This window comes from Magnetococcus marinus MC-1, from assembly GCF_000014865.1.
Taxonomy (GTDB): domain Bacteria; phylum Pseudomonadota; class Magnetococcia; order Magnetococcales; family Magnetococcaceae; genus Magnetococcus; species Magnetococcus marinus.
The window spans coordinates 57672-173014 of the sequence record NC_008576.1 but is presented as its reverse complement, the minus strand read 5'-3'; the positions used below and the strand labels follow the sequence as shown (position 1 = coordinate 173014).

Below are 115343 nucleotides of genomic sequence, written 5' to 3'. Positions count from 1 at the left end.
GCAGGCAGATTTAGTGGCCAGTTTAAACCCGCTTAATCTTGCCACTGGGGCGGTCGCGCTAGGGCAACCGGTAGATCTTACGCTGGATGCCAAGCTGGCTAAGCGCAGCATTAGCGGAAAGGGTGAAGCGCTGGATGTGGGGGTTCAGTTTAGTGGTCAGCTACAGCCTGCGGCGGATATGCAATCTTTGCTGCTTAACGGCATGAAGTTGATGATCGAGACCACTGCTAAGGGTTTACCGGTTACGAAGGTTCAGACCCAGCTCAGCGCGGATGTTGCGGTGGATCTCAAGGGTGGCACGGTTAAGATAAGCCGCAACAAACTGGCCATTGAGGCCGAGGGCAGCCCAGAGTTGGGTATGGATACGGTGCGTGCGGCGTTGACGGGCTCCATAGGGGTTAATCTGGAGCCCTTAACGATTGAGATCAGCGGGTTGGATCTGACGGTTCAGGGCAATGGTGGCAAACTGCCTGGGGGTTCGGTGGATCTGCATATGGCTGCGGATCTACTGGCCAACATGGCGGCGGGCACGGTTGGGGTTAAGAATCTGCGGTTGGAAGGTTTTGAGCAGCAGTTAAAAGCCAGTGGTGATGTGGATGTCAGCAATCTGAATGGTGATCCACGGGTGGGTTGGCAGTTGACGATGCAACCCACTTCGCCTAAGGGTTTGATGAGCAAGTTGGGTTTACCGGCGCTGCAAACGGCTGATCCCACCGCGTTGACCAAGCTGGCACTGGCGATTCAGGGTAAGTTAGAGATGGCTGGGGCGGGTTCGGTGGCGTTAAGTAAGTTTGATCTTACATTGGATGATACGCACCTTACCGGCACGGTTTCGGCACCCCGTTTGGATGGCACTGCGGCCCGCTTTGATTTACGCGGGGATGGGCTTAATTTGGACCGTTATATGATGACGGCTGGTGGAGAGGGTGCGAAGGCGGCTCAACCGAATTCGACGGCTGAGGGTAAAGCGGCAGCAACGGGTGATGAGATCCTTATTGATCAAGCGACCATGGCACAGTTACGCAAGTTAGATATTAAGGGTCAGATTGTGTTGGACCGTTTAACGGCGGCTAAGGGTCACTTTGAGAAGGTGACGATCAAGGTGGATGCTGGTGATGGTGTGCTGAAGTTGAATCCTTTTTCGGTCAACCTTTACAAGGGTTCTTTGGTGACCACGGGGCAGATGGATGTTCGTGGCAACGAGCCTAAGATGGCGTTTAGAAAGGTTTTGCAGGGCGTACAGGTAGGGGATATGCTCAAGGAGATGGCGGATGTCACGCTGATTACGGGTCAGGCGGATTTGGATTTGGACACCACCACCCAGGGCAGCACCATGAAGGGGTTAAAGCGGCATGTGAATGGTCGCATTCAGGGTGGTGTAACCAAGGGCACATTACAGGGTTTGGATATTCTGGGTCAGATCAAGGCGGCGTATGCCATGGCGCGTGGCAAACCGGCGCCTAGTGGGGGTTCTAAGGATACGGCGTTTGATGATATGCTTTTGGATGCACGTATTGTGGATGGTGTGATCCAGCATGAGCGTTTAAAGGTCAGTTCTAATGATCTGATTATGGAGGGCAAGGGCACGGTGGATCTGGCGGAGGAGCAGTTAGATTATCACATGGAGGCCAAGGTACGTAATTTGGGTGGGGATGGTAAGTCGTTGACGGTGCCGGTATTGGTCAAGGGTAGCTGGAACAGTCCTGGTGTATCGGTGGATACGGCGGCGTTGCTGCAATCGTTGGCTAAGGAGCAGGCGCAGGATAAGATCAACGATGTGTTGGATAAAAAATTGGGGGATAAGGCGGCGCCGGTTAAACAGTTATTGAAGGGTTTAAAGCTGTTTTAAGCGGGGTTGAGAGGGTTATGTGTAGCCGGGGGGCTGGTGTTTTGACACTGGCCCCTTTTTGGTGTTTGCCCCGTGACCTCTTAGAAGGAGAGTGTAATAGTAGGGGGCTTGCTTCCATTTTGGTTGGGGTAGGTTAGCGGCTAGCTCGGTTGGTGTTGGGTGGTATGAACCTTTTACTGTGCGTATTGATGGTGTGATGACATTCTCCTTTTTTGTTGAGTGGGCACCGTGGATTGTGATGGGGTTGATTCTTTTTGGGATCGGCTACCGCATGGGTCAACATGCTCCGATGGAAGATATGGAGGAGATGGCGCGTCGTCGTGATGCGGCGTTTACGTATCGTGGTTTAAATTTTTTGCTTAATGATGAGCCGGACAAGGCGATTGAGGCGTTTAGTCAGGCGGTACGGGTGAATTCGGAGACGGTAGAGGTTTATTTATCGTTGGCGAATTTATTTTTGAAGCAGGGGGAGTTAGGTCGGGCGATACGGATGCATCAAAATTTATTGGAGCGTCCGAATTTGAGTCGCGAGACTCGTATTGCGGCGTTGTATGGTTTGGGTGAGGATTATCGTAAGAGTGGTTTTGTGGATCGCGCGGTGCATGCGTATCATCAGACATTGGAGGTAGATCCTGGTCATTTAAAGGCGTTGAGGGCGTTGATGACGCTGCATGAGAACGAGAAGCGGTGGGATAAAGCGTTAGAGATGTTGGAGCGTATTCGCAAGGTGACGGGGGATGAGGATCCACGGCGTGCGGCGCATTTACGGGTACAGATTGGGCGTGAGCAGTTACGTCATGATGTTGCACCGCCGTCGGTGGAGGATGCGACGCGTAATTTTGAGCGTGCGATTGAGGTACATCCTGGTTGTGTTGAGGCACGACGTATTATGGCGGAGGTTGCGTTAAAGGGGGGGGATCCTGGGCATGCGGTTGATTTATTAAAGGAGTTACGTCACACGCGGCCTGGGCACATGTTTTTATTGGTTGATATATTACGTCGTTCTTATGATGCATTGGAGGATCGGTGTGGTTTTGAGTCATGTATGGACGAGGCGGCGCATGCGCAGAGTGCGTCACCGCAATTGATGGTACAGTGGGGCAAGTGGTTGGAGGCGGAGGGGCGTTTGGAGGAGGTATCGGCGTTGTTGGAGATGGGTTTAAGGCGGCGTCCGGATTCGGCGGTATTGGCGCAGTGGTATGTTGCTTTTTTGGGGCGTCATGGTCGTTCTGATGAGGGTTTATTGGTTGCTACGCGGTGTTTGGATGGCATTGTGGGGCGTCAGCCTAATTTTCGTTGCACGCATTGTGGGTTTGAGAGTCATGAGATTTATTGGCGTTGTCCGCAGTGTCATGAGTGGGATGAGATGGAGCCGTTGTAGGGGGTGGTAGAGGGGATCTTGAATGCCTTTATGCCCAGGGAGTCTCATTATTAAAAGGGATTGGGGGGTCTGGGGGGAAGCTCTGCTTGCCCGCCCAGCGGGTGCAGGGCGGCGCCCAGTGGGGTTCGGGGCGAAGCCCTGAGATCTTTTGACTTTTTTAATCTTTTAATCTTTTGTAAAGCCCCGTACCGATGGAGCAAGGGTGCAGGGATTTTTTTAAGCGAGCAGGGGTTTTGTAGGGGTGCGGTACGGGGCGTAGGGTAGCGATGTCACGCGCCAGCGTGGCGGGCGGTTGGGCACATGGGCGTTGGGGGGAAACCGTGCACGGGCCGATGTGGTAGAGGGCATATTTGAGTGATCTTGAATGCCTTTATGCCCAGGGAGTCCCATTATTAAAAGGGATTGGGGGGTCTGGGGGGAAGCTCTGCTTGCCCGCCCAGCGGGTGCAGGGCGGCGCCCTGCCGGGTCTGGGCGGCGCCCAGTGGGGTTCGGGGCGAAGCCCTGAGATCTTTTGACTTTTTTAATCTTTTAATCTTTTGTAAAGCCCCGTACCGATGGAGCAAGGGTGCAGGGATTTTGTAGGGGTGCGGTACGGGGCGTAGGGTAGCGATGTCACGCGCCAGCGTGGCGGGCGGTTGGGCACATGGGCGTTGGGGGGAAACCTGGGCACACAGCCGCTGGGGGGAAACCTGGGCACACAGCCGCTGGGGGGGAACCTGGGCACACAGCCGCTGGGGGGAAACCTGGGCACACAGCCGCTGGGGGGGAACCTAGGCACACAGCCGCTGGGGGGGAACCTAGGCACACAGCCGCTGGGGGGGAACCTGGGCACACAGCCGCTGGGAGAGTAAAACCGATACATCCCCCAACCACAGCTCAGCCTAACCCCCGCTGGGGCATTGGGCATCCCCTCTGGGCGATCCCTTGAAAAAAGCCTCAAGGGACCCCCCAGAGGGGATTAAAAGGCTGGCTCGCTGGTCGCTTACAGGCCAAAAAAACGGCCTGTAAGCTCCCCTAGCGAAGGGCGAGCCTAAAAGCAAAAAAGTCAAAAGATCAAAAGCAAAACCCTGGGGAGAGACAGAGAACTTCTCCCCCCAGACCCCCCTCTAACCTTTTTTTAAGCATAAAAAAACTTACCCATTACCCATACCATTAGATGCCAAACCCCTAGGAAAACCATGAACGGTATCTTCATCGCCCTGATCTTCATCGCCTTCAGCATGGCCGCCTTCAACACCCTCACCGGTGATGCCACCGCCATGCAAGCCCTCTCCACCGCTATGGTCGACGCCGCCAAAAGCTCCGTCGATCTCGCCCTCGGCCTAGTCGGCGTCATGGCCCTCTTCCTCGGCCTCATGAAAGTCGTCGAAAAAGGCGGACTACTCACCATCCTCGCTAAACTTATCCGACCCCTCATGATCCGACTCTTCCCCGAAATTCCCCCTAACCACCCCGCTATGGGCGCCATGATCCTTAACCTCGCCGCTAATGCCCTCGGCCTCGGTAATGCCGCTACCCCCTTCGGCATCCGCGCCATGCAAGCCCTCGATAGCCTAAACCCTCAAAAAGGAACCGCCACCAACAGTATGGCCCTGTTCCTCGCCATCAATACCAGCTCCGTCACCCTGCTGCCCACCGGCGTCATCACCCTGCGTGCCGCCGCCGGTAGCCTCGACCCCGCCGCCATCCTACCAACCACCCTGTTCGCGACCATCTGCTCAACAACCGTCGCCATCCTCGCCGCCCGCCTCTACCAACGCTTCTCACCAGCACCCACCAGTCAAACCAATAACGCTGAAAATATTACTATGGACGATTCTTTAAGTATTGATCAAAAAGAGATGCTGCAAAATAGCCACACCGCGACCTCCACCACCGCCTCCTACCTGTTCCTCGCTGCAATCCTCTGTCTCGTGCCCCTTACCATCCTCTACGGCAAAGCCATCTCACCCTGGGTCATGCCCGGACTTATGGTGGGCATGCTGGGTTTTGGTATGCTACGCGGTGTTAAAGTCTATGAAGCGTTTATCGAAGGTGCAAAAGAAGGGTTCGATGTCGCCTTGAAAATTATTCCCTATCTCGTTGCGATTCTCGTCGCCGTTGGCATGTTCCGCGCCAGCGGTGCCATGAACCTGCTCATCGGCCTGCTCTCCCCCATCACCAGCTGGTTCGGCCTGCCCGCAGAAGCTCTACCCATGGCCCTGCTGCGTCCCCTCTCCGGCTCTGGTGCCTACGGTATCCTCGCCGATACCATCCAAAACCCCGCCATCGGCCCCGATAGCTACGTTGGTCTGCTGGTCAGTACCCTGCAAGGATCCACCGAAACCACCTTTTACGTGCTCGCCGTCTACTTTGGCGCGGTGCAAATCAAGCGGGTTCGCCACGCCCTAGCCACCGCCCTAACCGCCGATCTGGCCGGGATCTTGGCCGCTGTCTTTATCTGCCATCTGCTGTTTGCATGATGACTCGCCCCTAAAATCAGGCACACCAAAACAGATCATCCCGCTGCTTGCAGCGGGATGATTCAACCCAATCCACTCTCCTAACCCGGATATTTCATGAATCCCTTCGATGATCGCGTAGAGATCTGGATTTTAAAGATCAAGCGAGAGCGTCTGGGATTCATGAAATATCCGGGCTAACCCATCAACCACACACCGAGACTCTATCATCCCCTACTCTGAAAACTACCCTAATAAAGCCGATTTAATCTTATCCAACAAAGAGTGTCCCTCATGGGGGGATTTGGCGTGAAAATTTCCTTGATCCCCTTTACTAAGGGCCTGTTTACGGAGAAATTCACGCTCCACAAATCCATACAACTCGCCCACCTGCATCGCCTTGAGCGCGCTGCTAATCTGAAACTGCACACCACAACGCTGACCCTTAGGGCAAATCTGTTGATCATTGGCAGAACCGTAATTGCGCACATAGCCCATTAACTCAAAATCAGGGTTGCTGGGTAACTCCATCACCAATCCAGATTTGGTCTTAATTTCATGCTGGTGTTGCACTTCTAAGGAGGGGGGCACCTTGATCTTAAAATTCATGGGTGTACCCGCAGGGATAGGCTCCATATCCGACGGAAAACAGATCGCCATCCCTCCCACCGACAGATCCATAATACGGGCCTTCATCGGCTCAACAATACCAATCTCCAGTTCAGGTATAACCTTTACCCGAAAATGCCGCCGCTGATCCCACGCTTCCATGGTGGTAGGAAAGCCCAACTTATAGGCGTGTTGACCCCCAATCTCGATCGGCTCAATCAACACAACATAGCTCTCAATGGCTTTTTTGCCATTGTAAAAGCGCAGCCGCAGCAGACTGCCCGGTACCATGTTTTCGTTGGACTCTTCAGGAACCACCCGAGCAATCACCAGATGATCCTTGGCACTAAGGTAGGAAAAGGGCTGATATTTAGACTTCTCCGCAACCTCTCCGTCAACGGCTTGAGGGGGATGATCAAGAAAACGGGTGAACAAAACTTCACTGCGATTATTGACCTGAACCTCTAGGTTACTGCCTTCCTCAAGGGCCTTTTTAATCAACGAGATAACCTTTTTATCCGTTATGCGCTCCTTGGATTTTACCGGTGCCGTTGATGGTTGGCTCATGTGGTATCACCTTTTACGATTGTGGCATCAACCCAATCCTACGTAACAAACAACTAAGCTGGATGTGACTAAGCACCTTACCCCCTAGCTGAATATTTACACGCCTTTAAAAACACCTCTAAAGCTTATACCCTATGCTACTTATCGGTTTTGCTATCCTGCTTATTAAGCGGCTTTGCACTTTATGGATGACGCTACAACGCCAATGGGCTAACCTACCCAACCAAACCGTTTTAATTTAACACACAACGTACCACAGCATAGGCAAAATTACCGGCTTATGGGTACGTTTAGAGAGCGCCAAAACCATGCCAATATCCACACAAAAACATAGTTTTATTAATTTATTACAAGCAGAGCACCATGAACTGTTAACCCTGCTGGATGCCGTGGATGCACACGGTGTCGAACACCCCTTCGGTTTTTATGGCTTACAAGCGGCTGAACAGCTCATTAAGGAACATTTGCTCAGGGAAATCGAGTTTCTATATCCGTTTTTACGGCAATCTGTTGCCCATGACGCTCAATTAATTCATGAGCTGGTGCTGTTAGAAACCGATATGAAAAGCATTCTACACTGGGTCGAACTCTTTTTTGAAACCTACGCCCATAGCACAACCCATGAAAATCTAAAAATAGATTATCAAAAGCTGAAACATGCCATACAAGAGCGTATTCAACTTGCCCGTGAGCGTCTACTCCCCCTCTACCAAGAGTTGACCGCCCTTACACCAGCACCTCATGATCGTGGTCTAACCACAACGATCAACCGAGACTCTAGCCCCCACACACACCACTGTTAACTCAACAACGGCTCCGCTACCGGAAAAAAAGCTCCCTTTTCGCCGTGCCCGCTGCGATAGGGCGCCCCGTCACCACGTACCCCCCGTTTCAGCCCACCGAATAGCCATGAACTGAAACGGGCCAAGGTCACTTGATCTTCCCGACAAAGCCAAACATCGAAACACCACGGGCTGGGTTGGATTGCCAACACGGGGAAACCCCTACTGCGTCGATGCCCACACTGGCCCCTTAACCTAAGACCAATCATCCTCAAACGCATCGGCTGGGGGAAACAGATCTTCATCCTCAAACCAGTTGTCTGGTGTGTGGCTATCCACCTGACACTGGGCACCGGAAAGTCGGGCGGCCTCATCATACAACTTGGCGATAATACGGTCCAAACGACGCAGCTCAGCATCCTGTAGCTGACCACTGTTGGCCAACTCCTGCAACTCAATAAGGGTGGGATCATTCAGTTGGGCAAAAATTCGACGACGCGCAATGGCATCGGCCATAAAGCTCTGGTGCATGGTGTAATCCCCTCGTGCAAAGCGGAAATTCAAGTGAACACCATGGCTACAAAACAAGAAGCAGGCCAACCGATTTTTCAATCTTATCTAACTGTAAATATTTGGTATTTTTGTTTTATCGGAGAGGTATTCTGGGCGGCATTTAGTGCCTGAGGGGAAAAAGAGTCCACCGCTTATGGGGTAAAAAGGGAACGGACAGTGCGGTGAAGACGCGGCGGAAACCGCACTGTCCGTATATAACCTCATGCCAACTGGCACTTAAACACGCCAGTGGAAATACAAATGAGGCATGAGATCCATCAACAGACCGACTTTTAGTCAACCTTTAAGCAGCCAACCCCCACAATCGATAGGTCTGTTTGATGCCATGGCTGGTCTTGGACCATCCAATGGTAGTGGGTATATCCATCCTGGACATACCTTGGCCTTCCTTGGCCGCAGCACACGAGGTGCCCGGGGCTCCACCCCGTTTCATGACGACGCTCTACCTTGCAGCGGGTGGGAATCCTTTCCCGATCCATCCTTGGACCATGCCCTGTGGCGTTTCCTTTGCCACCGTGGTCTGCTTAGGCGATACCGCCGTCCATAATCCGAAAATGCGTCTTGTGGCTCTTGCGTTGGTAGGTTGGTACCTGCCCACTCACCAGCCATTTGTGCAGATCCTTTTTGGTCAACATAATCAGGGTCTGCGTGGCTGTGTTTTTTTCAGCACTGGGTGCATGATTGGGTATGGGGGACATCGTACGCCTCCTTGGCCAAAGATCCCTGCTTCTTGACAGCGATCTTGCTACGCCATCTCCTAATCCGTGGAGAATGGACTTTTCCTGTTGGTGGAACATGGAGCTTGCCGCAGCAAAACCTCACACCCCTGTAACATATCCGGCAACTGCGAACCGGAGATTAATGACCGCTCTGACGGTCGCATAATGGCATCCAGATAATCCTCGTACTGAAACAGATCTGCCTCTTCTGCATTGATCCACTCCACACGCTTTACACGATTTGCCATTCTAACGCCTCTCCCACCAGCGGACATTCTGTGTCTGGGATTTGATCAGCCTCCTGCCGAACAAATCTTTCCATACCCCTAATAAAGCACCATTTATGCCATATTAAAAAACCATAACGTATCCATATAGATACGCATTATTATGCAGAATTTTATCAAACGGTTTAGGGCAGAGTGTCGGTGTTATGACAGGTGCATATGAGGGTGTAGGGTACAAAGCAAACCATGGACCACAATCCGCAACAATCGGGTAGGAATGCAAATCGGTATTAGAGGGCGTTGTGCCCCCCATTTAACATGGGCTGAACTGAAGCTGCTGTGGCGGTGGATTGAGCTGTTTTGGGGCTTTGTTGAATGGTGTAGAGCCGGTGAAAATTGGAAACCCTAAGCGTGTGCAACACCCGCTCAGACGGATTGCACAAGATAACATTATGAAAGCCATGGGCATGATCACGTAACTGCAACAGAGAGGCCAGCCCTGAACTGTCAATGTAGGGAACCAAATCCATATGCAGTGAGACCTGCTCACCCTGAGGGTGGGTCTCCACCGCCTTGAGAAAGGCTACTTGATTTTTGGCATTCAAGGGTTCATCCAACTGAATATGTATTTTACCCTTTATATTCCACGTTTTAATCATGGTACCCCACCCATCATAATCGATTGCCCTGCTCATGCTTACCTCTATTACCCTAAGCGCCCTGCGCTATAATTACCATTTCGTTCTATCATATCAAGCATATTTCGTTACGATAACTCTTTTTATCTTACCTAGTTAGGTGAAGATATCACAAAAAATAACGACTTAATCTTACATATTCTACCGCCCGTATGGGTGTAATGACTTGATGATACTATTTATATTTATAGCGTTTTCTGCCAGTTAGCCGACTATTTGTTGGTAGATGCCAAGCGATTGGGGCGATCCTGATCCCCATCCCCCCGCCAGATGCGGTGCTGGGCCTCGCCCTTAAAGGCGTAATAGATGCATACATTGCGTGCTTCAAAGGGTTCAAAATAGTTGGGCACCATCAGTTCACCCTGAGCATCGACACGGTGCAAGCCCGCCTGCTGCAAGGGGGTGGTATCGGGCAGGTGTGCCCATAGATCCACATATTCACACTGCTGTTGCACAATCTGTTGGCTCAACGCACCACCACAAGCACCCAGATGATGCAGCTCCCCCACATAATCCACCACCCGCAGCGCACAGTGGCCCCCATGACACACCTTGCGTGCCACCAACAGCGCCACCGGCTGCTCCCCCCGTACCACGCCAAACAGTTGATAGTCATAGTAGGGGTGTTCTAAATAGCGGCTCTGGAGATAGCGGTTACTCTTGGCCGGAACCGCCTGCCCATTCAAATCCGGCCATGCTTGTAAAGCCGCCGCGTGCAATGGCACCAATTGGGCGTCACCAAGGGGCACCGTGGGCGCCACAAAATCCCTCGGTCTATGGGCCAGTTGAGGCACCAAGGTTGGGTGAAACAGCACATATTGGCTAAGCTGACCAGTATGAAAACCCAACGCTTTATAGAGCGCCATCACCGCCGTATTAATACCCACGGCACCGATCCAGCTATGGGGCTCCTGCTGCATCAACGTCCTTAATAGCGCAAGGCCCAGCCCCGCCACACCACAATCCTCCCGCACTTTCCACAGTGCCAGCCAGATGCCATGCCGCCCCGCCAGCGCGGCATCAAAACGGGTCATCGTAATATATCCCAATACCCCCAACAGCTCCGATCCCCGCCACGCCAACATAAAATCGTAGCCCTGTCGCCCCACCCCACGGTGTTGCCACTCAAACAGCCCCGTATGGTTGCCCATAATATGGCCCTTGCTCCAGTGCTCATCAATAAAGGCCATAACCGCATCCCGTTCATGCATCTCACAGCGGCGTATCTCAACCTTGGACATGGGGCAACTCCTCCAACATCACATGCTGGGGTTGGGGATAGGGGGTCACGCAGGACCAGCTAAAGGTGTGCTCTGGGGCTTCTGTCAGGCCAGAGCCACGCAGAAAGCTTAAACAGGGCGCGTTCCGGTCGGTGGGCCGATAGTGGGCCACCAGCCGCTTGGCCCCCTGGGCCATAGCCCAAGCCACCCCACGATGCAGCAGCAGATGCTCCACCTGACGCCCCATCACCCGGCAGCTTAAAATCAGATCGGTGATCACCGCCTCTTCCCCCTCCAGCGCCACCGCCAGAATGCCGGTTAAGCCAGAATCCCCAAACCGATCCGTCACCGAGGCCGCCCACAAAACATGCCCCGGCTGCTGCGCCCAGTGGTGAATCTGCGATTCCGAAAGACGCCGGGTAGAGATATTCATCTGATTGGTTTTATTAAAGAGTTGCTCAACACGGGGGAGATTGACCGGGGTAATGGGGCTTAAACGCACCTGCATACCCAGGCTTTGCAACCAATCCCCATGGTTGGCCAATGTGCCTTTGGTCTCCTGCCGCGCCCGCTCGGCCCGCACCATGGCGGCCCGTTGGCGATCTTCATCACTTAGCGCCGGTAGCTCAAAACAGTTCATGGCACGCAAAAAGGCTGCATATTCACTGGGCTGCTTGGGCCACTCCGGCACCAACACCTGGGGCAGCGCCTCGCGCACCCTACCCCGCTCGGCGGGATTATCATCAATAAAGACCACCGATTGCAGCCCAAGATTGATCTGCTGGCTCAGCTCCACCACATTCTGCGCCTTATCCTGCCAGTTGATGCGCCAGCCGGCCAAATCCTCCTTTTTCAACACCATCTCCGGGTGCTTCTCAAAGGCCGCCAAGGCCACCTCTTCGGTATTTTTGCTCACCACCCCCACCAACACACCCCGCTTGATCAAACCTTTGAGCGCCCGTTGAAAATCCTGAAAGGCCTCCCCCCCGTGGTCATGGCCACCGAGGCGAATGCCCTGCCAACCGGTCTCGCCGATAATGCCGCCCCACAGGGTATCATCCAGATCCACCAGCACCAGCCGTCGGGAACGCCCCTGCAAGCCATCCAACACCGCCAGAATATCTGCCGCCGCCGCTTCAAATACCCCATTCCCATACGGGGTTTTGCTGGCATAGGCCATGCGCGGCGAAGCCGCCTTATTACCGGCGCTTTGCAGCCACGCTTGCGTATCCAACAGGTGGATATTGGCCGCATCAGCCAACTGTTGCGCCAGCAGCAGATTGGCCCGCGCCAGCAGATAGCGCAACCCCAAACCCGGCTGCCAATCCAACATGCCATACCCCCGCTCCTGGGGGGGCAGCACCCAACTGCTCACCAGTAGGTGCTTAACCTGGGTGGCATGGTGCCGCAGTTGCTGAGCAAAATGGCGCACCTCCCCCTCCAATACCTGCTCATCCACCGCCTCAAATTGCAGCCCTTGAGCAAAGCTGGGCAACACCCCCTCGGCACGGCACCACACCATCACCACCGCATCCTCCCGCTCAGGAGGGGCCGCGAGGGTTTGATAGGGTTGACCAAAGGGGCTTAGGGTTGCCTCCAGCGGCGTATCCTGCTGGGCATGGTTGAGCAACCGGGCCAGCACACTGAGGTTAAAATCGCTAATCAGGGTAAGCGGGGTCTTGGAGATGGCCATAACCATTAAGCCTGTTCAACCAACCACTGAGTCAAACGACCCAAGGTGTGAAAATGTGCCATATTGCCCTCATCGGCCATGGCATCCAGCAGGGAGAGGGAGAGATCAAGCTGCTCCTGCAACTGCTCCTCCACCGCGACAAACAGAGTGATCAGGGAGAGGGAGTCCAACACCCCACCCTCACCCACCAAAATGGTCTCGCTATCTTGGCTCTGTAGGCGGCTCTCAGCTGGCAGTTGACGGTTAAGCTCGGTGATGGCCTCGGCCAAAATGGCCGCAATGGTCGCTTGTTGCATGGATCCTACTTTCACGGCTAGAGATCAAATTTAGGGGGCGAGTTGGAGGTAGTCGGCGTCACCCTGACGGGGCAACACATTGGTGTCCAGCCGTGGCAGGCTCAGGGCGGTATCACGGCCAAGATCCACCCCGAGGGGTTCTGTGGTTACCGCCACGCTGAAACCATACTCCTGTAACAGTTGCTGGGTTGTGGCATTATACCCCCCGTAGGGATAACAGAAGCTGGCGATTGGTGTGCTGGCCCCTAGATCATCCAGAAAGCTCCGGGTCTTTTGAATATCTTGACGCGCCGCCTCTGCATCCAGATGGTTGAGCCAGTGGTGGGCATCCCCATGTCCCCCCACATGCATGCCCCCTTGAATCATCACCCGTAGCTGGGCGCTATCCATGTAGAGTTCATGGGCAAAGGCGGTTTCATCCTGCGTGACAAACTGGCTAAACAGGTCGTGGGTTATCTGCTGACGCAGGGCCTGAGGCAAGACATGCTGGAGCATGCGCTTAAAATAGATGACCTGGGCGGTGTCATAGCCAAAGGGCTTTTTCCAGGTGGCCTCATAGTGTGCAACTGACGCCAACCCATAGTGTGCGGAGGCCGCTTCAATGGCCTGATTAAGGGCGCTTATCAGTCGGTCCTGGTCGGCAACACTGGCTAGAATAAAGTGGATCTTGTTGACATCCAGCAGTTGACGCCGCTCCACCGCACAGACCGGTGGGAAAAAAGCCGCCGTCAAACCCCGCGCCAGCAAGTGCGGGAAAACATGCAGATAGTGATCCAAATACCCATCGTCAAAGGTCAGCAGGGCACTACGCGGTGGTAGGGGTTCCGCACCGACCAACGCCGCCGCCAATTGCTCCATACCAATCACCTGATAGTGCCGCTGAATATAATCCAGTTGGCCTAAAAACGCCTCTTTTTCCAAGCCTTTTATCGCTGGATAGCGGCTCTGCCGTAGGGGGCGAACATAGTGATACATCACAATGTGCAGGGTGCTAAGCATAGATGCGTGGGCCTGTGGTTGGGGGTCAACAAGGGGCGTTTGAGCACCATCATGGCGCATAGCGGTTCATTCGTGTGATGAAGAAGCAAAGCCTGTACCACATACCCCAGCCGTTTTTGTTATACTGGTGCGCCCCCCTTGCATTTGCGCACCGGCATCCCTATCTGCTCAGTGACAGCCCGATTACACCCGAGGAAGAGACCATGAAACAGGAACAACTCACCAGCAAATCTGCTGAAGCCCTGAATAGCGCCGTCGGCCTCGCCGCCGAGCGCAACCACCAATTTGTCGAACCTGAACATCTGCTGCTGGCCATGCTTGAGCAAAAAGATGGGGTTATCCCTGCTCTCTTGATTAAAATGAATACCCCCCTGCCCGCTTTGCAACAGGCCACCAGCGTGGCGGTGGAGAATCTACCTCGGGTACACGGTGGGGGGGCTGCGCAGACACTGCCCTCCCGGCGGCTACAAAGTTTGTGGCAAGATGCCGAGCGCGAAGCGGCAACCCTGCGCGATGACTACACCTCCACCGAACATTTTCTGCTGGCTATGACCGAACACAAAGAGGGGGCACTACCCTCCCTTTTACGCCCCTTTACCATTACCCGCACAAGGGTGTTGGAGGCCTTAAAAACCGTGCGCAGTGGGCAACGCGTCACCAGTAAAGAGCCTGAAGGAACCTTTCAGGCCCTTGAAAAATATGCCCGTGACCTCACCGCGTTGGCAAAAAGCGGTAAATTGGATCCCGTCATTGGCCGCGATGAGGAGATTCGCCGCACCATACAGGTGCTCAGCCGTCGCACCAAAAACAATCCGGTGTTGATCGGTGAGCCCGGTGTGGGTAAAACCGCCATTGTGGAGGGGTTGGCGCTGCGTATGGAGCGGGGGGATGTGCCCGAATCCCTCAAGGGGGTGCGGGTGGTGGCCCTGGATATGGGGGCGTTGGTGGCGGGTGCCAAATATCGGGGTGAGTTTGAAGAGCGCCTCAAAGCGGTCATCAAGGAGGTGCAAGAGGCTCAGGGCAAGATCATTCTGTTCATTGATGAGATGCACACCATCGTTGGCGCTGGCCAAAGCGAAGGAGCCATGGATGCAGGCAACCTGCTCAAGCCAGCCCTGGCGCGGGGTGATCTGCACTGTGTGGGGGCCACCACCCTGGATGAGTACCGTAAACATGTGGAGAAAGATCCCGCCTTGGAGCGCCGCTTTCAACCGGTGCAGGTTCGCGAGCCTTCGGTGGAAGCCACCATCTCCATTTTACGAGGCATTAAGGATAAGTATGAACTGCACCATGGGGTGCGCATTACCGATGCCGCCATTGTGGCGGCGGCCACCCTTGCGCATCGCTACATCAGCGACCGTTTTCTCCCGGATAAAGCCATTGATCTGGTGGATGAAGCAGCGGCCCGCATCCGCATGGAGATCACCTCCAAACCCCAGGTGTTAGACTCCCTTGATCGCCAGATCTTACAGCTACAGATTGAGCAGTCTGCCCTGAGTAAGGAGAAGGATAGCGCCTCTCGCGAGCGCTTGACCAAGCTGGAGGCGGAGTTGGCGGATCTTAAAGAGAATGCCCACGCCATGACCATACGCTGGGAGCAAGAGCGCCTTAACATCAAACAAGTGGGCATCCTTAAAGAGACGTTGGAGTCAACCCGTCTCCAGTTGGAGCAGGCCGAACGCAGCGGCAATCTGGAAAAAGCGGGGGAGCTGCGCTATGGCACCCTACCCAAGCTGGAGCAGGAACTGCAAAAGGCCCAAGAGCTTGCCGCCCAGAGTCGTGAAAATCCACTCTTAAAAGAGCTGGTGGATGAAGAGGAGATCGCCACCGTGGTGGCCCGCTGGACCGGCATTCCCGTGGCCCGCATGTTGGAAGGAGAGAAAGACAAACTGCTCAAGATGGAGGAACGGTTGGGCCATCAGGTGGTAGGGCAGGAGCGGGCGCTCCAGGCCATTGCACGGGCGGTCCGGCGGGCACGGGCCGGGTTGCAGGATAATAACCGTCCCATTGGTTCCTTCTTTTTTCTGGGTCCCACAGGGGTGGGTAAAACCGAGCTGAGCAAAGCGTTGGCGCAGTTTCTGTTTAATGATGAGAGCGCCATGGTTCGCTTGGATATGTCCGAGTATATGGAAAAACATACGGTGGCGCGGCTGATTGGTGCCCCGCCGGGTTATGTGGGCTATGAGGAGGGAGGCCAGCTCACCGAGCAGGTACGCCGCCGCCCCTACAGTGTGGTGTTGCTGGATGAGGTTGAAAAGGCCCATCCCGATCTGTTTAACACCCTGCTCCAGGTGTTGGATGAGGGGCGCTTAACCGATGGTCACGGGCGTACCGTGGATTTTCGCAATACGGTCCTCATCATGACCTCTAACATCGGTTCCCATTTAATGGCAGAGGGCGGCCCCACGGCTCAGGTAGAGCATAGGGTTATGGAGCTACTTAAACAGACCTTTCGCCCGGAGTTTCTCAACCGATTGGATGAGATCATTCCCTTTCACGCCCTGCAACGTGAGCACATGGGCGCCATTGTTGACATACAGCTTAAACGTCTGCACAAACTGCTGGATAAATTAAATATCCGTTTAGAACTGGAGCCTGCCGCCCGCGCCGCCCTGGCTGAAGAGGGGTATGATCCCATCTATGGGGCACGCCCCTTAAAACGGGTTATGCAGCGCCTGGTCCAAGACCCCCTGGCAGAGGCGATGCTCAGCGGTCATCTGCACGAGGGGGATCGGGTGGTCATCCACTTCGATGGGGAACAATTTGTGATAAATCCTGTTCACCGTTAACGATTGGACGTATGGTGAAAGGTAATCTCTATGGGCCATTTATTTTGGTGAAAGGATTGAGCCAACGGGAACAAAACGTAGGCGTTTCCTTTTATTTGGCGTACACTGAGGGGAGAGTCCGTCACATATTCTGATTGCCTTTGATGTGGAGGAAAATGCAGATGTCCAAAAAAGATAAAAAGCCCGAGGCTCAAGCCGCTGAAGCAGCGCCTCTCATCCACACCATTGATGAGAAATCTGAAAAGAAGAAAAAGCTGGATTCCAAGTTCTATGAAAAAGAGCTGGTCAAACTTCAGGTTGAGCTGGTGAAGTTGCAGGAGTGGATCAAAGCCGAAGGTCTACGCGTGGTTGTGATCTTTGAAGGCCGGGATGCCGCAGGTAAAGGTGGTGTGATCAAGCGCATTACCGAGCGCTTTAACCCACGCATTTGTCGGGTTGTTGCGCTAGGCACACCCACCGAGCGTGAAAAAACCCAGTGGTATTTTCAGCGCTATGTCGCCAACCTACCCGCAGCCGGTGAGATGGTGTTGTTTGACCGTAGCTGGTATAACCGCGCTGGGGTTGAGCGGGTTATGGGTTTTTGTACCGATGAAGAGTACAAAGAGTTTTTACGCTCTTGCCCCGAGTTTGAACGTATGTTGGTGCGCAGCGGCATCATTCTCATCAAATATTGGTTTTCGGTGAGTGATGATGAGCAGGAGCGCCGCTTCCATGCACGGGTTGAAGATCCGGTTAAACGTTGGAAATTGAGCCCCATGGATTTGGAATCCCGCCAGCGTTGGGTGGAGTACTCCAAAGCCAAAGATGAAATGTTTGCCCACACCGACATCAAACAGGCCCCTTGGTATGTGGTCAATGGTGAGGACAAAAAACGGGCCCGTTTAAATTGCATCACCCATCTGCTCTCCATGATCCCCTACCAGGATCTCACGCCAGAGCCCATTAAGCTGCCCAAGCGCCGGGCCAACATGTTGGGTTATGTGCGTCCCCCCAAAGGTGAGCAGACATTGATACCCGAGAAGTATTGATCCTATTTCTTGAGGTTGCGTTATCAGAAGAGCCGGTTTTTAACCGGCTCTTTTTTTGGCTGTAGGCCACACCAAGCTCTGTACAACATGACCCCGGCATAGGGTTTATTCATCATTTATCATCATGTAATTTAATAAAAATATTTATACATTCCAAAATAATAACGCCTCAAGACGAACCTTCGTAATGAAAATTTGTCTCAACTACAGGCACACATTTTGTTAAGGAGCCATCCATGGGGCAGTATCTCGAAAACCGACCGCGTTTCGGTTATGGGCACCCTGTCCATTGCGATAAGCGCCTATTACGGGTCATCTCCTTTCAACGTCTTATGGGTTACATGGGCCGTTGGCTGCATGGGGTGCCGTCCCAGATTGGAACTCAGCAAGATTTTCAAAGGCGGGTTAAAGATTTACGGGGCGAGCTGGACTATCTGGATAGCCTCGGCATGGTATTACCCCACGTTGCCAACCGCCATAATGGACTGCATGGCGACCCCCACCATTTTACCACCTTTGCCGACGCCCTAGAACTGACCATTGATACCATTTTGGGGCGTATTACCACCCGCCGCGCCGACCGTTACAAGAGTGATGATTTTAGCGCCTACCTGGCTTTGACCCTTAAAGAGCAGCAGGCGGGCTGTTTACCCACCAACCGCGACGGACTGCACACCCTAAATATTCGTGCCCGTCAGCTTGGCTGTGTGCTCACCGCCATGGTTACGCTATTGATGACCCGCGAGCAGTGGCGTGAACTTTTTATCTATGCATACGATGATGAGCAGCTCGGGCGTTACGCCCATCTTGAGGCCCAGTTGACCCGTGGCCGCCAATGGATACCCGATTATCTAAGCTATCTTGGCATTACTGGCAGCTATCTACTCCAGCGCCGCTTGCAGCGGGCCACTACCGATCCGGGCTTGAACGGGCAGGATTGCCAAGCATTGATCGACCGCATTCACGCCACAGGCTTTGACGATGAACGGTTTTTGGCACAGGTGAATCGCGCCCGTCAAACCGCTCTGCACGCTTCTCACGGCTGCCGTGAGTTTATTATGGATGATGCAGGCGGTTGGCAAGAGCGGGTACATGGCGGCCATCCTGGTCGCGCCTGGACCGCCCTGGTCCCTTATAAAACCGTTTAAGGGATATGGCGTTTGGGGTGTGGCCATAAAAAAACGCGGGGGGTGTCACACCCCCCGCGTTTTTTATGGGTATAAAACCCCTTAGCGACCGGTCATCCGTTGCAGTTTACGAATGCGCTCCGGGATGGGTGGATGGGTGGAGAACAACGAACCCAAACCCCCCGCCAAAGGGTTGCAAATGTACAAGTGCGCCGCCTCAGGATGCGCCTGAGCCACCGGGCTGGGAATCTGTTGCACCCCACGCTCCAGCTTATGCAAAGCGCTGGCTAACCACAGGGGATTGCCGCACAGCTCCGCACCCACACGATCCGCCTTATACTCACGGGTACGGGAGATGGCCATCTGGATCAGTGCCGCCGCAATGGGTGCTAGGATCATCATAATCAAGCCCATCGGGCCACCACCACCCTCCTCTTCATCCCGGTTGCCAAAAATGGCCGCAAACTGCGCCATGTTGGCGATGGCGGTAATGGCCCCGGCAAAGGTGGCCGAGATGGTGCTAATCAGGGTATCTCGGTTCATCACATGGCCCAACTCATGGGCCATCACCCCGGCCAGCTCCTCGCGGGTGAGTATCTGCATCAAACCGGTGGTAGCCGCCACCGCCGCATGTTCAGGATCCCGCCCCGTGGCAAAAGCGTTGGGCGAAGGATCATGGATGACATAGACCTTGGGCATGGGCATCTTGCCCCGTTTTGCCAAGGATTGGACCAACCCGTAGAGTTCGGGAGCCTCTCGGGGGCCTACCTCCTGGGCATTGTGCATGCGCAGCACCATCTGATCCGAGTTCCAGTAGGCATAGAGGTTCATACCCCCCGCAAACAGCAGGGCGATGAGCATGCCACCCTGGCCACCCAAGGCAAACCCAATCATCATAAACAGCGCCGTTAATGCCGCCAACAACATGGCTGTCTTCATGGTGTTCATCGCTACCACTCCTTGTGCTTGCTGCCAACCGAACCCTCTTCATGGTTCAGCCCACCTGGGCATGCGCCCCCCAAAGAGCGCCCTACCCCCCTTTAACGGTGGTGTGTACCCTTATCCTTCGCCCAACCGCTCCCCCTGTTTGACCCCATGACCCCGTAACCACTCCCCAGAGCTCATCCGTTTTTTGCCCGCCGCTTGAACCTGCGCCACCCGCAACGCCCCATCCCCACACGCCACCACAAAGCCATCCTTCTCCACCTCAATCACCTCACCTGGGGTACCGTGACCCACCACCACCGAAGCGGCAAACAGCTTCAAGGGTTTGCCTTGCCACAGGGTAAAGGCACACGGCCAGGGATCAAAGGCTTGAACAGCCCGCTGAATCTGTATCGCAGGTTGGCTCCAATCCACCAACCCCTCCTCCTTTTTCAGCTTAGCGGCATACGTTACCCCCTGCTCTGGCTGAATCTGCGGGGTTAGCCCCTCATGTTTGATGCGGGCTAGGGTCTCTACCAACAAGCCTCCCCCTGCGGCCATGAGCTGATCGTGCAACTGGCCGCCGGTGGTGTGATTATCTATAGACTGCACCACGGTGCTGTACATGGGGCCGGTGTCCAACCCCTCCTCCATGGCCATGATGGTGACACCACTCTGGGCATCCCCCGCCAAAATGGCCCGCTGAATGGGGGCCGCCCCCCGCCAACGGGGTAGCAACGAGGCATGGACATTGATACAACCGTGGGTTGGTATCTCCAACACCTCCCGCGAGAGAATTTGCCCATAGGCCACCACCACCACCACATCCGGACGCAACGCCCGTAATGCCGTCACCGCCTCGGCTTCCCGCAGCCGATTGGGCTGATAAACCGGGATACCGTGTTGCTCGGCCAACTGCTTGACCGGCGTTTTTTGCATCTTCATGCCACGCCCCACCGGCTTATCTGGCTGAGTAAACACAGCCACCACCGTATCGGGTCCATCCAACAACGCCTGTAGCGTGCCGGTGGCAAAATCAGGGGTACCCATAAAGACCACACGCCAAGCTGTCATGAGGCTTGCTCCGTTTTAAGCTTTTTTAGCTTTTTTATTATCATCGTGCGCTTGAGCGAGGAGAGATGGTCAATAAACAGTGTGCCATCCAAATGGTCGATCTCATGCTGTAGACAAACCGCAAACAGACCATGCGCCTCCAGCGTCACCAGCTCTCCTTGGGCATTAAGACCCCGTACCACCACATGCTCCTTGCGGTCTACCTTACCGTAGCTCTCCGGTACCGAAAGACACCCCTCCTCCCAGGTGATCTCACCCTCCGCAGCAATGATCTCTGGATTGGCCAAACAGTAGGGTTCGCCATCCTGCGCGGCGGCTTCTGAATAGGTGACATCCACCACAATCACCCGCTTGGAAACCCCCACCTGGGGTGCCGCTAAACCAATGCCGGGTGCGGCATACATGGTCTCTAACATATCCCGCATCAACTGCTGGATCGACGCATCTACCGCCACCACAGGCTCCGCCCGTTTTTTTAAAACCGGATCGGGGGCAGTAACAATGGGCAATATGGCCATTGCAGGCTCCTTATTCTTATGCTGCATATAGGGTCGCCAAGACCCCTTTACAAGCGGTAGATCCACCTTGCAGACGCAGAAAAACCGTCACTTCTAACGAAGTGATACGTTACCCAACCCGCAAGTTCAAAGGTTAGCAGAAAAAAAGTGGGGAAAACGGCGCCAATTGTGCGACAATGGGGAAGTTTCTACCATAAAAATAAGAATATTTGAATATTAGCTTTTTTGCTATTGCATTTCCGAATTAGACCCATTATTTTGAAAAATACTCAGGGGCCGGTGGTGGCCTGACTAGGTGCGCTCCGCTCATCTTCCACGCTACCCCACCGTATCTGTTTGGGCCAGCCTGTGCATAACGGGACCGCCGACCCCTCTGTACCCTGATGCTGAACACCCCGTGGATCCACGTCCATGGGGTTTTTTTTGTCCACAACGCCCTAAAGCGCGTTGTGAGGCGTTCCCTCATAGGGTTGATCCAGGGGACAAGGATCTTGGCTGCGCTTAATCAGTTGGACCAAAAATTGGCGGGTAAGTTGATAGATGCCGGGTTTACGGCTCTCTCGGGGACCAGCTACGTTAAGCACCTGAACATCGTAGACCTTAAGCCACTGGCACAGTTTGATCAGCAGATCGGCATCTTGCAAACAGCGGGTAATTTGAAGCACCAAAAAGGGGCGCCCCAAACGCCGGGCAAACTCCACGGAACGGGCGGTCCCCCCCGACAGCGCCCCATCGGTAATAATCAAGGTGGCGTCGGAATCCTGCACATTCAGCCGGTTTCGCACCAGATACCCCCCCCGCACCAAGGCGCGTACCGGATAGCGGGGTGGGATAGGGCCATCCTCCGCGCGGCGGTTGGCAGGCACCCAGCCACCACACAACAACCCCTGGCTAAGGGCGGCGTCTAACGCCCCCCGATCTACACCCGTTTGACCTCCAGATATAATTTTTTTCAACATGGCAATAACCTTATCTTAAATAGAACCCCTCACGACAATCTTATAATCATATTTACGCATACAACCACGAATGTCAATAATAGTTGTATGCGCGGCGCACTTTTCCATTTTAGCGCACCTTTTAGGAATAATTTTTCTAAGCCGCTGGGATTTATCGTTGTCCATTTATTGTGGTTGTTTTTTATAAAGGATTCGCAGGGGCTCCCAGCCGCCTTTTTTTCCAGCTTCAGCCCTGTTTCCATCCATCCCGCTGCCTGCGGGGGAGGGGAGGGAGGGCGTTCCCACACACAAAACCGCACCTGACGAAATCCGTCCCTCTGGCCATTTGTGGGAGGTAGGCGAGGTTATTTCACCAAACGCAGGGTGGGTTTGCGCCGTTCTGGTGGGGGCTCTTGATCGGTTGGGTGAGCGGGCGGGCTGGCTGGGCCATCACTGGGCACCACCTGTAACTGAGGGCGCCCACTGGCCGCCGCCTGCTCTTCGCGCAGCTTTTGTAGCTGTTTAAGCGCCCCTTCGGGCATCTCAAAGCCACCCTCCTGACGCAACGCCTGGGAGAGCCAATAATTTTGGCGCACCTCGTTAGGCATGGTATCGGGCCACAACATGCCATGGCCGGTATCGGGATTAAAGGCCCCCCACAGGGTCTCATAGGGGATGATGCAGTAGTGGGGAATCCCCCCAAAGCGCAGCTCAGACTCCAGCGCATCCTCACCCACATGGATGGTCTGTGGCATCTGTCGATTAAGCACCAGCCGCAGACTGTTATCATTGGCAAAACGGCGTGGCACCTCAACCCGCTCCTGGGTGGCATCCACACAGAGCATGACGCGCCCCTCCTGTTCCAACAGATAGCGGATAATGTCGGGCTTGCTGGGTTGATCGGTGGTTACCATGAGCCATTCTCTACAGCTACATTATTTAAGGGGGGCGCTACCATTGTACACTATCCTGCTTAATCCCAACACAATTGGCAACGGACTCTCTGAATTCCACAACAGAACCCATTGAGGGGGTATGACCTTTTTTAACACCCCCCGACCGCCAGTATAGAGCAGAGCTGCCGCGCAAACCAGACATGCCAACACCGTACAGGCACTCGTCCGGTTCACTTGACGGAAAAATAGGTGTATACATGGGACCTAGAGCAGATGGACCACGCTTACCAAGGAGAGCTGTGCATGTCAACCGCAAATGACTATAACGCCACGGTTGTAGAGCGTCTGGATATTACGCCCAACCTTATGATCATCCGGGTTAAACCCGATGTTACACCGTTTCCATTCCTCGCAGGTCAATTTGCCATTTTAGGCCTGCAACGCAACGCCCCCCGTATTCCCGAAGCCGACCCCGAAGAGGTGCCCGAAGATAAGGCCCTACGTCTGGTACGCCGGGCTTATTCCATTAGCAGCGGCAGCCATGAGACCCATTTAGAGTTCTATATCTCCCTGGTGCAGAGCGGCGAGCTCACCCCCCGCCTATTTGCCCTCGCGGTGGGGGAGCGCCTGTTTTTAGGTAAATCCGCCAGTGGCCATTTTACCCTGGATCGCGTCCCCCCCGGACACAATATCCTGATGGTTTCCACCGGCACCGGGCTGGCCCCCTATATCAGTATGGTACGCACCATGGCACTGGGCATTGGCTGCCCCATCACACCCATGGCGGTGGTGCATGGCGCCAGTTACTCCTGGGATCTGGGCTACCGTACCGAGTTGGAGGGACTCAATCGCCAGTGCGATCACTTTCGCTACGTGCCCGTGGTTTCACGCCCCCAGGATGATAAAGATTGGTCGGGCCGCACAGGCCGCTTGAATGTCTGGGTCGAGAACAAAAAGGCGTTGGAAGAGGCCTGTGGGTTCCCTGTCGATCCTGCGCATACCCATATTTTTCTGTGTGGCAACCCCGGCATGATCGAGTTTACCGAGAAATATTTCGTGGAACAGTGCGGGTATGATGCCGGCAGCAAAAAAGAGCCGGGCAACCTGCACGCCGAAAAATATTGGTAACGTAAACCAGCAGCCCTGGCCCTCGGCCAGGGCTGCATCATGGGTTACATATACTCCCGCATAATACTGGTGGCAAAACAGCCCCGTGGCAGGGTAAAGGTGACAATCAGGTCGGCCTGCTCCCAGTGGTGGCTCAGCTCTCCGGGTATAAGTCGCAGAGACTTACGTACCCCTTGCATATCAAACTGCTCCAGCAGCTCAATCGCCTCTGGCTCGGCTTGGGCAATGGCCGCCTCAATCTCTGCGGCCTGACCGGTGGGGGCCAACATGTCTCGACCAAACAGAGGACCGGTAGGGTGAATCTGCACCGCATCAAAGCGGGGCTGCTCAGCCGCTAAATCCTCTACCCGAAAGGCCGCTGTACGCCCCGCCAACTGCACCACATCCCCCAGCAACAGGGTGTTAAACAGCCCCTGTTGCAAACGGGCCGTGACCACCCGATTAAACAGCTCGGAACGCACCGCTGAGATCTGCAAGGCCTCGGTATTACGGTTGCCCTTACGCCGCTTGCGGCCCGCACGCAACAGCTTTAAACCCGCCTGCCAGTTATCCCCATCTCGACCAAAGCGCTGGGGACCAAAATAGTTGGGCGCACCATAGCGCAATAGACGCGCCTGGGTCGCATCGGCCAGCTGCTGCCGCTGGCTTGCACTCAGGGCACCATCGCAGCCCCGTAGTCGGATCACAAAACGGTTGCCGCTGAGCATGCCCGGCTTAATCTTGCGCCGATCTCGCCCCACAGAGTGGATGGTTATGCCCGGCAAGGGATCATCCGCCCACCCCTGCGGCGGGGCCTGCCCCGGCAGATAGACCGAAAAGTCCTGTATGGTCACCGCCTGACGATCCTTTTGCCCAGCAAACCCCACATCCTTTTGGGGCACTGCAAACCGTTTCGCCAACCAAGCCGCCACCTGATCGGTGGTCAAATCTCGTTTGATAATGCGCACAATCCAGTGTTCACCCTCGCCACTCAAGGGGTTGGGACGTAGCTCCTCGACCAAAAAATCTTCCGGTTGTTGTTTCAGTTGCCCCCCCAAACCCGGTTGGCTGGTCAGTTTGGGCAAATGTGGCTGTATGTCTGAAATTTCATGATTCATGCTGTTTTTCGTTTGACTTTCCGGTGAAGTAAAAGTAGTTTTTGCTGGAATCCGACACGACTGAGGTCTCAGTATCGTTTCCCCGGCCTACAAAAATCACCTAAAAATCCGCAAGAGCGGGCTTTTTTGGTGCGTAAACCTTGGGACCGTTCGCCAGTGCGACGCGCCCAACAATCACAATGGATCTTGAACATCGTCCCTTGATGAGGTTCGGCACAGTTAGGATGTGCGCACAGGTGCCCAAATGGCACGGTGTCCCGCGTTCGCTAATCTAATCTTCCTTTCTCCAGACCACCTATGTGTACTCTCATGAATCTCAAAGACCTAAAAGCAATGAATGCTTCCCAACTCTCCGAAATCGCAGAGGAACGGAAAATTGAAAACTACAGCGGCATGCGTCGACAGGAGCTCATCTACGCCCTGCTGAAGACCGAAAGTGAAAATAACGGTCAGATCTACGGAGAGGGGGTTCTGGAGGTCTTGCAGGATGGCTTTGGTTTTCTGCGTGCGCCAGACACCAACTATCTGCCGGGTCCCGATGATATCTATGTCTCCCCCTCCCAGATCCGCCGCTTTGGCTTGCGCACCGGTGATGTGGTGGAGGGGCAGATTCGCGCCCCGAAAGAGAGTGAGCGCTACTTTGCCCTGCTACGGGTTGAGCGCATTAACTATGAAGACCCCTTGAAGGCGCGGAATAAAATTCTCTTTGATAACCTCACCCCGCTCTATCCCGATGAGCGCCTCAAGATGGAGATCGCCGACGAGTCGAGCAATCTTGAGGCCCGGGTGATGGATCTGATCGTACCCATTGGCAAGGGTCAGCGCGGTCTGATTGTGGCCCAGCCACGCACCGGCAAGACCATGCTGATGCAGAAGATTGCCCACTCTATTGCGGAAAATCATCCCGACACCGTACTGCTGGTGCTGCTTATCGACGAGCGCCCCGAGGAGGTGACGGACATGAAGCGCTCGGTCAAGGGTGAGGTGGTCTCTTCGACCTTTGACGAACCGGCCACCCGTCACGTGCAGGTTGCCGAGATGGTGCTGGAAAAGGCCAAGCGTCTGGTGGAACATAAGCGCGATGTGGTTATTTTGCTGGACTCCATTACCCGTCTGGCCCGTGCCTATAACACGGTGGCTCCCTCCTCGGGCAAGGTGCTCTCTGGGGGTATTGATGCCAACGCCTTGCAGCGTCCCAAGCGTTTCTTTGGGGCGGCGCGTAATGTGGAAGAGGGCGGCTCGCTGACCATTCTTGCCACCGCCTTGGTAGATACCGGTTCGCGTATGGATGAAGTGATCTTTGAAGAGTTCAAGGGTACCGGTAATATGGAGGTCCACCTGGACCGCAAGTTGGTTGAAAAGCGCACCTTCCCAGCCATTGATATTGCCAAATCGGGCACCCGTAAGGAAGAGTTGCTCACCGAACGCGATGAGCTTTCCAAGCTGTGGGTGTTGCGCCGCATCCTGTTACCCATGGGTCCTTTGGATTCGATGAGTTTCCTACTGGACAAATTGCGTGCAACCAAGGATAATAGCGAATTTTTCGAAAGCATGAACGGATAATGGAGGCAAAGAAGGCGGCACACCCCATAACCAAGCGTGTGATTTAAGGTTAAAAGGTGCTTTGCTTTCAATCCGTTAATATAGCCCGATGGTCATGGAGGCCAACGGGTATGGACATGTAAACCCAAGAACAGAGCCGCCGAGCCAGCAAGGACGAAGCACCATGAAAGAAGGCATCCACCCCAAGTATGAAGAGGCCACTTTTACGTGTGCCAGCTGCTCTAACGAAATCAAGACCCGCTCCACAGCCGGCGACCTCACCCTGGGTATCTGCTCAGAGTGTCATCCGTTTTATACCGGTAAGCATAAGTTGGTGGATACCGCCGGTCGTGTTGAGCGCTTCCGCCGTAAATATGGTATGCAAGACCAGTAAAAATAGTACCTGCGCCTTAACCGACGCATTAAAAAGCCCAGCACGCTTAGGTGCTGGGCTTTTTGTTTGCTAATTCAAATAATTAAACCTTTTCAATACACACACCTCGCTATGCTTATGGGCGTGTTAACTACGCTTTTTTACTGCCCAATATCCCCTAAAATGCGTTGAGACAATTTTTTTTCTTTGGAATTCAATATCTTTTTCCGATCTTACTGGATATAGTGCATTTAGATCCTTGACACACATTGGGTCAACTGCATAGCGCCTTGTCCATTTGGACCCTTAACCCCTGGCCTTTAGGGGGTAGTACCTGGGAGGAGATCCTATGTCTTTTTTGCCTTATGATTCGCAAGTAGGCATGCTATGGCTGGAGATTCGTCAGGGTGCCTTGGTTGCACTCTCTTGGTCTTTACCGGACTCCATGGCAGAACCGCTGGAGGATGCGGCATTGTGTCGTCGTATTACCCATTGGTTGGATGACCATTTCCGCCGGGCACCCCGTGGGGTGGATTTTCCGGTACGCCCAGCGGGTACGGTATTTCAGCAAAAAGTATGGCGTGAGATTAGCCGGGTTGGCCCTGGTCAGACCATTACCTATGGTGAGTTAGCCAAGCGATTAAACAGCTCGGCGCGGGCGGTGGGTGTGGCGGCGGGGCAGAACCCTATCCCGGTGGTGATTCCTTGTCACCGGGTGGTGGGTGCCAAGGAGTTGGGGGGTTACAGTGGTCATGGTGGTTTGCACACCAAGCGCACCCTGCTGAGCCTGGAGGGGGCCTTGATCGGGGATATTGGCATTCCTTTCCGTCAGGCTTGTTAGGCGTCACGGCCATCTTTACGGCGTCTCAACGGCGGTTTTTTTACAGGGTTTAACCCCTGCGCATTTTTTTAAGGAATCCCCCTGCGGGGGTTGTTGGTTTTCGGGCTGAAGGGGCAAGTACCCTTTAGCCCGTTTTTATGTCTGCTGGTAGAGCGGCGCCTAAGCCCGTTTTCCGAGGCATGGTTGAGCCAGCGTCCTGTTTACAGTGGCGTCAAGGAGGTTGGGCAGCGTTGCGTCTTGGCATGTTTCAAGATAGTCTGACGCGTTGGGTGTTTCGGTACGCTGGCCCAATCCCTTAAAGGCCGCTTTTTTTTATCCATCATACCATCATGAATAAGCGGTGCCCTGTGCCTATTTTGTCAAAAACAGACAGCAGCCTGTCGCATGATTGGAATAGACTCAATGACCGAACAACAAATAGAACAAGATTTTATTACTAAGCTAGGAGAGCTCAAATACAGCTTTCGCAAGGATATTCGTGATCGAGCCTCCCTTGAGAATAATTTTCGCGAGAAATTTAACGCGCTCAACCGTGTCCGTCTGACCGATGCCGAGTTCACCCGGCTGCGTGATGAGATCATCACCGCCGATGTTTTCCAGGCCGCCAAAACCCTACGCGAGTATGGCTATATCGAACGTGAAGACGGCACCCCGCTGGACTACATGTTGGTCAACCTTAAGGATTGGTGCAAAAACGAGTTCGAGGTCATCCATCAGCTACGTATTAACACCGACAACAGTCACCACCGCTATGACGTGATCCTGCTCATCAACGGCCTGCCGCTGGTGCAAATTGAGCTGAAGAGCCTCGGCATCAACCCACGCCGGGCTATGGAGCAGATTATCGAGTACCGCAACGACTCCGGCACCGGCTACGCCAACACGCTGCTCTGTTTTATGCAGCTTTTTATCGTCAGTAACCGCGATGACACTTGGTACTTCACCAACAACCACAACCAGCACTTTGCCTTCAACGCCGAAGAGCGTTTTTTGCCCATCTACCAATGGGCCGATAAAGACAACCGCAAAGTGTGCCACCTAGACGACTTTGCTGAGAAATTTCTGGCCAAGTGTACCCTGGGGCAGATGATCAGTCGCTACATGGTGCTGGTCGTCAGCGAGCAGAAGCTGCTGATCATGCGCCCCTACCAGATCTATGCGGTCCAGGCCATTGTCGACTGTATCCACCAGAACCGGGGCAACGGCTACATCTGGCACACCACCGGCAGCGGGAAGACCCTTACCTCCTTCAAGGCCTCTACCCTGCTCAAGGACAACCTGGACATCGAGAAATGTCTCTTCGTGGTGGACCGCAAAGACCTGGACCGCCAGACCCGCATCGAATTCAACAGGTTTCAGGAAGGTTGCGTCGAGGAGAACACCAACACCGAAACCCTGGTGCGCCGTCTGCTCTCGGAGGACTACGCCCACAAGGTGATCGTCACCACCATCCAGAAGCTCGGCCTGGCCCTGGATGAAACCGGCAATAAGGCTCAGCAATACAAGGAGAAGGGCAAGCCCACCTTTAAGGAGCGGCTTGCTCCGCTACGCGACCAGCGCATCATCATCATCTTCGACGAATGCCACCGCTCCCAGTTTGGCGAGAACCACAAGGCCATCAAGGAATTCTTCCCCAAGGCGCAACTGTTCGGCTTTACCGGCACGCCCATCTTTGAGCAGAACGCCAGCTATACCCAGGTCGATGGTGAACTTGCCTCCCACAAGACCACCGAGGAGATCTTTGAAAAACGTCTGCACGCCTACACCATCACCCACGCCATTGATGACCGCAACGTGCTGCGTTTTCACATCGACTACTTTAAGCCCGAGGCTGCATCACCCGCAGGCGATAAGGCCAAAGCTAACACCACCAGTCTCACCCGGCCCGAAACCCAGCGCCTCGTGGTGGATACCATCCTGAAGAAGCACGACGCCGCCACCGATCACCGCCGCTTTAACGCCCTCCTGGCCACCGCCTCCATCAACGACGCCATTAATTATTATGAGCTGTTCAAGCAAGCCCAGGCCGAGCGCCGGGAGGAAGACCCCGACTTCATCCCGCTTCACATTGCCTGCGTCTTCTCGCCCCCGGCGGAGGGCAACAAGGATGTCAAACAGCTACAAGAAGACCTGCCCCAGGAGAAGGACGACAACCAGCAGGAGCCGGAGCGGAAAAAGGCCGCGCTGCAACAGATCATTGCCGACTACAACACCCAATATGGTACCAACCATAAGCTTGGCGAGTTTGATCTTTACTATCAGGATGTGCAACTGCGCATCAAGGATCAGAAGTACCCCAACAGCGACTTCCTGCGCAAAAACAAGATCGACCTCACCATTGTGGTGGATATGCTGCTCACCGGTTTTGACGCCCAGTACCTCAATACCCTGTATGTGGACAAGAACCTCAAGCACCATGGTTTGATTCAAGCTCTCTCGCGCACCAACCGGATGCTCAACGACACCAAGCCCTACGGCAATATTCTCGATTTTCGCGCTCAGAAAGGGGCCGTTGACGAGGCCATCGCCCTCTTCTCTGGTGAAGATGTCACCCGCTCCCGTGAAATCTGGCTGGTGGACCCGGCCCCCAAGGTCATCGACAAGCTCGATAGCGCCGTAAAGCGATTGGAAGCGTTTATGCAGGCCCAGGGCCAGCCCTGCACCCCCGCTGCGGTCAACGACCTCAAGGGCGATGTCGCCCGTGCCGAGTTCATTAACTGTTTCAAGGAGGTGCAGCGCCTCAAGACCCAGCTTGACCAATACACCGACCTGAGCGACGCGCAAAAACAGCAGATCGAGCAGTACCTGCCAGCCGAGCAATTGCGTGGCTTTAAGGGCATGTACCTGGAGACCGCCCAGCGCCTCAAGGCGCAGCAGGGCAAGAGCGGCATAGAGGCCAGCGAAGCCAAGGATGCCATCGAGCAGCTCGATTTTGAGTTTGTGCTCTTCTCCTCGGCCATGATCGACTACGACTACATCATGGGCTTGGTCTCCCGCTTTACCCAGCAGCTACCAGGCAAGCAGAGCATGAGCCGCGACCAAATCATCAACCTGCTCGCCACCAACAGCAACCTGATGGCGGAGCGCGAGGAGATCACCGCCTACATCAAAACCCTGGAAGAGGGCCAAGGGCGGAGTGTAGAGGCCATTCGCGATGGCTACCAGAGCTTCAAGGCGCACAAGGCCGAAGGGGAACTGGCCGCGCTGGCCCAACGGCACGGGCTGGAACGCGACGCCCTGCAAGGCTTGGTCGTGGGCATTCTGGACCGCATGATCTTCGATGGCGAGCAGCTAAACGACCTCTTCGCGCCGCTGGAACTGGGCTGGAAGGATCGCAGCAAGGCCGAGCTGGCGTTGATGGAGGAGTTGGTCCCATTGTTGAAGAAACAGGCCGGCGGGCGGGAGATATCGGGGTTGGCGGCTTATGAGTAACCAGGAGAGAGCGATCGATGAAACATGAACTGGTTCACACCTTGACGGAGAGCTTCGAGGGCCATGCCCAGGAGACCGAAAACGGAGTGGAATACTGGCTGGCGCGCGATCTACAGCACTTGCTAGGCTATACCAAGTGGGAAAACTTCCTCAACGTTATTTCCAAGGCGAAGACCGCCTGCGAGGTCACGGGCCACGACATCGCCGACCATTTTGCCGATGTCGGGAAAATGGTCGAGCTTGGCTCCGGCAGCCAGCGGGAGATCAGCGACATCATGCTGACCCGTTACGCCTGTTACCTGACCGCCCAGAACGGCGATTCGGCCAAGCAGCCCATCGCCTTCGCCCAAACCTACTTCGCCATGCAGACCCGCAAGGCGGAGCTCATCGAGCAGCGCCTGCTGGAGGCGGAACGAGTCTCCGCCCGCAAGAAGCTCTCCACCACGGAGAAAGAGCTCTCCGATGTCATTTTTGAGCAGGCCGGCGGGAATCAGAATTTTGCCCTGATCCACAGCAAGGGCGATACGGCGCTATTCGGCAAAAACACCAAGGCGATGAAGGCGCAATGGCGGGTGCCGGACAATCGCCCGCTGGCCGACTTCGCCCCCACCATCATCCTCAAGGCCAAGGACTTCGCCACTGAGATTACCATCCACAATGCCCGCGAACACAACATGCGCAGCGAGCGGCAGATCTCAGGAGAGCATGTCACCAATAACGAGGCGGTGCGCCAGACCCTGCTGGATCGGGGCATCCGCCCCGAAAGCCTGTCGCCTGCCGAAGACGTGAAAAAGGTCGAGCGCCGCCTGGCATCGGCTGAAAAAAAGGCACTGAAAAATCCGGATGGGTTGGAGGACAAATGAGCAGCAAGGCCGAGGAAGAGCTGGTGCTGTTTTTGAGAAAGCAGGCCGGTGGGCGTGATATATCGGGGTTGGCGGCTTATGAGTAAGGCTATGAAAGACGAGAAGAAGGCGCTTGTACCCCGGTTGCGGTTTCCCGAGTTTCGGGATGCTGGGGAGTGGGAGAAAACGACAATTGGAGAAATTGGAAAATTTTATTATGGCAAAAGCGCTCCTAAGTGGTCTTTGGAAGAAGATGCTCCAACTCCATGCGTAAGATACGGTGAGCTATATACTAAGTTTGGGCCTATTATCACTGAAACATATTCGCGCACCAATATAGATCCTGGTAAATTGCGGTTTAGCAAAGGCGGGGAAATCCTTGTCCCTCGAGTTGGCGAGAAAACCGAGGATTTTGGTAAGTGTTGTTGCTACCTACCATTGGGGGATATCGCAATTGGTGAAATGATAAGCGTGTTTGAGACAGCGCAAAATCCGTTGTTCTATACATATTACTTCAGAAGGTTGTACAGGCAATTTTCGAAGGTTGTGGAGGGGCAAAATGTTAAAAATCTATACTATGTTGAGCTAGAGCCGCTTGAAATTTATCGCCCGCCTTTAACTGAACAACAAAAAATCGCCGATTGCCTCTCCTCCCTCGACGCCCTGATCGCCGCCCAGGCGGACAAAATCGACGCCCTCAAGACCCACAAAAAAGGGCTGATACAGCAACTCTTCCCCCGCGAGGGCAAAACCGTCCCTCGGCTGCGCTTTCCCGAGTTTCAGGAGGCCGGGGAGTGGACAGAGCATAGGCTTGAGAATATGGCAAAAAGAGGCTCGGGGCATACGCCTAACAAAAAGTTCCCGAGCTATTACAATGGCGGAATAAAGTGGGTATCTCTTGCTGATTCCAATAAGCTGGATGATGGATATATTTATGATACTAAAGTCGAGATTTCTGACGATGGTATTAATAACTCATCAGCCGTCCTATATCCTGCGGGGACGGTGATTCTTAGTCGAGATGCTGGGGTTGGGAAAAGCGCGGTTCTTTATTCACCAATGGCGGTAAGTCAGCATTTCATGGCTTGGCAATGCTATGAAAACATGCTCTCGAATTGGTTTTTTTACTATCTCCTGCAAAAACTGAAGGCCACTTTTGAATCTATTGCGGTAGGGAATGCTATCAAGACGATTGGGGCTGCCTATTTTAAAGAAATGACGATAACGGCGCCCTCCTTACCTGAGCAACAAAAAATCGCCGACTGCCTCGTCTCCCTTGATGGGATGATTGCCGCCCACACCGAAAAGCTCGATTCACTCAAGACCCACAAAAATGGGCTGATGCAGCAACTCTTCCCCAGCCCGGAGGCGGTGGAGGCATGAGCGGCCTGATCCTCTACACCACGGAGGATGGCCAGAGCCGGATCCAACTGCGGGCCGACGGTCAAACCGTTTGGCTGACGCAATTGGAGATGGCGGAGCTTTTTCAGACCAGCAAGCAGAATATCGCCAAGCACCTGAAGGCCATTTTTGCCGAGGCGGAATTGAGCGCGGAAGCAGTTGTCAACCATTGGTTGACAACTGCCGCCGATGGCAAGAACTATCGGATCGCGCACTACAACCTGGACGCCATTCTGGCGGTGGGCTACCGGGTGCGTTCACCCCGTGGCGCGCAGTTCCGCCGCTGGGCCTCCACCGTGCTCGGCGAATACCTGAAGAAGGGCTTCGTCATGGACGACGAGCGGCTGAAGAACCCCGATGGCCGCCCCGATTATTTCGACGAGATGCTGGCGCGCATCCGCGATATCCGCGCTTCGGAAAAGCGCTTTTATCAGAAGGTGCGCGATCTGTTCGCCCTCTCCAGCGACTACGACAAGAGCGACCGCGCCGCCCAGCAGTTCTTCGCCACCGTGCAGAATCTGTTGCTCCATGCCGTCACCGGGCAGACCGCCGCCGAACTGGTCAGCGCCCGCGCCAATCCCGCCGACCCCCATTTTGGCCTGCTCAACTGGAAAGGCGCGAGGGTGCGCAAACAGGATATTCTGGTGGCCAAGAACTATCTGACCGAAGACGAGATCGATACCCTAAACCGGCTGGTGGTCATCTTTCTGGAAACCGCCGAGCTGCGCGCCAAGCGCCAGACTCAGACCTCCATGGCCTTCTGGCGGGATAACGTGGGGCTGATCATCACCAACAACGGCTTTCCCCTGTTGAGCAACGCCGGTTCCATCAGCCATGAACGCATGGAACAGCAGGTCGATAAACAGTTTCAGGATTACGACCAGCAGCGCAAAGCCCAGGAGGCGCAAGCGGCGGATGCTCAGGACGAGGCCGAGCTGAAAGCGTTGGAGCGCAGGATCAAAAATCGCAAAGGGAGAGCATCATGAACGCCCCCCAAACCTTTGCCAGCCTGGACGCACTGGCCCGGCATCTGCGCGAGCGGCTGGATAAGAAGTATGTCCTGCTGTTTGCCTTCAACGGCACCGGCAAGACGCGCCTCTCCATGGCCTTCAAGGACATGGGTAAGGAAACCGTCGAAGACGATGAGGGCAACGAGGTGACTACCCGCGACACCCTCTATTTCAACGCCTTCACCGAAGACCTGTTCCACTGGGACAACGACCGGCGCGTGCTGCGCATGCATACCGACTCGCGCTTCTTCGATGGCCTGCAAGAGTTGGAGATGGAGAGCCGCATCCGTCCGCTGCTGGCCCGTTACGCGGACATCGACTTTCTGATCGACTACGCCACCTCCGAAATCACCTTCTTCCGCGAAAAAGACGCTGATGGCGCGCCCATACCCATCAAGGTGTCACGCGGAGAGGAAAATATCTTCGTCTGGTGCTTCTTCCTCGCCGTCGCCCAGTTGGCGGTGGATGGGCAGGAGTCCTACCGCTGGGTCAAGTACCTCTATATTGATGACCCCATCTCCTCACTGGATGATAACAACGCCATCGCCGTGGCCAGCCATCTGGCGCAACTGCTTAAGAAATCCGACGGGCAAATCCGAACGGTGATCTCGACCCACCATCATCTGTTTTTCAATGTTATGGGTAACGAGTTGAAGCCTGCCCAATACTTCCTGAGCAAGGAAGACGGGCAATTTCTATTGAAGAATACCGGCAAGACTCCGCGTTTCCACCATATCGCGCTACTCAAGGAATTGAATGCTGTGGTGGAGTCTGGCCAAATTTTCACATACCACTTCAATATCCTTCGGAATATTTTGGAAAAAACAGCCACTTTTCACGGCTTTCAGCACTTTTCCGCCTGTATCCAGCAGTTCAGCGATGATGAGGATGGCATACTCCGTGAGCGCATGATTCAGTTGTTCAGCCACGGGAATTATTCCCTCTTTGAGCCCCAGGAGATGATGCCGGAAAACAAGGAATACTTTCGCAAGATCCTGCGGGACTTCATGAACAACTACCGCTTCAACCCGGAACTGTTCCCGGAACCGCCACAAGAGAGCGTAACCCCATGACCAAAGAAGAACTCAGCCAACTGGGCAAGACCCTGTGGGCCATCGCCGACGACCTGCGCGGCGCCATGAACGCCGACGACTTCCGCGACTACATGCTCTCGTTTTTGTTCCTGCGCTACCTCTCCGACAACTACGAGGCCGCCGCTAAGAAAGAGTTGGGCCCGGACTACCCCAAGCTGCAAGAGGACGACCGCCGCACGCCGCTGGCGGTCTGGTACGCAGCGAATACCGAGGACATCCCCGACCTCGAAAAGCAGATGCGCCGTAAGATGCACTATGTAATCCACCCCGACTACCTCTGGAGCAGTATCTACGAGCGCGCCCGTACTCAGGACGCCGAGCTGTTGCAAACCCTGCAACGGGGATTCAAATATATCGAAAATGAATCCTTTGCCAGCGCCTTCCAGGGCCTCTTTTCCGAGCTCAACCTCCATTCGGAAAAGCTGGGCAGGACACCGGTTGACCGTAATAAGAAGCTCTGCGCCATCATCACCAAGGTCGCCGAGGGGATCGCCCAGTTCTCCACCGACAGCGACATCCTCGGCGACGCCTACGAGTATCTGATCGGCCAGTTTGCCGCCGGTTCCGGCAAGAAAGCCGGGGAGTTCTACACCCCGCAATCCCTCTCCACCATCCTCTCGCGCATCGTCACCCTGGACAGCCAGGAGCCCGCCACCGGCAAAAAGAGAAAGCTCAGTTGCGTGCTCGACTTCGCCTGCGGTTCCGGCTCGCTGCTGCTCAACGTGCGGAAACAGATGGGGACACACGGCATCGGCATGATTTACGGCCAAGAGAAGAACATCACCACCTACAACCTGGCCCGCATGAACATGCTGTTGCACGGGGTCAAGGATAGCGGCTTCCAGATCCACCACGGCGACTCCCTGATCAACGACTGGGATATGCTCAGCGAGATGAACCCGGCAAAAAAGGTCAAATGCGATGCCATCGTGGCCAACCCACCGTTTAGTTACCGATGGGAGCCAAACGAGGCGCTGGGTGAGGACTTCCGTTTCAAAAGCCACGGGCTGGCGCCCAAATCCGCCGCCGACTTCGCCTTCCTGCTGCACGGTTTTCATTTCCTCAGCGACGAAGGCACCATGGCCATCATCCTGCCCCACGGCGTGCTGTTCCGTGGTGGCGTAGAGAGCCGCATCCGCACCAAGCTCCTCAAAGACGGCCACATCGATACCGTGATCGGCCTGCCCGCCAACCTCTTCTTCTCCACCGGCATCCCGGTCTGCATCCTGGTTCTGAAGAAGTGCAAAAAGCCTGATGACGTGCTCTTCATCAATGCCAGTGAGTACTTCGAGAAGGGCAAACGGCAAAATCAGCTTCTCCCGGAGCATATCGATAATATTGTCGAGACCTACCAATACCGGAAGGAAGAAGAGCGCTATGCCCGCCGGGTGGAGATGGCGGAGATCGAAAAAAACGACTACAACCTAAATATCTCCCGCTACGTCAGTACGGCCATGTCGGAGCAACAGATTGATCTTGGCGCAGTAAACCATAAGCTTGTGGCATTGGAAGAGAAAATTGTCGCTGCTACACAAAAGCACAACGGGTTTCTTGAGGAGCTTGGCTTGCCCCCCCTGCCGCTGGGTTAAAGTAGCGGTGTCGGGTGGTAAACCGTAAGAGCCGCGTAAGGGCCAAAACACCCGTGACCAACGGAGAGAGAAACAGGCCATATGGGCTAAGCTTGCCCTATGGTAGGGTTATATCGCTTCGTTCGCCCACCCTTTTCTGGCCAAGGTTGCTGGCCCACGCCGGGTTTCTATCCACAGACCCTAGCCGCTGGTTGGGGGTTTGTATAGCATAACAACCTGTTGATGGCCGATTGCTCTCTTATGATGGTTTGGATGACAATGAATACCCTTTTGCAAACAATCTTATTATTGGTGGCTTCCAATGTATTTATGACCTTCGCTTGGTATGCCCACCTCAAACATCTGGATGCCAAACCTTGGTATATCGCGGCGGGAATAAGTTGGGGCATCGCCTTTCTGGAGTATATGCTCCAAGTTCCGGCCAACCGCATTGGCTTTACCGTGCTTTCACTGCCCCAGCTTAAAATTTTGCAAGAGGTGATTACCCTGACGGTGTTTGTGCCCTTTGCCGTGTTTTATATGCATCAGCCCTTAAAACTGGATTTCCTCTGGGCTGGCTTATGTTTGGTTGGGGCGGTCTACTTTATGTTTCGCGGGGCCCTCTCCTAAAGCCCCGCAGCGCGCACCGGAACCAACCCTTAGCCCTGCCAAGGGCTGCTGATATGCCAACTGGCCAGGGTTTCAGAAAAACGGGCCTTTAGTTTTTTGCGGTGTTTCTCCGCATTTGGCCCCACCAATACCACCACCAGATTTTCCGGTCGCAGCAATAGCTCGGCTTGAAATTGCACCTGTTCCGGGGTGAGTTGCAACACCCGTTGCCAACTCTCCGTCACAGGCTCAACACAGTGGAACAGTTGATCACTCACGTAGCGCTCTACCAGCTCCGAAGGGCGGTCCAGCGAGCTGCCCAGGGCGGCATACCAGCGCGTCTTCAAACGCAGCCACTCCTCCTGACCCGCCGGTTCGGTGCGCAATTTGTGCAGCTGCTGGATCAAATTATGAAACAGCACCTCCAGATTTTCCGGGGAGACCGAAGCACCAATCTCCAACGTGCCCGTATCGGTATAGGCCGAATATGCCGCCCAAAGATCATAAACCAACCCCTCCTTTTCCCTAACCTCTGCTTGTAAACGGGAGGCAAAACCATCATCCAACAAGCGGCGCATGGCGGCCGTTGGGTAGAAGCGGTTGGGCTCCTGTTGCCCCGCACAGCGAAAAAAGAGGCTCAATGAGAGCTGCGCCGTCGGGTCATTAACCGCCAACCAGTGGGGCCCTGCGGGCATGGGCGGCGGCGGCGGCGTTGGCTCACCAGGGCCTGCGGCCAGCGCACCCAGGGTTTTTTCGGCCAAGGCATGGACATGGGCATGCTCCACAGGGCCAAAAAAGGCCACCGCCATGTTGTCGCCCCGGTAGTGCTTTTGCAAATAACGGTGCAGATCGGCCACCTCTACATTTTCCACCGTCTCGCGGGTTCCTAAAACCGAACGCTCCAAGGGGTGATTTTTCCACAGTTGGCCACTGGCCATCACAAAGGGATGGGTATTTTCACCCGCCTCATTTTCATCCTCACGCATCTCCGCCAAAATGACCTGTCGTTCATTTTCGATCCCCAGCAACGCAGGTTCGGTAAACAGCTCGGCAAATAGGGAGAGGCTCTCTTCCAGATGGATCAGCGGTACATTCAACCAATATAGGTTGGTTTCCGGGCCAGTGGCGGCGTTCATATCCGCCGCCAAAGCTTCCAACTGGGTGTGCAGTTCAGTGGGATCAGGGATGCGCTTGGTGCCCTTAAACAGCATATGTTCCAGAAAATGGGCAATGCCGGCCTCACGGTCACGCTCAAAGCGGCTACCAGAGCGGGCCAGAATGGTAACACCCACCTCGTGCAACCATGGCATGGGAAAGCTGACCACGGTTAGGCCGTTGTCCAATTGGCTAGTGCCGTAGTGGGGCTCTGTCAGAGGATGCGCTAGGGAAAATGCTTCCATATCCATGGGGTGCAAGGGTGAACTTTCTTGGTTTATGGAGAAGCTGCCCATTAAATAGAGATGTGGAGTTGGGTGCAATAAAAATCGGCATTTTTGAATTTATGGCCCTGCATTAATCGTGGTTTCCACCACCATTAACCCAATATTAAAAAATACGCGCGTCAGGACTTTACCAAAACCTCACCAGGGCTTCTGCCCCTCGACCCCATAAGGCCCCCACCCCCCCACGGCTGACAAGGCTGGCAGCCTTAGACACCGTTTAACCAAGCTCCTCTGTTGGCACGGCGGGGGATGCTGACTCTGGGGCCATCTTGGCACCCATGCATAGGCCCAAAAGACAACCGCCCATGCAAAACATCCTAACCAACAGATGCCTTACATGGGCGGTCACAAACACAACGCCCGGCCGCCCTGTGGGATCAGGCTAGAATGGATAAACCCTTCCACCCTAACCCCACATGGCCTGGCGAGTCCTCAGTGCATACTCCCTTGAGTATCCACTAACCACGTGAGTCTATCTGGCACACCATAAGAGACCATCGTTTTATGCCTAACCAGAAGTGTCAAAATCGCATTACGAAGGAGAACGAGCAGTGTGTGATCGCCACGCAAAGCGAAGTCTGCCCGCATAAGAGGAGTCCGCAGGGAAAGTGAGGTGGGTACAAGCGTGTCGGTGGGCGTGTTCATGTTCGTCATGCTCCTTTGACTGATCCATGCCTAAGCTGGATATCACGCGGTATTTTCCATCTCCAAAAAGATTTCCAATACACCTATCCCCTTCTCAAAGGTCATGCCAAACATTAACACTATGAAATTATAGAATTATTCCAAATTTTACCCTAAATCCATAGTGCTATAATTTAATCAACACTCTCAATTAATGATGTATTTTTAGGCAATATGATACCCTCTGTAGCACTTTTGCTCCTTGCATTGACCGGGAGATTGTGCAGATTTTAGGCAAAAAAATAGGGAGCAACAGGAACATGCCAGTCCTGAAACTCCCCCCAAATGAAGGGAAAAGGGAAACCCTTTGAAGCCCTCTTGGTGCGCGCTTGAGGCGCTTCTTCTATTCTATTTAGAGCCCATGAGCTCCTAAGCATCCACCACCGGTTCACCACTGGGGGCCTGCTGGTCACGTCGCTGCATCTCGACAAACTGACCCAGCTTTTCATTGATCTTCTGCCGGGTCTCTTCTAGCATGCGCTGAATGCCCTCAAACAGATCAACCGCCTCCCCTAAAAAGGCCTGTGCCTGCGAAAAGCCCTTGTCGATGGCGCCGTCTACCAGCTCGCGGAACCCCTGTAAATTCTCTTCAAAGCTCACATCGGTATGGTTATCCAGATAGTTACCAAAATAACTGGATACCTGCGAAACGATAAATCCCGCCGTCTGGCCTGGATCGGTCACGCCGCGCATCTCCTGAAAAGCCGCTAGGGCCTCGCTGTTTTTAAAGCTGCCCATGCCCCGCTCTAACTCTTGCTGCAACGACTCTTGCAACCGCTGGTTGGCATAAGCAACCATATCCTGCGGGGATGAAAAATCCGCTGCATCACTGGCAACCACCCGCATACGTTGGGCCAGTGTTAACACATCTGTCGCGGTTTTGGTCTCTGTCGTCGGCGACTTTACGGCAGAGCCCGCTGTCTGCTGATTGCGTACAGCGGTAAGATAGGCCATCTCAACTTGGGTTGCTTGAATCTCGGCCATGGCGCGCCCTCCTGCTCGCTTATGGGCGTTCCCTCGGGGGTCGCTCCGTTGTTAGAAGAGCGCCTCCCTAATACTCATCGGAACGTTTTCCGGCTTTGTTTAGCGTTTGTTGTAAAATGGTTTGAAAATCCCCCCGACCACCACGGGAGAGGTGAGGCTGTCCGGCCACCACCCCACGGAATGTTCCGCGCTGAGTGCTCTCTTGGCTGCGCCGCTGCGGCACATCGAGGATAGAAACCATACCTGGATAACTGTCAAAGGGTCTCATCACACATTCCTTAGCGTCGTTGAGACTGAAGAAAAATAGATCCCTGGTTCTTTTATCGGCCAACCATGCCTTAGAGTTTAGTGAAAAATTGATTTTCTGTGGCCATACTCCAAAACAGCCCCCGTTTTAACCAGCACACCACCATGAACATCATAAAAACAATCTGTTATTGTGATAATCTAAGCGATGCTCAACCTGCCCCATCCTACGTGTATCACCACTTAACCCATAGGCTGACATCCACCCCCCCATGCAAAAGGGGCCCGTTCGTTAAAACGGACCCCTCTTCTAATCCACACCCTTACGTCAAACGCTTAATTTTGCTGCTCCAACACCTTACGCGCAATGTGACTGGGTACCTCTTGATAGTTAGCCAAACGCATGGTGTAGATGCCCCGCCCTGAGGTCATGGCGTTTAAACTGTTGCCATAATCCAAAATCTCCGACATGGGGGTTTCGCAATGAATGGTCTGCCCGTTGCCCCTGGGTGTCACACCGGTAATCTTACCCCGGCGGCTGTTCATGTCACCAATCACATCCCCCATCACCTCATCGGGTACCGAAATCTCCATGCTCATCAGCGGCTCCAACAAAACCGCACCGCCCTGCTCCATGGCACTGCGAAAGGCCATAGAACCCGCCGTTCTAAAGGCGTTGTCCGAGGAATCCACCGAATGGTGTGAACCATCCACCAAATTAACCTGCACATCCACCACCGGATACCCCCCCACCACACCCTTGTTCATCGCCTCCACAACCCCCTTCTCTACCGAAGGGATAAAGTTGCGGGGAATCACACCACCTACCACCCGATCCTCAAAAACAAAACCTGCCCCCCGTGGCAGGGGCTCTACCTCGATCCAACAATCGCCAAATTGACCCCGCCCCCCGCTCTGCTTTTTCAACTTGCCCTGCACGCGACAGGCGCGGGTAATGGTCTCACGATAGGCAACCTTGGGCACCTTTAGGGAGGCCTTGCCGCCATATTTACGCTGCAAACGATCCAGCGTAACCGCTAAATGGGTCTGCCCCATGCCTGCCAAAATCATCTCGTGGGTGTCTTCGTCCCGGTAAAAGTGCAGGGTAGGATCTTCATCACACAACTTAGCCAAGCCCGTGGCGACCTTATCCTCCATCTTGGTCTCCACCTCCACCGCGTAGGAGAATACCGGCTCCTGATAACGCACCCGATGGTAGTGAATAGGGGCGCTGATATCGCACAGGGTATCCCCCGTGTGGGTGTGCGCCAAACGGGCAATGGCACCAATTTGACCCGCCTTGAGAACATCCACCTGGGTCATGTCGTTGCCCTCTAAGAGATAGAGGTGCCCCCCCTTCTCTTTTAGATCCCGGGTGCCGTTAAGTAGGGCAGAATCAGCCTGCAACGTGCCAGAAAAGACCCGCACCACCGAGAGCTTACCCGAAAAAGGGTCGATGGCTGTTTTAAACACCACCGCCGAGAAGGGATCTTCTTCGCTGACAGAGCGGGCGATCTCTTGATCCCGGTTATTGGGGTTAACCCCAATCAACGGCTTGATGGCGGCCTTGTCGATGGGGCTGGGCAGATACTGGCTGATGCCGTTGGCCAGCGCCCGCACCCCAATATTGGCCCCGCCCGAACCACAGAAAATGGGCAACAGGCGCCGGGTTAAGACCGCCTCCTTAAGCCTCTCATGCAACTGCTCCTCGGTGGGCAGTGTCTCATTTTCCAGATAGGCTTCCAGCAGTTCATCATCGGTTTCAATGATTTTTTCGATCAACTGGGTGCGATAATAGGCCACATCCTGCTTGACAGAATCGGGCATTTCAATCTGGGTAAAAACACCATCCTTAGCCGACCAAGCGGTCATGGGAATAAGATCCACAATACCCGCAAAGCTCTCTCCCTGACCGATGGGAATGGTTACAGGTAGCGTGGTCACTTGTAGATCTTGCTCGATCTCCCCCAGCACTCGAATAAAATCGGCACGGGGTTTGTCCATTTTATTGATAAAACCGATACCGGGAACCTGAGCCTCCTGGATCATACTCCAAAACCGGGTATTCTCGGTCTTGACCCCAGAGGCCCCCGAGTAGACCAACACCGCGCCACCCACCACATTGAGCACCGCCCGTGTATGCTCGATAAAGTCGATGTATCCCGGGGTGTCGATAATGTTGATCTCCACCCCTTTCCACTGAAAATGGCCAATCTGCGGAGCAATGGTCAAACCCCGCTCCAGCTCTTCGGGCTCTGAGCGCAGCACCGTATTTTTGCCCTCTACCGTGCCCCGTTTTGGGATCACACCCGCATTATAGAAAAGGGTCTCCGCTAAGGTGGTGGCACCGCCGCCGCCATGGGCCATCAATGCAACGTTGCGAATCCGGGTAATTTGGCTTTCGGTCATGCCCTTTTCTCCTTCAGCATCGAAATAATGAGGTAGCACATCCTCGCACACAAACCTTATCCCACGGCCCCGTTGCGCCCGGTGGCTGCCATCTTTTTTTCCAGGGTTAGAAAACCCACGTTATCACACGGTAAGCGCACATGAAACCGCAGGGCAGCGTTTTCCTGAGGAATCTGCCGCTATGCCACCATGATACATAGGGGCAGCCACGAAGGCGACCCGCATTGATGGAAAAGTTGAGCTTTGAGCATGGCGCAAAACAGACCGAGGGGTTATGGCTGGCTGGATTAAAAACGTGGGGAGGAAGTGGCTTTGCGAAAGGGGACACCGTTGCCCTGGAACATCACCTAACCCTGCTTGCGATCCGTCACTGGGCACCACAAGAAGGGAATCGAGCACCGCACCAGCAAAAGGGGTTGGATTGGGGGGGAGTGGCGCGCGTATGACCGGAATTGCCCTGATGAAAAGCGGCACTGTCATAAAAACACCCGCGACGCCGACCCTTTATCCACGAGCCAGTCAGCGTGTAGCACCGCATAGCTTATGGAGTGAGAGCCGCCGACCCATGGCCAGACGAAGCGTACCAGATGAAGCGCTGCACCCCACAACCGATCTGTTATGACGGGATGGCAACACTTTGGGCGTAGCTTCTTCGGTTGCTTCGGCTTCCCGCATAGTGCAGACAGACACAACCGACACCCACCAGCATACCGGCCGCAAAAGCGGGTGCCGCCAATATCAGGCCAGAGGCCCATTTGGCGCTGGAACCTCCTGCGAATGCGCCACCTTTAGCCAGGGCACTCTTAGAGTGGGCAAGATCAAGCTTGACCTTGGCCGATTGGGTGGTTTTGCCCAGCCCACTTTTTGCTGCTGAGGAGGCGCTGGTTTTACTGGTGGATGAGATATAGACATCATCCAGTAAACTCGCAGGCCCATTCATAATGTCCGAAGATTGTTTTTTGTTGCTGTTTTGATGATTGTTCACGGTCACTCGGGAAGCCTCCGCCCAGTGTCAATAGAGTGGATGCTAATATGAATGATTCTCATTGTTAGGTCAATGGGTGATTTTGCTTCACCGGTCTATCTGGACAACATGGTAGTCGTGTTATCTACTGCTTTAAAATAAAATGAGCCCATGTCAAATCACCCACGATGCCCAAAATTTTCGCCACCGACTCTTGCCAGTGATGGATGGAACTCGCCGAAACAAACTGCGAAAGTTGAGTTGTAATCACTCCTAATCGCTAATTAAGTGTATGTCCCCTGAATTATCCCCTATGGTCATGGATTCCTCCTGTTTCTATTATCATGGAATCCATAGTATGGCTGACTCGCCTGAAAAGGGGTGCCCTGCGGTTTGCTGGACGCTTACATAACAGCGTGTTATGCTGTTCGCAATACTTCATTTAGGGAGGTGAAAACCATGAAGCGATTTATTGCAGTCTTGATTGCCGTTGCTGCTCTAACCGGATGCGCTGGTGGAATCAAGGGGGTTTCGAACTCCAATCTTTATGGAAAACTTCCCCCGGGAGGAACGTTCGCTTTACAATTAATTAGCGGTGACTCGCTTATTGGCCGAAAGATTGAGCGAATGATTTCGCACCAAATATCAAAGCAGGGATATAGACCAACAGATTCGAGTCCAGATATTTTGGTTTCATATGCGTTTGATGTCCATTCTGCCGGATCAGTTTCCAGCGCATACACCAGCATTAACACGGTTCCGCAAAAGTCGTTTGTCTATGGAAACACGATTTACACCAAACCATCAACATCGACGGCAACCACTAGCGTAAGCACTACAAAGCTTTATCAGAAGACTATTGTCGTGAGAATCTCAGATGCAAGAACAGGAGAAAAGCTATGGGAATCGAATGTTTCAGAACAGGGTTGGTGCAATCAGATTTTTGTTACAGCGCCTTCAATCTTGGCGCTGATGTTTGAAGGCTTTCCCCACGAGCAAACCAACGTTAATAAGATGGTGACGCATGCTGACCCGGCAGCAAAAGAATTGATGAACTTATTTCCCGAGAGCACTAACTGGGGCTGCACGAGGACTTAACAGATTCCTGAATCGGTGACTTTCTTTGTGGAATTCCGGGGACATCTATGGACCCACCCCCTAATTGCAAGAAGAATTTTTTTATCTGACACAAACAAGGTGCGAATGCAGACATCTATTCGGCCTTTAGGTGGGATGACTATTTGATCCCTGGCCCTGATGGAAACCGCGCGTTTTCTCCTGGTCAGTTTCACGGCCTCGAAGGCCCCTATCCCCGTGAGGTTTTGAAAACGCCGGGCTCGACCCGTTGGATTTGCTGATTTGCGTTCTTGATACCAGATGAAATCTGGGTCAAGGCTTCCGTGATGAAGTCAGAAAGTTCCATTTATCACTTAATTCGATTTTCAATCACAACGTCCGGAGTCGTTGTGTAGGTAGGACGAGTTAAGGCTGGGTCATTTTTGGCAAGACACTGAAAAGTAACCGAGTAGCTATAGAAAGGCCTTTCAAAGCTGGAAGACATGTTCTTTACCATCAACTCCTTACCCAGTCCTGCACAATGTGCATTGGCAGATGCCAATGCGTTGCTTTGGGCCTCTGGTGCGCCGCCTGACATATTGTGCTTTTGTGCGGAAACCGTAAAGGTATCTGGCCCCATTTGCATGACACTTCCCGTGCTTCCGCAAGCCGAGAGCGCTAATGACAAGGCAACAACAGATAATGCGGCGATTTTGTTATTCATTTTTCCATCCCCTTTTTCATTCACTAGGCATGTGGCAACTATAACGTCTTTGGTGCTAAATGCCCATTTCCGCAGGCAGTTACTTCTGAGAGCGATGTGGCATCTTCCGCCCGAATATGCTGATACATACCATCCAAATATTCGCCAAGGGTAAGCCATCTTGCCTCATCAAACAACACGCCGCTTTCCAGCGCCTCAAAAAAATCAATTTGTGTGAATTCCGGGGAGTTCAGGGGACAGTTACTTAATTAAGGGGTAAAGGCTTATGGCGCGGATGGCGAGGGTAGTGATGCCGGGCGTGGCGCATCATATAACTCAACGTGGGAATCGTCGTCAGGATGTTTTTTTGAGGAAGCGGATTATTTGTTTTATTTAGAAACAGTAAGCTATTGGAGCCACGGGATTCCGGGGACATACACGAATGGCGCTAAGTTAAGCCACTTTTGCTTTGTATTTACTTCTTCCTAGGACATCCTGCATTTCAGACCTTGGTGAGATCAATCGTTGGTAGTTTTTCGGTCTTCGTTTAACACATCTTGGCTCTCGACGCCCTGGCCTCTCGTATAGAGTTGTGGCGGCAATTGAGTCTTGCAATGCACTGCTCAGATCCATCTGCTCCTGATGTGGCAATCTTTTGGTGACTTATTCTTTATCAAGTACGCAAACCTGAGCGTGAAGTACGTTTGGCACTAGGGCTGTTACAGCCGGGTGCCTTGCACTTTGCAATAACCAGATTTTCGCCAAGGGAGCTCAGGATGAATGAAAAAATGACCATCTCCATGGCCAGAAACATCTTTTTCGGGGGAAGTCTTTTCTTCGTATTGGTGTTTCTTGGTCTCACTTTAGGCACCATGCGGAGCCTGCCAGAACGCGACCATCGGGAGAACATCACCCCCCAAGTGGCTTTAGGCAAGAAGGTGTGGGAGGACAACAACTGTGTGGGATGTCATACATTATTAGGCGAAGGTGCCTATTTCGCTCCAGAACTGGGCAATGTCTATCTTCGGCGCGGCGGTAAAGATGGCGGCATCGATTTCATTAAAGATTGGATTCGTGCGCAGCCATCGGGCGTTGAAGGGCGTCGCCAAATGCCTCAATTCAACCTTACAGAAGAGGAGTTGGACGCGGTAGCCACGTTCCTGAAATGGACCTCTGAGATCAACACCGCCGGCTGGCCGCCGAACATCGAAGGTTAAGGAGGACCATCAGATGACCTATCAATCTCAATCCGTTGCGCGTCTCTATTTTATTGGCGCTTTGGGCCTGTTTGTTGGCCAAATTCTCTTTGGGCTGGTGCTGGGCACGCAGTATGTGATCGGTGACTTTCTGTTCCCGGAGATCCCCTTTAACGTTGCCCGCATGGTGCATAGCAACCTGTTGATCGTATGGTTGCTGTTCGGATTTATGGGGGCCTCTTACTACCTTGTTCCCGAAGAGTCTGAAACGGAGCTGTGGAGCCCCCTTCTGGCCAAGCTGCTGTTTTGGGTCTTCCTGGTCGCCGGCGCACTGACCATTCTGGGCTACCTGCTGGTCCCTTACGCCAAGCTGGCGGAGCTGACCCATAACGACCTGCTGCCCACCATGGGACGTGAGTTCCTGGAGCAGCCCACCATCACCAAAATCGGCATCGTCATTGTGGTGCTGGGTTTTATCCTCAATATCGGCATGACCATGCTCAAAGGGCGTAAAACCTCCATCAGCATTGTGTTGCTGACGGGACTGATCGGCCTAGCGGTGATGTTCCTGTTCTCCTTCTACAACCCCAGCAATCTGGTGCTCGATAAGTTCTACTGGTGGTGGGTGGTGCATTTGTGGGTGGAAGGGGTTTGGGAGTTGATCTTGGGGGCCATCCTCGCCTTTGTCTTGATCAAAGTGACCGGTGTGGACCGGGAGGTGATCGAAAAGTGGCTCTATCTGATCATCGCCATGACCTTGATTACCGGCATCCTCGGCACCGGCCACCACTATTACTGGATCGGCACCCAGGAGTATTGGCAGTGGGTCGGCTCGCTTTTCTCCGCACTGGAGCCCATCCCCTTCTTCATGATGGTGCTGTTCGCTTTCAACATGATTAACAAGCGTCGTCGCAACCATCCCAACAAGGCGGCGACCCTGTGGGCCATGGGGACGGCGGTCATGGCCTTTTTGGGGGCGGGGGTGTGGGGCTTTTTGCACACTTTGGCACCCGTCAACTACCTGACCCATGGCACCCAGATCACCGCCGCCCACGGTCATATGGCATTCTACGGTGCCTATGTGATGATTGTTCTAACCATCATCTCCTACGCCATGCCATATCTTCGCGGGCACGGCCCCACCAGCGGTGAACGTGCCCAAATATGGGAGATGTGGGGATTTTGGCTGATGACCATCGCCATGGTTTTCATCACCCTGTTTCTCACCGGCGCTGGCATTCTGCAAACCTACATGCAGCGCATGGGCGACGACCCCGGTGCCTTTATGGACGTGCAAGAGAAGATCGCTTTCTTCTACTGGCTGCGCTTGGCTGCGGGCTTCGTCTTCATGGGCGGCTTAGTGGTCTATCTTATGAGCTTCTTTAAAGGGAAGCCGGGGCAAACCGAAAACGCCTGATTCACCTCACCGCTCCCGGGTTATCGCCTCTCCGGGAGCGGTTTTTTCCACCGCCTATGCGACTGTCGAGATAACAACCATGGACGCTTCCACACCCAGTACAGAGTCCAGCACCACGCAACCGCTCTATCGACCTGTGGGTCAGGAAATTGAGCTCTTTGAATACGCCTATAAGCATCAGTTACCGCTGCTGGTCAAAGGGCCTACCGGCTGCGGCAAGACCCGCTTTATTCGCCATATGGCGCATCGGCTCAAGCGACCGCTTTTTACCGTAGCTTGCCACGACGACCTGACCGCCGCCGACTTGGTGGGGCGTCATCTGATCGGTCCCGATGGCGGTGCCCATTGGCATGATGGCCCGTTGACACGCGCGGTGCGCGCAGGCGGAATCTGTTATCTGGATGAGGTGGTGGAGGCACGTAAAGATACTACCGTCATTCTCCACCCTCTGGCGGATGATCGCCGTCAACTGCCCATTGAGCGTACCGGAGAAACCCTTGATGCACCACCAGAATTTATGCTGGTGGTCTCCTACAACCCGGGCTACCAGAATCTTATGAAAGGAATGAAGCCAAGCACCAGACAGCGTTTTGTCGCGCTACGCTTTGATTTTCCACCCGCGCCCGTTGAAACCCGGGTACTCATAGATGAGACCGGCATCGCCCCCCACATAGCGCAGCGCCTTATCACCTTGGGCACTGCTTTACGCGCGTTGGGTGAGGTTGACTTGGAGGAAGGCGTAAGCACCCGCCTACTGATCTACGCTGCTCGGCTTATTCAAGGCGGATTTCCCCTTCTCGCCGCTTGCCGTTCGGCGCTTGCAGAATCACTCAGTGACGATCCTGAGGTCATTGCGGCGCTCATGGAAGTGATTGAAGTGCACATGGGGTAATCTTGTGCGATAACGCACCTGGACAAGGTTGGTTTTTCATGAATCACGCATCACAGCCATCATATCATCCGCAGCCGACCCGTCTGCACAGGATTCAGTTCAACCGTCGCCTCACCCGCACCGCTTTTTTTACCCTATTTTTGGTTGCGCCCACGCTCGATCTTTTCCGCATTGATCTGGCCAACGGTCACTTGGTGCTTTTTTGGCATCGCTTCACCCCCGGTGTCGGATCCTTTTTGCATGAAGCAGCCACCTCGCCACTGGCCGCTGCCATGGGCATTGCCCTCTATCTGTTGCTGCCTGTGGCAACCGTTATCGTGACAGTTTTGTGGATCTCCCGGCGCTGGGGGCGACTCTACTGCGGTTGGCTCTGCCCCCATTTTACCGTGGTAGAGTGGATCAATGGCCTCATGGAAAAGGCGTTGGGAAAACCCACCTTGTGGGAGCCAACGCCCATGGGTCGACGGACCAGCCGCGCATGGTTGCTGATCATGCTGCTCTCGGGGGCGGCCATGGGGCTGCTCTGGGCGGTCTCCTTGATCACCTACGTTCTGCCGCCGCAGATGATTTTTGAACATATTTGGCACGGCACGCTCACCTTTGCGCAGGGGCTTTTCATCGCCGTGGCGAGCGTGGTTTTTTTTATCGATTTTATTTTTGCTCGGCATCTATTTTGCCGTTTTGGCTGTGCGGTGGGCTTGGCACAGAGTTTAGCATGGATGTCCAATCCCGCCGCATTAAGCCCCTTTTTGAACAGCCGCGAAAGAGGATCGTGCTCTGGCTGCCCGGCACCCTGCGTTACGGGCTGTCCGATGCGACTGGATCCCCGTGGGGGCAAACGACGCATCTCCACCTGTACCCAGTGTGGCATCTGTGTGCAAGGCTGCGCCGATATTAGCCAGGTCCGCGCCAAAAACGCGCCGTTGATCTGGACCCATGGTGCCGCAGTCTCCGCACGCCCCACCTCACTCTTCATCCATAAGGGCACAGAGGAGTAGCACCATGGAAGAGCTGGTCGGCCATGCCTGGGACCGTTTGATCACCGCCAAACTCAAGAGCCGTCATCCTGAAGCTGCGGTTCGCCTGGAGCATCTTGAGCGGCGTGTGGGCATTCTGTTTCGCAGTGCCGGGGGCAATCCAGCATTGGAGATAAAAGGCGTGCCTGATCACTATCATGGCGGCAAACGCGGCTTCTGGCGTCGTTTGGCAGGCGTGGAGCGCCATTACCCCATGGCGTGGCGTGATCAGGACCATCTCTATCTTCCTGAGCGTATCGATCTCTTCCCCAAGGCCGAGTTGAATGGGGATCTGTATCGCTGGTGGGCCTATTTATTGCCATTGACGCCGCCTATTTCGGGAAATCCCGCTGTTTGGTTTGGCAATGCCCGTACCGCCACGCACGTGTTACTCTCCCATTTTCCCACGCTTGAGCCGCTCTATGTTCGGCTAGTCAGCGCGCATTTGGAACAGCGCCCCGTCATCGCGGCCAGTAACGCCGCCCTGCAAGCCAGTGAGCGGCAACTCCGTTTGGCCTTACTACAGCCCCATCGGGAGATAGCGCCCCCCCCGATGCTCTCCGTGCTATGGCCTATCCCTTTGTGGCCTCATCCAGAGCCGCCACAAAGCAGCACAACCACCCCCTCCTTGGAAGAGGCGCGGCATCCCAAGGGTGGCAGCCAAAATATGGGTGCAGAGGAGCAACGTCTGCGCAAACGGGGACAACGCAGCGAGCAACAGGAGCGTGAGGATGGTCTGATGATCTACCGTTTTGAAGCGCTGCTCAGTTGGGCGGAAATGATTCACATCAACCGTCCCAGCGATGAAGAGGAGGATGCCCAGAGCGCCAAGCGGGCGAGTCGTGACATGGATACATTGACCCTGACGCGGGGCGGTGATGCCCCGGCTAAATCGATCCGGTTTGACCTGGATCTGCCTGCGCCAGCGTTGGATGATCGTCCATTGGGGCCAGGGGTTCATCTGCCTGAGTGGGACTATAAGCGCGCGCGTCTGCTCCCGGACCATTGTTTACTGCAACTGATGGAGACGGAAAATGTGAGCCCGCAACCCCTACCGGTGCATCTGCGGCGGGTGAGTCGGCGTATTCAGGGACAAATCACCCATTGGAAGCCCGATGGTGTTTGGTTGCGACGACGCGAGGAAGGGACGGAACTCGATCTGGAGGCATGTTTGGAGCATGCCGTCAACCGCCGCTGCGGTCAGGGACCGGCGGAAGCGGGGCTATGGCGCGACTACCTGCGTGGTTCACGAGATTTGAGCACGCTGTTGTTGGCGGACCTTTCGCTCTCCACGGATGCGTGGGTGAATGATGAACAGCGTGTGATTGATGTCATTCGCGATGCGCTGTTTATTTTTGCTGAAGCGCTGGCTGCAACGGGGGACGCCTTCTCTTTATATGGTTTTTCCTCAAAAAAACGGGATCATATTCGTTTTAACTCGATGTTCAAGTTTTCAGCGCTTGACAGCCGTTCAAGGTGTCACGCCAACGCAGTTTTATACTTGAGCGACGCTGATGGGGCCTGCCGCCCCAGATCACGCCCAACCATGTGTTTTTCCGAGAGGTTCAGCCTGAACTGTTTAGCCAGTACGTCGGCCAATTGGGTCAATTCCTGCTCTGGTGCATTTGCGTTCAATAGATCGTGAATGAGTGCCACTAGGTTGTCGGCCTTGATGTGATTGATCAGGCTTCCCACAGTGAACGCGGGTTGTTTGTGTTTCAACTGGGCCAGTTGGTCTGGTTGGACCAGGAGACAATGATCAACCATCAGGCTCAGGATCAGGCCTTGGCTTGATCCTTCGTCACCTTGAAGCTTGGTCAGATTCCCCCAGCCCTCGTGGGCCTTCCAGTCCTGGAAAAACACCTCGATCAGCCACCTCAAGGTGAACACCTTCAGGATATCTTCCGTTCGCCACGTCAAGTCGGAGGCAAACAGGTATCGATAATCTTGTTCTCCGTCATATTTCAATGCAATAACAAAGCGCTTCACGCCATGTGCTTTCACATGGATGCGGGCGCTGCGAAACACGATGGCCCTGTTCTCTCCACCTCGGACCGGGAGCCTCCCCGTTACACCGGGATAGCGCTGGAAAAATTCCTCAACAGTCAGATCCCGGCTCAGGAAACGGACCTTCTGGTTCTTCCTCAACTGACTGACGCATTGGATGCCAGCATACAGGGATGACCCTTGGTCTACAAAATCAGCAGCTCCATAAAGTGCATCAGCCAGGATCGCCTTGACCTGCACCACAGCATGCCACTGCTTGAACTGCCGCAACAATCGCAGTGCCAATTCTGGTTTTGTCGGATAGTCCGGGTTCCTGGCCGGTTCAACTGGGCGCTTGCTTTTCAGAATCCCTTTGCGCTTCTGCGCTTTGACTTCCTTGCGCCAAACCGTCCGTGCCGGGTCTGGACGATAAAACGCAAACCCGACCGGAATCGTCACCATGTCGGCCACCAAAAGCAAAAAGACAATTTGCTGGCCAAAAAGATAACCGCCGCTGCTCTTGTCCCTCATCTTGTGGACATGTGAGATGCGGGTCGTGACCTTGGCCCGCCTTTTGTCCGTGTCATCGACCACCAGCACACCATGCGTGATCCCATGGCGACGCAAAACAACCCGAACGCTCATCTGAAACAGCCGCTCCCAGGGAATCTTGGAACTCCGAAACATCCAAGCCAGTGCCCCGAGGCCGTAGCGTCCCAACCCAGCCCGCTCAAACTGTGCCCAGCAGATCGAGTTGGTCAGCATGATCGCCATGATGCAGAAACCAAACCAGCTCCGCTGGCAGACGCTCATCCCAACCGAATGCGTATGCTGCTCCCGCAGGGCTCCATCAATCTCTTCAACAAAGGCGCTGATAAATGGCAGAGGTCGATTGAAAATCATCCGTCTTCCCTCCATGGAAAACGGGACATTGGTTCATCCCTGGAGGAAAGTGTAAAATAAAGCAGGGGCAGCAGGCCAGCCCGTCAGATAATGAAGGGTCTCGATTGAATCTTGATCCAGAGTCCGACGGGATGACACTGCTGCCCTTTTCCCCTCAGATGTCAAGCGCAGAAAACTTGAACATCGAGTTTAATCGAATCAAGGGGTTTGCGCAATCCTACGACAATCAGGCGCGGGGTCGCATCCAGGCTATAAAACCTGGTTTTTATACACGGTTAGGCGCTGCCATACGGCAAAGTGTACATCTTTTGCAGGAACAGGCAGCGCGACGTCATTTGTTACTCATCCTCACCGATGGCAAGCCTCATGATGTGGATCATTATGATGGGCGTTGGGGAGTTGAGGATACACGCATGGCGGTGCGTGAAGCGCGCGCGCAGAATGTGCACCCATTCTGCATCACCATTGATCCTGAGGCCAACAGTTACGCGCCATACCTGTTTGGTGCCGATGGTTTTGTTCGCGTGACCGATCCTGCCAAGCTTCCCACCATTTTGCCCCAGATCTATCTTTCCTTGACGGCATGAGCCAGAGTCGATCCTACTTGGCTGGGAAAAGGATCAACGCATTAAGGGAGCGCCGAGGCTATAACATCACCTGTGTGGCGGTAGCCAACAAAAATGGCCGGATATTGTGGGCTCTGTTGGTAAAGGGAGAAAACTATCGTGAGCAAACCGCACATGGATAGCCGTCGAACCGCTGTTAAAAGATTCTGATAAGGGAAAGTGAAGGGGTTGTTCTGAGTTCTCACCGAAGATTGCGAGAGAATAAGTTTTGATGGCACAACGGGTCGAGCCCGGCGTTTTCAAAACCTCACGGGGAAGGGGCCTTCGAGGCCGTGAAACTGACCAGGAGAAAACGCGCGGTTTCCATCAGGGCCAGGGATCAAATAGTCATCCCACCTAAAGGCCGAATAGATGTCTGCATTCGCACCTTGTTTGTGTCAGATAAAAAAATTCTTCTTGCAATTAGGGGGTGGGTCCATAGATGTCCCCAGAACTCCCCCCCGGAACTCCCCGGGCTCCAGCTAGTTCAAGCAACTTTTGGCGGAAATAAGCAAAACTTGGGGACGCGTTGTTTGTTACATCCATGTGCGGGCTAATCTTTTCAGCCCACTGCGATTTCTCGGCACCGACAGCCTGCCAACCTTTTTCTGAAAGCGCGGTAGAACCTCCGGTGTAAACTGCCTCTGCCAAGCGCTCCCATGTGCCGCAAATGGAATCATTTACGTAAGCATTCAGGACAGCATCTTTGGCTTTTGGATAGGCTGATTTGACCGCTGGAATGTCACCAAGAAACCAAGCCTCACCCTCTTCAATGGCAACGCAAAATCGGGTTTCTGGCTGAGGGTCGCAGGCGTTCAGGATATTGAAAAGCTCTTGGCGGAACGCTTTGAGGCATTTGTCATCAAGGTCGCAGACAAGGATGACAGCCGCCGGGTAATCGGCTGGATATTTGGCGAAAGTGTTACCGTATCCACGGAGAAGCTTTGGGAACTGATCGAGCAGGATGCGTTTGCTTGCATCTGCCTTGTTGCCGAGGTTTTTCGGAATGCGGCCTATGCCTTTATAGAAATGAACATTGAACGTATGGTCATCACCGATGATTTTCGGGACAAGTATATCGAGCGCTTTCTTGCCGGACTGGTCTTCAACGAGAATCTCAAAATGCATCCGATCACCTCGCGTCCAGATAATCGCTGTACCAAAGGCCACCCAGCGGCAAACCTGCGGCCACCATGTTCTCGACGATGGCATCATTGCTCGCTCTGCGGATTACGGAATAGCCATCCGATCCCTTTTCCAGAATCCAGACCTCCTTAGATTCCAAAGCATCAACCAGATAGGGCTGATGGGTCGTAATGAAAACCTGAGATCCACCCTTGCGGCCTGTCGCATGATCACGGAATTCATTTACCAAGGATTCGAGAAGTTTATGGTACAAGCCATTTTCCGGCTCTTCGATACATAAAAACGGTGGTGGTGTCGGATCTTCGAGCAAGAGGAGGTACGCGAAGACCTTCAGTGTCCCATCAGACATTTGTTGCGAGTAAAACGGGTCTTGAAAACCTCTGTCATTGAACCGCAGCAGCAAGCGGCCATCGTTTGTCTTCTCCGTATCAATCTTGTTGATGCCGGGAATTTTTTCCGCAATCCGGTTCAAAATAGCCTGGAAACGCTTGGGATGCTCCCGCTCCATAAATTGCACGACGTTTCCGAGATTGTCGCCATGGATGTTGAGATGCTTCTGTGGACCGGCGAGGGGCAGGCTCCTGGCTGCGTCTGGAGTGAAATAGCTGAGGTACCACCCTTCGATAAATTTGCGGAACGCGGAAATCCTCGGATGTTGTTTCAACGAACCCAGCGTGGCAATACCGAGTTTGCGCATGTCGTCAAGTTCGACAACATCGGTTTCTTTAGACTCTTCTTTTGCCTCACCTGATTTAATGGACTCCATCAGACCAAGCAGGTCAAAATCACCCTGTTCCTCGTCGATCTGACGGCCTTCTTGATCGCCTTTCCAAACAACACCTTTTCCACTGTTCAACACAAGAAATGAGAAGGGCCAACCGTGCTTCTGGCCTTTTCGCCTCTGCCTGAGTCGTTCTTTCAAGACATAAGGACGACCTGAGCTATCAACATCAATAGAAATTTCATAGGTGATGGGGCGTGCATTCCCATCTTCCTTGTAATAGACCTCGAATTCGATGGACCCTTTTTGACCTTGCGCCCGGATTCGCTCAAATCCTCCCCTGCCGCGAGAGTCGCACGCCTCTTCTACACCAGACTTCAAAGCATCCGAAAGAAACCCGAAGGCGTCAAACAGCGTGCTCTTGCCAACACCGTTCTTGCCAATAACCGCCGTCATAGATGTGAGAGGATCGGCCTGCTGCTGATTCCAGAGGCGACCAAGTGTGACATCTTTTAACGCCCTGAAGTTCTTTATTCGAAAACCTTCTATTTTTGCCATTACTCGCCTCCCACCTTTCTTCTATAAACCGATCTCGCCTTTTCAAGAAACTGCTCTTTCGGGAATTCCGGGGACGGAATTCCGGGCGACGGAATTCCGGGGACAGTTACTTAATTCCAGGTAAAGTTGCATCTGCCGAATTCCGGGGGATGCGGGGAATTCGGGATGAATTCCGGGGACGGATGAATTCCGGGGACAGTTACGTAACTCCATATCGAAGTTGCATCAGCCAACGCCTTTCCTGTCTTTTCATCTTTACTTTTGGGGTTTGGTCCAGGCTTCACTCGCCTCAACCTTCTCCCTAAACAGTTTTCAAGTTCCTCAATAAAATCTACAATCAATCGACTTCTCACGCTGTTTTTTCACACACCTTGCCCATCGCAACGGGCTGGTTTCATAAATTTACTTGCCTTCCAGCGGGGTTAGCTGAGCCACGCCGTGACATCGTCCGGGCCGGGCAGACCTCCCGCGTGCACCACGCGACCATCCACCACCACACCCGGCGTCGACATCACCCCATAACCCAGTATCACCGCCATATCCGTCACCTTTTCCAACCGAATCGCCACCCCCATACGCTCGGCCTGGGCAGTGATAATCCGGGCGGTGGTCTCGCAGTTTTTGCACCCTGAACCCAAAACCTTGATCTCCTTCATGACTCTTCTCCCTCTGCCCGTATCAGGCAAACCATGCGTTAAAGAGATACCCCACCACCACAAAAGCGACGAACAACCACGCCACAAAAATCGCAATAAGGGGCAGTTTAATCACCTTGCGCAAAATAATCATCTCTGGCAGAGAGATGGCCGCCACGCTCATCATCAAAGCCAATGCCGTACCAATGGGCACACCCTTGGCCAGCAGCGCCTCCGCCACCGGAATCACACCCGTCGCGTTGGAGTAGAGGGGAATGCCCGCCAAAACCGCCACAGGCACCGCCCAAGGGTTATCCGCCCCGGCATATTGCAGAAAAAAATGCTCCGGCACAAAGCCGTGCAGCAGCGCCCCAACACCAATGCCCCCCAGCACATAGGGCCAAATGCGCCCGACAATCTCCCGTACCTGCCCCGCTGCATACCGCAGCCGACCGCGCCAAGTGGCGTCTACCTCCGGCAGCGCCGCCTGCCCCATGCGGATCTGCCAAACATACGCCTCCACATGGTGCTCCAGCTTTAGAGCCGCTATCACCAACCCCCCCGCCAACCCCACCACCAGACCCGTAACCACATAGGCAGCCGCCATTTTCCAACCCATGGTGGAAGCCAGCATCAGCACAGCTACCTCATTAATCATGGGGGAGGTGATCAGGAAGGCCATGGTCACTCCCAAGGGAATGCCCGCCTCCAAAAAACCAATAAACAGGGGCACCGAAGAGCATGAACAAAACGGCGTAACCGCACCCAGCGCCACCGCCAGAGGGTACGACCGCCAAGGGGATTGCCCGCCAATCATTCGCCTTGCCCGCTCCGCCGAAACCAGCGACCGGAAAAAACCCAGTAAAAAAACAATGACAATCAATAGAAAAAAAATCTTGGCCACATCCTCAATAAAAAAATGCAGGGCACTGGCGGCGCGGGTCGTCGCATCCATGCCCAACAAACCAAAGACCAGCGCGTCAGCCAATTCAGTAAACCAGTAGAACATGGGTCGTATCTTCCTTAGTTTATGGGCATGCCGCCGGATTGTCACCACCACCTTGTGCCAAGCGTGTTCCTGGGGGCCGCAACTCCAGGGGAGAGTAGCACGATCATTGATTGTACCAATGAAGCCGCGATTCTGTCATCACGCCCACCGATTATGCGCTTTACTTGGCGCGTGCCGTACCCTCACCCATCGCAACCATCCACTGGCCAAAAGCAGGCCGTTTTCAAGGAAAAGAATAAAAAAAAGCCGGGCTGAAGAAACAGACCGGCCTCTGGGGTCGCCCATTCATAATGGTAGGCACCCGCCTATTCGTCGCACATACAAAGTGAGTTTGTTCAAGGGATCTCACGGGTACCATTTTACCCCTGCATCCCTCAAGGAGCAATGGTTCTCCGTATGATACCCGCGCCAACAAACAAAAATCCTCCCCCTCCTGACAGAGCCAACCCGTGGTGGCACCTTACCCAGGACGCAAACCCCCGACCTAACCGCCCATTCTTGACCTTGAGCGACCAACCCTCCCGCTAAACCGGCTATGGCCCTGCATGACCCCAGCCTCTCCATCCATGACCCCAAACTCCGCGCATTTTAGCGTCTCCATGCATCTGGCAATAAAGTTGCTTGGCAAACGGTTCCAGCACCTATAACCGCCATCATGTTGGCTGGCGGCAACCCAACCACCGCTTGTTGCTATAGAAAGGAAAAGGATGCCCATTGGTGTTGACACCTTGCTGGTTATGCCCCCTTGTGGTGAGATAACCCCACCGCCGCCGCCCCATACGGAGCGTGCCCGGCCTTGCGCAACCCTGACTCGGTATCCTTGAGATCCTCATCGTGACTATGAAAACGACCCTGATTGTTACCTCCATCCATGCGCCCAACCCGGTCATGCACGCCCTAGCCCAAGGGTGTCAAGCGGCAGGCTACGACTTTATCCTGGCCGGCGACAGCAAATCCCCCGACTCTTTTGCCCTGGATGGCTGCCACTTTCTCAGCTTGGAACAGCAGCGTCAGAGTGGTTTTCGGCTGGGCCTCTCTTCGCCCATCAAACACTATGCCCGCAAAAATATCGCCTACCTCCAGGCCATCGCCCAAGGCACCCAGTGCATCTTGGAAACCGATGACGATAACTGGCCCCGCGCCGCTTTTTTTGCGCCGCGCTCGCGTATGGTCGAAACCGTCACCGTGCAACAGCCCGGCTGGTTGAACGTCTACGGCCTGTTTTTACAGCCCGACGATCATGCCCTGCCCCTTTGGCCCCGTGGTCTGCCCCTGGATGCCGTGCGTCAAAGCCTGCCCCCCCTAACGGCCATGCAGTCGGTGGATTGCCCCATTCAACAGGGCTTGGCCGACGAAAACCCCGATGTGGACGCCATCTATCGCCTCACCCTACCGCTGCCGCGCAACTTTATCGCCGACCGCCAAATCGCCTTGGGTGAGGGGGTCTGGTCCCCCTTTAATAGCCAAAACACCCTGTGGTGGCGGGATGCCTTTCCCCTGCTCTATCTACCGGCCACCTGTTCGTTTCGCATGACCGATATCTGGCGTAGCTTTGTGGCGCAGCGGCTGGCCTGGAGCTGTGGCTGGCGGGTACTCTTCTTTAGCCCCACCGTTTGGCAAGAGCGCAATGAACACGATTTAAATCGGGATTTTCAAGACGAGGTGCCCGGCTATCTGCACAATGCCGCCATTGCCGCAGGGCTTGCCCAGCTTAACCTGCCCACCGGCACCGCCCATCTGCTGGATAATTTGCACACCTGTTATGCGTGGTTGGTGGAGCAAGGCCATATGCAGCCACTTGAATTAAGCCTGTTGCAAGATTGGATTTTTGACCTGACCCAGTGCGGCTGGAAGGCACCATGAACGCCACCCCAACCATCACACTCTGTCTACTCACCTTCAATGAGTTGGAGGGGTGTCGGCATGACCTGCCCCATCTGCCGCTGGACCACTTTGATGCAGTCTATGCCCTGGACGGTGGGTCCCGCGATGGCACCGATACCTTTTTGCGGGAGCAAGGCATCACCGTACACACCCAGCAAAAGGCGGGCTATAACGCGGCCTATCTGGAGGCGTTTGCCCATTGCCAAACCGATGTGCTGGTGCTGTTCCACCCCAAGGGCTGCATTGATCCCCAATCGGTTTTAAACTTTAAACCCCTGTTTCAGGCGGGCAACGATCTGGTCATTGCCAGCCGTTTAGGGCCGGGGGCCCATAATGAGGAGGATGAGCAGTTGCTCAAACCCCGCAAATGGTTTGTGCAGGGTATCTCGATCCTCGCGGCGCTGCTCTGGCGCCGGGACCGGGGTCCCCACTTATGGGATGTACTGCACGGCATGCGCGGCATGCGGGTGGCGGCTTTTCATGCCATTGCCCCCCGTGATCATGGTCTCTCCATTGATCTAGAGATGGTGGTGCGCAGCTACCGCCTTAAGCTTAAACGGGCCGCGTTCCCCGTGCATGAGCGCACCCGTCTGGCCGGTCAAACCCACTTTAAAGCGCTGCCCACCGGTTGGAAGCTGCTTAAATATATGGCCAGTGAGCTGTGCCGTCCCAAAACCGAGCCCCGCTAAGCACGCGCTATGACGACCGCCATAGCTGCCAGCCCTCCTGCACACGGATATAAGCGAGCAGCGCCACCACCCCCGGTAGAAAAATGGCGGTATTTTGTAGATAGCGCTCAATGGGGGGGGCGGTGAGGATCACCAACAGCGTGGCCATGCCCGCATAGAGCAGCCCCACCACCACAACCACCGAGATCTCCCACATGGCCTGTGCATCCCGCGCCGCAACGATGGGCTTGCCACGCCAAACCCGCATCCCCCGCAGCGTGTGGTAAAAGAGCACCGCCAACAGCCATAACAGCCCCGTCAGTTGCAGGTTAAAATCCCGTCGCAGCAACACCCCCAAGGCATCCCCCGCCGCCGCCATGATCCATTTGGCATAGTAGGAAAAACGCAGCCGCAAGACCTGAACAGCCAATTGTTGCAAGGATTGATCGGCCATAACATGGTTGCCGTTGTGCATGCGGCGGGCATGGGCAAGCACGGTATTGTGGTAGTTGTTCCAGTCATACTGCCGATACCACTCCCCATAGCGAATCCACCCTAGGGTGCTGAAAGGGACCTCCATGCCATCCTTTTCCCGGTCATCCACAATGGTTTGGGCCAGTGGCCGCACCTCTTCACGAATCTGCGGCAGCAGGTCTGGGGTGATCAAAGAGCCCGCGATGCCGATTAAGGGAATGCCGGTTGCGGCAACCAAGCCAAAGTGCCCCACCAGCAGCAGACGCAGGGTGAAAAAGCCCAACAGAGGCACAAAACCCGCCGCACTCAAGCGCCCCAGCATGGACCAAAACCCCATGGCTCCATCGCTCCGTAGGCGCGCCGGACGCATGCCATACAGCAGCCCCCCCACCAAAACCAACATAGGCACCAGCACCTGATTGGCAGGCCGCACCTGAAAAGCCACAAATACCGCCACCGCCAAAGCCACCCCATAACCCCATTGCCATGGCCGGGCAATGTAGAGCAGCAACAGCGCCACCACCACCACCACCAGGGTGGCCCCCAAGGCGTCTGACAGCAGAGCGTGGCTAAAATAGCGAATAATATTGGCAAACAGCACCGGCAGCGTCACCACTAGGGCCGACCAGGGCCGCAATCCATAGACACATAGCCCATACCACAACAGCAGAGCGGCCAGCAGATGCAGAACATACTGCACCACCGGTACCGCCGCATAGGAGCCCGTCAGGGTTTTGAGCGCCCACGCAAAAGCGGGGTAGCCCATGGTGCGCACATGGGAGAGCGCCTCTATAAAAGTTTGCTTTTCCAGCAGCAGGTAGGAGTTGCTATCCGGATAGTGTTTCACCGACCATTCTGGCAGGTTGAGCCACAGATAGACCAGCCCCAGCACCAGCAGGAACAGGGCGGGTAGCCAGCGCAACAGGGAGACCGAGGGGGAAGAACCATGCATACCGGGTAAGCTCTCTTTAGGGGTTCAGCAAACGGGCGCTCTAGGGATCGCTGCAAACAAGGGGCAGCATAGCGCACCTAACCAGTCTGAGCCAGGCACAGCTTGCGAGGGAGGCTCTCCCCACTTATTCATGCAGTGCCGCAGCCTCGGCACGGATACGCGCCCGGTTCAAGGTCAACCACTGTAGCGCCAAAATAGGCGGACCCCCATCCATACGGCCATCGGCCACCATGGCTAGCGCCTCGTCATAGGTGACACGCAAGGTCTGGATATCCTCTTGCTCATGCTCCAACCCACCCCCCAATGCGACAGGATGCTCGGCATCAATGATCGTTAAAAAGAGGTGAATGCGCTCGCTGACAAACCCAGGATTGACCAAAAAGGTCATCACCGGCTCTACGCTGATGGCTTGGTAGCCGGTCTCTTCCAGCAGCTCCCGGCGGGCAGTCTGCATGGGGTCGCTCTCTTGGTCGCACAGACCGGCGGGAAACTCCAACGCCCAGCCTCGGCTGGAGTCCTCCATATAGGCACCGATGCGAAATTGGCGGACCAAAATCAGCTCATCCCGCCGCGGATCATAGGGGATCATCACCGCCGCAGGGGGACGCTTGACACACTCCAAGGGGTGGGGGCCACTGCGCCCGCCGTCGCTACGCTGGTAGTCCACAACCGCGCGTACCACCTTTAAAAAGCCGCTGCTCAGAGGCTCCAATGTAAGCAGTTTGACCATGGCATTTTTACCCCTTCTGCATCCCGCATTTTTATTGCAATGGAACATCCTCTGCGCCACAATACGGCCCATGAACGCCATCCTTGAAAATACACTTATGACACCGGATCAAATTCACCAGGCCATCACGGAGCTGGCGGAGACTATCCTCCCATCCATCAGCGATCCAACGCAATGGTGCGTGGTGGGTATTCGCCGGGGCGGCGCTGTGATTGCACAGCAGCTGCGCGACTCGCTGAGCGCAAGCTTGCAGGTTAAGCTGCCCATCGGTTTTCTGGATATTACTTTCTATCGGGATGACCTAAGCACCATTGGCCCCCACCCCACCGTGGGCGCTACCGATCTGGGGCTGCTGGATGTGGAGCATGCACGGGTGATTTTGGTCGATGATATTCTCTACTCCGGTCGCACCGTGCGGGCTGGATTGGACGCGCTGTTTGCCTTTGGTCGCCCAGAGTTGGTTAAGTTAGCCGTGTTGGTGGATCGTGGACACCGTCAATTGCCCATTCAACCCGACTTTTGTGCCAGACAGGTCCCCACCGAGCTGCATGATAACTTGAAAGTGGTCACCCATGCAGATCAGCGCCTGAGCTTGGTCCATACACGCGCCTTACCATGAAAAACCCAAGGGCAGGTTTGCCCTACCTATGCATATTTAAGGAGTGACGATGGACCCGGAACAGAACGCCTGGACCCGCCGCCATATGCTTGGCATGGATGGTTTGGCCCGTCACGAAATCGGTGCCATTTTGGATTCTGCCCAGGCTTTTCGCGATGTCAATTATCGTGAGATCAAAAAGGTCCCCACCCTGCGTGGCAAGACCGTGATCAATCTCTTTTACGAAAACTCCACCCGCACCCGTACCTCTTTTGAACTGGCCGGTAAACGCATGAGCGCCGATGTGATCAACATCTCCGCTTCCAGTAGCTCCGCCGCCAAAGGGGAGACCCTGCTCGATACCGTGGCCACCCTACAGGCCATGCGTCCCGATGTGGTGGTGCTGCGTCATGGGGATTCTGGTGCCCCCCACTTTTTGGCCCGCCATCTGGATGCCGGTATCATCAACGCCGGTGATGGTCAGCACGAGCACCCCACCCAATCACTGCTGGATCTGCTCACCATTCAAGACCACCTGGAAGAGATGGGCAAAAGCAGCTTTGAAGGGATGAACGTTGCCATCTGTGGCGATGTCCTACATAGCCGGGTGGCCCGCTCCAACGCCTTTGCCTTGCGCACCCTGGGTGCCAATGTGCGTTTTGTTGGCCCCCCAACCCTTATGCCCTCTGAAGCGACCAAGGTGTTTGGCGTTACGGTCCACCATAATATGGAAGAGGGGCTGCGGGGGGTGGATGTGATCATTATGCTGCGTCTGCAACTGGAACGCATGACCTCGGCCTATCTGCCCAGTGTACGCGAATATTTCGCTTATTGGGGCCTGACCCGTGGTCGCTTGGAGCTCACCCAGCCCCACGCCCTGGTGATGCATCCTGGCCCCATCAACCGGGGTGTGGAGATTGCCTCGGATGTGGCGGACAATCCCAACCGTTCGGTTATTTTGGAGCAGGTTGCCAACGGTTTGGCGGTGCGTATGGCGGTGCTTTACCATCTTTGCACCGGTGCCGCCCGTAACTCAGCGCAGCTAGGAGAGTCGCTATGATGCGCACGGAATCCCTGTTTATCCGTGGGGCTCGGGTGGTGGATCCGGCCAACGAGCGGGATGAGATCGCCGATATTCTCATCGTGGATGGGGTGATTCGTGAAATCGGCAAGCTGGATGCCCCGGCCCACGTGCCGGTCATTGAGGCCGATGGTCTGATCGCCGCCCCGGGTCTGGTGGATATGCATGTTCACCTGCGGGAGCCCGGCTATGAGTATAAGGAGACCATTGCCGGCGGCACCCGTGCCGCAGCGGCGGGCGGCGTGACCTCGGTGGCTGCCATGCCCAACACCAAACCGGTCAATGATGATCCCAGTGTCACCGGTTATATGCTGGATAAAGCACGGGTCGCGGGTTTTGCCAACCTGTTCCCCATTGGGGCGGTCTCCAAGGGGTTGCAGGGTAAAGAGATTACCGAGATGGGCCTGCTACAGGCGGCGGGTTGTGTGGCCTTTTCCGATGACGGCCTGCCCATTATGAACAGCGGTTTGATGCGCCGTGCCCTCGACTACTCCCGCGCCTTTGGTGGCTTGATCATCCAACATGCCGAGGATAGCGGTCTGGTGGGGTGTGGCTGCATGAATGAGGGGGAGGTTGCCACCCGCTTGGGACTATCGGGCATCTGCAACGCGGCAGAGGATATTTTGGTGGAGCGGGATATCCGCTTGGTGGAGCTGACCGGTGGCCGCTACCATGTGGCGCACATCTCCAGCGCCGGTGCGGTAGCCTCGGTGGCTAAAGCGCGGGAGAAGGGTCTGCGGGTCAGTTGTGAGGCCGCGCCCCACCATTTGGTGTTGAACGATACCCATGTAGGCAACTACGATACCAATGCCAAAATGGCCCCACCCCTGCGTAACCAGCGAGATGTCAATGCCATCCAAGAGGCGTTGGCGCGTGGGGTTATCAGCGTCATTGCCACCGACCACGCCCCCCATGAGGAAGATAGCAAGCGGGTCCCCTTCTGCCAAGCCGCCAATGGCGTGGTGGGGTTGGAGACCCTCTTGCCCATCACCCTGGAGTTGGTGGAAGCTGGGGTGCTACCCTTGGCTAAAGCTCTGGCGGCTATTAGCTGCAACCCTGCCCGCCTGCTGGGCATGCCGCGCGGCACATTGAGCCTGAACGCCGTGGGCGATGTGGTGCTGTTCGACCCCCAGCAAAGCTGGACGGTGGATGCACTGGCGCTGCATGGCAGCAGCAAAAATACCGCATTTGCAGGTCGCCAAGTTAAAGGACGGGTTAAATATACGATCCTAGCTGGCCGAATTGTCCATCAAGAGGCTTGACCCATCGGATCATCCCAGACATAGTGTCTGGGATGTCTTTTTATCGTACATCTCTCTATAAAAACGTTACCTGCGCACGTCACTTGTGGATTTTTTGGGGGTCTACCGCCTGCAAATACCCCTTGGACGTGTATTTTAAGTATAACCCCAGCCAAACGGATCGCCACCATGGGGCAAAACTATCGGTACGGTGACTACCAGCGCGAAGCGACGATTGAACGTAATGAGATCAGTTACAACAATCTGACCCCCAAGCTGGAACGTGATGAACAGGGTCACTATAAACCCTACTCTCCTCCACCTGTGAAGCTCCGCTCTGTGGATGTCTTCAAACTGCTCAAGCCTTACATATCCGTACGTTTTATGGATCAGCTCAAGGCTGTGGTCCCCTTGGCCATCTATCTGGCCTTGTTTCAATTTTTTGTGCTGCGCCAATTGGTACAAGACTCCTTCTCCATCACGGCGGGCCTCTTTGCGGTTTGTCTTGGTCTGATGTTTTTTATGGAGGGGCTAAAATTGGGCTTGATGCCCTTTGGTGAGGTGATCGGTAATACCCTGCCGAAAAAATCCCCCTTGCCGGTGGTGCTGCTCATCGCCTTTTTGCTGGGGATTGGCGTAACCTTTGCCGAACCGGCCATCGGCGCGTTGAAACAGGCGGGACAGATTGTTTCGGTAGAACGGGCCCCCTATCTCTACACCCTGCTCAATGACTGGTCCGGCGTATTGGTGCTGGTGGTGGGTGGAGGCGTGGGCTTGGCCGCCATTTTGGGAACCTTGCGTTTTCTCTATGGCTGGAGCTTGAAACCCATGGTCTATCTCTCCTTGGCACCAGCCTTGGCACTGACCATGTACGCCTCTGGCAACCCTGAATTAACCAAAATTTTAGGTCTGGCGTGGGACTGCGGTGCCGTAACCACCGGTCCGGTGACGGTGCCACTGGTGCTCTCGCTGGGGATTGGCATCGCGGCGGCGGCGGGTAAAGGGGATTCGGGGTTGTCGGGCTTCGGCATTGTGACCTTGGCCTCCATCTTTCCCATTATCGGTGTGTTGATTCTTTCCCTGGTGGTGGCCAATACCGTTACCCCCGAAGAGATTATTGCAGCGGCTAAGATAGCCTCTGCGGCGGCTCCTGTGGGTCCAGCCCCCTGGTATGAAAGCTCCCCTGGGGTTGAGGTTATCCTGGGTATCCGGGCCATTTTACCGCTGGTGCTGTTCCTCTATCTGGTGCTGCGTTATCTGCTCAAGGAGCAGGTTAAAAATGCCGGTGAAATCACCTATGGCATCACCTTAACCATCGTGGGCATGTGCGTATTTAACCTGGGTCTGACCTATGGTCTGTCGGCGCTGGGCGAGCAGTCTGGTTCGCTGGTACCCGCCTCCTTCATTGAGATTAAGATTGCGGCAGCAGGCATGTATACAGCCTATGGCCCTATCTATAGCGCCATTGTGGGCATGATCCTCTCCTTGGGTTTTGCCTGGGTACTGGGCTTTGGCGCGACCTTGGCCGAGCCCGCCCTGAACGCCCTTGGCGCAACCGTGGAAAACCTGACCAATGGTGTCTTTAAAAAACAGACCCTGATGATTGCGGTCTCAATTGGGGTCGCCTTTGGTCTGGCCATTGGTCTGGCTAAGTTAATCTTTGAACTCCCTTTGCAGTGGTTGTTGATCCCTAGTTATGCCCTGGGTATCATCCTGACCTACTTCTCGACCGAAGAGTTTGTCAACGTCGCTTGGGACAGCGCGGGCGTGACAACAGGTCCCATTACGGTACCTCTGGTGCTGGCGATGGGTCTGGGCTTTGGTAATGCCGTTGATGCGCTGGAAGGCTTTGGGATTCTCTCTATGGCCTCCATCTGTCCCATTCTCTCTGTGTTGATAACAGGTCTGTGGGTGCGCTATCGCGCGAAAACCCAGGCCAAAGCAGCCACCCATGCGGGTAGTGCATCTCCTGATAAAGAGGTCCAAACGATATGAGCGAACGTAATATTACCTATCTTACTGACGTCTCTCTCATCACCTGCATCGTACAACGTGGCTTGGGCGATGTGATCGTCAAAGCGGCCCGCGAAGCCGGTGCCCAGGGTGCAACCGTCTACTACGCCAAGGGTAGTGGTGTGCGGGAGCGTCTGGGTGCTCTGGGGGTAGCGGTCGAGGTGGAAAAAGAGGTGGTCAACCTGGTGGTCTCTAAGGAGCAGCAGGATTTGGTCTTTAACAGTGCCTATCTGGCGGGCAATCTGGACACCCCCGGTATGGGGTTCATGTATGTTACCCCCCTGGAGAAGGCCGCTACCTATATTCCCCACGAGGTTATTCAACGCCTGCAACAGGCCAGCTAAGGGGGTGCCAGCATGTCGGAAACTCAGCTGGTAGAAAACAAGTTGATCACCGCTTATCTCCCGGATGATGGCAGTGATAAAGAGGTACTTAAAGCGCTACATGGCAAGGGCATTTACACCGCCAACTCGGTGGGTTTGCGCGGTATTTCCATGTTGCGCCCAGCCAAGGGCAAAGCGGGACGTCTGCCGGAGTCTGAAGCCGTTAAAATGGTCACGGTCATGGTGGCGGGTGAAGAGGCCGACGAGATGTTTGAGTTTATCTTTGACAAGGGCCATGTGGGGCGTCAAGGGGGGGGGTTTATGTTTGTCAGCACCCTGAGTGCGGCGACCCTCTTTACCCTGCCTGAGGATGTGCAAGCCGAACATTAAGCTGGCAGAGTGGTTACATTGAGAAGGGGTGGACTCTATGGGTCCACCCTTTTTTATGGCTCTCTCGCCGGACACAAGTTCACTTCTTGTTCGCACTGGCGGACGGATGCCGATAGAATAAGCACCTTAGGCTCTATGGATATAACCGTGGCCTTGGTATGCCCTTAAAGCCCTAACATGGATCTTTTTGTGAGGTTGTTTAATGTCCCAAGCCATGCGTCCCAAACTTTGTCGTGAAACTGCACAGGTGGTGTTTAACCGGGCGCTGCCGGGGGATCAATATGTGATTCGCCTGCGGGCCCCTGGATTGGCGCAAGGTTGCCGTCCTGGTCATTTTGCCCAGGTGGATTGTGGTCCCACCACCACCTTGCCCCGCCCTCTCTCTATTTTGGATGCAGATGCGGCAGCGGGTACGGTGGATATTTTCTACAAGGTGGTGGGGCGCGGTACAGAGCTCATGGCCCAGTGGCAGGCGGGTGCAGAGGTGACGTTAATGGGGCCAGTTGGCCGTACCTTTACCCTGATTGATGCGCCTAAACGGGCGGTGTTGATTGGGGGGGGCGTGGGGGCCGCGCCGGTGGATTTTTTGGCCCGTACGCTGGCGGGACGTGGGGTTGAGTGTACTCTATTTTTGGGTATGGAGAGTGAGAGCCCCTTTGTTTTGGAGCAAGCTAAGCAGCCGCTACCGGGTGTTGAGAGGTCGATTATTCTGGCACTAGCACCCCTGCAAGGGGCAGGGGTGCGCAGCCGCATGGCGGCATTGACGCCGCGTCAGGGTTGGTTTACGGGCTATGTCACGGATCTGGCGGCGGCCTATTTAGCGGCATTAACGGACCAACAACGGGAGGAAACCGTTCTGTATACCTGTGGTCCGACCCCCATGATGGCGGCGGCCAATAGGGTCGCCAAACGGTTTGCTCTCTCGGGTCAGGCTTCCATGGAAGAGCATATGGCGTGTGGTTTTGGGGGATGTGCCGGCTGTGTGGCCCCCATTCGGGTCGGTGGGGCGTTGGGTTGGAACTATCGCCGGGTTTGTGTGGATGGGCCGGTCTTTGATTTGGATGAGATTGCGTGGGAGCAGATGGGTTATGCGCCTGCTCCGGTGCAGGCTTGTGGCTGTCCCTGAGCGGTCTTAACGGGGGGCTATCTCTGAGGGGGGGGGTGGATACCTCCCCCGCAATGCATCCATGCATGTGGCCAAACGGGGTTGATGCGGATGTAACCTGTTGGGGCTTTAGTCGAGGGTATGTTTTTTTAGGCGATAGAGCAGGGTATCGCGGGTTAAGCCCAACAGGCGTGCGGCCTTGGATTTATTACCTGTCGCGCGTTCCAGCGCCTGCTTGATGAGGCCACGCTCCACGGCGGTTAGGTCCACCCCTTGTGAGGGCAGGTCGAAGGGGGATCCGGAGGCGACCTCGGGCACCGTACCCCGCAGCTCGACGGGCAGTGCGGGCAGGTCAACCTCTTCGCCGCCGTGATAGATGACCATACGCGTACAAAAATTGAGCAGTTCGCGGATATTCCCGGGCCAGCGGTGGTTTTGGATTTGCTGGAGCGCTTTACTGGTAAAGCGTGGCGGTTTACGTTCAAAGCGGGCTGCGGCTTCCAGTAAAAAGTGATCCATGAGCAGGGGAATATCGCGGGGACGGTCCCTTAGGGGGGGCAGGGTTAAGGGTGCGATATTGAGGCGGTAGAAGAGATCTTCACGAAACAGACCCTCGCGCACCCGCTGTGCGAGGTCCACATTGGTGGCGGCGACGATACGGATATCCACCCGCACAGGTTGCGCTTGTCCGACCACTTGGCATTCACTATTTTCAAGCAGACGTAGGAGTTTTGCCTGTAGTGGCAGGCTTAATTCACCCACTTCGTCGAGAAACAGTGTCCCACCGGAGGAGGCGCGAACGCGCCCTTGGTGGGCATCGGTTGCGCCGGTGAAGGCGCCGCGCACGTGGCCAAACAGTTCTGATTCGGCGAGGTTATCTTGCAGGGCGGCGCAGTTAACGGGAACCCAGGGACCTTTATTTCGGCGACTTTCTGCGTGCACCAGGTGTCCGATGCGCTCTTTGCCGGTACCGCTTTCGCCGGTTATGAGCACGGTTACATTGGTTTGGGCCACGAGGGTAGCGGCACGCATGACAGATTCCATCTCCGGGGTACGGGTTAGAATCTCCTGTTTGGGGTCGTGAGGGGTCATGGGTTTACGTCATTTCCGTTTGGGCATAGGAATGGGACTGTGGGGCTATTTTCCCTGACCTGGGTTCTTGAAACAATGTTTTTTCAAGTGTTAAGCTGTGTGGTATCCCTTATTGAGTGGGTGATATGGCGATATCTTATTTTTTGTGTTGATTGTAACTAACCGATATATAAAGCGTATTGACATGGCATTAAGGTTGCCATAGTGGGTTTTAGCCTACTTATTTCTGTGTTATTGGGGATAGGTCGTGATGGGGGCGGTGTGGGTACCCACGACGGTTTGTTCTATTAAACCTGTGAAAACCCAAGGCTCACACCGTTTCCGGCCCGCAGGGGGAGATTTTCCTCTGCGGGTTTTACTTTTGATCTTTTGGGCTCGCCCTTCGCTAAGGGAGCTAAGCGGCCTCTTTTTGCCGCTTAGCAACCAGCGAGCCACCCTTTTAATCCCCTATTGGGGCTCCCTTGCGTCTTTTTCCAAGGAAGCCCCAATAGGGGATGCCAAATGCCCCTGCGGGGTTTCGGTCCGGGCTGTGGTTGGAAAATGGAGAGGTTCACCCCCCAGCCACTCTGTGTCCAAGCGCGGTTTCCACCCCAGCCATTTAGGGCCCAACCGCCCGCCACGCTGGCGCGTGACATCGCTACCCTACGCCCCGTACCGCACTCCTACAAAACCCGTGCTCTCTTAAAAAAACCCTGCGCCCTTGTCCAACCGGTACGGGGCTAAAAAAGATCAACCGATTAAAAAAATCAACCGATCTCAGGGCTTCGCCCCGAACCCCACTGGGCGCCGCCCAGACCCGCTGGGTGGGCAAGCAGAGCTTCCCCCCAGACCCCCCAATCCCTTTTAATAATGAAACGCCCTGGATCTATACATTCAGGATCACTCGAATATCCCCTCTGCCACATCGGCCCGTACACCGTTTGCCCACCAACCCCCGTGCGCCAAATGACACAGCCTCAAAACTCCGACGCCTCCACCTGCTGAAACGCCGCACTAATATGACGCCCCACCATCTCATCAAAATCAACCCAATCGTGATAAACCGACAAAGCCTCCACCACGCGCGGCTTCATCGCATGAGGCGTATCTAGGGTACCCTCATCATACAAAACCTTAACCGTGTCATACAGCGTCCGTAAATAGGTGCGATAAACCGCAATAAGCCCAACCCCCCCCGTCGCACCATGCCCAGGAACCACAACCTCCACCGGCCTCTCCAACGCCCGATCACACGCCGCAATACCACCCTTAAATGTACCATCATCCAACCGACCAAACCGCTCGGAGGTCACATTGTCCCCCGTAAACAATAACCTCTGGCTCGGTAAATAGATCATCATGTCCGTGCCACTGTGCGCCTTGGGCGGTGCCAAAATCTCCATGCGCACACCACCAAGCGTTAAAACCGTATCATCCCCCACCGGAACCGTCGGTATCACCGCCTGTGTGCCCTGCGTAAACCCCTCCGTCGCCTTAACCATATACTCTAACCAACGCTCCGCCTGACTGCCCAACGCCTCCTCAATCATAGCCGGATGCGCCAATATCTGTACCCCAGCATACCCCTCCACAATGCCATGATTACCCAACCAATGATCCCCATGCACATGCGTATTCAATACATGCGTAACCGGCTTCTCCGTCACCGTGCGAATCTGCTCCACCACCATCCGCCCCGCCTGCACACTCGAACCCGGATCAATAACCACAACCCCCGTCTGCGTAATAATAAAAGCAGGATTGTTCATAAAACCCTGGTTCGCTACCGATGGCACCCCCAACGGACCATGCATCACATAAACCCCATCCGCCACCTGTACCGGCGGATACGCACGCACCTTCTCCCCTGCATGCAAAGGTAACATAATGAAATATAACAAACAAAATATCAATCGCCCACGCATATCGCTCTCACACCCAAGAAAAGTTGTGAACCCTCCAGAAAAACCCACATCCCACACATAAACACTTTACCCCCCTATGTGCCCCATGCCTATCCGGTAAAAGCCTGACAGAGACAATAAACCCCCGCTAAGACCAATAGGATCTATGGCACATCCTGTGCTAACCTTACATTCGGGTTATAATCATCGGTTAAGTCATCTTTTGGAGCCCTGCCCACCATGAACCAGCGTAACCATTTCCGCCTTCACGACCCCTCAATCCCCACCTACGTGCGGCGCCTGATCCCCTCGAAACGGGCCACCACCCTCAAACGCGGAGAGGGCGGCGCCCTGGAAGGCAAATGGCAAAAAGTCACCCTGTGGGACCTAAGCGCCGGTGGATACTCCTTCGTCTTTCCCGAAGAGAGCCTGCGCCCCGGTGATAAAATGGAAGTGCGTATCGCCATCGCCCAGGTGGAAGAAGTCCCCCCCATGCAGATGCGCTCCATGATCGTCGGCGGACGCAACCACGATAAATTTGGGGCCTACCGCTACTTCTGCAAATTTGACAGCATGCGCCCCAACGAAGCAGAAACCCTGGCCCGCCATATCCAAAACCGCCAGCGCCTGCAACTCATGGAGGAGAGCCAGAAAAACTGGGAAGAGGATGCCGAATGGGAAGCCCAAGCCAACGCCTGGGACGAACAAGCCCTAACTCCCGAAGGAACCGACGATCAACAGACCGACGAAAACGCAAAACCCAAAAAAAAACGCGCCTTCCGCTTTGGCCAAGCCCTGCCCACCGTAGCCATGGAAAAAACAGAGGATGCCCCCGCACAACCACCGCCCAAAAAAGATCGTGCCTTCGACCGGGTTGATGAAGTGATCCCCTTCGTCTGGCGTAAAATCACCCCAGCAGAGTATGCCGAGGCCGAAACCCTGTTCCAAGCCGGTCAACCGCTGCCTCAAGCCTTCAAAAGCGGCTACCAGCCCATCAATGTAGACCCGCTCAAACGCTGCTGGGCCGTTATTCAAGTCCAAAGTCCCGGTGCCGCCATGAATCTACAAAAACTGTGGCAACGCATCGATAGCCTCTGCGCCCAAGTCTCCGCCAATAAAAAGGTCAACCTGTTTGTGCCCCTGCGCGACCAACTGGTGAAAACCACCAACCTGTTGGTCAACCATAACATGGTCAGCGCCGCCCAAACCGAAACCCTGGATCGCATCGAAACCATCTTGGCCGATGTGGTCTCTGACCATGGCCGCGCCACCGCCGAAAGCCGTAAACAGCGCCGCGAACTGGTTAAACGGGTGCGTGACGATGTACGCAACCTAAAACGCAGCGGTACCAGCCAATCCGATGGTATTCCCGAGCTGTTTGAACGCCTGACCGATGTGATCGACAAAATCAATATCTTCGGTTACGACCACGTGTTTGGCCACGCCCCCCAAGATCTCAACCTCAGCGGCGGCGGCATCGCCTTTGTCGAAGAGGCCAGCAAAAGCGCCAGTCAAAGCCTGCTCAAACGCTCCGATAAAGAAGAGGGGGGCAGCGAAATAGTCTCCCTCAAACGTGGAGATTGCGTGGTGGTACGGGTGGGACTGCACGCCGATCCCTGGCGTTGGGTATTCGCCTACGGCAAAATTGTCATGGTCAAATCCCTCTCCCGCCGCGCCAGCGCCCAAATGGATAAAGATGGCGGCATCCTGCCCCCCCGTCGGGTGGCCGTGGAGTTTACCCTCATCGGTAAAGAGGATGTCCAAGCCCTGATCGCCGCCACCCACAGCAAACAGCTCGATGAACGCCGCAAGGCCTACGCCGAGGATGACCAAATTTACTAAGCCACCACGGCGCCCGAGCCATGCAACGACCCGGTCGCTTGTCGCCATTTTTACCCCATTCGCCTACGGCCCCCTATCTTGCCCCTGAGAACAACCATCGCTGCGATAAAAAAGCCAGGACCCCACTAATAAGGTCCTGGCTTTTTCTGTTTGACCAGCGGATCGGCAAAACCTATAAGGTTTTTGCAACCTTACGGGCCTTTTCAATGGTCAGGTCAATAATGGCCTCATCATGGGCAATGGAGACAAAACCGGCTTCGTAGGGGCTGGGTGCAAAGTATACCCCCTCTTCCAACATGCAATGGAACCAATCCTTGAATCGGTTATGATCGTTCTTGGCCGCATCAGCAAAGTTGTAAACCTCGCGGGCATCGGTAAAAAACAGACCAAACATCGAACCAATATGGTAGCTCACATGGGGAATGCCCGCCTCATCCAGCGCCTTGCCAATGCCCACCGTCAAACGCTGGGTGCGGCTGGTTAAGGTCTCATAAAAACCAGGCTGAGAGATCGCCTCCAACGTGGCCAAACCCGCCGCCGTGGCCAAAGGATTGCCCGATAACGTGCCCGCTTGATAGACCGGACCTGCTGGCGAAACCTGATTCATCAACTCCATCTTACCACCATAAGCACCCACCGGCAGACCACCACCAATCACCTTGCCCAAACAGGTCAAATCTGGCGTAACATCGTAAAAACCCTGGGCACAGCGCAGATCCACCCGGAAACCGGTCATCACCTCATCAAAAATCAAGATCGTACCATATTTGGTGCAGATGTCCCGTAACCCTTTAAGATAGCCCGGCCTGGGCAGTACACAGCCCATGTTACCCGCCACCGGCTCCACAATCACCGCCGCGATCCCCTCAGGGTGCTGCGCAAAACATGCCTCCACCGCCGCCAGATCGTTGAAGGGAACCGTTAGGGTATCCTTAGCCGTGCCACGGGTCACACCTGGGGAGGAAGGCACCCCAAAGGTTGCTAGCCCCGAGCCCGCCGCAACCAGCAAACTGTCCGCATGACCGTGGTAACATCCATCAAACTTTAAAATGGCATCCCGACCCGTTGCAGCACGGGCCAGACGTAAGGCACTCATGGTCGCCTCGGTCCCCGAGTTGACCAAACGCACCATCTCAAGGGATGGCACCAATTCGATCAGCTTTTGCGCCAACAAAATCTCATTGCTGGTGGGCGCACCAAAAGAGCACCCACGCACAGCCGCCTGCTGGATGGCCGCCACCACCTCTTTGGGCGCATGCCCCAAAATCATAGGACCCCAAGAACCCACATAATCAATGTAGCTCTTGCCATCCTCGTCGGTCATCATGGCACCGGCGGCCTCACGGATAAATGGGGGGATGCCTCCCACCGATTTAAACGCCCGTACAGGGCTGTTCACCCCTCCGGGTATCAACCCTGCTGCCTGTTGAAATAGGCTTGCGGAACGACTCATGGTGCCTCCTCGTTGGTCCATCAATGGGGTCCTGATCTTCATTTTCTCTGCGGCTCAAACTAACACATCCATGGATATCAATGCAAAAATTGAAAAATACCCCACATTTTCATTAGTTTGTTTTATTGTCCTGACAAAAAGGCATTCATCCTTGGCATCCCTATCCCCCCCATGGTATACAGCTTACCCCAACTGTGGAAAATTTAAGCACGACAAAAAAATTGGTTTCCAGTGAACTAAAAAAAGCTTACCACGGTCCCATAGTCGGGTTTACGGATTTCTTGTATATGGTGTAAGATTCTGATAACTAGGACGTATATTTTATTTTCCACGCCCATTTAAGCAAGCTGCTTATGTCCCAAAAAAGCATCACTCTATCGTTGGAACACGTTGGTATAAAAGCGTCTTTTCCCGTGATTTAGGGTCCGGAAAAGCGTTATAATGGGCAACGATAATATAAAGACTTTGCAGGATGGGCTGCGACCTTTCGCTACATTTTGTTACTTAATATGCTAAGCTGATATTTTCTTTTGAACCTTTACCGTGCTGGACGGTCGATAGGTGGACTCAATAAAAAAAACCACGGGGAGATTTTGCTGTGACCATGACCAAAGCGGATATCGTGCAGACAGTGTATCAACGGCTTGGGCTTTCTAAGAAAGAGTCGGCGGACATTGTGGAATCGGTCTTCGAACTTATTAGGAATCAACTGGAAAACGGAGATCCGGTCAAAATATCCGGGTTTGGTAATTTCACCATGCGGGAGAAAAATCCCCGTCAGGGCCGTAACCCAAAAACCGGTGAAGAGGTGGAAATCTCTGCCCGTCGGGTGGTGACGTTTAAAGCCAGTCAGATCCTGCTGAACAAAGTCAATAATGGTAAGGGCTAACAGGTAGGCTTTCCGTCCTGCTTGGCAATATACCGTGGCGAAACAAGAAAACCGGCTGATTAGGCCGGTTTTCTTTATGGCTGCATCCCACTAGCTATTACGCATAGAGCGTACCCAGACGTAGCGAGATCATGCTCTGTTCCAGCGCCTCACGCTCGATACGAGCATCCCAGCGGCCGGGCATGTTGTCCAGTGTATCAGCCACCAGAGTATCAATGGCATCGGTCACACGTTCCACACTGGCCGAGATCGTCACTTGATCTCTAACCGGGGCGGCGGTACGCCCTGACGGGGCATCCGACACTTGTTGTACTCGGTTCTGTTGTGGCGCTGCGGGACGGCTTAAACGGTCGTAGACCCGGGCGCCATGAATGTCCATTGCATGAGTCATGGCCCTTTCCCCATTTCCCGTCGAGAGACCGCTTATCGTATCCGTCGGCATGTAAGCAGACTCTCGGTTACTCTCTATTTGATATTCTTATCGGCCTATCAACGGAGCCTTATAAGGGAAAAATAGGCCCACGCTCCATTATTATGGCCCGCGCCTGCGCTATGTTCGCCATAGGGTTTGGATAACCGGTACGTTTTAACGTGCCACGACGCGACCCGTGCCCTCAATAACCCGCATGCTGCGCGTAGCTGATCAAGGTGTAGCTGCCTGGAGCGGGCATATATCCAGAACCCACGACCATACTACCCATCAAACTGGTCACCATGCCCAAACTTAGCAGCAGAGCCAGCATGTTATCCCGCACCGCCCGTTTTAGGTAACCCCGTGGTAAACGAAATTTGTGCAAAAGGATACGATCAACCATATGATGCAGATTTCTGATTAAAGGATATTGACCCACGACCCACCTCCTTATGGATGGATTCCAGCGCTCAGCACCCTTGTTTTAAGGGCGTCTGTGGCATGTTGTAGTGCTGTTCAACCCCCCCTTGCCGCAATCGGATAAGGGAAAGGTATCAATAGCTCTACAAAGATTGTGCCAACAATGAGCTTAGGCCAGGGCAAGGCCATAACGGTAAGGGGGGCATGATGGTCAAATAAAAATCTAGGCGGGATCACCCCACCCAATCTGAACGGCATCACAAAAAAGTCAATCCAACTCTTGACCGCGACGCATAACCATACTGTGCCAAGCCGCATCGGAGGTCCGTTTCATCAACTCAACCGCCAAATCCCGGCGTTTTTTGCCGTCAATATCCAAAATGATATCGGCAGCTTTTTCATAGAAGGGCAGTCGGTGTTCCATCAAGGCTTTTAGGGATTGTGTGGTATCCAACTGGGGCCGGTTGGGATCTTCAGCCATGGCTTTGGTCTGAGCTTTTTGCACCAAGCGGTCCACATCCCCCCGCAGCCACACCACAATGCCGCTGCGCTTGAGGGCACCAACCTTGCGGCTGCTGTAGACCTCACTACCCTGGCTATCCAGATCCACAATCACACCACCACCACAGTCGATAATCACCCCCTGCATGCGGGCCGCGCGACGTACCACTTGGTACTCTAAATCCCGAAAATCGTGCCAGCCACGGGCGGCGTTCCGCACGATCTCTTCAATGGATTGCCCCTCCTGTTCATAGCTTATCAGGGCATCGGTAGAGAACACCGTGCGTTTGGTAAGCACCGACAAACGCCGGGAGAGGTTGGATTTACCCGAACCACGCATCCCAATCAGGCAGATATTCATGATTTCTCTTTCACAGGTGCAAAACCACCATAGTGGCGTATGGCCTTGATCGCCAGCAATACAGAGGGAGTACCATGCATACACAGATCAAAAATATCCAGGGGTTTTGTCAGTGTTCCTGCGGCCAACATCGTCAATTTCTGCCAAAGGTGGGGCTCCCCAAAGGGAACCGCGCCCAACATAATGGCCACCACGATCAGTACAAACCAATCCAAATCATCGATAAAGCGCCAGAGAAAAAACCGCTTTTCTGTTTCTTGCATGAGTCGATCTATCCGCAGGTAAGGGGGCTTATTGAACTTTTTCCGTGCCAGGATACTCTTTTTCTACCATGATGCCAGCACTTGGATGTTAAACCCCTTACACACCGATGAACAACCGTTCTGTGTGTTTTTTTGAAAGGAACACCCCTCATGGTCGAACGCTTGCCCGCTGATCCGTTTGAGCGTATTCAAGCCGGTCTTAAAATCAGTCTAGAGCGTCCCATGCTCTCTAACGAGCTGACCATGCCCGGCGTCAAGCGGGAAGATCCCGACTCCGTGCGCCCCTTAGAGGAGGAGTGGCAGGCCGCCCGTCAACGGATCGCCCAGTTTAATGCCCAGCGTAATTGGATGGGGGTGCTCAATACCCTGCTGGAGATGAGCAACAATGACCGTCATCCCGAAGCCTACTTGGCCCGCCTACAGGCCGCTTGGTTGGTGGTCAAACTGCCCCAAGCCCCGGTCTCCCACGTGGTCATCGTGCTCTATAATCTGCTGGCCTCCCTCGAGTCCGGACATCCCGCCGCTGGCCCCTTGGCGGCGCTGGCCAATCTTATGGCACTCCATCGCACACCAGACCATCCCGAACGGGAGTTGGCCCAGATGCAAGCCCAACAAATGTGGGACATGGCCGCCCATAACCTGGGTATTGAGCCGGGCTCGCATTTTGAATCCTGGATGGAACGCAACGGCCTAAACGACCCCAACAGCTTTGTTCCCCGCATTATGGGTATGCTGGAAAAGATGGAAAACCGCCCCTGGTGGATCGATAAAGAGGCCATCCAAGAAGATATGATGCAGCAAGCGTGAGCCTAGTCAATTTTTTAGCCTGTGCCTGTTAGGGCATGTTGACAGCGCTTTAGGAATCGGACATAGTGTGCTCACTTTTTCGGTGCGGGTGTCGTCTAGTGGTAGGGCCTAAGCTTCCCAAGCTTATGACGGGAGTTCGATTCTCCTCACCCGCTCCATCTTCTTATGTCGCTTCTTAGTGGTCCTGCAAAGATCGCGATCCGCCATAACAAAAGAGGCTCCTTCATTGCTGAAGAAGCCTCCCATACAACCCTCTCGACCATCCGCTATTAGGCTGTGCGACCAATCACCCGATTGTTAACCGCAACACTGGCACGATCATCGCGCATACGCTTAACACGGCGGTTCTCATTCATTAACTGCGCAGAGATGCGACCACGCTCCTGCAACAAACGCGCTTGGATGCTCGGCATGCGCCGCACCTGCTCATCCAAACGATCCCCCCACTTTTTGCGCTGTGCTTCTGGCCATGGCAGCTTGGCCGACTCTACAATCGCCGACTCCACCTGCTTCATCTCAAGCTCTAAGGTATGAATCTTTGCAGAATCCATCCCATCAGGAGCTTCTAAAGCATCCAAGATACGCTTTAACTCTCTGATATGGTGCTCCATAACCAGAACCCCCAACCCATCATTAACACTCAATTAAGCCATGGACGCCTACAACACCTGTGGACGCGACAGACGCGGCAGAGCCCCAGGCGCTTTTTGCTGAGGGCGTGGTGCCACAGGCTTGCTCGCCGTCACCGTATCTACCGGGTCTGTCGACGCACTGCCACCATTGGCCACCAAAGCCGCCATGCCACCCTGACGCTTAACCTGCGCCACCGCTTGGCGCCAACCATCCAACAGTACATTCAGGTGCTCGATCACTTCACTAATCGCACTCATGTCCCGGTTGATGTTGGCTTTGGTCAAACGATCCAACATGTAGTTGTACAGATCAAACAACTGCATGGCCAGATCGCCACCCTTTTCAAAATCAAGGGTGTTTTGCAGCTCACTGATAATCGCCATTGCCCGCTGCAACATCATTTTGTGTTCGGAAAGAGTACCAGCCGTATGCGCCTGAAGCGACTTCTCTAAAAATCGTATCGCCCCCTCATAAAGCAGGATCAACAGATCCTCCCGCGATGCGGTGTTGGCACGAGAACTTTTATAGCTGCGAAGACCGTATGACATGGTGATCTCACTCTACCTAACCGCCCAATGGGGCTAATGTTATCCGACTGGTAAGCGTTACAACGAACCGGCCTGTGGGATAAAAACACCCCTCATGGGACCATTACAGCATGGGCACAACACCCCGCCAAGCATCCAACAAAGTGCCTAACTGACCCACAACCTGCTTCACCGGGGCGGTTTCACCGGTGAGGTCCACCTCATTTAAGGTATCGATCATGAACTGATACAGACGATTGAGCTGGCTGGGAACATCACCCCCATGACGTGGATTAAGGGTGCGCTGAAACTCCTGGATAATCCGACGACCCCTGCCAAGGTTGGTACGAAACCCAACCATGTCGCCCGCTTGTCCAGCCTGAACAGCTTGCTCCAAAAACCGAATCGCCCCCTCGTACAGATCAATAAGTAAACCCAATTGATCTTGAGATGGCACCACCTGCTCCTGCTTAACCTGTATCGCTGCCATAATATATCGAACCTTTCCCTCGTTCGGTTTAACACTATCTTAACGAGGCCAACTTTTTTCTTTAGTTAACCCCTAACCACCCCATCCGAAGGGCGGCTTATGATAACCCAGCGAGTGCTGATGTCAGCGCAGATTGGGTTGATTGCATCTGCGACATAAGCTGTTCCAAGTTGGCATACTGCTTGGTCAAACGATCCCGCACCTTCTCCAAACGCGACTCCTCACGCTCAATGGATGTCGCCATACTGTCCAAACGCGCCTGCAAACCGCTGCTTTTGGCATCAAACGGATTGTCTGTATCGGTGGTCAAAGAGTAAACCAGGCTCTCCATACGATAGGAGAGTCCCTCATTACCCCCGGCGGTCTCGAAGGCCGTCTCGTCTGCCGATGACGGCTTAGAGGTGAAAATGCTGGCTATCTTGCTAAAACCATTGCTCATCGCCTCAGAAAAATCGGTGGAATCAATGGAGAGCAAACCAGAGCTTCGATCCGTCTTGATACCGATGGATGAGAGCGTCGAATAGGTAGACAGCTCACTATAAGGCGAGCTGCTATCACTGGTCGGGGTGTTGATCTCGGCCCGCAACATGTTAATGGTATTGCGCGCTAACGAATCCCCACCAAAGCTACTCTTGTTGTTGTTGATGAAAGAGATAACCGAGTTAAAACTGTCCACAAAGGACTGAACATTGGTTTTCAGCGTCTCTTCATCATTGGTAATCGAAATCGTAAAATTGCCCGTGCTCTTGAGCGACATTTTTATGCCCGCTAAGACATCACTCACCTCGTTGGTGGTGGAGGTCACTGCAATGTTATCCACCGTCAAACTGGCGTCTACGCCGGCCACCGAGTTCCACCATGCGCTGTTATCATTGGATCCCGTTACACCACCGGTAATGGTCTCTCCTGAATCGAAGGCCAAATCCGCTGCACCACTGAGATCCAAACGACTGGCCCCACTGTTGGTACCGCTATCCCGCGCATTAAGCAGCAGGCGATAGTTGCTCCCATCATAGAGCACACTGGCCGTTACCCCCTCACCATCATCCTCATTATCATAGGTGGTATTGGTAATGGCATCGGCGATATCCGCCAGGGTATCCCCCGCCGTCAGCGCAACACTGTAGCTCGTACCGTTGTAGTCAAACGAAAAAGTGGTGTCAGCCGACAATCCAGCCGTCGTTGTGGTCACCGAACCCTTGGAAACAAAGGTATCATAGGTTGCCAACTGATTGACGGTTATACTGTGGTTGCCCTCTTGAGCATCGCTGTCTGCACTGATGGTTGCCACATCCTCATCGCTGCTGGTGGCGGTATGCGGGCGGAAAAAATCCGCACTCTGCATATCTTCAGCCTTGCTCTTCAACGCCAGCAACTGCGACTCCAGCGAACTATAGGTGCTCTTGGTCGCGCTTACTTGGTTGCTCGTCTGGTTCATCTTGGTCAGACGCGCTTGCTCAGACTGCATCAATTGATCGACGATATCCGCAGGCAAGCCACTGGCCAACCCCCCAAAGGTAATACTACCGGTCGCCATAATCCCACTCCCTTATTATTATCTACGCCACCAAACGGCAACATAGTGACGGGGCTACGCCGTGGTCTCTAAAAGGAGGCTCTGGGCGTTTCGCAACCGTCTGCTCAGTGTGAGCATCTCTTCCGTCGGAATCTGTCGGATTACCTCGTTGGTCTGCCGGTTCACAACGCGGACAACCCGTTCCTCAGTATCTCTATCGACAGCAAACCGCAAAGAGGTAAACGCTGATAGCGCATTTTCTAACTTTTTTACATTTTTTTCCAAAAGCCTGGAAACATCCGACCCGAGGTCGGCAATTTTTGCCGCCTCCTGAGCCTTTTCTCCATCTCTGCCAACAACAGCTCGGTCACTATCCTGGGAGAGGGCTCTTTCCCCGACCCGCACCCATACCTCGTACGGAACATAGCTCTGTGAAATGGCTGAAATCTGCATCATGCCACCTCCTTACTTGGCGTCAAAGCACCACCACCTTGGGTTAAGGTGGGGGGGGTTGCCCCACACCTTAACCAAGCAGTTGCAGTGCCAACTGGGGCTGCTGGTTGGCCTGTGCCAATACCGCAGTACCCGCTTGCTGCAAAATGGCGTTCTTGGTCAGTGTCGCGGTCTCAGCCGCAATATCGGCATCCTGAATGCGCGAGCGTGAAGCCGACATGTTCTCAACAATGTTAGACAAGTTGGCCGTCACCGCCCCAAAACGGCTCTGAATGGCCCCCAGATTGGCGCGTACATCGGCGATGCTATCCAACGCTAAATCAATCAGGGAAAGGGCTGCCGTGGCACCCGCTGCCGTGCTGATGGTCACATTGGTAATACCCAGGTGCGAAAGCTGCGCACCGGCAATGCTGATGGTGATGGTCTGGCTGGCAAACGCACCCACCTGAATCGCTTGACCGGTGTAGGTACCGTCCAGCACATTGAGTTTGTTAAACTCTGTGTCTACTGAGATACGCTGAACCTCAGCCAGCATCTGATCCACCTCTTTATCCAGGTTCAGACGGTCGCTGCTGTTGTAGATGGCGTTGGCCGACTGCACCGCCAACTCACGAATGCGCTGAAGTGCGTTGGTGGTCTCATCCAGTGCGCCTTCGGCCACCTGCGAAACGGAAATACCGTCGTTGGCGTTGCGGATCGCCTGATTTAAACCACGAATCTGTGCGGTCATGCGCTGGGTAATCGCCAAACCCGCCGCATCATCCCGAGCGGAGTTAATGCGCAGACCCGAAGCCAACCGCGAAAATGTGGTACCCAACTTCCCGGTGGAGTTGGACAAGTTACGCTGAGCATTCAGCGAAGCAACGTTGGTATTGATATACAAAGCCATGATTCTACCCTCTCAAATCCTATTGGGGACAAACGTTTCGTCTTGTGCCCTTCCGTGGTTACCTGGGTTGCTCAATGTGCCGGGCCAACCCTACCCCGTGAGAAGAACCCTAACACTTCATGGTTCTTCTCCGAATGCCGCCGAGGGCAACATACGCGCCGACGAAAAGCATGGCACCATGTGGCTCACTCACCATGGTTCATCCCCTCGATCCCTCGAAGCCTAACGACCGCCAGCGACGTGACCGCCCTTACTCGAACGTGCCTGCTCCTTGAGCTGGGAACGCATCGAGTCAGGAATCAGCGGTTGACGCGGCGAATAGTCCTTACACAAAATCTGCTTACCCAGGCGGTTTTGCACATTGACCACCACAGGACCCGCCAAGTTGGTACGCATCTCCTCGGGACGACCCTCGGGAATGGTTACCAACGTAAAAATTTCCACATCCTCACTACGGGCCAATACCAGAGATGAGGCATCTTCATCTTCTACCGCGAACTCCAGGTCGGAGAAGAAATCAAATGGATTGATTACGATAAACGCAATCTCTGGCTCATCCACCGATTGCAACCAAAAGAAGGAGGAGTCCTCACCATAAGGGAACATCAGGAACTGCTTAGAGAGCGGAAAGCCCAACAGCCCTTCGTTCAGGTAAATGATTTCCTTCTCATCAAACTCCAGCGTACCGAAGCGTGTTCCCTGAATTTCCATCTCGTTTCTCCACCACTTCTTCAAAGGTGCTTAGCGGATAAAATCTAGTAGCGAGTTATCAAGTATTTGACGCTCACTGGCCGTCATCATCTGCATCGCTTGACTGGTCTGTTGCAACTGGCTGTAGATATCAAACGCATCCACGCTTATATTGACAGCCTTAACCGTCTTCAAGGCGTCAGAATCCAACTCCAGCGAATCATTGACCGACTCCATCAGCACGGTCCGAACTCCGGTAACCGCCTCTAGGTCCTGTATTTGGGCCCGCCCATCTTGCACCGGTGTCAGCCAAGCGTTGATCTCTTCATAATCGTTGCGCAAAAGCGCCCCACGCAAACCCGCTACAGCGGCAAAAACATCCGCACCCCGGCCATTACCGGTTCCCTGCATGACCTCTTCGCCCGTGACATTGCCCTCTAGACGTTGCCCGGTGGCAATACGCACCTCACGGTCTGCGGCCCCACCCTGATAAGCGGGTACAACCTCAAAGAAAAGCGCATCTTTATCCCCAGGCGCACTGTCCACTTGCAGCTGCATGCCATCCCCTAAATCTAGGGTCTGCGGAAAACCCGTGCTGTCAATGGTGCTACCCTCAACCCCATTAACATTAACCTGATACTGAGGCGTTGCAAGAGCCGTACCAGCATCGTCAGTCGAGCGATAAATAACACGAACCGAAGCGGGAATATCGGTCGGTGTACCGGTCAATGCGGCGCTGTAACCGGTGGTCGCTTTGACTTGCCCTTGACCACCTTCTCGTATTTTCACCGCACTGGTGGTCAAGTTACTCTCACTGTAGGGCAGCGTAGTCTTGCCGCCGCTAAACAGGGGCACACCATCCAGCTCGGCATTGACGCTAGAGAGCAGATCTTCGTAAATGGCCTGCGCCTCGCGGGCTGCGGCATTAAAGACCGATGGCTGCCCTGACTGCACGGCTGTACCCAGGGTTAAAACAAGCTGCTGGGCATCCAACATCTTGCCTTCCATCGTGCTCAAGTTGGTCTCGGCCATACGCATACGCTCAGAGGCCAAATCGGTGGTACGCACCAAAGCATCTACCTCGGAGAGCTGTGTACTAAACAGCATATCCCGATAGGCGATGGTTGGGTCGTCAGAAGGGCGATTAACTTCTTGCCCACTGGTTGATTTTTCCTGTATCTGACTCATGGTGCGATACTGATCCTGCAACTGCGTCACCGTGGTACTGTACAGGGTTGATTGCGTTACTCTAAGCACGGCTGCCCCCTATGGATTCTTTTTATCTCACCATGCCGATGACCGACTGCAACAGCTCGTCGGCGGTCACCACCATTTTACTGGAGGCCTGAAAGGCCCGCTGAAAACGCATCAGGTCGGTCAACTCCTCTTCCAGAGAGACACCGGAAATAGAGGCCCGGACCTGTTGCATAAAATTGTAGGTGGAGGTCGCCGCCCCCAACTGCTCCTCATTGCTGGCCTGCTCAGCACCCAGTTGACTAATGGTGGAAGCGTAGTGGGCCGACAAGGTGAGGGATTCACCAAACAGGGTAAATTTGGTGTTGCGCAGATCGCCCAGCGCCAAAACCCCGTCATTATCCGCATTATCAAACTGTGGCAGGCCGTTGGCGTCGGTACGGATACGCCCCACCGGCACGGTGGTCTGGTCAGCAACCATTTCACTGTTCACCGCCATATTGGATGCCCCAGTTCCTCCAAAGAGGGCACCAATACCCATGGCTGCCATAATGTTACTGCTGTCAGCAGAGACGGCGTAGTAGGTGCTTTTTGCCGCAATGGAGAGCTGATTATTGGCATTGACGCTTGCACTTACCGCATTAGAAGCATTTAAGGCCGCCACCACCTCATCAATGGTCATCGAAGACGTGATATTGACACTATCAAAGCTCAGATTATTGGCATCGCTACCATAAGCAAACGTGACGGTGCCATCCACAACCCGCCCCAAATCTGGCGGCGGGGCATTGACCGTGGTGTAGTCCTGGGCGTTCACTGCCGTCGCGGTCTGCGTACCCAAATCAAACACGCCAGTTTGGCTCTGGTTCAAATACATACTGGATGAGGTGCTGGTGATGCTGTTGACCTGAAAACGCAGCTCGTCAACAATGCTCTCTAACTTGGTCAGATAGCCGCTACTGCCACCCACCACCTGATCACGAACTTCCAACAGTGCTTTCAAAGAACCGCTGGAGAGCTTATCGGTATAGTCACCACTTTTGCCATTAACGGTAATGCCGGCAAAACCTGTGGTGGTATCTAATGCACCGCGCCCAAAAGTGGCTGTAAAACCATGATCCATTAACAGCTCACCACCGGCTGTCATCAGGGTGGTGGAACCATCCTGATTGGAGAGCACCTGAACGTCGATCATGCCAGAGAGCTCACGAATCATCTCATCCCGCTGGTCCTTCAGGTCCAACGCAGGATTATTCGTTTTTTCACGTAATTGAATGGCACTATCAACCTCAGCCAAGCTTTTAAGCTTGGTGTTGATGGTGTTGACCAAGACATCAATCTCTTGATCAACCGGCAGCGCCAGACCCGCCAAATCGTCGTACATCTTATTGGCAAAGTTGGTGACATTCTGAGCACTGGCCACCAACTCCGCCCGAGAAGCGGGACTGGTGGGGTTGTCCGCCAACTTATCAACCATGGAAAAAAATTCATCCAACCGGGTCGACAGACCATCACCATCCTGGTCGTTGAACACATTTTCGATCATATTCAAATACTGGTTGCGGGTCTCCAAACGACCCTTCTCGCCCAACCCCAGCTGAATACGGTTATCCACCAGCGCATCCACACTGCGCTTTAAGTCAGAGACAGCAACACCACCACCAATACCATCGGTGTTACCACGCAACGCACCCTGATTACTGGTCAGAGCCGCCGTCTGACGGGAATAACCAGCGGTATTGACGTTGGCGATGTTCTGAGAAACCGAGCTCAGTGCATACTGGTTGCTCAGAAGGCCGGTTTTGGAGATATTGAGCAGTGAGGAGATCGTCACAGCCATTTTCCCTTGCATTGACGTTACCCGGAGATTCCGGTTTCAGCTTTATCTGTGCAGCAGCTATGCCAACTCGCCTTTTTTCACGGGATCCTCACCCTCATTCCCCCCCTGTTTTTTTATATGTTATTGTATTTGTTATTTTATAATTTATGGTAAAAATCTCTTATGGTGCCTTTTTTCACGCACCACGGCGACCCTTAACCCCCCCACCAACCCCTACGCAAAAAATGCCCCAGGCACTTTTTCACGGTTCGGTAAATGTTGCCGCTGGGGACAAAGGGACGAAAGCGCACCCAAGCCCCTCACCCCGGTGGACGCACCGACCCATCCATGCTACTTTCTGGAACCTTTTTTCACGCAAAGGTGTAGCCAGCAGCCTCTTGATGCTATGCTGTTTGCCACTCAACCCCCGATAACCTGCCAAATTGAGTCGTCAAACCATGAATCCCGCACCCGCTCTCCATGTCGCCATCCGTGCCGCTCGTCGTGCCGGGCAGATCGCCCTGCAACAGTTCGACCGGCCCGAAAAGTTGGAAATTCACGAAAAAGCCCCCCACGATCTGGTCACCTCTGCCGATCTGGCGGTGGAAAAAGAGTTAATGGACCAACTCAGTCGTGGCTACCCCCAGTATGGTTTTCTCACCGAAGAGAGCGGTAGCCATCGCCCTCATGCCGAGTTCCAGTGGATTATCGATCCCATTGATGGCACCACCAACTTTGTACGGGGTATTCCCCACTTTGCCATCTCCATCGCCCTGGCCCGCCGGGGAGAGGTGGTCGCTGGCGTCGTACACGACCCCTTTAAAGATGAGACCTTCACCGCTGAAAAAGGGGGGGGCGCCTTTTTTAATGAACGACGCATCCGTGTCTCCGGCCAAGAACGGCTCAGTCACGCCCTGTTAGGCACAGGCTTTCCCTTTCGCCATCGCTCAGTGATGCCGTCCTATTTAAAAGCCTTTGGGCAGGTGATGGAAAATGTCAGCGAAGTGCGCCGCGCCGGTAGTGCGGCCCTGGATCTGGCCTATGTGGCAGCGGGCCGTTTTGATGGGTTTTGGGAGATGCGCCTCGCCCCGTGGGATATTGCCGCCGGACAGTTACTGGTCACCGAGGCTGGGGGCTATGTGTGCAGCGTAACGGGTGAAAAAGACTATATGAAAAGCGGAGATATTGTGGCCGCAACACCGGGTATCCACGAAAAGCTGCTGCATCTCCTCCAGGGCGCGGGGCTGCACCAAGCACCCAAACGTGGTTAATGCCTACAGCAACGGCCCAACTCGGCTAACCCTCCGCAAGCCGTTTGTCGACACGGGCCCGCTCTGTTTAGCCCCGCGCATCCCTGCGGCCATGCCCTACCCCAATATAAAGAAACCCCACGCCAAAGGCGTGGGGTTTCACCGAGTCATTTTTCTCTAGGTAAAGCGCCGGAGATCTACCTTAGCTAAGCAGCGCCAACACGATGGATGGCTGTTGATTCGCCTGTGCCAAAATCGCAACTCCGGCCTGCTGAATGATCGCCGACCGAGTCAGGTTGGTGGTCTCAGCAGCCACATCGGCATCCATAATCCGAGATCGTGCCGACGTGGTATTTTCTACGATGCCTTGCAAACCGGATACGACCGACTCCAGACGGCTCTGTACCGCACCTAAGGAGGCCCGCATGGAGGAGACACTGCTCAATGCGTTATCAATGGCAGTCAAGGCAGAGGTTGCCTTACTGGCTGTAGCAAAACTAAGGGTCTGGTAGATACCCAGCGCTGTGGAAGTCGCCGAGCCAACCTGCACCGCTACCGTCGCAGCCGTTGCTTCTGCATTGGTCTTAATATAGGCAGAAAAGCCACCCGTACTAAGCAGTGTGTTACCATTGAACTTGGTATCCGTGGAGATCCGTTGGATCTCTGCCGCTAATGCCTGTACCTCCTTACTAATATCTGAACGATCCGTGGTCGTCATGGTGCCATTGGCAGCCTGAACAGTGAGTTCCCGGATACGCTGAAGGGCTGATTCAGTCTCATTGAGCGCGGTTTCGGCCACCTGAGCAATCGAAATACCATCATTGGTATTTCGAATGGCTTGGTTAGACCCACGAATCGTACTGCTCATACGACTCGCCTGCGAGAGACCCGCAGCATCATCTGCTGCGCTGTTGATACGTAACCCCGAAGAGAGACGCTGAAAGCTCTTGTTCAAAGAACCCTGAACATTATTCAGGTTCTTAGACGCAATAAGAGCGGCCATATTGGTATTGATTGTCAGTGCCACGAGAGATTCCTCCGAAAGCAAATTCCATACTGGTTTGCATTAGGACCCTTCCTTGGCGGAGGTGAGTTGTTCGTTTATGCGGACCAACCCTAACCCGCTTTTTTTTATTTTATTATTCCCGTTGTTGCTGCGTTTACAACCTCTTACACTTTCCTGTTCACAACGCATCCTTAAAACACCACCACGGCACCCCCTACGCCACCAAAGGCGCAAAAGGGTACCCCCACAACGCCATCCATGGCGGCTGTGCGCACGGTTTTCCATTAAGGCAAGCCCGTCTCTGCTTGCCACCACAATCTACCCACGGGTCACACCATGGCCGCCTAGTTCAACAACAAATTAACCAACATGGTATGTTGATTGGCCTGCATGGTGATCGCTGCTTCGGCCTGCTGCGAAAGCGCACTGTGTAGCCCTGCCACAACGGTTTCGGCCTCCTGCGCGCTCTCAATGCCACGACGCTCCGTCAAAGCCTGTTCCGAAAGGCTCGATAGCCGTTCAAGCACCGTATTAAAACGATTGTGCACCTGATCCAGCTCTTGCCGTACCTGTGCCACCCGATTCATCGCACGGTGAATATTCGCCAAGGCATCCAGTGCCAACTGTGGATCATCCCACGCGACAGAGGCCTCCACCCCCATCTGCGCACTGCTGGTATCATCCACGGTGAAACAGATCTCCTCGGGCTGATCCACCCCCACCGCAAAGCTGTGGGAGGAAAGCCCCCCCCGCATTAAACGCATACTATGGCGTTGAGATTCTCCGGCTAAACCGTCGATATCCCGCACCAATTGAGCCACCTCTTGGTCATACTTGGCCCGTTTTGAACCCTCCACCGGCTCCCCATCCAAGGGACGTGAAGTGATCTCCTGTATGCGCTGCAAGGCGCTTTCTGTCTCACGCAGGGCCTGCTCTGCCACCTGAATGGTAGAGATCCCTGCATTGGCATTTTGCCGAGCTTGGTTCACCGTCCTTAGTCGGTTGGCACGTCGATAATCCCGCAGCATATCCAATACCGCTGGCTCACCTGCATCCGGCTCAATACGTGAAATCAAGCGCTTGAACGTACCCCGATCGGACAGATCAGACCGACGGGATCGCGCCCGATGCGCGTCTAAGGAGAAGACATTACCGTAAATCGTCAACCCCATTGTTGACCTCCATCCTGCTGATGGTGATCATAATAGCGATAGGTTATCTCGACCTACCTGCCCATGATCCGTAAACACCTCCTCTGCTCTACCTGCGTGAATGACTCGGTACACCTTTCGTGCTCAACGGGGCGGTGATCACACAGCCCTGCTGTTTTCGGTCGGTGCCTGCCGAAAATCCGATCCACCATCCCATCCTCGATGGCGGGTGCTTACACCTGTCCATTGTTCCCGTGAAAAATCCCTTTTTCACGATTCCTGACAAAGCATTAAACAATCCATCCTCACAGCTTATCGCTTCTCCTGCTCAGCCATATCTGCTCTCTTGGTTGTTATGCCAAAGCTTTAAACCCATAAGACACCTATGGGCAGACCCTGCGAAAAAAAGCGTGCCCACACCCTCGGGTGAGGGCACGCTAAGCAAGGGAAGAGGGCATGATGTGAAGCGCCATACCCACGGTGATCGAGCCAATGCTCGTCCACCTTAGTGGGGTAAAACCTCATCATCCCCATATGCCGGAAACAGGGATGATGAGGCTGGTGCCATATGCTCCAGGCGTGCCTCAAAAGCCACGGTTTCCGCCATGATTCGGCGCATAAAATGCACCGCGTGCTGGGCCTGTTGGGTCTCTTCTGCCGATGCGGTAGAACCGCCCAACTCCTCAAGAAGACAACCCAGATCATCCATCTCCCGCGCGGCGCGGCCTGCCGCCGCGCGGAGAGATCCCCAAGCACGATTCGAACGAACAGCGGCCGACGTCTGTGTTTGTAAGACCGGTACCGCCGTCCAATAGAGCCGGCGAAACGGTTGCTCTTCGCTAACGAATGTTTTATCCCGTTCCATGCTCATTTTCCTTCTTAACCCATTGTACCACTGGTGAAACCAAACTTACGGATGAGAGGGTGGAACCCCCTTTAAGAGGGATCCCACCCACAGCCGCCATTAACGTAAGAGGCTCAACATGATCTGTGGTTGCTGGTTGGCCTGCGCCAACATCGCCGCCCCAGCTTGCTGCAAAATGGACTGCTTGGTCAGATTGGCCGTCTCTTGGGCAATGTCTGCATCCATGATGCGCGAACGGGCCGCTTGGGTGCGCTCAGAAACATTGCTCAGGTTGGTAATGGCCGCTTCCAGACGATTCTGCTGCGCACCCAGCACCGAACGCATATCCGATACGCTGGCAATGGCGGCGTCAATCTTACCAATGGCGATACTGGCCAAACCCGCCGAGGTGATGCTGGCGGTGGTCACACCCAGCAGCGAGGCACCCGCACCTTGGGTGCTGACAGTGATCTTTTGACCCACATCGGCACCCACTTGAATATCGAAGGTCTGGTTGCTGCTCATCAACGACACCCCATTAAACTTGGTGTCCGTGGAGATACGGGTGATCTCCGTAACGAGCTGCGTGACCTCATCATTCAAATCGGAACGATCCGTGTTGTTATAGGAACCACTGGCCGCCTGCACCGCCAGTTCACGCATGCGCTGCAAAGCCGCTTCGGTCTCAGCCAACGCACCCTCGGCCACCTGCACCAAAGAGATGCCATCGTTGGCATTACGAGCCGATTGGTTCAAACCACGGATCTGCGCAGTCATGCGAGAAGAAACGGTCAAACCGGCGGCATCGTCCGAAGCGCTGTTAATGCGCAGCCCTGATGAGAGACGCTCATAGGTCTTGCCCAAAGCATTGGTGCTCTTCGTCAACTGACGCTGGGCATTGGATGCTGCAATGTTTGTGTTAATATACAAAGACATGGCACTTCTCCTGTTACAAGTACCGACATCGTGTCAGCACCTCTTTGCTTATATCCTCTCCTTGTGATTTCCCCTTCCATAGGGTATTGAGCCATCTTTCTTTCACATAGGCCGACCCAAGCCCTTATCCTGGCGATCCTTGCCATAGGCGTGATGTAGAGACCCGCTCTACCCCGCACCCCTTAACCGGTGCACAAACCCGCCGCCACCGATTAACCCACATATGCCCAACACATCTTTTGGAATGGTTCTCCGACGGGGTTACCTAAGTTGGTCGCCCGCATGCTTCCTGCTGCGAACACCACACACATCGACCCGGTCATGAATGATCCATCCATGGACCACTGCCCCCTCCATGGGGCTATGCCAACTGACCGGTTTGGGATCTCTCCCCGACCAACCCCCTCCATGGGGCCATGTCAATGGGCATACGTTTACACTTGACCGGTGTGTCTTACGGCAACCTGAAAACCTCCTTGTGTCACGTCGGCGGGTACGACATGCCCTTAAAGCCGCATGCCTTACCCTTTTTATACAGAACGACATAGCCCCCCCTGTTGGCAGGGAGAGTCGGGGGGAATCCTTCCCCCCGACCGATGCGCGCCATGTCAATCGCGCTTTCTTTAACGCAACAAGCTCAACATTAACTGGGGCTGCTGGTTAGCCTGTGCCAACATCGCCGCGCCAGCTTGCTGCAAAATCGACTGCTTGGTCAGATTGGCCGTCTCTTGGGCAATGTCTGCATCCATGATGCGCGAACGGGCCGCTTGGGTGCGCTCAGAGACGTTCTCCAAGTTGGTAATGGCGGCCTCCAAACGGTTCTGCTGCGCACCCAACACCGAGCGCATATCCGATACGCTGGCAATGGCGGCATCAATCTTACCAATGGCGATGCTGGCCAAACCCGCCGAGGTGATGCTGGCGGTGGTCACACCCAGCGCCGAGGCACCCGCACCTTGGGTGCTGACAGTGATCTTTTGACCCACATCGGCACCCACTTGAATATCGAAGGTCTGGTTGCTGCTCATCAACGACACCCCATTAAACTTGGTGTCCGTGGAGATACGGGTGATCTCCGTAACGAGCTGCGTGACCTCATCATTCAAATCGGAACGATCCGTGTTGTTATAGGAGCCACTGGCTGCCTGCACCGCCAGTTCACGCATGCGTTGCAAAGCATCTTCGGTTTCAGCCAACGCACCCTCAGCCACCTGCACCATGGAGATCCCATCGTTGGCATTGCGGGCCGATTGGTTCAAACCACGGATCTGTGCGGTCATACGGGTGGAGACCGTCAAACCGGCAGCATCGTCCGAAGCACTGTTAATGCGCAGCCCTGATGAGAGACGCTCAAAAGTCGTAGCAAGTGCATTGGTGCTTTTCGACAGCTGTCGTTGGGCATTGCTTGATGCAACATTTGTATTGATATACATAGACATGGAACTTCTCCTGTCGCTTAGTACCGACTTCGTGTCTGTACCTTTTTGCTTATATCCTCTCCTTGTGATGTCCCCTTCCATGGGGTGTTGAGCCATCTTTTAAGTAAACCTAGGCCGACCCAAGCCTTGCACAATGGCAATCCCTGCCATAAGCATATCGTAGAGACAACAGGCTCTACCCCATGCACGCTACTGGTACAGACAGCCATACTGCCGTTACCAATCAACCCGAATGCCTCCAATGCATCTTTGGTGGTTCTCCGACGGGGTTGCACACATTTGCCGCCCGCATGCCTCCTGCTGCGGACACCACACACATCGACCCGGCCATGAATGATCCCTCCATAGACCACTGCCCCCTCCATGGGGCTATGCCAACTGACCGGTTTGGGATCTCTCCCCGACCAACCCCCTCCATGGGGCCATGTCAATGGGCATACGTTTACACTTGACCGGTGTGTCTTGCTGCAACCTGAAAACCTCCTTGTGTAACGTCGGCGGTAGGGGTGGTGTTCCAAGTATCAGGAACACCACCTGTACCTACGTGGAGCAACATGGCACCCCCTGCTCGGTAAGGAGAGCCGGGGGGAATCCTTCCCCCCGACCGATGCGCGCCATGTCACTAACGCACCTCTTAACGCAACAAACCCAACAATAACTGCGGCTGCTGATTGGCCTGTGCCAACATGGCGGCCCCGGTCTGCTGCAAAATAGACTGCTTGGTCAGATTGGCCGTCTCCTGAGCCATATCGACATCCATGATGCGCCCGCGGGCCACCTCGGTATGCGCACAGAGGCTGCTTAGGTTGTGGACAGCCGCCTCTAAACGGTTCTGCTGAACACCCAGCACGGCACGCATATCCGATACACGGGCAATGGCCGCATCAATCTTGGTAATCGCAACACTCGCCAGACCCACCGAAGTGATGCTGGTCGTGTTCACACCCAGCGCCGAGGCACCTGCGGCGGCGGTACTCACGGTGATCTTTTGCCCCACATCGGCACCCACTTGAATGTCAAAGGTCATGGTGCTGCTCATCAGCACCGCACCGTTAAACGTGGTCTGGGTGGAGATGCGGGTAATCTCCGAAATCAACGCACTGACCTCATCATTCAGGTCAGAACGGTCGCTGTCGGTATAAGTCCCACTGACCGCCTGCACCGCCAACTCACGCATGCGCTGCAAAGCCGCCTCGGTCTCCACCAACGCACCCTCGGCCACCTGCACCAGCGAGATGCCATCATTGGCATTGCGGGCCGATTGGTTTAAACCACGAATTTGTGCGGTCATACGGGTGGAGACCGCCAAACCGGCGGCATCGTCAGAGGCACCATTGATACGGTACCCTGACGCAAGCCGCACATAGGCTTTACCAAGCTCTTGGCTACTGCTTTTCAGCTTGCGCTGGAGACGATCCGTCGCACGATAGGCATTGAGATACATAAACATCGTAAATGCTCGGCTCATGCGCTGAGACTCACTGTCGCTATTTTCTCCTAATAAGCCTTCCTTCCAAGGTGTCATGGGCCAACGATCCTGACCACGCTCCGACCCAAGCCCTATACCATAACGATCCCTACTGCGGACTTTATAAAGAGCCGCCCTACCCCAAGGTACACGTGTCTCTCGATCACGGTCGTCACCCTCGCCGTGACCGGTCCATTCAATCTGCGTTGGCACCTCTGCCGTGGGCTCTCTCACGGGGGTGTTCACCCCGGTCATCCGCACCCCTTCCGCTATGGACCCCACACGCATCGACCCAGTCATATGCGGTCCTCCAAAGTCCCGCCCCTTCCTTGAGGCTATGCGCCATCGGGCATACCATCTCCACCTGACCGGGATGCCTTCAGCTATCCAAAACTTGCCTGTGTCGCGGTGTCGGTATCTTTAATTTTCACCCATAGGCATGCGCACGACTTACCGCAACGGCCCGGCTCTCCCTGTTTGGTTAAGGAGAGCCGGGGGGAATCCTTCCCCCCGACCGATGCACGCCATGTCGCTCGCGCTTTTTTTAACGCAACAGGCTCAACATTAACTGAGGCTGCTGATTGGCCTGCGCCAACATCGCCGCCCCAGCCTGCTGCAAAATGGACTGCTTGGTTAGATTGGCCGTCTCTTGGGCAATGTCTGCATCCATGATGCGTGAACGGGCCGCTTGGGTGCGCTCAGAAACATTGCTCAGGTTGGTAATGGCCGCTTCCAGACGATTCTGCTGCGCACCCAGCACCGAACGCATATCCGATACACTGGCAATGGCGGCGTCAATCTTACCAATGGCGATACTGGCCAAACCCGCCGAGGTGATGCTGGCGGTGGTCACACCCAGCGCCGAGGCACCCGCTGCGGTGGTACTGACGGTGATCTTTTGACCCGCATCCGCACCCACCTGAATATCGAAGGTCTGGTTGCTGCTCATCAACGACACCCCATTAAACTTGGTGTCCGTGGAGATACGGGTGATCTCCGAAACAAGCTGCGTGACCTCATCATTCAGGTCAGAACGGTCGGTATTGGTATAAGAACCACTGGCCGCCTGCACCGCCAGCTCACGCATGCGCTGCAAGGCCGCCTCGGTCTCGGCCAACGCACCCTCGGCCACCTGCACCAAAGAGATGCCATCGTTGGCATTGCGGGCCGACTGGTTCAAACCACGGATCTGCGCAGTCATGCGAGAAGAAACGGTCAAACCGGCGGCATCGTCCGCAGCACTATTAATGCGCAGTCCCGATGAGAGGCGCTCATAGGTCTTACCCAAAGCATTGGTGCTCTTCAACAACTGACGCTGAGCATTAGATGATGCGATATTCGTATTAATATACAATGACATGGCATTTCTCCTGTTCCTGAGTGCTGACTTCGTTCTCAGCACCTTTTTTCTTATCTCTTCTCCTTGTGCTTTCCCCTTCCATGGGGTGTTGAGCCATCTTTATAATACGTCTAGGCCGACCCAAGCCCTGCTCGGTGGCAATCCTTGCCACGGCCATGTGAATAGAAAACAGCCTATCCACATGCATCAACCGGTGAGCACGCCTGCCGCAACCGATCTATCGACACTTCCCTCAACGCATCTTTTGGTGGTTTCCCGACGGGGTTGTAAAAGCTGTCTGCACACCCAAGTGCTCAACAACCCGGTTATGTGCCACCGCTACCTCCTAGTAGGGCGCACCCCATGGGCATGTTTCCCATAGCCCCGGCGTCTCTTCTACAACGTGCAAACCTCCTTGTGTAACGTCGGCAGTAAGGGAAGGGCATGCCTTTAAAGCAATCACATGCCTTACCCTCTATGGAGAACGACACAGCCCCCCTGTTGGCAGGGAGAGTCGGGGGGAATCCTTCCCCCCGACCGATGCGCGCCATGTCCCTCGCGCTTTTTGTTAACGCAACAGGCTCAACATTAACTGTGGCTGCTGGTTGGCCTGTGCCAACATCGCCGCCCCAGCCTGCTGCAAAATGGACTGCTTGGTCAGATTGGCCGTCTCTTGGGCAATGTCTGCATCCATGATGCGCGAACGGGCCGCTTGGGTGCGCTCAGAGACGTTATCCAGGTTGGCAATGGCCGCCTCCAAACGGTTCTGCTGCGAACCCAGCACCGAACGCATATCCGATACACTGGCAATGGCGGCGTCAATCTTACCGATGGCGATACTGGCCAGACCCGCCGAGGTGATGCTGGCCGCAGTCACACCCAGGGCCGAGGCACCCGCTGCGGTGGTACTGACGGTGATCTTTTGACCCGCATCCGCACCCACCTGAATGTCATAGGTCTGGGTGGCCGACAACATCACCATGCCGTTAAACTTGGTCTCTGTGGCAATCCGCGTGATTTCTGTAACCAACTGCGTCAGTTCATCATTCAGATCAGCACGGTCGGTGTTGGTGTAGGTGGCGCTGGAGGCTTGCACCGCCAGTTCACGCATACGTTGCAAGGCCGCTTCGGTCTCCTGAAGCGCACCCTCCGTCACCTGCACCAAAGAGATCCCATCGTTGGCATTGCGGGAAGCTTGGTTCAAACCACGGATCTGAGCGGTCATGCGGGTGGAGATTGTCAAACCGGCGGCATCGTCCGCAGCCCCATTAATACGCAGCCCCGAAGAGAGCCGCTCATAGGTCTGACTCAGAGCGTTGGTGGTACCGGATAGCTTGCGCTGCGCTTGTAGTGACGCAACATTGGTTATGATGGACATGGACATGGCACTTCTCCTGTTATCGTGATACCAACGCAATGTCGGTACCCTCTCCTTGTTACCTCTCCTTCCATGGAGTGGTGGGCCTTCATTTTTGCCTGTGGGCCGACCCAAGCCCTGAATGGTGGCAATCCTTGCCACGGCCATGTGAATAGAAAACAGCCTATCCACATGCATCAACCGGTGAGCACGCCTGCCGCAACCGATCTATCGACACTTCCCTCAACGCATCTTTTGGTGGTTTCCCGACGGGGTTGTAAAAGCTGTCTGCACACCCAAGTGCTCAACAACCCGGTTATGTGCCACCGCTACCTCCTAGTAGGGCGCACCCCATGGGCATGTTTCCCATAGCCCCGGCGTCTCTTTTACAACGTGCAAACCTCCTTGTGTAACGTCGGCAGTAAGGGAAGGGCATGCCTTTAAAGCAATCACATGCCTTACCCTCTATGGAGAACGACACAGCCCCCCTGTTGGCAGGGAGAGTCGGGGGGAATCCTTCCCCCCGACCGATGCGCGCCATGTCCCTCGCGCTTTTTGTTAACGCAACAGGCTCAACATTAACTGTGGCTGCTGGTTGGCCTGTGCCAACATCGCCGCCCCAGCCTGCTGCAAAATGGACTGCTTGGTCAGATTGGCCGTCTCTTGGGCAATGTCTGCATCCATGATGCGCGAACGGGCCGCTTGGGTGCGCTCAGAGACGTTATCCAGGTTGGCAATGGCCGCCTCCAAACGGTTCTGCTGCGAACCCAGCACCGAACGCATATCCGATACACTGGCAATGGCGGCGTCAATCTTACCGATGGCGATACTGGCCAGACCCGCCGAGGTGATGCTGGCCGCAGTCACACCCAGGGCCGAGGCACCCGCTGCGGTGGTACTGACGGTGATCTTTTGACCCGCATCCGCACCCACCTGAATGTCATAGGTCTGGGTGGCCGACAACATCACCATGCCGTTAAACTTGGTCTCTGTGGCAATCCGCGTGATTTCTGTAACCAACTGCGTCAGTTCATCATTCAGATCAGCACGGTCGGTGTTGGTGTAGGTGGCGCTGGAGGCTTGCACCGCCAGTTCACGCATACGTTGCAAGGCCGCTTCGGTCTCCTGAAGCGCACCCTCCGTCACCTGTACCAAAGAGATCCCATCGTTGGCATTGCGGGAAGCTTGGTTCAAACCACGGATCTGAGCGGTCATGCGGGTGGAGATTGTCAAACCGGCGGCATCGTCCGCAGCCCCATTAATACGCAGCCCCGAAGAGAGCCGCTCATAGGTCTGACTCAGAGCGTTGGTGGTACCGGATAGCTTGCGCTGCGCTTGTAGTGACGCAACATTGGTTATGATGGACATGGACATGGCACTTCTCCTGTTATCGTGATACCAACGCAATGTCGGTACCCTCTCCTTGTTACCTCTCCTTCCATGGAGTGGTGGACCCTCATTTTTTGCGAATGGGTTGGCCCAAACCCGTTGTCAGGCAATCGTCCTAAACAGACATCCTCACTGTTCCCTTTAATACTCAAAAGTGGATGAAACACCCTAATATCATCACTATTTGCGCATGGGCACGCTGAATATTTTAATAAATGTCGACACTACTCACCTGCCCCGATCTCCAACTTAGAGGCGCGCACGCCCTCTGCCCAATTCCAGAACCTCTCGAAAATCGGTTTACCCCCTTGGCTGGCAACTTGGCCTCTCTCAATCAGCGGTTTACCCCCTTGGCTGGCAACTTGGCCTCTCTCAATCAGCGGTTTACCCCCTTGGCTGGCAACTTGGCCTCTCTCAATCAGCGGTTTACCCCCTTGGCTGGCAACTTGGCCTCTCTCAATCAGCGGTTTACCCCCTTGGCTGGCCCTTTTTGGACCTCTTTCCCCTCTCCTGCATGATCTACCTGAACCCGGTGAGGTGCGGTGGCGAAGATCAATACCCCTTCGCCACCGCCCACACGGTCATGGCCCCTTGTCCACCAAGGGTGATCAGGGGAGCTCATCCCCCTGATTTCGGTCGCACCTTGACAGGTGCATTCCTTAGCCAAGCAGACTCAGCGCAAGCTGGGGCTGCTGGTTGGCCTGCGCCAAAATGGCGGTTCCGGCCTGTTGCAGGATGGCATTCCGGGTCAGTGCCGCGGTCTCCTGGGCAATATCCGCATCCATAATCCGCGAACGGGCCGCTTGGGTACGCTCGGAGACGTTGGTCAGGTTGGCAATGGCTGCCTCCAGACGGTTCTGCTGAGCACCCAGCACCGAGCGCATATCCGATACGCTGGCAATGGCGGCGTCAATCTTGGTAATGGCCGCACTGGCCAAACCCGCCGAGGTGATGCTGGCCGCCGTCACACCCAGGGCCGAGGCACCCGCTGCGGTGGTATTGATGGTGATCTTTTGACCCGCATCCGCACCCACCTGAATGTCAAAAGTCTGGGTCGCAGAAAGCGTGACCATGCCGTTAAACTTGGTCTCTGTGGCAATACGGGTGATCTCTGAAACCAACTGCGTCAGTTCATCATTCAGGTCAGAACGGTCGGTGTTGGTATAGGTACCACTGGCGGCTTGCACGGCCAGTTCACGCATACGCTGTAAGGCTGCTTCGGTTTCGGCCAGCGCACCCTCACTCACCTGCACCAGAGAGATACCGTCATTGGCATTACGGGCTGCCTGATTTAAGCCGCGGATCTGCGCCGTCATCCGGGTGGAGACGGTCAAACCGGCGGCATCATCGGCGGCGCCGTTAATACGAAACCCTGAAGAGAGACGCTCATAGGTCTTGCTAAGGGCATTGGTGCTATTGTTCAGTTTGCGCTGAGCATTGAGTGAAGCAACATTGGTGTTAACATACAGAGCCATGACAACTTCTCCTTGGTGGTGACAGATCCATGAGGGATCCATCTCTTAAACGCACCGTCCCTGGTGCGAAGAACCCCTCTTTTCAGGCGGCGGGTCCGACCTCCGGGCTCCCTTATTTCGGGAACCCCTTCCCAAACCCACCTGTCGCGCAGGCTTGGGAAGGGGTTCCCACCCCCAACTTGGGGGTGGGAATGGGTTTAACCTTAGCCAAGCAGACTCAGCGCAAGCTGGGGCTGCTGGTTGGCCTGCGCCAAAATGGCGGTTCCGGCCTGTTGCAGAATGGCATTCCGGGTCAGCGCCGCGGTCTCCTGGGCAATATCCGCATCCATAATCCGCGAACGGGCCGCTTGGGTACGCTCGGAGACGTTGGTCAAGTTGGCAATGGCTGCCTCCAGACGGTTCTGCTGAGCACCCAGCACCGAGCGCATATCCGATACGCTGGCAATGGCGGCGTCAATCTTGGTAATGGCCGCACTGGCCAAACCCGCCGAGGTGATGCTGGCCGCCGTCACACCCAGGGCCGAAGCACCCGCTGCGGTGGTATTGATGGTGATCTTTTGACCCGCATCCGCACCCACCTGAATGTCAAAAGTCTGGGTCGCAGAAAGCGTGACCATGCCGTTAAACTTGGTCTCTGTGGCAATACGGGTGATCTCTGAAACCAACTGCGTCAGTTCATCATTCAGGTCAGAACGGTCGGTGTTGGTATAGGTACCACTGGCGGCTTGCACGGCCAGTTCACGCATACGCTGTAAGGCTGCTTCGGTTTCGGCCAGCGCACCCTCACTCACCTGCACCAGAGAGATACCGTCATTGGCATTACGGGCTGCCTGATTTAAGCCGCGGATCTGCGCCGTCATCCGGGTGGAGACGGTCAAACCGGCGGCATCATCGGCGGCGCTATTGATACGAAACCCTGAAGAGAGACGCTCATAGGTCTTGCTAAGGGCATTGGTGCTATTGTTCAGTTTGCGCTGAGCATTGAGTGAAGCAACATTGGTGTTAACATACAGAGCCATGACAACTTCTCCTTGGTGGTGACAGATCCATGAGGGATCCATCTCTTAAACGCACCGTCCCTGGTGCGAAGAACCCCTCTTTTCAGGCGGCGGGTCCGACCTCCGGGCTCCCTTATTTCGGGAACCCCTTCCCAAACCCACCTGTCGCGCAGGCTTGGGAAGGGGTTCCCACCCCCAACTTGGGGGTGGGAATGGGTTTAACCTTAGCCAAGCAGACTCAGCGCAAGCTGGGGCTGCTGGTTGGCCTGCGCCAAAATGGCGGTTCCGGCCTGTTGCAGGATGGCATTCCGGGTCAGCGCCGCGGTCTCCTGGGCAATATCCGCATCCATAATCCGCGAACGGGCCGCTTGGGTACGCTCGGAGACGTTGGTCAGGTTGGCAATGGCTGCCTCCAGACGGTTCTGCTGAGCACCCAGCACCGAGCGCATATCCGATACGCTGGCAATGGCGGCGTCAATCTTGGTAATGGCCGCACTGGCCAAACCCGCCGAGGTGATGCTGGCCGCCGTCACACCCAGGGCCGAGGCACCCGCTGCGGTGGTATTGATGGTGATCTTTTGACCCGCATCCGCACCCACCTGAATGTCAAAAGTCTGGGTCGCAGAAAGCGTGACCATGCCGTTAAACTTGGTCTCTGTGGCAATACGGGTGATCTCTGAAACCAACTGCGTCAGTTCATCATTCAGGTCAGAACGGTCGGTGTTGGTATAGGTACCACTGGCGGCTTGCACGGCCAGTTCACGCATACGCTGTAAGGCTGCTTCGGTTTCGGCCAACGCACCCTCACTCACCTGCACCAGAGAGATACCGTCATTGGCATTACGGGCTGCCTGATTTAAGCCGCGGATCTGCGCCGTCATCCGGGTGGAGACGGTCAAACCGGCGGCATCATCGGCGGCGCTATTGATACGAAACCCTGAAGAGAGACGCTCATAGGTCTTGCTAAGGGCATTGGTGCTATTGTTCAGTTTGCGCTGAGCATTGAGCGAAGAGACATTGGTGTTAACATACAGAGCCATGATCTTTCTCCTTGTGTAATGGGACGCAACCCTCCTATTGGGATGCCTCCATTGCTGACCTCTCCGTCCCTGGAGTGGTGAACCGTTCATTCGCTCGGGCCGATCCAACCCGATTTTCCCTTAATCCCTCACTGGCATTTCAGCCCACCCCTCTGGCCTCCTTTCCTTGGAAGCCCCGCCCTATGGGGCGGTTTTCGGGGTGTCGCGTGCTGAAATCCAACTTTGGGTGCGCTCGCCTTCCTGGCGATTTCTTCTGCTACTTCATTCCAAAAACAATCATCCTTTCGCCATGGATCTCCTGCCTACAGGCATTCGGACCCTACCGGTTGAACAACCTTTAAACCCATGGCTTCCCTGCCACACCCTTCTTAATATTCCGGGCGGTTTTCTTTCCTTAGAACGCCACCCTTGGCGCTCGGGCTCTCCAAACCCTAACGGCCCATGGATGCCTCCTGCATCCTACCTAAGGCCAGATCGCCTCCTTGCGATCATATGTGGTATGTAGGACCCCTCCTTGGGTCCACCCCTACCATGGCGGGGCTTACCCCTTACCCCCCCCTCTATCCTTGAGAGGTGCCATCCTGGCACTGCGGCCTCCGGCCTCGTGGGTATCAAACTCAGGTCAGGCATCCATCCCTGCTCGGCGGACCATGCGCTCGGTAAACCGATCCATGCCTGTGCGACCAATCCTCTCGCCTTCCCTGGCACGCTGGGTCAAAACCTTTACCTGGATTGGGATTACATCCGCTGTCACCCCTTGCCCGGCCCCTCTTCCGTGAGGGTTGTTTGACCTCAACTTCTTCCTTGCCTGTTGCCATCCGTGGCACTTTGGCGCCACTCCTGCGGCACCTGTCATGCCGTCCTACAACTGCGTGTCTGTTCGGCAGCTTCCCTGCTGCCTCTGCTTGCGCTTCCCTGCTTTGGGTCTCCTACCACCCAAAACTTTGGCATCTCCCCTGTTGTGCCGCCTACTTCCGGCGGTCCGCCTTCCTGGCGACGGTATCCTTACCGTATCTTCGGGGTCTTCCATGGCCCCGTGGGAATAGATGCCTAATTCATCAAATTAACCGCCAACAAAGGCTGTTGGTTGGCCTGCGCCACAATCGAACGGTCCGAAAAAATCTGGATGGATCCCTTCACGTGCAAGGCCGCCTCCCTGGCAACCTGCGCACTCCGAATCCTTACCCCTCCGTTCTTAGCCTCCACCTGGGCAATTTGCTCAATGATCTCTTTAAAACGAACCTGCATATCCCCTAATTGCGCCCGCATATCCGCCACACTGGTCATGGCGTTATCCACCTGCTTGAGCACCCCTTCCACCTTCTGCCCTTGGCGTTCGGAAAGGTCCATCTCATCCAACCCCAATGCCCGCTGTGTGGCACTACCTACGGTCAAACAGATCACTTGGTGCGGTGCCAAATCGACAATCCCGGTCCACCCCCCTGTTGAAATCAGCGTTTGCTGATTAAAAACCGTCTGGGCGGCAATACGATCAATCTCTGCCAACAGCACCTCTATCTGCTCACAAACCCCTTCCTTTTGCTGCGCTACCCCCCCATCCTCCAACACCTGCGTTAGACAACGCACCTTCTCTAGTGTGGATGTGGTTTGATACAGCGCCTCCTGCGCTACCTGAATAACGGAGATCCCATCATTGGTCGCGTGGGACTCCTGATTGCGTTCACGCACCTTGGCTGTCATCGCCGCCGCCGCCAACACCTGTTGATCCTGCTTAGCGACATGCGCACGCTTACTGCTGGTCCGCTGTTCCGTACTCTTGCCGATCCCCAACGCCGATCCGTTGACCGACTGCTGTGCGTTTAACCAAAAGGCGTTGGGATTAACACTCAATGCCATCTTAATACCCTCCCAGGCTCTCCAAAGCCTGTAGCGGGCCGGTGGTCAGGTTGGCCATCCTATGGCACATCATCACAACCACCGGTTGCGGCTCTACAGATCCCTCTGCGAGTCATGCTTCACCCTATTTATGCCAATAGTTGCAGCGCCAACTGTGGCCGCTGGTTGGCTTGTGACAACATGGCCACCCCCGCCTGCTGAATGACAGAACTTCTCGTAAGCAAAGCCGTTTCAGCCGCCATATCGGTATCCATCATCTGGGACTGCATGGCCGATGTATGCATGGACATGCTGCCTAAATTACCCATCGCCGACATAAAACGGTTCTGCACAGCCCCTAGATCCAGACGGATATCAGAGACCGCATCCAAAGCGCTATCGAGGGTCGCCAAAGCGGCCTCTGCTTTAGCCTGTGTCGAAAACGAGAGATCCTCCACACCCAACGCACTGGCGGTCGCCGAAGCGATGGTGACGGTTATGTTCTCTGAACTAAACGCACCGATCTGAAACGTCTGATTGGCAAAGGTGCCATCCAGCATCACATGATCGTTATATTTACGTTCGCTACCGATCCGTTGAATCTCAGCGGTTAACTCACTCACAACCTGCTGCATATTGCCACGATCCAGCGCATTGTAACTGCCATTGGCCGACTCTACCGCCAACTCACGCAGCTGCTGTAACATGGCATGGGTCTCCTCCAAGGCACCATCGGCTACCTGCAAAAAGGAGATTCCATCATTGGCATTTCGCGATGCTTGGTTAAAACCCCTAACCTGAGCCGTGGTCCGACTGGTAATGGCCAAACCAGAGGCATCATCCGCCGCCGAGTTAATCCGCCGTCCCGATGCCAACCGCTCATAATGGGTCTGCAAACCGTTGGAAGCGCGCGTCAACATCTTCTGCGCACCCAACGAATCCGTATTTGTATTGATATAAAGCGCCATGGTCTTACGTCCATTCCGCGTTCGCCCCTAAGGGCCAAACGGCTGATTGCGCACAAGGTATGGTCCCTTGACCAAACCTATTCTTCGTTTCTTAAACCTTTAGCTATCCAGCATGCTGCGCCAGATCATGCGATTACGTGCCGAACGCTCTATCTCACCCGCTTGACTAACCTGCCATGCCCCCAGGCTCCGCGCCTCAACACGCTCCACCGGAAGACCCATTAACAGCGAAGTCCCATCATTAAAAATCGACCAGCCCATGGCACCCTCGTGGGGCTCTACCACGCCATTGGATAACGGTCCCCGGCGGGGCATTAACCCATTGGGACGCCGCCGCAGGGTGCCCGAACGAATCACCCGGCCATTGCGTATGCGCCATTGCCCTATGGTACGGCTGTGGGGCACCTGTATGGGTTTACGGCTCTCCATCAACAGAGGAAACACCGCCCCAAGATTCTCCACCTCTACCTGTTGCCCATGGCTACCCACGCTACGCTGTGCCCGCAAAGAGGGCGTCTCGGGTCCATGCAAGAGCATCAACCGGCCCACCCCAAGCAGCCCGCCCGCATGCTCCCTTTCAACCCGCCCCACCAAACGCGAACAGCCCTTGCGAGATACCGAACGAATCGCCATACGTATCTCCCGCCATACCTCTGCCAACAGATAACCCTGCTGGAGACGCACCACCGGCATAGGCCCCAACTGACGCACCCAACCTAGCTCTATTTGAGTCGCCCAACGGGGCATCGACCCCCGGGCAACCAACCTTAAACCGGCTCGGCTATGGCACCCAGTACCACCACCTGCCGCCTGGCTATTACGTTTCAACATCACTCTCTCCCAGCACTGATGCCGTGCGCCCGTCCGTACCTGTCTGCCCCTGGTTGAAGGTGGTTTGATGACGCGGCTCCATAACCCGATCCACACCATCGACGAGCAACCCCTCTACCATACCCAGCGGTACAAACTGACCATCGCGCAACCGCCCCATTGGATTAAGCGTACCCCCCTCAAGCTCATAAGGTTCATCGTTGGCCGCCGCGTTGATCGCCTCCATAAGGCGTCGCACCGCCACCCGAAGCACCTCTCGGTCATCACAGGTTACCCGCCCCTGCATGGCTAACTCTGCCAGCTCATAGATGTGTCTCTGCGCCTGTCCATCAGGACGGCCTAGATCCGCCAACTCCGCCATGCGGGCCAGCCCCTCCACCCCCACATGGGCAGTGTCAGACATCTCCATAGGACCCATCATGTGTAGAAAACGACCCACCATACCCAAACCAGGTACCTGACGCAGAACCTCCCCATGACACCCCTTGGCCGCCACACGGTAGAGACCATCGGGGCTATGCACCCACCCGGACTCCCCGCTTCCATCAGCCCGCAGGCTCCATGGATGTGAACGGACATGAAACGACATAACGACTCTCCCGCCGCAAATTCACGCAGTCATTACCACACACAACGTACCTGTATCATACACACAAACCGTAAGTCATTGATTCAGGCCGCAACTCTCCCACTGCACCCATGCAGGTACAGGATAATCGCTTAACCAGGGTTTAGCCCAGTAACTGAAGCGCTAATTGGGGCTGCTGGTTCGCCTGCGCCAACACCGCGGTTCCTGCCTGTTGCAAGATCGAAGTCTTGGTCAGGTTGGCCGTCTCCGCCGCAATGTCAGCATCCTGAATGCGAGAACGCGCTGCCGACATGTTTTCCACGACGTTGCTTAAGTTACCAATGACCGCACTAAACCGGCTCTGAATCGCACCCAAGTTGGCGCGTACATCCGAGATGCTGTCCAACGCATTATCCACAAGGGCTAGCGCGGCTTCAGCACCAGCCTGTGTGCTGATGGTCAAATTGGTTACCCCAAGCAGACCTAAGGAGGCACTATTAATGCTCAAGGTGATGGTTTGGCCGGAAAAGGCACCCACTTGGAACTTTTGCCCAACGTATGTGCCATCTAACACATTCAGCTTGTTAAACTGCGTATCGTCAGAGATGCGCTGAATCTCGGCCAACATCTGATCGACCTCTTTATCGAGGTTCAGACGGTCCGAACTGTTGTAGATGGCGTTAGCCGACTGTACAGCCAGCTCACGAATACGCTGCAAAGCATTGGTGGTTTCATCCAGGGCCCCTTCGGCAACCTGCGCAACGGAGATACCGTCGTTGGCGTTGCGAACAGCCTGGTTGAGTCCGCGAATCTGGGACGTCATCCGATTAGTGATGGCCAGACCAGCTGCGTCGTCCCGTGCGGAGTTAATCCGCAACCCGGAAGAGAGCCGTGCGAAAGTGGTGGAAAGATCGTCAGAAGACTTGGTTAATTTGCGCTGCGCATTGAGCGAAGCGACGTTTGTATTAATGTACAGTGGCATGGTCAAACCTCCAACATACAAAGATCCAGTATGGTCTTCGTGTTGTCCGTCCTTGGCTGGAGGTGGGTTGATCGTTTTACAGGGCCAACCCTAACCCTAACATACAGTTCATGTACGATTTTTTTGATGCAGGCATCTTGCCCACATCGTTTTTTTTTAATGCAGGCATCTTGCCCACATTTTTTCCCTTAGGTACAACCCTTCATGGTTACGGCTCTTGTGGCCGTTAACATGCTTATCGACACCTCTCATGGAATCTTTAAGCTTTTTTTGCCCTGCTTGTTTTTTTTATTGTGCAAAGCCCAATTGCCCTGCGTAAAAGAGTTTATCGACCATCCACGGCAACCCTTTAACCCTTTTTTAAAGATTTCTGCATTTAAATTGCATGATATTGATATATATAGAAAAAAACACGCTGTTTGGCGTGTTTTTTTCTATACAACCGGCTCATTTCAGGTAAGCTATGCGCTCACTGCACGCGCAACATACGCCGTTTTTGTAAGCTCATGCCAATGGCATCTGCCAGGGGCAGCGCATCCTGGGGGTCCATTTTGTCAAAAATTTTCGCGGCCACCTTCTCTTTGAGCACCTTGAGCACTTTAACCGCCGTCTCACGCTCCAGATCCTTTAATTGACCCGCCGCCACTTTGGGTTTCATAGAGCTGTAGATACGTGCCAAGCGGGCAATATTATTGCTGTCAATCTGCTTCTCTTCCAGAATATCTTGACGTACCTGCTCACGCAGAGCGGTAAGGGCCTTGAGACGGCGTTCCACCTCTTCCCCCATACGCTTGAGCTCTTGCTCTTTCAGATCAAGCACCTTGGCCCGGGTCTCTAGCTCATTCTGGCGAATCTCCAATGTTTTGAGCAGATCCACCGGATCACGAGGGGAGCCGTTTTGATCTTGCGCAGCCCCCACCGGTTGTATCATGAATGCCATGGCCAGAACGGCCACCGCCACGATTTTTTTCATCCCATTCATCACAGCATGTTCTCCTTGTCGCGCTGCCGAATGTGACGCACCACCCCGGCCATATCCAGCATTCGATTCTCCACCTTCAGCGCCTCTTTTTGCAGCTGTTGGCTGGTTTTTTCTTCTAATATTTCAGCCTGTCGCAGACCTTTACGGGCCTCTAACCAGCGCTGTTTAGCGGCCTCTACCACCGGTTTGGTACGGCTTATTTGTGTTAAAAGCCGTTTACGCCGTATCTTTTGCCCCTCAAAAAAGCCGGTAAGCATCTCCCCCGATAGAATGCTTGCGGCATTCCCGACCATCTCAAGGGCATCCACACGGGCCTGTTCGGTCTCTTGGTCCAGATCCACAACCTGCTGTTGCAGGGCGTTGAGATCTGCCAGAACTTTGGCGTACTCTCCCCCTTGCGCCTCTTCGCGCAGCCGACGGAGCTCCACCAATCTGCTAAAACGGTTAACCGCCACACCACACCTTTACCCTCTTTTTCACGCATCACCCGTTGGGAGCGAAGCCAAAGCAGAGTACACTTAGCGACGCTACCAAGAGGTGACCACCCGCGCTGCATGGGACGCCACCACCTCTAAGGAAAGAAACCAAGCAAAAAGCTCGCCGGATTGGACCTCTATGTTCAAACACCTGCTTAACCACCCTCTATTGGGCTTATTTATGCTCTTAAATGCGCTTGTATTGCCCTATTCTGCGCATGCCGAGAAAAGTATAAGCCTGATTACGGACCCTGAAGTGATGGCGCTCATGGATGCCATGGGCAAGCCCTTGGTCGAGGCGGCGGGCCTGAACGCCACGCGCGTCAAATTTTTTGTTATTCTGGATAACAACATCAACGCCTTTGCCCTACCCAACCATTATGTGGTGTTTCACAGCGGCCTGCTTTTAAAGGCCAAGCACTACGATGAAATTGCTGGGGTGATGGCCCACGAATTAGGCCACCTTAAAGCTGGGCACCACATAAAAATGAAAGCGGACGCCCGCACCGCCTTAGCCAAACAGGTGGTAGGGGCCGCGCTGGGCATTGCCGCGGGTATGGCGGGCAGTGGCGAAGGAGCCAGCGCTTTAATTATGGGGGGCAGTGCCGCCGCCCGCCAAGGGATGCTGGACTCCACCCGCGTTAAGGAGCAGCAGGCCGACCGTTTGGCCGTGGAGTATATGGTGGCTTCATCGCTGGACCCCAATGGGGTATCACGTTTCTTTAAAACCCTCTACCAGCTCCAGCGCATGAATCCTGTTCCTCCAGCCTATTTGAGTACCCACCCTTTGGGGTTGGAGCGTCTACAGGCGGGACAGGATCTGATCGACCGTCTCCAGAACCAGATGGGCCCATTTCCCATTCAAGAGCACCCCGAGTGGCAGCAGCGATTGCAGCGTGTACAGGCCAAGTTGGAGGCTGCCGCCAGCGACGACCCACGGGCCTTTTTGCATCAACAACAGTTGAAACTTAGGCGGTTGCTACCGGGCAGCTCAGAGCACTTTGCCGCGCGTTACGGCAGTGCCTTGGCGATGCGTTACGCAGGGCAGTTGGGCAAGGCTGAGCAGGCGTTGCGTCAACTGCTCAAGGAACAGCCTAACGATCCCTATTTGCTCCGCGAGTTGGGGCTTGCCCTCTTGGATTGGGGACGCCCAGAGCAGGCCATTCCCCTTTTGCGTCAGGCGGTTGCCGGTGCTGAGGCCTATCCGGACATGCACTATCGTCTGGCCGTTGCGCTGCATGAGGTAGGCCAGTTAGACGAAGCGGCCAACATCCTTTATCGCCTAACCAGCAAACCCATTGAGCTATTGGACCCTCTTTATCTGCTGGGGGTGATTGAGGGTAAACGGGGTAACTTGAGCATGAGCCATATTGCCCTGGCCCGTTATGAGCATCGCAGGCTCGACACAAAACGCGCGCTTTGGCACTACAAACAGGCCCTCAAGCTACTCTCTGAACAGGATCCTCTACGCCGCCGCATCGACCTTGAGATCAAGGCGGTTAAAGAGGAGAAGGAGCAGGAGTAAACCGCTCCGCCTACGGTTAAACAGCAGGCCTTGCCTGGAGGCATGGTCCAGCCACCTTCCCGTTAAGCGACACCCAGCTGTGTTGCCCGTGGGGTATGGGGCAGGTTAAAGGTCTGCGCCACGGCTTGGCACACCACCTGACCTTGCACAATGTTGAGCCCCATCGCCAAACCCGCATCGTCACGACAGGCGGCCTGCCAACCCATATCCGCCAGCTTCACCACGTAGGGCAGGGTTGCATTGGTGAGGGCGCGGGTGGCGGTGATGGGCACGGCACCGGGCATATTGGTGACGCAGTAGTGGATAATCCCCTCTTCGATAAAAACCGGATTTTCGTGTGTCGTTGCTCGTGAGGTTTCAAAAATCCCCCCTTGGTCAATGGCGGTATCCACGATGACCGCGCCTGGTTGCATCTGTTTGAGCAACGCTCGGCTGATTAATTTAGGGGCGCGCGCCCCTTTGAGCAGCACGGCCCCCACCACCACATCTGCGGTTTGCAGGGCTTCTCTTATGGTCCCAGGGGTAGCGGCTAGGGTGGTGACATTGGCGGGCAGCATATCGGCGATGGCGCGTAGCCGTTCCAGATTAATGTCCAGCACTTTGACGTGGGCACCGAGGCCGGCGGCCATGCGTGCCGCTTCGGTTCCCACCACACCGGCGCCAATCACCACCACGGTAGCGGGGGCAACCCCTGGCACGCCACCGAGTAAAATCCCGCGTCCGCCTTGGGCGCGTTCCAGATATTTCGCGCTTTCTTGGATGGCCATGCGTCCAGCCACCTCGCTCATGGGGGTGAGCAGCGGCAAGTGACCTGCCCTATTTTCAACGGTTTCATAGGCAATGGCCACACATTTTGCGTCTATCACGGCCTGCGTGAGTGACTGGGACGCGGCAAAGTGAAAATAGGTAAACAGCATCTGTTCGGGTTGCAACAGGGGGTACTCTTGGATTTGTGGCTCTTTGACTTTGAGCATAAGCTGGGCCGATTGCCAGACCTGTGCTGCGGTTGGGCAGAGTTGAGCGCCTCGCTCCGTATAGTGGTGATCGGCAAAGCCGCTGCCTAGCCCGGCCTGTTGCTCTACCCACACGGCATGTCCGTGTTGGATGAGGGTTTCTACCCCATCTGGGGTGAGGGCAACCCGGTTTTCTTGGTTACGGATCTCTTTGACGACGCCGACGATCATGGTGTAACCCCGTATTGGTTGGTGCGATGGCTAAAAAAAAGGGGGGGGGTGGAATCTTTTGTTTTAAACGACACCCTACTTTTTTGGGCTCTATTTTGGAACAAGGGTTAGAGAGCGGATTGCAGGGAGAAGTTCTCTCTCCCCCCCAGGGTTTTGCTTTTGGTCTGTTAACTTTTTGGCTATTAGGCTCGCCCCAGCGGGGGTTCGGCCTAGCCGTTAGGGGAGGTATGGTTTACACCCCAGCGCCTGTGGACCAAACCGCCCGCCCCTATGCTTGACACCTAAATCCCGCTCCATCTGCTCCACCTGCCCCATTAAGCCCGTCACCATTTCAGAAACCTGCTGCAACAACACAACATTGTGATCAATCCCCCCCTCCATCTGCTGAACCGCCTCATTAACCTGCCCAACCCCCTGACTCTGCTCCTCACTGGTACGCGCAATCTCCGCCACCAAATCCGCCGTCTGCTGAATCTGCGGAACCAACGCCGCAATCAACCCCCCCGCCCGCTCCACAACCCCAACCGTCCGACCAGAAAGCGTGCCAATCTCCGCCGCCGCCAACTGACTGCGCTCCGCTAACTTGCGCACCTCCGCCGCCACCACCGCAAAACCCTTGCCCTGCTCCCCCGCCCGCGCCGCCTCAATCGCCGCATTCAACGCCAATAAATTGGTCTGCCGCGCAATCTCCTCAATAATGCCAATCTTCTGCGCAATATGATGCATCACCTCCACCGCCTCTTGCACCGCCACCCCACCCGACTGCGCCCCCTCATAGGCCCGCCGCGCAATCCCCTCCGCACCCTGCGCATGCTGGCTGTTCTGCGCAATGGTGTGGGTCATCGCCCCCATGGCCGCCACCGTCTCATGCAATGTACTCACCTGCTCATCTGTCCGCCCCATCAACGCATCACACCCCTGCGCCAACCGCTCACCATACCCCCCAACCCCCTCAATACCCCCCTGCAACCGCGCCATCACCCCCATCAACCGCCGCTGCATACGCTGTAATTCCCCCACCACCCCCAACCCCTGACTCTCCCCGATATAACCCCCTACAGCCCCCCAATCCCCCTTCGCTACCCCCCTGCAAATCCTCTGCACATGCTCTGGCTCACCCCCCAATTGCCGCCGTAACAGGTGCCCCATAGAGCCGATCATCCACAACACGAGCAACAACAATACCCCCAACCCCACCACCAACCCAGAACCACCCCCCCACACCGTGATATCCCCCAACCCCACCTCAACCCCAATCACCCAACCCCACGGCTTAAACCCCTTCACATACACCAGCCGCTCCTGCGCCCCCTCCCCCCAACGATACACCACCCCCCCCTCACCCGCTCCACGCACGACCCCCACCAAATCCCTAAAAAAAGGCTTGCCCTGCGCATCCACCACGCGCCCCAAATCCTTACCAACCCAAGTCGGCCTGCTGCTATCCACCACCATATGCAGCTTCATATCCATCAGCCATAAACCACGCCCCTCACCAAGAGCCATGGCCAACACCGCCTCCCTGGCCAATAGCTGCGCCTCATCCCGGTGATACGCCCCCAGCCGCTCCAACGTGTAAATGCGCTCCAACTGCCCATGCAGACCCGCCGCCAAAACCTTTAGCCCCTGCTGCCGCTCCATCGTTTGCTGTGTACCCAACTGCGCCACAGCAAACAACCCAAACACCACCACCACGACAACCACCAACCCCGCCATGGCCAACACCGTGAACCGTAATGAGCGAACCCTCAACCGCTGCAACATAAGACTACCCCCGCTTGCCTACCATGGACCCAATCACCCCAACACCAAATCCCCTCGTTAACCCATGTTTAACAGGCTATTGTAG

The 115343-nt window shown here is 54.8% G+C and carries 105 protein-coding genes and 1 tRNA gene (1 of these 106 only partly in view); 41 read left to right on the top strand and 65 right to left on the bottom strand.

Annotated elements, in window-relative coordinates; all coding sequences use genetic code 11:
* From MMC1_RS00815 to MMC1_RS00805, 3 genes are all read left to right on the top strand, one after another.
* Positions 1 to 1849: the 3' portion of an AsmA family protein gene (locus MMC1_RS00815; RefSeq protein WP_011711859.1), read on the top strand. It extends 536 nt beyond the left edge of the window; only the last 1849 of its 2385 coding nucleotides appear in the window; its start codon lies off the left edge, out of view; the stop codon is at positions 1847 to 1849.
* Positions 1850 to 2045: 196 nt separating this feature from the next.
* On the top strand, positions 2046 to 3230 hold the full coding sequence (lapB, locus tag MMC1_RS00810) for a lipopolysaccharide assembly protein LapB (RefSeq protein WP_143711320.1): 1185 nt from the start codon (positions 2046 to 2048) through the stop codon (positions 3228 to 3230).
* 1178 nt (positions 3231 to 4408) lie between these two features.
* Positions 4409 to 5692, top strand: a complete 1284-nt coding sequence (locus MMC1_RS00805; protein WP_011711857.1) for a nucleoside recognition domain-containing protein — start codon at positions 4409 to 4411, stop codon at positions 5690 to 5692.
* Between the two features lie 225 nt (positions 5693 to 5917).
* Here the strand turns inward: MMC1_RS00805 and MMC1_RS00800 are convergent, their stop codons facing one another.
* A complete protein-coding gene (locus MMC1_RS00800) occupies positions 5918 to 6847 on the bottom strand; it encodes a PilZ domain-containing protein (RefSeq protein ID WP_011711856.1) in 930 nt (309 codons plus the stop codon).
* 308 nt (positions 6848 to 7155) lie between these two features.
* Between MMC1_RS00800 and MMC1_RS00795 the strand changes: the two genes are divergently transcribed.
* On the top strand, positions 7156 to 7650 hold the full coding sequence (locus MMC1_RS00795; RefSeq protein ID WP_011711855.1) for a hypothetical protein: 495 nt from the start codon (positions 7156 to 7158) through the stop codon (positions 7648 to 7650).
* Positions 7651 to 7884: 234 nt separating this feature from the next.
* Here MMC1_RS00795 and MMC1_RS00790 read toward each other — a convergent pair whose 3' ends face one another.
* The 8 genes from MMC1_RS00790 to MMC1_RS00760 form a co-directional block, all read right to left on the bottom strand.
* Complete coding sequence (locus tag MMC1_RS00790) at positions 7885 to 8160, bottom strand: hypothetical protein (RefSeq protein WP_011711854.1); 276 nt, start codon at positions 8158 to 8160, stop codon at positions 7885 to 7887.
* A gap of 566 nt (positions 8161 to 8726) precedes the next feature.
* Positions 8727 to 8900, bottom strand: coding sequence for a hypothetical protein (locus MMC1_RS21795; RefSeq protein WP_160162640.1), 174 nt, complete (start codon positions 8898 to 8900; stop codon positions 8727 to 8729).
* Positions 8901 to 8959: 59 nt separating this feature from the next.
* Positions 8960 to 9169: a hypothetical protein gene (locus tag MMC1_RS00785; RefSeq protein WP_011711853.1), complete on the bottom strand. Its 210-nt coding sequence runs from the start codon at positions 9167 to 9169 to the stop codon at positions 8960 to 8962.
* Between the two features lie 269 nt (positions 9170 to 9438).
* Positions 9439 to 9843, bottom strand: coding sequence for an STAS domain-containing protein (locus tag MMC1_RS00780; RefSeq protein ID WP_011711852.1), 405 nt, complete (start codon positions 9841 to 9843; stop codon positions 9439 to 9441).
* 215 nt (positions 9844 to 10058) lie between these two features.
* Positions 10059 to 11087 (bottom strand): hypothetical protein, encoded by a 1029-nt coding sequence (locus MMC1_RS00775; RefSeq protein ID WP_011711851.1) that lies wholly within the window; start codon positions 11085 to 11087, stop codon positions 10059 to 10061.
* The gene (locus MMC1_RS19365) at positions 11074 to 12759 is read right to left on the bottom strand and encodes an HAD-IIIC family phosphatase (RefSeq protein WP_143711319.1); all 1686 of its coding nucleotides are present in this window, start codon (positions 12757 to 12759) and stop codon (positions 11074 to 11076) included. Before MMC1_RS19365 ends, MMC1_RS00775 begins: the two co-directional genes overlap by 14 nt.
* A 5-nt stretch (positions 12760 to 12764) precedes the next feature.
* Positions 12765 to 13055, bottom strand: coding sequence for a hypothetical protein (locus MMC1_RS00765; protein WP_011711849.1), 291 nt, complete (start codon positions 13053 to 13055; stop codon positions 12765 to 12767).
* 30 nt (positions 13056 to 13085) lie between these two features.
* Positions 13086 to 14114 carry a polysaccharide deacetylase family protein gene (locus tag MMC1_RS00760; RefSeq protein WP_011711848.1) on the bottom strand — a complete coding sequence of 343 codons (1029 nt, stop codon included), beginning with the start codon at positions 14112 to 14114 and terminating at the stop codon, positions 13086 to 13088.
* A 143-nt stretch (positions 14115 to 14257) separates the two neighbouring features.
* Here MMC1_RS00760 and clpB point away from each other — a divergent pair, with 143 nt between their 5' ends.
* The 3 genes from clpB (at position 14258) to MMC1_RS00745 (ending at position 19019) form a co-directional block, all read left to right on the top strand.
* Complete coding sequence (gene clpB / locus MMC1_RS00755; RefSeq protein WP_011711847.1) at positions 14258 to 16843, top strand: ATP-dependent chaperone ClpB; 2586 nt, start codon at positions 14258 to 14260, stop codon at positions 16841 to 16843.
* A 143-nt stretch (positions 16844 to 16986) separates the two neighbouring features.
* The gene (gene ppk2 / locus MMC1_RS00750) at positions 16987 to 17871 is read left to right on the top strand and encodes a polyphosphate kinase 2 (protein WP_143711318.1); all 885 of its coding nucleotides are present in this window, start codon (positions 16987 to 16989) and stop codon (positions 17869 to 17871) included.
* A gap of 236 nt (positions 17872 to 18107) precedes the next feature.
* Complete coding sequence (locus MMC1_RS00745) at positions 18108 to 19019, top strand: hypothetical protein (RefSeq protein WP_011711845.1); 912 nt, start codon at positions 18108 to 18110, stop codon at positions 19017 to 19019.
* An 81-nt stretch (positions 19020 to 19100) separates the two neighbouring features.
* On the opposite strand, the gene htpX is transcribed toward MMC1_RS00745, so the two are convergent.
* From htpX to MMC1_RS19360, 5 genes are all read right to left on the bottom strand, one after another.
* A complete protein-coding gene (gene htpX / locus MMC1_RS00740; protein ID WP_011711844.1) occupies positions 19101 to 19946 on the bottom strand; it encodes a zinc metalloprotease HtpX in 846 nt (281 codons plus the stop codon).
* 111 nt (positions 19947 to 20057) lie between these two features.
* Positions 20058 to 20996: a methionyl-tRNA formyltransferase gene (gene fmt, locus MMC1_RS00735; RefSeq protein WP_011711843.1), complete on the bottom strand. Its 939-nt coding sequence runs from the start codon at positions 20994 to 20996 to the stop codon at positions 20058 to 20060.
* On the bottom strand, positions 20993 to 21514 hold the full coding sequence (def, locus tag MMC1_RS00730; protein WP_011711842.1) for a peptide deformylase: 522 nt from the start codon (positions 21512 to 21514) through the stop codon (positions 20993 to 20995). The genes fmt and def overlap by 4 nt, the downstream gene beginning before the upstream one ends.
* 437 nt (positions 21515 to 21951) lie before the next feature.
* Positions 21952 to 22473: a putative molybdenum carrier protein gene (locus MMC1_RS00725; RefSeq protein WP_011711841.1), complete on the bottom strand. Its 522-nt coding sequence runs from the start codon at positions 22471 to 22473 to the stop codon at positions 21952 to 21954.
* Positions 22474 to 22817: 344 nt separating this feature from the next.
* Entirely contained in the window at positions 22818 to 23366 is a 549-nt protein-coding gene (locus MMC1_RS19360; protein WP_011711840.1) for a ClpXP protease specificity-enhancing factor SspB, read from the bottom strand.
* 285 nt (positions 23367 to 23651) lie between these two features.
* Between MMC1_RS19360 and MMC1_RS00715 the strand changes: the two genes are divergently transcribed.
* Entirely contained in the window at positions 23652 to 24476 is an 825-nt protein-coding gene (locus MMC1_RS00715; RefSeq protein WP_041640536.1) for a ferredoxin--NADP reductase, read from the top strand.
* A 44-nt stretch (positions 24477 to 24520) separates the two neighbouring features.
* Here the strand turns inward: MMC1_RS00715 and truD are convergent, their stop codons facing one another.
* Positions 24521 to 25573, bottom strand: coding sequence for a tRNA pseudouridine(13) synthase TruD (gene truD / locus MMC1_RS00710; RefSeq protein WP_011711838.1), 1053 nt, complete (start codon positions 25571 to 25573; stop codon positions 24521 to 24523).
* Between the two features lie 309 nt (positions 25574 to 25882).
* On the opposite strand from truD, the gene rho reads away from it, so the two are divergent.
* The 10 genes from rho to MMC1_RS00660 all read left to right on the top strand — a co-directional run bounded on the left by rho (position 25883) and on the right by MMC1_RS00660 (position 38306).
* Positions 25883 to 27136: a transcription termination factor Rho gene (rho, locus tag MMC1_RS00705; protein WP_041640534.1), complete on the top strand. Its 1254-nt coding sequence runs from the start codon at positions 25883 to 25885 to the stop codon at positions 27134 to 27136.
* Positions 27137 to 27299: 163 nt separating this feature from the next.
* Positions 27300 to 27509, top strand: coding sequence for a 50S ribosomal protein L31 (rpmE, locus tag MMC1_RS00700; protein WP_011711836.1), 210 nt, complete (start codon positions 27300 to 27302; stop codon positions 27507 to 27509).
* Positions 27510 to 27837: 328 nt separating this feature from the next.
* Positions 27838 to 28329, top strand: coding sequence for a methylated-DNA--[protein]-cysteine S-methyltransferase (locus tag MMC1_RS00695; protein WP_011711835.1), 492 nt, complete (start codon positions 27838 to 27840; stop codon positions 28327 to 28329).
* A gap of 402 nt (positions 28330 to 28731) precedes the next feature.
* The gene (locus MMC1_RS00690; protein ID WP_041640531.1) at positions 28732 to 31761 is read left to right on the top strand and encodes a type I restriction endonuclease subunit R; all 3030 of its coding nucleotides are present in this window, start codon (positions 28732 to 28734) and stop codon (positions 31759 to 31761) included.
* 17 nt (positions 31762 to 31778) lie between these two features.
* Entirely contained in the window at positions 31779 to 32624 is an 846-nt protein-coding gene (dinD, locus tag MMC1_RS00685; RefSeq protein ID WP_011711833.1) for a DNA damage-inducible protein D, read from the top strand.
* 78 nt (positions 32625 to 32702) lie between these two features.
* On the top strand, positions 32703 to 33986 hold the full coding sequence (locus MMC1_RS00680) for a restriction endonuclease subunit S (RefSeq protein ID WP_011711832.1): 1284 nt from the start codon (positions 32703 to 32705) through the stop codon (positions 33984 to 33986).
* Entirely contained in the window at positions 33983 to 34990 is a 1008-nt protein-coding gene (locus tag MMC1_RS00675; RefSeq protein WP_011711831.1) for a virulence RhuM family protein, read from the top strand. The genes MMC1_RS00680 and MMC1_RS00675 overlap by 4 nt, the downstream gene beginning before the upstream one ends.
* Positions 34987 to 36087: an AAA family ATPase gene (locus MMC1_RS00670; RefSeq protein ID WP_011711830.1), complete on the top strand. Its 1101-nt coding sequence runs from the start codon at positions 34987 to 34989 to the stop codon at positions 36085 to 36087. The genes MMC1_RS00675 and MMC1_RS00670 overlap by 4 nt, the downstream gene beginning before the upstream one ends.
* On the top strand, positions 36084 to 37697 hold the full coding sequence (locus tag MMC1_RS00665; RefSeq protein ID WP_011711829.1) for a type I restriction-modification system subunit M: 1614 nt from the start codon (positions 36084 to 36086) through the stop codon (positions 37695 to 37697). The genes MMC1_RS00670 and MMC1_RS00665 overlap by 4 nt, the downstream gene beginning before the upstream one ends.
* Before the next feature lie 258 nt (positions 37698 to 37955).
* Positions 37956 to 38306 carry a DMT family protein gene (locus MMC1_RS00660; RefSeq protein ID WP_041640529.1) on the top strand — a complete coding sequence of 117 codons (351 nt, stop codon included), beginning with the start codon at positions 37956 to 37958 and terminating at the stop codon, positions 38304 to 38306.
* 29 nt (positions 38307 to 38335) lie between these two features.
* On the opposite strand, the gene MMC1_RS00655 is transcribed toward MMC1_RS00660, so the two are convergent.
* The 4 genes from MMC1_RS00655 to fusA all read right to left on the bottom strand — a co-directional run bounded on the left by MMC1_RS00655 (position 38336) and on the right by fusA (position 44050).
* Positions 38336 to 39691, bottom strand: a complete 1356-nt coding sequence (locus MMC1_RS00655) for a M16 family metallopeptidase (protein ID WP_160162639.1) — start codon at positions 39689 to 39691, stop codon at positions 38336 to 38338.
* Between the two features lie 1089 nt (positions 39692 to 40780).
* A complete protein-coding gene (locus MMC1_RS00645; protein WP_011711826.1) occupies positions 40781 to 41395 on the bottom strand; it encodes a DUF5610 domain-containing protein in 615 nt (204 codons plus the stop codon).
* 67 nt (positions 41396 to 41462) lie between these two features.
* Positions 41463 to 41663 (bottom strand): hypothetical protein, encoded by a 201-nt coding sequence (locus tag MMC1_RS00640; protein ID WP_041640522.1) that lies wholly within the window; start codon positions 41661 to 41663, stop codon positions 41463 to 41465.
* Between the two features lie 314 nt (positions 41664 to 41977).
* Positions 41978 to 44050 carry an elongation factor G gene (fusA, locus tag MMC1_RS00635; protein ID WP_041640520.1) on the bottom strand — a complete coding sequence of 691 codons (2073 nt, stop codon included), beginning with the start codon at positions 44048 to 44050 and terminating at the stop codon, positions 41978 to 41980.
* A 227-nt stretch (positions 44051 to 44277) separates the two neighbouring features.
* On the opposite strand from fusA, the gene MMC1_RS00630 reads away from it, so the two are divergent.
* Positions 44278 to 44496 carry a hypothetical protein gene (locus tag MMC1_RS00630; protein ID WP_041640516.1) on the top strand — a complete coding sequence of 73 codons (219 nt, stop codon included), beginning with the start codon at positions 44278 to 44280 and terminating at the stop codon, positions 44494 to 44496.
* A 170-nt stretch (positions 44497 to 44666) separates the two neighbouring features.
* Here the strand turns inward: MMC1_RS00630 and MMC1_RS00625 are convergent, their stop codons facing one another.
* On the bottom strand, positions 44667 to 45035 hold the full coding sequence (locus MMC1_RS00625) for a hypothetical protein (protein WP_143711314.1): 369 nt from the start codon (positions 45033 to 45035) through the stop codon (positions 44667 to 44669).
* 438 nt (positions 45036 to 45473) lie between these two features.
* Here MMC1_RS00625 and MMC1_RS00620 point away from each other — a divergent pair, with 438 nt between their 5' ends.
* Positions 45474 to 46112 carry a DUF4136 domain-containing protein gene (locus MMC1_RS00620; protein WP_041640514.1) on the top strand — a complete coding sequence of 213 codons (639 nt, stop codon included), beginning with the start codon at positions 45474 to 45476 and terminating at the stop codon, positions 46110 to 46112.
* A gap of 328 nt (positions 46113 to 46440) precedes the next feature.
* Here MMC1_RS00620 and MMC1_RS00615 read toward each other — a convergent pair whose 3' ends face one another.
* Positions 46441 to 46794 (bottom strand): hypothetical protein, encoded by a 354-nt coding sequence (locus MMC1_RS00615; RefSeq protein ID WP_041640511.1) that lies wholly within the window; start codon positions 46792 to 46794, stop codon positions 46441 to 46443.
* A 755-nt stretch (positions 46795 to 47549) separates the two neighbouring features.
* On the opposite strand from MMC1_RS00615, the gene MMC1_RS00610 reads away from it, so the two are divergent.
* The 4 genes from MMC1_RS00610 to MMC1_RS00595 all read left to right on the top strand — a co-directional run bounded on the left by MMC1_RS00610 (position 47550) and on the right by MMC1_RS00595 (position 51276).
* Positions 47550 to 47990: a c-type cytochrome gene (locus MMC1_RS00610; RefSeq protein WP_011711821.1), complete on the top strand. Its 441-nt coding sequence runs from the start codon at positions 47550 to 47552 to the stop codon at positions 47988 to 47990.
* A gap of 13 nt (positions 47991 to 48003) precedes the next feature.
* Positions 48004 to 49386, top strand: coding sequence for a cbb3-type cytochrome c oxidase subunit I (locus MMC1_RS00605; protein WP_011711820.1), 1383 nt, complete (start codon positions 48004 to 48006; stop codon positions 49384 to 49386).
* Positions 49387 to 49465: 79 nt separating this feature from the next.
* Positions 49466 to 50278, top strand: a complete 813-nt coding sequence (locus tag MMC1_RS00600) for a CbbQ/NirQ/NorQ/GpvN family protein (protein ID WP_011711819.1) — start codon at positions 49466 to 49468, stop codon at positions 50276 to 50278.
* A gap of 38 nt (positions 50279 to 50316) precedes the next feature.
* Positions 50317 to 51276, top strand: coding sequence for a 4Fe-4S binding protein (locus MMC1_RS00595; protein WP_011711818.1), 960 nt, complete (start codon positions 50317 to 50319; stop codon positions 51274 to 51276).
* A 1497-nt stretch (positions 51277 to 52773) separates the two neighbouring features.
* Here MMC1_RS00595 and MMC1_RS20795 read toward each other — a convergent pair.
* Entirely contained in the window at positions 52774 to 54183 is a 1410-nt protein-coding gene (locus tag MMC1_RS20795; RefSeq protein WP_011711816.1) for a transposase, read from the bottom strand.
* A gap of 104 nt (positions 54184 to 54287) precedes the next feature.
* Here MMC1_RS20795 and MMC1_RS00580 point away from each other — a divergent pair, with 104 nt between their 5' ends.
* On the top strand, positions 54288 to 54770 hold the full coding sequence (locus tag MMC1_RS00580) for a nitric oxide reductase activation protein NorD (RefSeq protein ID WP_227665288.1): 483 nt from the start codon (positions 54288 to 54290) through the stop codon (positions 54768 to 54770).
* 441 nt (positions 54771 to 55211) lie between these two features.
* Here the strand turns inward: MMC1_RS00580 and MMC1_RS00575 are convergent, their stop codons facing one another.
* The 4 genes from MMC1_RS00575 to MMC1_RS00560 form a co-directional block, all read right to left on the bottom strand.
* Positions 55212 to 55916: a DUF4276 family protein gene (locus MMC1_RS00575; RefSeq protein WP_011711815.1), complete on the bottom strand. Its 705-nt coding sequence runs from the start codon at positions 55914 to 55916 to the stop codon at positions 55212 to 55214.
* A 4-nt stretch (positions 55917 to 55920) separates the two neighbouring features.
* Positions 55921 to 57213: an AAA family ATPase gene (locus tag MMC1_RS00570; protein WP_011711814.1), complete on the bottom strand. Its 1293-nt coding sequence runs from the start codon at positions 57211 to 57213 to the stop codon at positions 55921 to 55923.
* A 422-nt stretch (positions 57214 to 57635) separates the two neighbouring features.
* Positions 57636 to 57869: a thioredoxin family protein gene (locus tag MMC1_RS00565; RefSeq protein WP_011711813.1), complete on the bottom strand. Its 234-nt coding sequence runs from the start codon at positions 57867 to 57869 to the stop codon at positions 57636 to 57638.
* 22 nt (positions 57870 to 57891) lie between these two features.
* Positions 57892 to 58857, bottom strand: a complete 966-nt coding sequence (locus MMC1_RS00560) for a permease (RefSeq protein WP_011711812.1) — start codon at positions 58855 to 58857, stop codon at positions 57892 to 57894.
* Between the two features lie 840 nt (positions 58858 to 59697).
* Here MMC1_RS00560 and MMC1_RS00555 point away from each other — a divergent pair.
* Positions 59698 to 60720, top strand: coding sequence for an STELLO glycosyltransferase family protein (locus MMC1_RS00555; RefSeq protein ID WP_011711810.1), 1023 nt, complete (start codon positions 59698 to 59700; stop codon positions 60718 to 60720).
* Complete coding sequence (locus tag MMC1_RS00550; protein ID WP_011711809.1) at positions 60717 to 61430, top strand: glycosyltransferase; 714 nt, start codon at positions 60717 to 60719, stop codon at positions 61428 to 61430. Before MMC1_RS00555 ends, MMC1_RS00550 begins: the two co-directional genes overlap by 4 nt.
* Before the next feature lie 7 nt (positions 61431 to 61437).
* Here the strand turns inward: MMC1_RS00550 and MMC1_RS00545 are convergent, their stop codons facing one another.
* Positions 61438 to 62835 (bottom strand): hypothetical protein, encoded by a 1398-nt coding sequence (locus MMC1_RS00545; protein ID WP_011711808.1) that lies wholly within the window; start codon positions 62833 to 62835, stop codon positions 61438 to 61440.
* A 124-nt stretch (positions 62836 to 62959) separates the two neighbouring features.
* The gene (locus MMC1_RS00540; protein WP_011711807.1) at positions 62960 to 63565 is read right to left on the bottom strand and encodes an NUDIX domain-containing protein; all 606 of its coding nucleotides are present in this window, start codon (positions 63563 to 63565) and stop codon (positions 62960 to 62962) included.
* On the opposite strand from MMC1_RS00540, the gene pyrR reads away from it, so the two are divergent.
* The 7 genes from pyrR to MMC1_RS00505 all read left to right on the top strand — a co-directional run bounded on the left by pyrR (position 63564) and on the right by MMC1_RS00505 (position 70337).
* Positions 63564 to 64184 carry a bifunctional pyr operon transcriptional regulator/uracil phosphoribosyltransferase PyrR gene (pyrR, locus tag MMC1_RS00535; RefSeq protein WP_081436370.1) on the top strand — a complete coding sequence of 207 codons (621 nt, stop codon included), beginning with the start codon at positions 63564 to 63566 and terminating at the stop codon, positions 64182 to 64184. The genes MMC1_RS00540 and pyrR overlap by 2 nt on opposite strands.
* Before the next feature lie 49 nt (positions 64185 to 64233).
* Positions 64234 to 65223 carry an aspartate carbamoyltransferase catalytic subunit gene (locus MMC1_RS00530; RefSeq protein WP_011711805.1) on the top strand — a complete coding sequence of 330 codons (990 nt, stop codon included), beginning with the start codon at positions 64234 to 64236 and terminating at the stop codon, positions 65221 to 65223.
* A complete protein-coding gene (locus MMC1_RS00525) occupies positions 65220 to 66506 on the top strand; it encodes a dihydroorotase (protein WP_011711804.1) in 1287 nt (428 codons plus the stop codon). The genes MMC1_RS00530 and MMC1_RS00525 overlap by 4 nt, the downstream gene beginning before the upstream one ends.
* Positions 66507 to 66674: 168 nt before the next feature.
* Positions 66675 to 68480: a DUF1538 domain-containing protein gene (locus tag MMC1_RS00520; protein WP_011711803.1), complete on the top strand. Its 1806-nt coding sequence runs from the start codon at positions 66675 to 66677 to the stop codon at positions 68478 to 68480.
* Entirely contained in the window at positions 68477 to 68842 is a 366-nt protein-coding gene (locus tag MMC1_RS00515; protein ID WP_011711802.1) for a P-II family nitrogen regulator, read from the top strand. Before MMC1_RS00520 ends, MMC1_RS00515 begins: the two co-directional genes overlap by 4 nt.
* Before the next feature lie 12 nt (positions 68843 to 68854).
* Positions 68855 to 69211, top strand: a complete 357-nt coding sequence (locus MMC1_RS00510; RefSeq protein ID WP_011711801.1) for a hypothetical protein — start codon at positions 68855 to 68857, stop codon at positions 69209 to 69211.
* A gap of 202 nt (positions 69212 to 69413) precedes the next feature.
* On the top strand, positions 69414 to 70337 hold the full coding sequence (locus MMC1_RS00505; RefSeq protein ID WP_011711800.1) for a dihydroorotate dehydrogenase electron transfer subunit: 924 nt from the start codon (positions 69414 to 69416) through the stop codon (positions 70335 to 70337).
* Between the two features lie 108 nt (positions 70338 to 70445).
* On the opposite strand, the gene MMC1_RS00500 is transcribed toward MMC1_RS00505, so the two are convergent.
* Both MMC1_RS00500 and MMC1_RS00495 read right to left on the bottom strand, forming a co-directional pair.
* Positions 70446 to 71408, bottom strand: coding sequence for a sigma-54 interaction domain-containing protein (locus tag MMC1_RS00500; protein WP_011711799.1), 963 nt, complete (start codon positions 71406 to 71408; stop codon positions 70446 to 70448).
* 956 nt (positions 71409 to 72364) lie between these two features.
* Positions 72365 to 73246, bottom strand: coding sequence for an MBL fold metallo-hydrolase (locus MMC1_RS00495; RefSeq protein ID WP_227665287.1), 882 nt, complete (start codon positions 73244 to 73246; stop codon positions 72365 to 72367).
* Between the two features lie 285 nt (positions 73247 to 73531).
* Here MMC1_RS00495 and MMC1_RS00490 point away from each other — a divergent pair, with 285 nt between their 5' ends.
* A complete protein-coding gene (locus tag MMC1_RS00490; protein WP_011711796.1) occupies positions 73532 to 75133 on the top strand; it encodes a PilZ domain-containing protein in 1602 nt (533 codons plus the stop codon).
* Positions 75134 to 75305: 172 nt separating this feature from the next.
* Here MMC1_RS00490 and hemL read toward each other — a convergent pair whose 3' ends face one another.
* A complete protein-coding gene (gene hemL, locus MMC1_RS00485; protein WP_041640503.1) occupies positions 75306 to 76586 on the bottom strand; it encodes a glutamate-1-semialdehyde 2,1-aminomutase in 1281 nt (426 codons plus the stop codon).
* A 604-nt stretch (positions 76587 to 77190) separates the two neighbouring features.
* Between hemL and MMC1_RS00480 the strand changes: the two genes are divergently transcribed.
* Complete coding sequence (locus tag MMC1_RS00480) at positions 77191 to 77475, top strand: integration host factor subunit alpha (protein WP_041641540.1); 285 nt, start codon at positions 77191 to 77193, stop codon at positions 77473 to 77475.
* Positions 77476 to 77572: 97 nt separating this feature from the next.
* On the opposite strand, the gene MMC1_RS00475 is transcribed toward MMC1_RS00480, so the two are convergent.
* The 4 genes from MMC1_RS00475 to MMC1_RS00460 form a co-directional block, all read right to left on the bottom strand.
* Complete coding sequence (locus MMC1_RS00475) at positions 77573 to 77866, bottom strand: hypothetical protein (protein ID WP_011711793.1); 294 nt, start codon at positions 77864 to 77866, stop codon at positions 77573 to 77575.
* Between the two features lie 223 nt (positions 77867 to 78089).
* Positions 78090 to 78326 (bottom strand): hypothetical protein, encoded by a 237-nt coding sequence (locus tag MMC1_RS00470; protein ID WP_041640499.1) that lies wholly within the window; start codon positions 78324 to 78326, stop codon positions 78090 to 78092.
* A 249-nt stretch (positions 78327 to 78575) separates the two neighbouring features.
* Positions 78576 to 79169 carry a shikimate kinase gene (locus MMC1_RS00465; RefSeq protein ID WP_011711792.1) on the bottom strand — a complete coding sequence of 198 codons (594 nt, stop codon included), beginning with the start codon at positions 79167 to 79169 and terminating at the stop codon, positions 78576 to 78578.
* Positions 79166 to 79432 (bottom strand): hypothetical protein, encoded by a 267-nt coding sequence (locus MMC1_RS00460; protein WP_011711791.1) that lies wholly within the window; start codon positions 79430 to 79432, stop codon positions 79166 to 79168. The genes MMC1_RS00465 and MMC1_RS00460 overlap by 4 nt, the downstream gene beginning before the upstream one ends.
* Positions 79433 to 79582: 150 nt before the next feature.
* Here MMC1_RS00460 and MMC1_RS00455 point away from each other — a divergent pair, with 150 nt between their 5' ends.
* Complete coding sequence (locus MMC1_RS00455; RefSeq protein WP_011711790.1) at positions 79583 to 80239, top strand: hypothetical protein; 657 nt, start codon at positions 79583 to 79585, stop codon at positions 80237 to 80239.
* 84 nt (positions 80240 to 80323) lie between these two features.
* Positions 80324 to 80397: transfer RNA gene (locus MMC1_RS00450), tRNA-Gly, on the top strand.
* Between the two features lie 111 nt (positions 80398 to 80508).
* Here MMC1_RS00450 and MMC1_RS00445 read toward each other — a convergent pair.
* The 9 genes from MMC1_RS00445 to flgK form a co-directional block, all read right to left on the bottom strand.
* Positions 80509 to 80850 carry a hypothetical protein gene (locus tag MMC1_RS00445; RefSeq protein ID WP_011711789.1) on the bottom strand — a complete coding sequence of 114 codons (342 nt, stop codon included), beginning with the start codon at positions 80848 to 80850 and terminating at the stop codon, positions 80509 to 80511.
* 48 nt (positions 80851 to 80898) lie between these two features.
* A complete protein-coding gene (gene fliS, locus MMC1_RS00440; protein ID WP_011711788.1) occupies positions 80899 to 81420 on the bottom strand; it encodes a flagellar export chaperone FliS in 522 nt (173 codons plus the stop codon).
* 103 nt (positions 81421 to 81523) lie between these two features.
* Positions 81524 to 81889 carry a flagellar export chaperone FliS gene (gene fliS / locus MMC1_RS00435; protein WP_011711787.1) on the bottom strand — a complete coding sequence of 122 codons (366 nt, stop codon included), beginning with the start codon at positions 81887 to 81889 and terminating at the stop codon, positions 81524 to 81526.
* Between the two features lie 97 nt (positions 81890 to 81986).
* Complete coding sequence (fliD, locus tag MMC1_RS00430) at positions 81987 to 83426, bottom strand: flagellar filament capping protein FliD (protein ID WP_011711786.1); 1440 nt, start codon at positions 83424 to 83426, stop codon at positions 81987 to 81989.
* Positions 83427 to 83480: 54 nt separating this feature from the next.
* The gene (locus MMC1_RS00425; protein WP_011711785.1) at positions 83481 to 83861 is read right to left on the bottom strand and encodes a flagellar protein FlaG; all 381 of its coding nucleotides are present in this window, start codon (positions 83859 to 83861) and stop codon (positions 83481 to 83483) included.
* 67 nt (positions 83862 to 83928) lie between these two features.
* Positions 83929 to 84747, bottom strand: coding sequence for a flagellin N-terminal helical domain-containing protein (locus MMC1_RS00420; protein WP_011711784.1), 819 nt, complete (start codon positions 84745 to 84747; stop codon positions 83929 to 83931).
* 222 nt (positions 84748 to 84969) lie between these two features.
* Positions 84970 to 85458: a flagellar assembly protein FliW gene (gene fliW, locus MMC1_RS00415; RefSeq protein WP_011711783.1), complete on the bottom strand. Its 489-nt coding sequence runs from the start codon at positions 85456 to 85458 to the stop codon at positions 84970 to 84972.
* A 30-nt stretch (positions 85459 to 85488) separates the two neighbouring features.
* Entirely contained in the window at positions 85489 to 86694 is a 1206-nt protein-coding gene (locus MMC1_RS00410) for a flagellin N-terminal helical domain-containing protein (RefSeq protein WP_011711782.1), read from the bottom strand.
* Positions 86695 to 86716: 22 nt separating this feature from the next.
* Positions 86717 to 88465 (bottom strand): flagellar hook-associated protein FlgK, encoded by a 1749-nt coding sequence (flgK, locus tag MMC1_RS00405; protein ID WP_160162638.1) that lies wholly within the window; start codon positions 88463 to 88465, stop codon positions 86717 to 86719.
* A 443-nt stretch (positions 88466 to 88908) separates the two neighbouring features.
* Between flgK and MMC1_RS00400 the strand changes: the two genes are divergently transcribed.
* Positions 88909 to 89721 carry an inositol monophosphatase family protein gene (locus MMC1_RS00400; protein ID WP_011711780.1) on the top strand — a complete coding sequence of 271 codons (813 nt, stop codon included), beginning with the start codon at positions 88909 to 88911 and terminating at the stop codon, positions 89719 to 89721.
* 181 nt (positions 89722 to 89902) lie between these two features.
* Here the strand turns inward: MMC1_RS00400 and MMC1_RS00395 are convergent, their stop codons facing one another.
* The 9 genes from MMC1_RS00395 to MMC1_RS00350 form a co-directional block, all read right to left on the bottom strand.
* Positions 89903 to 90727 (bottom strand): flagellin N-terminal helical domain-containing protein, encoded by an 825-nt coding sequence (locus MMC1_RS00395; protein WP_011711779.1) that lies wholly within the window; start codon positions 90725 to 90727, stop codon positions 89903 to 89905.
* A 323-nt stretch (positions 90728 to 91050) separates the two neighbouring features.
* Positions 91051 to 91878 carry a flagellin gene (locus MMC1_RS00390; RefSeq protein ID WP_011711778.1) on the bottom strand — a complete coding sequence of 276 codons (828 nt, stop codon included), beginning with the start codon at positions 91876 to 91878 and terminating at the stop codon, positions 91051 to 91053.
* A 484-nt stretch (positions 91879 to 92362) separates the two neighbouring features.
* The gene (locus tag MMC1_RS00385) at positions 92363 to 92722 is read right to left on the bottom strand and encodes a hypothetical protein (RefSeq protein WP_041640489.1); all 360 of its coding nucleotides are present in this window, start codon (positions 92720 to 92722) and stop codon (positions 92363 to 92365) included.
* A 99-nt stretch (positions 92723 to 92821) separates the two neighbouring features.
* Complete coding sequence (locus tag MMC1_RS00380) at positions 92822 to 93637, bottom strand: flagellin N-terminal helical domain-containing protein (RefSeq protein ID WP_011711775.1); 816 nt, start codon at positions 93635 to 93637, stop codon at positions 92822 to 92824.
* Positions 93638 to 94260: 623 nt separating this feature from the next.
* Complete coding sequence (locus tag MMC1_RS00375; RefSeq protein ID WP_011711774.1) at positions 94261 to 95076, bottom strand: flagellin N-terminal helical domain-containing protein; 816 nt, start codon at positions 95074 to 95076, stop codon at positions 94261 to 94263.
* Between the two features lie 634 nt (positions 95077 to 95710).
* Positions 95711 to 96526, bottom strand: coding sequence for a flagellin N-terminal helical domain-containing protein (locus MMC1_RS00370; protein ID WP_041641531.1), 816 nt, complete (start codon positions 96524 to 96526; stop codon positions 95711 to 95713).
* Between the two features lie 562 nt (positions 96527 to 97088).
* Entirely contained in the window at positions 97089 to 97904 is an 816-nt protein-coding gene (locus tag MMC1_RS00365; RefSeq protein ID WP_011711772.1) for a flagellin N-terminal helical domain-containing protein, read from the bottom strand.
* A gap of 547 nt (positions 97905 to 98451) precedes the next feature.
* The gene (locus MMC1_RS00355) at positions 98452 to 99267 is read right to left on the bottom strand and encodes a flagellin N-terminal helical domain-containing protein (protein WP_011711771.1); all 816 of its coding nucleotides are present in this window, start codon (positions 99265 to 99267) and stop codon (positions 98452 to 98454) included.
* A gap of 531 nt (positions 99268 to 99798) precedes the next feature.
* Positions 99799 to 100614, bottom strand: a complete 816-nt coding sequence (locus MMC1_RS00350; protein ID WP_011711771.1) for a flagellin N-terminal helical domain-containing protein — start codon at positions 100612 to 100614, stop codon at positions 99799 to 99801.
* A gap of 230 nt (positions 100615 to 100844) precedes the next feature.
* Between MMC1_RS00350 and MMC1_RS00345 the strand changes: the two genes are divergently transcribed.
* Positions 100845 to 101147 carry a hypothetical protein gene (locus tag MMC1_RS00345; RefSeq protein WP_011711770.1) on the top strand — a complete coding sequence of 101 codons (303 nt, stop codon included), beginning with the start codon at positions 100845 to 100847 and terminating at the stop codon, positions 101145 to 101147.
* A 141-nt stretch (positions 101148 to 101288) separates the two neighbouring features.
* Here the strand turns inward: MMC1_RS00345 and MMC1_RS00340 are convergent, their stop codons facing one another.
* From MMC1_RS00340 to fliJ, 10 genes are all read right to left on the bottom strand, one after another.
* Positions 101289 to 102104 carry a flagellin N-terminal helical domain-containing protein gene (locus MMC1_RS00340; protein WP_011711769.1) on the bottom strand — a complete coding sequence of 272 codons (816 nt, stop codon included), beginning with the start codon at positions 102102 to 102104 and terminating at the stop codon, positions 101289 to 101291.
* A 203-nt stretch (positions 102105 to 102307) separates the two neighbouring features.
* Complete coding sequence (locus tag MMC1_RS00335) at positions 102308 to 103123, bottom strand: flagellin N-terminal helical domain-containing protein (protein WP_011711768.1); 816 nt, start codon at positions 103121 to 103123, stop codon at positions 102308 to 102310.
* A gap of 203 nt (positions 103124 to 103326) precedes the next feature.
* Positions 103327 to 104142, bottom strand: coding sequence for a flagellin N-terminal helical domain-containing protein (locus MMC1_RS00330; protein WP_011711767.1), 816 nt, complete (start codon positions 104140 to 104142; stop codon positions 103327 to 103329).
* A gap of 1050 nt (positions 104143 to 105192) precedes the next feature.
* Positions 105193 to 105999 carry a flagellin gene (locus tag MMC1_RS00320; RefSeq protein ID WP_011711766.1) on the bottom strand — a complete coding sequence of 269 codons (807 nt, stop codon included), beginning with the start codon at positions 105997 to 105999 and terminating at the stop codon, positions 105193 to 105195.
* A gap of 128 nt (positions 106000 to 106127) precedes the next feature.
* On the bottom strand, positions 106128 to 106946 hold the full coding sequence (locus tag MMC1_RS00315) for a flagellin N-terminal helical domain-containing protein (RefSeq protein ID WP_041640473.1): 819 nt from the start codon (positions 106944 to 106946) through the stop codon (positions 106128 to 106130).
* Between the two features lie 99 nt (positions 106947 to 107045).
* Positions 107046 to 107777, bottom strand: a complete 732-nt coding sequence (locus tag MMC1_RS00310) for a hypothetical protein (protein WP_011711764.1) — start codon at positions 107775 to 107777, stop codon at positions 107046 to 107048.
* A complete protein-coding gene (locus tag MMC1_RS00305; RefSeq protein ID WP_011711763.1) occupies positions 107764 to 108366 on the bottom strand; it encodes a hypothetical protein in 603 nt (200 codons plus the stop codon). The genes MMC1_RS00310 and MMC1_RS00305 overlap by 14 nt, the downstream gene beginning before the upstream one ends.
* A gap of 142 nt (positions 108367 to 108508) precedes the next feature.
* Positions 108509 to 109327 (bottom strand): flagellin N-terminal helical domain-containing protein, encoded by an 819-nt coding sequence (locus tag MMC1_RS00300; RefSeq protein WP_011711762.1) that lies wholly within the window; start codon positions 109325 to 109327, stop codon positions 108509 to 108511.
* Positions 109328 to 109796: 469 nt separating this feature from the next.
* Positions 109797 to 110309: a MotE family protein gene (locus tag MMC1_RS00295; RefSeq protein WP_011711761.1), complete on the bottom strand. Its 513-nt coding sequence runs from the start codon at positions 110307 to 110309 to the stop codon at positions 109797 to 109799.
* On the bottom strand, positions 110309 to 110764 hold the full coding sequence (fliJ, locus tag MMC1_RS00290) for a flagellar export protein FliJ (protein WP_011711760.1): 456 nt from the start codon (positions 110762 to 110764) through the stop codon (positions 110309 to 110311). The genes MMC1_RS00295 and fliJ overlap by 1 nt, the downstream gene beginning before the upstream one ends.
* A 202-nt stretch (positions 110765 to 110966) precedes the next feature.
* Between fliJ and MMC1_RS00285 the strand changes: the two genes are divergently transcribed.
* On the top strand, positions 110967 to 112310 hold the full coding sequence (locus MMC1_RS00285) for a M48 family metalloprotease (protein ID WP_160162637.1): 1344 nt from the start codon (positions 110967 to 110969) through the stop codon (positions 112308 to 112310).
* A gap of 62 nt (positions 112311 to 112372) precedes the next feature.
* On the opposite strand, the gene ald is transcribed toward MMC1_RS00285, so the two are convergent.
* Positions 112373 to 113494: an alanine dehydrogenase gene (gene ald / locus MMC1_RS00280; protein ID WP_011711758.1), complete on the bottom strand. Its 1122-nt coding sequence runs from the start codon at positions 113492 to 113494 to the stop codon at positions 112373 to 112375.
* A gap of 216 nt (positions 113495 to 113710) precedes the next feature.
* Entirely contained in the window at positions 113711 to 115258 is a 1548-nt protein-coding gene (locus MMC1_RS00275; protein ID WP_011711757.1) for a methyl-accepting chemotaxis protein, read from the bottom strand.
* Positions 115259 to 115343 lie beyond the last annotated feature (85 nt).

Coding starts and splice junctions, on each gene's coding strand:
- lapB (WP_143711320.1), top strand. CDS start 2,046: ATGACATTCTCCTTTTTTGTTGAGTGGGCACCGTGGATTGTGATGGGG.
- MMC1_RS00805 (WP_011711857.1), top strand. CDS start 4,409: ATGAACGGTATCTTCATCGCCCTGATCTTCATCGCCTTCAGCATGGCC.
- MMC1_RS00800 (WP_011711856.1), bottom strand. CDS start 6,847: ATGAGCCAACCATCAACGGCACCGGTAAAATCCAAGGAGCGCATAACG.
- MMC1_RS00795 (WP_011711855.1), top strand. CDS start 7,156: ATGCCAATATCCACACAAAAACATAGTTTTATTAATTTATTACAAGCA.
- MMC1_RS00790 (WP_011711854.1), bottom strand. CDS start 8,160: ATGCACCAGAGCTTTATGGCCGATGCCATTGCGCGTCGTCGAATTTTT.
- MMC1_RS21795 (WP_160162640.1), bottom strand. CDS start 8,900: ATGTCCCCCATACCCAATCATGCACCCAGTGCTGAAAAAAACACAGCC.
- MMC1_RS00785 (WP_011711853.1), bottom strand. CDS start 9,169: ATGGCAAATCGTGTAAAGCGTGTGGAGTGGATCAATGCAGAAGAGGCA.
- MMC1_RS00780 (WP_011711852.1), bottom strand. CDS start 9,843: ATGAGCAGGGCAATCGATTATGATGGGTGGGGTACCATGATTAAAACG.
- MMC1_RS00775 (WP_011711851.1), bottom strand. CDS start 11,087: ATGTCCAAGGTTGAGATACGCCGCTGTGAGATGCATGAACGGGATGCG.
- MMC1_RS19365 (WP_143711319.1), bottom strand. CDS start 12,759: ATGGCCATCTCCAAGACCCCGCTTACCCTGATTAGCGATTTTAACCTC.
- MMC1_RS00765 (WP_011711849.1), bottom strand. CDS start 13,055: ATGCAACAAGCGACCATTGCGGCCATTTTGGCCGAGGCCATCACCGAG.
- MMC1_RS00760 (WP_011711848.1), bottom strand. CDS start 14,114: ATGCGCCATGATGGTGCTCAAACGCCCCTTGTTGACCCCCAACCACAG.
- clpB (WP_011711847.1), top strand. CDS start 14,258: ATGAAACAGGAACAACTCACCAGCAAATCTGCTGAAGCCCTGAATAGC.
- ppk2 (WP_143711318.1), top strand. CDS start 16,987: ATGTGGAGGAAAATGCAGATGTCCAAAAAAGATAAAAAGCCCGAGGCT.
- MMC1_RS00745 (WP_011711845.1), top strand. CDS start 18,108: ATGGGGCAGTATCTCGAAAACCGACCGCGTTTCGGTTATGGGCACCCT.
- htpX (WP_011711844.1), bottom strand. CDS start 19,946: ATGAACACCATGAAGACAGCCATGTTGTTGGCGGCATTAACGGCGCTG.
- fmt (WP_011711843.1), bottom strand. CDS start 20,996: ATGACAGCTTGGCGTGTGGTCTTTATGGGTACCCCTGATTTTGCCACC.
- def (WP_011711842.1), bottom strand. CDS start 21,514: ATGGCCATATTGCCCATTGTTACTGCCCCCGATCCGGTTTTAAAAAAA.
- MMC1_RS00725 (WP_011711841.1), bottom strand. CDS start 22,473: ATGTTGAAAAAAATTATATCTGGAGGTCAAACGGGTGTAGATCGGGGG.
- MMC1_RS19360 (WP_011711840.1), bottom strand. CDS start 23,366: ATGGTAACCACCGATCAACCCAGCAAGCCCGACATTATCCGCTATCTG.
- MMC1_RS00715 (WP_041640536.1), top strand. CDS start 23,652: ATGTCAACCGCAAATGACTATAACGCCACGGTTGTAGAGCGTCTGGAT.
- truD (WP_011711838.1), bottom strand. CDS start 25,573: ATGAATCATGAAATTTCAGACATACAGCCACATTTGCCCAAACTGACC.
- rho (WP_041640534.1), top strand. CDS start 25,883: ATGAATCTCAAAGACCTAAAAGCAATGAATGCTTCCCAACTCTCCGAA.
- rpmE (WP_011711836.1), top strand. CDS start 27,300: ATGAAAGAAGGCATCCACCCCAAGTATGAAGAGGCCACTTTTACGTGT.
- MMC1_RS00695 (WP_011711835.1), top strand. CDS start 27,838: ATGTCTTTTTTGCCTTATGATTCGCAAGTAGGCATGCTATGGCTGGAG.
- MMC1_RS00690 (WP_041640531.1), top strand. CDS start 28,732: ATGACCGAACAACAAATAGAACAAGATTTTATTACTAAGCTAGGAGAG.
- dinD (WP_011711833.1), top strand. CDS start 31,779: ATGAAACATGAACTGGTTCACACCTTGACGGAGAGCTTCGAGGGCCAT.
- MMC1_RS00680 (WP_011711832.1), top strand. CDS start 32,703: ATGAGTAAGGCTATGAAAGACGAGAAGAAGGCGCTTGTACCCCGGTTG.
- MMC1_RS00675 (WP_011711831.1), top strand. CDS start 33,983: ATGAGCGGCCTGATCCTCTACACCACGGAGGATGGCCAGAGCCGGATC.
- MMC1_RS00670 (WP_011711830.1), top strand. CDS start 34,987: ATGAACGCCCCCCAAACCTTTGCCAGCCTGGACGCACTGGCCCGGCAT.
- MMC1_RS00665 (WP_011711829.1), top strand. CDS start 36,084: ATGACCAAAGAAGAACTCAGCCAACTGGGCAAGACCCTGTGGGCCATC.
- MMC1_RS00660 (WP_041640529.1), top strand. CDS start 37,956: ATGAATACCCTTTTGCAAACAATCTTATTATTGGTGGCTTCCAATGTA.
- MMC1_RS00655 (WP_160162639.1), bottom strand. CDS start 39,691: ATGGATATGGAAGCATTTTCCCTAGCGCATCCTCTGACAGAGCCCCAC.
- MMC1_RS00645 (WP_011711826.1), bottom strand. CDS start 41,395: ATGGCCGAGATTCAAGCAACCCAAGTTGAGATGGCCTATCTTACCGCT.
- MMC1_RS00640 (WP_041640522.1), bottom strand. CDS start 41,663: ATGAGACCCTTTGACAGTTATCCAGGTATGGTTTCTATCCTCGATGTG.
- fusA (WP_041640520.1), bottom strand. CDS start 44,050: ATGACCGAAAGCCAAATTACCCGGATTCGCAACGTTGCATTGATGGCC.
- MMC1_RS00630 (WP_041640516.1), top strand. CDS start 44,278: ATGGAAAAGTTGAGCTTTGAGCATGGCGCAAAACAGACCGAGGGGTTA.
- MMC1_RS00620 (WP_041640514.1), top strand. CDS start 45,474: ATGAAGCGATTTATTGCAGTCTTGATTGCCGTTGCTGCTCTAACCGGA.
- MMC1_RS00615 (WP_041640511.1), bottom strand. CDS start 46,794: ATGAATAACAAAATCGCCGCATTATCTGTTGTTGCCTTGTCATTAGCG.
- MMC1_RS00610 (WP_011711821.1), top strand. CDS start 47,550: ATGAATGAAAAAATGACCATCTCCATGGCCAGAAACATCTTTTTCGGG.
- MMC1_RS00605 (WP_011711820.1), top strand. CDS start 48,004: ATGACCTATCAATCTCAATCCGTTGCGCGTCTCTATTTTATTGGCGCT.
- MMC1_RS00600 (WP_011711819.1), top strand. CDS start 49,466: ATGGACGCTTCCACACCCAGTACAGAGTCCAGCACCACGCAACCGCTC.
- MMC1_RS00595 (WP_011711818.1), top strand. CDS start 50,317: ATGAATCACGCATCACAGCCATCATATCATCCGCAGCCGACCCGTCTG.
- MMC1_RS20795 (WP_011711816.1), bottom strand. CDS start 54,183: ATGATTTTCAATCGACCTCTGCCATTTATCAGCGCCTTTGTTGAAGAG.
- MMC1_RS00575 (WP_011711815.1), bottom strand. CDS start 55,916: ATGCATTTTGAGATTCTCGTTGAAGACCAGTCCGGCAAGAAAGCGCTC.
- MMC1_RS00570 (WP_011711814.1), bottom strand. CDS start 57,213: ATGGCAAAAATAGAAGGTTTTCGAATAAAGAACTTCAGGGCGTTAAAA.
- MMC1_RS00565 (WP_011711813.1), bottom strand. CDS start 57,869: ATGAAGGAGATCAAGGTTTTGGGTTCAGGGTGCAAAAACTGCGAGACC.
- MMC1_RS00560 (WP_011711812.1), bottom strand. CDS start 58,857: ATGTTCTACTGGTTTACTGAATTGGCTGACGCGCTGGTCTTTGGTTTG.
- MMC1_RS00555 (WP_011711810.1), top strand. CDS start 59,698: ATGAAAACGACCCTGATTGTTACCTCCATCCATGCGCCCAACCCGGTC.
- MMC1_RS00550 (WP_011711809.1), top strand. CDS start 60,717: ATGAACGCCACCCCAACCATCACACTCTGTCTACTCACCTTCAATGAG.
- MMC1_RS00545 (WP_011711808.1), bottom strand. CDS start 62,835: ATGCATGGTTCTTCCCCCTCGGTCTCCCTGTTGCGCTGGCTACCCGCC.
- pyrR (WP_081436370.1), top strand. CDS start 63,564: ATGGCATTTTTACCCCTTCTGCATCCCGCATTTTTATTGCAATGGAAC.
- MMC1_RS00540 (WP_011711807.1), bottom strand. CDS start 63,565: ATGGTCAAACTGCTTACATTGGAGCCTCTGAGCAGCGGCTTTTTAAAG.
- MMC1_RS00530 (WP_011711805.1), top strand. CDS start 64,234: ATGGACCCGGAACAGAACGCCTGGACCCGCCGCCATATGCTTGGCATG.
- MMC1_RS00525 (WP_011711804.1), top strand. CDS start 65,220: ATGATGCGCACGGAATCCCTGTTTATCCGTGGGGCTCGGGTGGTGGAT.
- MMC1_RS00520 (WP_011711803.1), top strand. CDS start 66,675: ATGGGGCAAAACTATCGGTACGGTGACTACCAGCGCGAAGCGACGATT.
- MMC1_RS00515 (WP_011711802.1), top strand. CDS start 68,477: ATGAGCGAACGTAATATTACCTATCTTACTGACGTCTCTCTCATCACC.
- MMC1_RS00510 (WP_011711801.1), top strand. CDS start 68,855: ATGTCGGAAACTCAGCTGGTAGAAAACAAGTTGATCACCGCTTATCTC.
- MMC1_RS00505 (WP_011711800.1), top strand. CDS start 69,414: ATGTCCCAAGCCATGCGTCCCAAACTTTGTCGTGAAACTGCACAGGTG.
- MMC1_RS00500 (WP_011711799.1), bottom strand. CDS start 71,408: ATGACCCCTCACGACCCCAAACAGGAGATTCTAACCCGTACCCCGGAG.
- MMC1_RS00490 (WP_011711796.1), top strand. CDS start 73,532: ATGAACCAGCGTAACCATTTCCGCCTTCACGACCCCTCAATCCCCACC.
- hemL (WP_041640503.1), bottom strand. CDS start 76,586: ATGAGTCGTTCCGCAAGCCTATTTCAACAGGCAGCAGGGTTGATACCC.
- MMC1_RS00480 (WP_041641540.1), top strand. CDS start 77,191: ATGACCAAAGCGGATATCGTGCAGACAGTGTATCAACGGCTTGGGCTT.
- MMC1_RS00475 (WP_011711793.1), bottom strand. CDS start 77,866: ATGACTCATGCAATGGACATTCATGGCGCCCGGGTCTACGACCGTTTA.
- MMC1_RS00465 (WP_011711792.1), bottom strand. CDS start 79,169: ATGAATATCTGCCTGATTGGGATGCGTGGTTCGGGTAAATCCAACCTC.
- MMC1_RS00460 (WP_011711791.1), bottom strand. CDS start 79,432: ATGCAAGAAACAGAAAAGCGGTTTTTTCTCTGGCGCTTTATCGATGAT.
- MMC1_RS00455 (WP_011711790.1), top strand. CDS start 79,583: ATGGTCGAACGCTTGCCCGCTGATCCGTTTGAGCGTATTCAAGCCGGT.
- MMC1_RS00445 (WP_011711789.1), bottom strand. CDS start 80,850: ATGGAGCACCATATCAGAGAGTTAAAGCGTATCTTGGATGCTTTAGAA.
- fliS (WP_011711788.1), bottom strand. CDS start 81,420: ATGTCATACGGTCTTCGCAGCTATAAAAGTTCTCGTGCCAACACCGCA.
- fliS (WP_011711787.1), bottom strand. CDS start 81,889: ATGGCAGCGATACAGGTTAAGCAGGAGCAGGTGGTGCCATCTCAAGAT.
- fliD (WP_011711786.1), bottom strand. CDS start 83,426: ATGGCGACCGGTAGTATTACCTTTGGGGGGTTGGCCAGTGGCTTGCCT.
- MMC1_RS00425 (WP_011711785.1), bottom strand. CDS start 83,861: ATGATGCAGATTTCAGCCATTTCACAGAGCTATGTTCCGTACGAGGTA.
- MMC1_RS00420 (WP_011711784.1), bottom strand. CDS start 84,747: ATGGCTTTGTATATCAATACCAACGTTGCTTCGCTGAATGCTCAGCGT.
- fliW (WP_011711783.1), bottom strand. CDS start 85,458: ATGGAAATTCAGGGAACACGCTTCGGTACGCTGGAGTTTGATGAGAAG.
- MMC1_RS00400 (WP_011711780.1), top strand. CDS start 88,909: ATGAATCCCGCACCCGCTCTCCATGTCGCCATCCGTGCCGCTCGTCGT.
- MMC1_RS00390 (WP_011711778.1), bottom strand. CDS start 91,878: ATGGGGTTGACGATTTACGGTAATGTCTTCTCCTTAGACGCGCATCGG.
- MMC1_RS00385 (WP_041640489.1), bottom strand. CDS start 92,722: ATGGAACGGGATAAAACATTCGTTAGCGAAGAGCAACCGTTTCGCCGG.
- MMC1_RS00380 (WP_011711775.1), bottom strand. CDS start 93,637: ATGTCTTTGTATATTAACACAAACATTGCAGCATCCAATGCCCAGCGT.
- MMC1_RS00375 (WP_011711774.1), bottom strand. CDS start 95,076: ATGTCTATGTATATCAATACAAATGTTGCATCAAGCAATGCCCAACGA.
- MMC1_RS00370 (WP_041641531.1), bottom strand. CDS start 96,526: ATGTTTATGTATCTCAATGCCTATCGTGCGACGGATCGTCTCCAGCGC.
- MMC1_RS00365 (WP_011711772.1), bottom strand. CDS start 97,904: ATGTCATTGTATATTAATACGAATATCGCATCATCTAATGCTCAGCGT.
- MMC1_RS00355 (WP_011711771.1), bottom strand. CDS start 99,267: ATGTCCATGTCCATCATAACCAATGTTGCGTCACTACAAGCGCAGCGC.
- MMC1_RS00350 (WP_011711771.1), bottom strand. CDS start 100,614: ATGTCCATGTCCATCATAACCAATGTTGCGTCACTACAAGCGCAGCGC.
- MMC1_RS00345 (WP_011711770.1), top strand. CDS start 100,845: ATGTCGACACTACTCACCTGCCCCGATCTCCAACTTAGAGGCGCGCAC.
- MMC1_RS00340 (WP_011711769.1), bottom strand. CDS start 102,104: ATGGCTCTGTATGTTAACACCAATGTTGCTTCACTCAATGCTCAGCGC.
- MMC1_RS00335 (WP_011711768.1), bottom strand. CDS start 103,123: ATGGCTCTGTATGTTAACACCAATGTTGCTTCACTCAATGCTCAGCGC.
- MMC1_RS00330 (WP_011711767.1), bottom strand. CDS start 104,142: ATGGCTCTGTATGTTAACACCAATGTCTCTTCGCTCAATGCTCAGCGC.
- MMC1_RS00320 (WP_011711766.1), bottom strand. CDS start 105,999: ATGGCATTGAGTGTTAATCCCAACGCCTTTTGGTTAAACGCACAGCAG.
- MMC1_RS00315 (WP_041640473.1), bottom strand. CDS start 106,946: ATGGCGCTTTATATCAATACAAATACGGATTCGTTGGGTGCGCAGAAG.
- MMC1_RS00310 (WP_011711764.1), bottom strand. CDS start 107,777: ATGTTGAAACGTAATAGCCAGGCGGCAGGTGGTGGTACTGGGTGCCAT.
- MMC1_RS00305 (WP_011711763.1), bottom strand. CDS start 108,366: ATGTCGTTTCATGTCCGTTCACATCCATGGAGCCTGCGGGCTGATGGA.
- MMC1_RS00300 (WP_011711762.1), bottom strand. CDS start 109,327: ATGCCACTGTACATTAATACAAACGTCGCTTCGCTCAATGCGCAGCGC.
- MMC1_RS00295 (WP_011711761.1), bottom strand. CDS start 110,309: ATGAATGGGATGAAAAAAATCGTGGCGGTGGCCGTTCTGGCCATGGCA.
- MMC1_RS00285 (WP_160162637.1), top strand. CDS start 110,967: ATGCTCTTAAATGCGCTTGTATTGCCCTATTCTGCGCATGCCGAGAAA.
- ald (WP_011711758.1), bottom strand. CDS start 113,494: ATGATCGTCGGCGTCGTCAAAGAGATCCGTAACCAAGAAAACCGGGTT.
- MMC1_RS00275 (WP_011711757.1), bottom strand. CDS start 115,258: ATGTTGCAGCGGTTGAGGGTTCGCTCATTACGGTTCACGGTGTTGGCC.